This window comes from Flavobacterium sp. W21_SRS_FM6 (assembly GCF_052119645.1).
Classification (GTDB): domain Bacteria; phylum Pseudomonadota; class Gammaproteobacteria; order Enterobacterales; family Alteromonadaceae; genus Paraglaciecola.
The window spans coordinates 1-115,343 of sequence record NZ_JBGQOM010000008.1 but is presented as its reverse complement, the minus strand read 5'-3'; the positions used below and the strand labels follow the sequence as shown (position 1 = coordinate 115,343).

The following is a 115,343-nucleotide window of genomic DNA, read 5'->3' as shown; positions in this document are numbered from 1 at the left end:
GGCTTTTTACCCAACCGTATTCCGCCTCACGACACCCTTTACGCCATGACAATTCACAAAAGCCAAGGATCTGAATTTGAACAAGTGCATTTGTGTTTACCACTGATAAATCAACAGTCAAAGGGCAGAGGATTAAGCCGTGAACTGCTATACACAGGATTGACCCGCGCTAAACAAAACTTCACCCTATACGCTCAGCAACAAGCTTTGCAGATTTGCCTCAAACAACAATGTGTCAGGGGCAGCGGATTAGCTCAAAGGTTGAAATAGTATTCGCTGCGAGTGGCGAGTAAAAACGGGATCTTGTGTAATAGGAAGGTGAATTTTTTGCGGTGCAGCCTTTTGTAATGACTGTTTCTCGACAACCGTTGCCGCGAAACGGCGTTGTTTGTTCAGCAAAAATTGAAATAAACAACTAAAAACAAAACACGCATTTATGTGCTGCAAATTACTCTTTTAGCTGAGTATTTAATCTCTGAATCCCGTTTATTTTTTCAATTTGTCACCCCAGTGGAGTGAAACGATGAGGGATCTTCTACTTGGCCTCAATATGCCTACCTACAAACGCGACAAGGGGCTCACCACACTGTTGCCACCGCGCTGCAGTATATGCGTGTAAATCTGCGTGGTACGCAAATCAGCATGCCCGAGTTGGTCTTGCACTGTGCGAATATCTGCACCAGATTGCAACAAATGGGTAGCAAAGGAATGGCGCAAGGTATGAGGTGTGACTGTTTTGCCAATATTCGCTTTTTTAGCCGCGAAACGAATAGCCTTTTGAATAGCTGACTCATCAATATGATGGCGACGTAATGACTTATCTTCAGGATCTTTTGATAATTGCCGCGATGCAAACAAATATTGCCATTCCAATGAACGGTTGGCCTTTTTGTATTTTAGTCGAAGGCGGTGGGGTAAATATACACCTGAGTAATCGGGATTAATTAAATCTGCGTCCAAATATTGTTGCACAAGCGTAATCTGCTGCCTTAGGGCAGGGACTAGTTCATCAGCAAGAGTAACGACACGATGTTTGCCCCCTTTACCATACCAAATTCGAATGGATTTATAGTCAAAATCAATGTCTTTCACTCTCAGCCTCATACACTCCATCAAGCGTAATCCGCTGGCATATAGTATAGAAACGGGTAATTTATGTTGAGCGTTTATGACCGCCAGTAAGCGCCGCATTTCATCGGTGGTTAACACAACTGGCAGTTTCTGTTGCCTCGAGCTTTTAACAAAGTTAAGTTTTACGTTTAAAGGGCGGCGTATGATATCGCGATACAAAAACACCAAGGCATTTAACGCGGAGGTTTGTGTGGCAGCTGAAACATCAAGCTCTAATACTAAATGAGATAGAAATGCCTCAACTTCCGAGTCGTGCATTAAATTAGGGTGTTTTTTCTGATGAAAGTGAATGTAACTACTGATCCATTTTAAATAAGCTTCAATAGTTCGTTTAGCATAACGCAGCTTGAACATCTCATCTTTTACCATATTTAAAAATATTGATTTAGGCATTTAAGCGTCCTTACTATAACTGTTTATTTGTACAGTTATAGTAAAACTTCCGCATAACAGCAAGATTTAGGAATTATTCCGTCTTTCCACAACATGAGTTTTTTGAATTGGAAATAAATTTAACCTATACAGTAAGATAAATACTATGTTAAAAAAGACAAATGTAGAAAAGCGGAATAAATCCGTGTTTAAAAACGGAACTTTTCCGGATATTAATATTGTTAGCACTCAAAGGAAGATTATATGCGACTTTTAAAAATAGCTGGTTTGTTGGTGATTCTTGTAGCAGGTACTTTACATGCTCAAGAGCACCCTAAAATCTTGGAGAGACCAGCAGCCTTGATAGCATTGGATGGCGATTGGGTCATGTCTGGTGATGTAATGGGCAAACCAGTCACCTATCGGATGACTGCAGGGCCCACGCTGCAAGGTGCTTTTACCGAGATCCATATGAATGATGTTCAAGTTCCTTCTGAGTACGAGGCTCGTGTGATAATCGGATACGACACAAAAAGTGAAACTATCTTTGCTCATTGGATGGACAGCTTTGGCGCTAAGTACTCTATTCCACATGGTACAGGTAGCGTAACGGACAACTCTATTCAATTCACGATTCCATACGGAAGCAGCCCTTTCCGTGATACCTTCACCTACAACCCGGACACAAATACTTGGCTATTCGTCCTTGAAGCAAGTCAACCTGACGGCACATGGAAACACTTTGCACGCTACAACGTAAGCCGTCCATAACTGAGTGCTAACAAGCAATTCAACAAGGACTAAAAACAGCGGGCTGTTCGCTTCGCTCAAGTTTAGCCCACAATTTTTAGCCCGTTAATTGGGCGTTAGCCATCAAGGAGAGTAAGTGTGGAATTCACACAGTTAATGGAAATTATTGGGGCAATTACATTAAGTCTTGGCGGAGGTGCGGCTATAGTTTTTGTTTTGTCTAAATGGTTGGGTAATATTTGGGCAGGAAGAATAATTGAAAATGAAAAAGCCTCGTTAGCTAGAGAACATGAACTCTTAATTCGGCGAAGAGATGTTTATTCAAGCCTCGCTGTTGCTATGCGAATTTTTATAGACTCTGGACGCAAACCAAGTTCAGAGCAGGAGATTGAATTTCTTAAAGCCTACGATCTTGCCGCTCTTTGGGCAAGCGAAGGTGTTATAAATCAAATGGCTAAGTTTTTGGATTCGGTCATAAATAAATCTCCATCAAAAGAAGATTTTATCAATTGCATTACTGAAATGAGAAAAGACTGTGGTTTTCCAAAAACACAATATCAGCATAGGATTGTTAATTTTGATGGCTAACAAATGCATTATGGTGGGAATTTTACTCGCTGAAAAAACGCTCCTAAAATCCCCATATGCAAAGCGTTATAGCGCTTCAGTCTTACAACTTATCGGTCAGTATCGGTAGTAAGTTTTAGGTTAGAAAGGTTGTAGTTGGCTCGTACTCTTTTTGGCAATCGATCTTTCAGTTTTTTTAGTCAAACAACCCGTTAAACTTCCAACAGTTTTATCAGCATCAGTTCAACCTAACATGCATTTTTTCGTTGCAGTTTTGCTCAAGGTTGTTTTACAGTGCGGGTAATAATTTTAATCATGTTGTTGTGCAAACAGGGCAGGCGGCAAGCCGCGATAGTTTATCTGGTTGACGCAATAACAAGCAAAGGCATCGGACGCAAAAAGCCGCGCCGTTGCTTTGAGCGTTATGGCGCTTCAGCCTTACAACTTATCGGTCAGTATCGTTAGTAAGTTTTAGGTTCAAAAGGTTGTAGTTGGCACGTACTCTTTTTGGCAATCGTTCTTTCCGTTTTCAGCCAAACAACCCGTTAAACTTCCGACAGTTTTATCAGCATCAGTTCAACCTAACATGCAATTTTTCGTTGCAGTTTTAATCAAGGTTGTTTTACAGTGTGGGTAATAATTTTAATCATGTTGTTGTGTTAACAGGGCAGGCGGCAAGCCGCGATAGTTCATTAGGTTGGCGCAATAACAAGCAAAGGCATCGGACGCAAAAAGCCGCGCCGTTGCTTTGAGCGTTATGTGCTTTAACTAAAAGCTTTAAAAATAAAATACGGTTTTGGTGTGTTTCGCCATTGTTAGTTTAGAAGCTGCCACTAATAAGCTTTACACAATTACAAAACAAGTTTTGCGGTAAAGCTATTATTTCATTCTATTTTTGGTTTTAATGGCTCAAGGATAAATTTATTAAGGGTTGCTTCGTTATTGTTCAGGTTAAGTTCTAAACTTGCTCTGCACATAACAAGCAATTCAAGTGGACTCATAACAGTTGGCTGTTTTCACTTCGTTCAACATTTTAGCCAACTATTATTCGCCGCTTAATTGGGCGTTATAGCGCTTTGTCCTTACAACTTATTGGTCAGTATCGGTAGTAAGTTTTAGTTTCCTTAGGTTGTAGTTGGCTAGTGCTCATTTTGGCAATCGTCCTTTCATTTCTTAGCCCAATAAACTTTATATATTTCCAGCACTTTTATCCAAAACGGTTCAACCTAACATGCAATTTTTCGTTGCAGTTTTATTCAAGGTTGGTTTAGTCTACGGGTAATATTTTAATCATGTTGTTGTGTTCACAGGGCAGGCGGCAAGCCGCGATAGTTCATTAGGTTGGCGCAATAACAAGCAAAGGCATCGGACGCAAAAAGCCGCGCCGTTGCTTTGAGCGTTATGTTTTTAAAGGAGTATGGAAGTGCAAAGTATGATTACAAAATATCTTCACAATGATTCAAAAAATGAAATTAAACTTTACTTGGTGTTAGGGCCAATTTTAATGCTTTTGTTTGGCATGGGGCTCGGTGCAATTATTGGAGCATCAGGTGGGCAATTTACAATGTCATTATTTCTAACATTACTTTGGACAGTTGCGGTTCCTTTGGTTTTTATTGGTTACGTAGTGCATAAAACTTTTCAAAAAATTGATGCGCTTTAAGTTGTCAAAACATAACAAACAAATTAGGGCCGACGCGCAAACAGCGCGCGCCGCCTATTCGAAGCGTTAGGTTTTTATTGTGCCTATTAAAATCTCAGATCATTTGAAAAAGAACGAAAAAGGTAAAAGTGCGGATGTTGCTTTCTTACTCCCTGAAAATTGGCGCTTACCTGATCAAATGAAAGCATTTCAAGAATGGCTAATAGAAAACAAGGATTTACCACCAAGTGATTATTCAGCTGACGTTGGTTTCAGTCCAAGAGAAGATGCGTTTGGTGGCGGGGGTAAACTAACAATTCAGTCCATGCAAATAATGGTAAATTTAAACATGGAGTTTTATTTGTCGGAGTATCCTGATGACTAGGATGTCTAAAAACAAACCTAACAAAAACATCATTGTGGGAATTTTACTCGCTGAAACAGCGCTCCTAAAATCCCCATATGTTAAGCGTTATAGCGCTTCAGTCTTACAACTTATCGGTCAGTATCGGTAGTAAGTTTTAGGTTAGAAAGGTTGTAGTTGGCTCGTACTCTTTTTGGCAATCGATCTTTCAGTTTTTTTAGTCAAACAACCCGTTAAACTTCCAACAGTTTTATCAGCATCAGTTCAACCTAACATGCATTTTTTCGTTGCAGTTTTGCTCAAGGTTGTTTTACAGTGCGGGTAATAATTTTAATCATGTTGTTGTGCAAACAGGGCAGGCGGCAAGCCGCGATAGTTTATCTGGTTGACGCAATAACAAGCAAAGGCATCGGACGCAAAAAGCCGCGCCGTTGCTTTGAGCGTTAGGTGTACTGGGTTGAACATTTATGATTAAGGTGACAAAACAAGATAATGGTTACGTTGCCCAGATATCCATTTCGGGAGCCAATATCGAACCCAATAAAATTGGCCCACTTTCCGAGACTGAACTAAAACAAGAGCTATTCAAGTTGGGAGTAGCTCAAAGGGACATTGAAGAAGCTTTCGTTGTTTCAAATGAATCTTATTTTACTGTGGGAAAGTGGTAAGTTTATGCACGGAAAAACACCTAACAAGCCGCTCAAGTTAACCAGCTTCGCTGGCGGGACAAATTTTCGCGGGCTGGCGCTTCGCGCAAGTATAGCCCACTCAATTTGCCCCTTAGCGGGGCGTTATGTGTAAATGGAAGTTCATAAGTGAATTCAGATTTCGATAAATATATTTCTAATCTTGTAGCAAACAAAGAAAAAATGCCTGATCAGCTTTTTGAATTCGCTGCTAACCCAGAACGTTATGAGTTAAACCATCCAAGGTCACTTCACGATACTTGGGTTACTTCTTTAACTATTGCTGAAAATCGAAACAAACAACGCCCTTTTGATGCTTCATTATCCATTACTTTAAACTTGCTGGGGCAGCACCATGATCGAGACATTGTATTAACTTACAACAATGTTAAATCCTATGAATTAATCGGTCATATCAATGAGTTTAATTACAATGACACTTTTCACGGTGATGTGTTAACTCACGAAATATCGTCGGAAAACGAGCATTATCAACATATAATCGAGTTACGCTCTGGTTCAAAATTCAAAGTGATGTTTACAGAGTTTAAAATAACGGAGTGCGTTTACACATAACAAACGCATCAAAATGGACGTCTAACAGTTGGCTGGCGCTCATTCTTCGCTTATTTTAGCCAACTGTTATCCGCAATTTATGCGGGCGTTATGTATTACTTTGAATATGGATATATTGAATAGGCTTGAGCAATTAAACGCTGACCCGTTTAAACAAAAGCAAATAAAGAAATACCTATTAGCTTGCTGCAAAAAACTGGTCAAATATAGAAGCAGTGGTAATTTAGAAAAAGGTATTGCTCTAGCTAAAAAATATAATGCTGGTTATATATCATGGAAGAAATTCCATGATATCGAGTATATTTTGGAAGGTGAGGCTTTTCGTATCGAATTTTACTCTAACGATCCTTATTTTGGCCAATTTCGAGTTGATAAAAATGATTTAGCTGACTTAAAAAAGATTCGAGTAAGTAAAGCTCTTCACTCTAAAAAAGCTAATAAATACCTTATAGATCTTGCTTACTTTGTTGATTCAGTATTTAGTTATTGCTCTCATCCTGGTAACAGTTTACCTGATATTGAACATTCTAAATTTCTTTGCCCAGTGTTATTCAAACGGTATTTTAGATAGGTGCGTTTAATACATAACAAACGCATTAAAATGGACGCCTAACAGTTGGCTGGCGCTCATTCTTCGCTAAGGTTAGCCAACTGTTATCCGCCATTTATGCGGAGCGTTATATTTTTAAGGGAAGTTCCGTTGAATAAATTCGCTACGAATGTATTAGTTGTAGTTGGTGCTATTGGTGGTGCAATGTTTGGAAGTTGGGCTGTGGACGGTATGTTCTCAAAACCAACCGATTACACAACCGTCCTGATGCAAGCTGCAAATAAGATTAATTCAAATTTACCAATGACTGTAGATAGTGAAACCGAGCTTTTATCTACGGTGGGTTTCAAGAACTCGTTTACGTACAAATATAAACTTATAAATTACGATGTTTCAGAAATGGACATCGATCAGTTTAAGAAAACAATGATACCTAAACTACAAAATTCAGTATGTACTTCTGAGTCGATGTCTGAATTTCGTAAAATGAAAATAGTGGTTAAATATAGCTATTCAGACTCGAGCCACAAAGAGATAGCAGAGTTTCCGATTGATACCAAAAGTTGTGAATAAATATAACAAAGCCAGGCACGGCGACGGCTTCTCCGTTGCGGCTTCGCCTTCACTACAAAACCGCGCGTGCTGGCGGCGTTATGCATCAAAAGGAGTTTGAGATTGGAGTATTTTTTAAAAAAGCACGGAGATAAGTCATTCGGGCTATTTATGGTCATCTCGATAGTTCCCTTGCTGATGTACGAAACAGTATTAAATTCGTCATTTGTATGGGCGTTTAAGTATTTGTCAGTTCCTATCGTTATTATTTGCTTCTACGTTTACTTTAAAAGAATCCCAAACCTACGCCGCGAATCTGGAGAATTGAAGGGAATTACACTAACAACTGTTGTTGCTGCAATGCTCCTCATTATGAGTGGAGGTTTTGTTCTAGGGTTCAACAATTTCATTGGTCCCCAATCTGATTTTCAGTTAAGCGGCTCTGTTGTAAAACTAGACACTTATGAAAGCACCAAAGCTGGAACTAGTTACTATGTCTTCATAAAAACAGCGGATAACGGAAAAACTCTTAAACTCGATGTATCTAAGAAAAATTATACAGCGTTAAAAGTTGGAGATTTTTACTCCGAGCCATGGAAAAAGGGCTCGTTGGGGTTGTTGTATAAACGCAAGTAGATGCATAACAATCGCATTAACTCGCTCGCAGGCTCGCTGGGACAATAACACGTAGGCTCAGTCGCTTCGCTCCAATTTTAGCCTACGTGTTATTGCCCGTTATGCGGGCGTTAGAGGTAAAGCCGCATCAGTACGCAAATTGAAGCACCAAATAAATTGATTGTTCTTTGGCAAGCATGTGGAGTTATTTTTGCTTGGGTTTTAACTGTATCAGGTATATTTAGTGGGTCGCTTTATATCCCATTTGATAATGAATTTATCAACGTCGATACTGACAAAGGAAGCTTCGGGCTAGCAGTTTCTATTTATATTTTGTTATCAGTATTATTTACTGTTTTAACGTATTTAAATTATCGTAAATTAAGTAGAAGTAATGCTAAGTAATATTACCTCTAACAAGCCAAGTCAGCGGGAATTTTACTCGCTGAAAAACGCTCATAAAATCCCCTGCTTGGGGCGTTAGGTGCCTATGAGGCAATTTAGGATTACAAAGTATAACCCTAAGAATAGAGATAATTCCGGTGCATACTTACTGGATGAATGGACAGAGTTTTCAGACGTTGGCAGCTTGACTAGCATCGAAGAATACGAAGCAGTAGAGAGCAAATACATCGAATGCCTCAAATTACTTCTAGAAGAAAACCAAATAAGCACACTGAGGATTATTGGTTTAGAGGATAATCAAAACTTGTGTCCATTCAAAGATAACGAGTACGTTTCAGCCAGTGATTTTGGTAAATTATTCCGGTCGGTACTTCGGTCAGAGGTTTGGTGCAAACTTGAAATACAGAATGCTTTCGTTCATTTTGGATATGACTATTATTCGTATATTGGAGTATCTTCCGTTTCACAAGACACCATCAATAAAATTACTCAAAAAGGACTTTATATTGAAAACTTCAATTCACCATATACCAACATCGGCACCTAACAAATGCATCATGGTGGGAATTTTACTCGCTGGAAAAGCGCTCCTAAAATCCCCATATGCAAAGCGTTAGCTGACTAGAGAAAGGAGTCAATGAGTGGCGGAAAAGGAACGTATTTCATTACCAGAACTCCAATTGTTGATACTGTTTTTATGTAGCAGCTTTTTTGTTCTACCTTCTATCGTAAAAGGTAATTTAATTGGTGTGATTACATTTAGCCTAATAGTAGTGTTTTATATATTAAGTAATTTAGAGTGGCTTAAATCAACATTCGACTTAAGTGCTAAAGAAATATCGGTATATATTCTTATGCTCTCTCTATGTGGCTATTTAGCTTTTGAAGTATTCTTTTTATTAAGTGTGCTTGCAGTATATCCATTATCAAAGTTTTATAAATGAGCTACTTAGGCAGTTTAAATAAGTCAGCTAACAAAAACATCATGGTGGGAATTTTACTCGCTGAAACAGCGCTCCTAAAATCCCCATATGTTAAGCGTTAGCTATATTGCAGGAGGCATAGTTGAATCGTTATCAGTTCAAAAAACACTATATATTTCGTCCTTTAATTGAACCTGTGATATGTCTTCTAATCTGTATTCCGTTTTGGTTTTTTAGAGATAGCATTCCTAATAATCAATGGGGAAAAGCCATTTTTCTTATAGGAGGTATACCGTTCCTATTTATTTGGCTAGCTGATCGTATTTATAAGGTAATTAAACATCCTAAATTATTTATATTTGATTTAACTTCAAACAGTTTAATTATTGATAATGTTGATTACTCCTTTGATGATTTAAAGTTTTTTTATATCTCAGAAAAAGGTGATGCTTTTAAGATGGAGTTTGAGCTTCCTAGCCCTAAAAAACTCAAAGCAGGATATAACCTTAAAACACTTGGTATGTATAAAATTGACTTGTCACTACAGGAGTTTAATGACTCAGTAAAAAACATTAAACATATAAAAACGTTTTCATAGGATTAAAAATATTGCTAACAAGCAATTAAACAGGGACAAATAACCGTTGGCTTTGTTCGTTCCTCACATTATAGCCAACAATTATTTGCCCGTTAATTGGGCGTTATGTGCTAGTGGGTAAATCATGAAATTTGAGGATGACGATTATTCTGAAATCGAAAAATTAGGGGGATTCATTAGATTCCTATGCCTTTTTATTTTCTTATGCGGGGTTTTTGCTATCTTTGCTGTCATTGCAGCATTAATTTTTGAACCATTTCACTACATTGCTATCATCGGTTTTGCAGTATGTTCAATTATGTTACACGTGTCTGGTTGCATATTATTTACTGGGTATGCACCAAGTTACTTACTGTTTGCTCATGGCAAAGTAAGATTGGATAAGCCATAAAGCTGGGTAATATATGTTCACACATAACAAGTTAAATCAGCGGAAAATCACTCGCTGGCTGCGCCAAAACGCTCGCGTTTTCCGCTGTTTAAAGCGTTATACCTTATGAAACATAAAGCGCTCTTTTTTTTATTGATACTGTTTTGCATTCAAGTGAAAGCTTCTAGCCTTTTCTGCGAAAATTTTACTCAATTTGCAGAAGCTTCAAATGGTTCTCAGTCAGTATCTATATTGCTTACTAGTGATTGGTCTTCAATGAGCATTTCCTGTTCACACAATCAACTGGCGTCAGAAAAGCAATTTTGTTCGTGGCTGGTCGAAAACAGCTCAAAAGAGAATATGAAGTTAAATGTAGCCAGTCTCGAAAACTGCCTGAAAGGAACAGCCGACCCAATTTCTTCTTTTCAATATGATGACATAGTGGCAAATTATTCCGTTTCTGAAGTACCAAACATGGCAAACGATATTGAAATAACGGTAAGTTACTCGTACGGTAATAACATATCTAAACCGTACTTAAAATTGGTTGTTTCACGCTTCAATGATTAGGTATAACAAAACAATCAACAACATTCGCTCTGCTCATTGGGAAAAAGCCTCGCTGCAACTTCGTTGCAAAGCACTCGCTTTTTCCCGTTATTGTAAGCGTTATAGCGCTTCAGTCTTACAACTTATCGGTCAGTATCGGTAGTAAGTTTTAGGTTAGAAAGGTTGTAGTTGGCTCGTACTCTTTTTGGCAATCGATCTTTCAGTTTTTTTAGTCAAACAACCCGTTAAACTTCCAACAGTTTTATCAGCATCAGTTCAACCTAACATGCATTTTTTCGTTGCAGTTTTGCTCAAGGTTGTTTTACAGTGCGGGTAATAATTTTAATCATGTTGTTGTGCAAACAGGGCAGGCGGCAAGCCGCGATAGTTTATCTGGTTGACGCAATAACAAGCAAAGGCATCGGACGCAAAAAGCCGCGCCGTTGCTTTGAGCGTTGAGGCTGTAGAAAAACCCTAAAATAGTTCAAAAAACCATCATTATTCACTTCCCACCGATCGTCGTTTGTGATCCAATAAGCATTATCAATTAGGCACAGGAGCCTTGGTGATGCCACGTTTTATCCCGCTCAATTATCAACAAAATTCCATGGTGGTGATCAACTACCTCGACCAACTTCAACCAGGTACGTTTGAATATGCTATTCATCATTTGATTGATGAAAAATTGGACTTATCGGTGTTTTATCCAAAGTACCAAAATGATGCCACTGGCCGTCCTGCGTATGATCCCGCCGCATTATTGAAAATCATTTTGTTTGCCTATTCTAAAGGCATTACTTCAAGCCGTGAAATTCAGTGGTGCTGTGAGACCAATATCATTTTTAAAGCCTTATCGTGTGATTCTGTGCCGCATTTTACAACCATTGCAGGCTTTGTGAGTGGTCGCAGAAAGGAGATAGAGAGCGTCTTTGAGCAAGTGTTATTGATTTGCCATACCCAAGGTTTATTGGGTAACGAATTGTTTGCCATAGACTGGAAGGCCAGCCCCGGGGTGTAAAATGTCATCGAATGCCGCTAAGGAATGGTCTGGTACATTTAAAGAGATGGAAGATAAACGCGCTAAACTGAAACGCCAAATCCGCTATCAGATGGACGAGCATGAGAAGCTGGATAAGTGTGAGTCTGCGGATGAAGTACGCAAACAGCGCACCGCGCAAACCATCGATACCTTGAATAAAGCGCATGACAAAATAAATGCCTTTCTAAAGAAGTCTGACGCCGCCCCACGGATGGGGACAGGTAAACGGCCACAGGAAGTGAAGTCAAATATTACTGATAATGAATCGGCCAAAATGACCACCAGTAAGGGCACCATTCAAGGCTATAACGGAGTGGCTGCGGTGGATAAAAAGCACCAAGTTATCGTTGATGCTCAAGTGTTTGGTAGCGGTCAAGAGCAGCACACGTTACAACCGGTACTTGAAAGCATTAAAGCGCGGTTCCAGCGTTTAGCTATCAGTGAGGATATCTTAAAAGCGCAAACTATCATCACTGCCGACACGGGCTTTGCGAACGAATTGAACAATGCATATCTGCATGACAATGACATTAATGCCTATATTCCTGATAACCAATTTAGAAGCCGCGACCCCAAGTTCAATGAGCAAAAACAAAAACACGGTAAACGCCATCAAGATAATAAAATCCGCAAGAAAACAGTTATCCCTGCCAGTGAATTTAGTTTTGATCCAATGAACAATAGCTGTATCTGTCCAGCGGGAGAAACAATCAGCTTTAGAGGCATACGAGAAAGTGACGAAGGCACAAAAACAGCGTACTTCGAAGGCAAGTTATCACAATGCCGCAACTGCGATAAAAAACATCAATGCATGCATAATCCCATTGCTGCCGACCATCGTAAGGGGAAGGGTAGGCAAGTCAGTTTTGCACTTAATGGCAGTAGACCACCTAATTACACCGACTGGATGAAACAGCGCGTGGATAGTCCAAAGGGCAAACAAATTTACAGTCACCGTATGTCCGTGGTTGAACCGGTGTTTGGCAACATAGGTACCAACAAAAATCTCAAACGCTTCAGCCTGCGCGGCAAAAATAAAGTTCAAGGTCAGTGGTACTTGTTCTGTTTGATACACAATATTGAAAAGCTCAAGAATTACGGCCAGTTAGCGGCATGAGGCTCGCGCCATATTGAGGTGAATACTGTGCTTTAAAGTCCCTACAATCAGGTGCTAACCAGTACAAATTCGTCGAAAAGAAAATTATCCCAAAATCCCATCAATAAAATTGAAAAATCCCGATGTTCAGGGCAAAGTAGCCAAAGTTAAAAATTAGGAAGGGCAGTAGAAAATGCAAAGTCAAAATCACCTTTTTCTACAGGCTCGTTAGGAGTATTGGGGCATGAAGCTTATTCCCAAATATCTAACTATACCGATAATTTTTGGTTTGTTAGTTGCTGGCTATGCCTTAATTACAGGCAAGGAAAACCAAGCTAGTTTTATTGGATTGTTTTTTTATGGTGTTCTTTTCTACGGTGCACCCTATTTTTTACATTCAATGTTCATGGTTTTGTTTAAAGCTTCTAATCAAGCAATACACGCTGGTTTTATTGGTATAACCTTGGCTCTGATTTTGATTTCAAGTATGTGGCTCTTCCCACAAGATCCATCGGGCCTGCCAATTCAATGGATGGGCTATTGGCCATTATCAGTAATTTTAGGTTTGGTTTTCATAGGTGGTTCGATTGCAATTAGAAAGTACAAAAACTCCTAACAAGGCCCGCCAACACGCAGCCTTCGGCTGCTGGACTCGCTACGCTCGCCGTTGCGGGCAGCGTTAGGTTTACTATGCGCCACATTCAAAAATTAGCGATAATTACACTTCTTTTGGTAGGTTGCTCGTCACTAGGCGGTTTTGTTGAATCGAGTGCTCCGGACCAAAATTTTATTGATATCACAGGTGGTATCGACAGAAGCTTTTCATACAAATTTAAGGTGGAATATCGAACAACTACTGAGTTAAATCAGTGTACAACGTACCATCTGGCATTAGCAAAACGTATTGCTCAGCAGTTCGAATTTGACTACTACCCTGATATAAAAGGGTCTACATATTCGGTTAGATTGCCTTTACAAGAATTAGAACCGAATACACCTTGTAATTGGAAACCAGTAATGGCCTTTTTGTGTGTAAATTCAGCTGGCAAAGAACCAACATCTTGTACAAGTATCTTTTCATTTAGACGGGGGCAAGACATAGGCCCCGTTACAAAAATAGAATGCACCAATAGTAACTTTTGCTCAGACAGTGAAAGTAATGTTGGCAGTGGCGCTATAAATGAGTTTAACAGGACATATCAAGTTGATATTGTTGCTAAATAAACCTATCAAGTTAAATCATCGGAAAATCCCTCGCAGGCCAAACAACGGCCAAAGCGCTCGGTCTTTCCGCTGTTTAAAGCATTAGGCAACGAAGAGGATTCAAGGATGAAAAACCGTTATTACAAAATTGCTATGCCAGGAGGAGTTTTTCTAACTATCTTAGGGTTGTGTTTATTAATGCCATCTTCGTTTGACATTGTTAATCCTATTTTTTTATGGATAGCCCTTTCAACAATTGGCATTCCAACGGTTTTGGCTTCTTTCTTGTTTTATTACTTCGATAAAATTTTAAAAATAAAAGTTAATGCATTAGCATTAGCTATTACATTAATTGTTTTGACGATTCCAAGTACTTGGATATTTATGACGTCTTGGTTGTATTTCTATCCAGATGATGGACCGGGTTTGGGTTATATGGGCATTTTTTACATTGGAAGTGCTCCAGTTTGGATACCCTTAATTATTTTTTGGTCTTGGTGGAGTACACGGAATGCCTAACAAGCGCCTTAAACATCGCGGCCTGCGCCCGCTGGACTCGCAACAAGTTGCTCGCAGTTCAGGCGGGCATTATGTGTGTTTGCAAATTTCTAGTAAGGATAGCATTTGAAAATAAGACATTTGGAAGATACTGATTCTAAAGATCTTCATGAAATTTATAGTTTTACTTCAGTTTCTGAGAACACATCTCAGCTACCATTCTTGAGTTCTACTCATATTTCGGGGCTGTTTTCAGGTTCGGATCAGTATACGTTAGTAGCCGAGATTGAAGGAAAAGTCGTAGGGCATGTTACTCTATTTTTAACTAGCAAAGTTCGTGATAGACATTGTGCAGGCATAGCCATAGCGGTACACCCCAATAGTCATGGTAAAGGTATTGGAAAGTCTCTGTTGAACGAAGCCTTAAACCAAGCTGACAACTGGTTAAATTTGGTTCGTGTCGAACTTGAAGTTCACTCAGACAACCTGTCAGCTGTTTCACTTTATGAAAAAGTTGGCTTTGAAACTGAAGGTACTAAGCGTCTAAGCACGTTTAAGAATGGTCGTTATATTGACATGTTACTAATGTCACGTCTTCACCCACATTATCAAGTAAACGCAGAACAAAGCGTTTAAGACAGATTCGCAACGCTCGGTATTTTGGTTTCAATCAGCTTTAGTGTGTACGACACAGTGGATTAAGTTTAGCGGTGGCGTTGCTCCCTACATAATGCGGCGTTAGGCATACGGGATTATCATGCACAACTCATTGTCACTTTCACAATATGTTAAGAAACGAAATGGTGTTCCTTTGGGTGCACGTCACTCCTTGAGAAACATGCTTTCTCGTTCTTTCGGTGCCAAATCTTTTCCCGTGTTTTGGCACTACTGGAACCCTATATGGAGTTATTATTTATCTCGTAATGTCATGCGACCGCTAGCCACTTTTTTACCCATTTCTATAGCGACTTTCATTACGTTCTTAGTCAGTGGCGCACTTCACGATGTGGCGGTATCAATTGTAAAGTGGAAAACCGTTGTATTTTTTACGCCGTGGTTTGGATTAATGGGATTTATGGTTATAGCTTCAAAGAGCACAGGAATAACATACGGTCATTTTGCTTGGCCTGTTCGGGCATCTATCAATGCATGTTTTATTTTTATTTCGCTAGGGGTAACGTACTTCGTTAAGAGCATGTATGCCTAACAAGCGAATAAAGACTCGCTTCGCTCGAAGGGAACAAATTGACTTAGGCTCCCCTCGCTCTGCTCGGTATTTTAGCCTACGAATATTTGCCCTTTATGCGGGAAGTTGAGGCGGAAGAGAAACCCTAGAATAGTTCAAAAAATCACCATGGTGATCTTCCCCCCAGATCGTCGTTTGTGATCCAATAGGTATTATCATTTAGGCATAAGGGCTTTGGTGACGCCACGCTTTATCCCACTCAATTATCAAAAAACTCCATGGTGATAATCAGCTACCTCGACCAATTACAGTCAGGTACGATTTAATGTAATGAACGTTTGATTTTTACAGTAGCTGAGCGAGTTTGTCTAAATTAGGGCCTGAGACTCGATTTACGGTCCATTCGTCCATTGGCTGTGCTCCTAGTGAGCGGTAAAAGTCGATTGCGGGTGTGTTCCAATCTAATACCCACCATTCTAGGCGTGCGCAGTCTTTTTCTTTTGCTAGTTTGGCCAGATAGGCGAGTAGCATTTTACCAAAACCATGGCCACGTGCTGTTGGTTTAACGTAAAGATCTTCTAAATAAATACCGGGCTTACCCATGAAGGTTGAAAAATTATAAAAATACAAAGCAAATGCAACAGGCTGGCCCTTGTATTCTCCTATAACAGCCTTGGCGTGTTGTATTTCTCCAAACAGGTTTTTTTGTAGGGTTGCTACATCAGTAACCACTTCATGCAAAAGTTTTTCATAATCAGCTAACTCGCGAATAAACTGCAGAATTAACTCACTATCTTCAATAGTGGTTGGACGAATACGAAAGTCAGGGTTGGACGTTGCTTGGCTGGGCATTGGGTGTGTTGCTACTAGTCTGTTGCAGGTTGACGCTGAGTGAAATATAGCGCAAATAACAGGCTGATTAACGCAACAAGCCAAATAGGGACGTTACCTAAAATACGGTAAGGCGTTTTACCTGATAGTAGCGCAATGTTATCCACCAAGACGGCGGCTTCAAATTGGGGTAATCGACTTTGAATGTGACCCTTGTGATCAATAAAGCCGGTTATGCCGTTATTTGTGGCTCTTAGAACAGGTAAACCGAATTCTTTTGCTCGTGCCTGGGCTATTTGTAAATGTTGCGCTGGTCCGTGAGAATGGCCAAACCATGCGTCGTTACTTACCGTAATAATAAAATCAGTGTTGGTGTATAAGTTACTGGCAATTTGCTTAGGAAAGGCAATTTCAAAACATAAAGCGGGCGCCAAATAATAGCCTTTTGCTTGGATATTATGTTGTTGGTAATCGCCACGGGAAAACGATGACATGGGCAAATCAAAAATGGGTGCTAAGCCGCGGATCCAATCTTCAAACGGGATAAATTCGCCTATGGGCAGCAGATGATGTTTAGCATAACGATTATCATGGCCATAATAATATTGTCGAGGTACTTGGCTTAAATCGGTGTTGTCGGGTGTATTTTTTAAACCTAGGGCAATGAGGTTGTTATAGGCTTCTCGTGTTTCAAAATTGTAATTAACGATGCCAGTAATTAAGCCAGTTTGATGCTGAATGGCGAGGGAGTCCATTTCTTGAAGGTAGTCGCCTGCGACGGGTTCAAGCTTGGGCACCGCAGCTTCAGGCCATATGATGATGTCTGCATCCCAGTGTGCTTCGGTCATCATTTTGTATTTATTCATGGTGGGCAAGTCTTGTTCAGGCGTCCAGCGCAGGGCTTGCGGTATATTACCTTGGACCATTGCTATCTTAACTGATTTACCGGTTGGTTTGACCCAATCGTGTTGGTCTAAGACAAAACCACTGATTAATACTACGGCAACGGTAAAACAACTGACGTAGGCCTTACTTTTTAAGGGGAGCCAACATGCCATCACACTGGCAATAAGTACCACAAAGGCACTGACGCCAATTTCACCAATTAAGGCAAACCAACCGCTTAATGGACCGGGTATTTGGCTGTACCCTAAAGACAACCAAGGAAAGCCAGTTAAGAGCCATGATCGTAACCATTCTGTCGTTAACCAAATAAAGGGCAGGGCGAGGGGCCAAAGACGTACTGCAAAATAGCGGCGCAGTAGCCAAAATGCCGTAGCGGGGAATAGCGCTAAGTAGCTGCACAACACCACCATAATGGCGACCGATCCAATGAGCGGTAAGCCGCCAAAATCGGCGATACTGACGTGTACCCAGCTAATGCCTACACCAAACCAAGCTAAGCCAAAAGTAAATCCAAGTTTGAAGGCGTTTTTTTTATCACTGCTTGCTAGCAGATAAATAAAGCCAGCGAGGCTGAATAGCACCAGGTACCACTGAGAAAATGGGGCATAGCCCAAAGTCAACGTGCCGCCAAGCATAAGAGCCGCGGCCGATTGATAAAAGAAACGTGTTAAATGCAGAATTTATTCTTCCGTATCAGGCATAGTCACTTTAAGTTGTACTAAGCGTCTTTTGTCCGAGTTGGTGACTTTAAACAGAATGTTGTTGATAACAACTTCCTCGTCTCTAGAGGGCATATGACCGAAGGCGCGCAGCACAATGCCACCAATGGTATCAGCGTCTTCTTCATCAAATTTGCTATTAAAAAATTTATTAAAATCTTCTAATGGGGTTAGCGCCTTGACTGAATAGGTGTGTTTGTTTAAAGGTTTGATGCCATCTGATTCTTTTTCGTCATCATCATGTTCATCTTCGATTTCACCGACGATAAGCTCAAGAATATCTTCAATCGTAACTAATCCTGATACACCGCCATATTCATCAACCACAATCGCCATATGGTAGCGTTTTTGTCGAAACTCTTTGAGCAGTACGTCAACTCGTTTGCTTTCGGGCACAATAACCGCAGGGCGTAAAATATTTTTGAGTACGAGTTTTTTGCTTGGATCAAAGGCAAATGCTAAGAGATCTTTAGCGAGGAGAATGCCCTCTATATGATCTTTGTCTTCACTGATGACAGGAAAACGGGAGTGAGCAGATTCGAGAATGGCGGGAATAAACTCTTCCACGGTTTCATCTATGTCAATGGTCATCATTTGTGCTCTGGGGATCATGATATCGCGTACTCGCAAATCACTCACTTCCATCACACCTTCCATCATCTCGCGGGTTTCTGGGTTGATGACACCACTTTGTTCAGATTCTTGAATAACACTGACAAGGTCTTGCTTACTTTTCGGTTCTGTCGTGAATGACTGTACAATTTTGTCCAGCCAGCCTTTATTGCCAGAACCGTTACTAGATGGGGGATTATCTTCGCTCATTTTCTCGTAATTTGGTTAGTTTTACTTTGGGCAATCGTTTGTTCAAATTGCCCTTGTGTTTTAACTATCGCTATCTTTAATGATTTTGATAAGGATCGTCAATGGATAATTGCTGTAAAATTTTACGCTCTAAGCTTTCCATGTGCTCAGCTTCGTCATCGTTTATATGGTCGTAGCCTAATAAATGCAAGGTTCCATGCACGACCATATGCGCCCAATGGTGCGTTAAAATTTTATTTTGTTGCTTAGCTTCATCGGCCACAATGGGCGCACAAATCACTAAATCACCTAATAAATTAAACTCAGTTTCTGCTAAATCAATTGCTGAGCTTTCGCCATCTTCGTCAAAAGCAAGCAAATCTGGCATCTCAAAGGGAAAAGAAAGCACATTTGTTGGTGAATTTTTACTGCGATACTGGTAATTGAGTTGCTGACTTTCTGCTTCATCCACAACCCGTATTGTGACTTCTTTGTCTTGAATATTAAGTTCAGCTAAAACCGCATTTAACCAACTGGCTAGGGTGGATTCATCTGGGATGTTGTTGTACTCAGTAGCGATTTGCAAATCTAGAAGTGCTGTCATTACTTTGTGTCATCCATAGTTTGCGCCGCTAGGGATTGTTTTTGGGCTTTTTCAATTTCTTTTTGACGCTCGTGCTCTTCATAGGCCATTACAATGCTGGCGACTACGGGATGGCGCACAACGTCTGCTGCACTAAAGAAGTTGAATGATATCTCGGGTACGTCTTTGAGTACTTCGATAGCATGGCGTAAACCAGAGCGCACACCACGGGGTAAGTCCACCTGAGTGATATCACCGGTGATAACCGCTTGAGAATTAAAGCCGATACGGGTTAAGAACATTTTCATTTGCTCAACCGTGGTATTCTGACTTTCATCTAAAATGATAAAGGCATCATTTAAGGTCCGGCCGCGCATATAGGCTAGAGGGGCAACTTCGATAACGTTACGTTCGAGTAGTTTTTCAACTCGTTCAAATCCTAACATTTCAAATAGGGCATCGTATAAAGGACGCAAATAAGGGTCGACTTTTTGTGACAAATCACCGGGTAAAAAACCGAGTTTTTCACCGGCTTCTACCGCAGGGCGGGTCAGTAAAATACGTCTTACTTCTTGGCGTTCAAGCGCATCAACAGCACAGGCGACTGCTAAATATGTTTTGCCTGTTCCAGCAGGTCCTACACCAAAGGTGACGTCATGATTAACGATATTGGCCACATATTGGTTTTGATTGGGGTTACGAGGTTTAATGACACCGCGTTTGGTTTTGATGGATATATCTTTACCGTATTTTATGCTTTGTGCTGGGTCTTCTTGCTCAAAGGCACTGGCTTGTTGAATGGCTAAATGTACCTTACCCGATTCGAGATCTGGTACTTCGCCTTTTACGGTTTGTGTTTCGATATACAGATTCTTCAATAAGTTTATTGTACTTTGCACCTGAATGGCTGGTCCAAGTACTTTAAACTCGTTGTTTCGATAGCTTATTTCTACCCCTAAACGGCGTTCAAGTTGTTTAATGTTGTCATCAAATGGACCACATAAACTGGCAAGACGTTTATGGTCAGAGGGTTCTAAATACACTTGCTCACTTACTAATTTTGTCAATGTAAGGCTCTCAGTAGACGGTTTGCAAATAGGATGAAGGCGGAACAAAGGGAAAGCAGAAAACGAGGTGTTTTGCTTTCCCTTTTATCATCAATTTGGAACAAATTGGCTCACACCTAATTCGTTAGACGCGGGGCTTTTTTTAGCTAAGATAACCTGAGGTGCAATGCTGTCGCGCAGGCCCATCTCAGATTCGGTGCGCAGTACTTCACCGCGCAGTGAATTGGCAAATACACTGGTGATTTTAACATCTACAAATTTACCAATCATGCTCGGCTGACCTTCAAAGTTAACCACGCGGTTATTTTCAGTACGGCCGGTTAGCTCCATTGGATTTTTCTTTGATGGACCTTCCACTAAAATGCGTTGCTCAGTATCTAACATGCCTCTTGCTATACGTAAGGCTTGTTGGTTTATACGTTGCTGTAAAAGTTGTAAACGTAGTTTTTTGGTTTCTTCGCTAACATCGTCCGGTAAATCTGCGGCAGGCGTACCTGGGCGGGCGCTGTAGATGAAACTGAAGCTCAAATCAAAATCCATTGCTTGGATGAGATCCATGGTTGCTTCAAAGTCTGCATCGCTTTCACCTGGAAAACCGATAATAAAGTCAGACGACATACTCAAATTTGGTCGAATTTTTCTCAGTCTGCGTATTTTAGATTTGTATTCAATCGCGGTATGGCCACGTTTCATCATGGTCAAAATGCGATCTGAGCCTGATTGCACCGGTAAATGCAAATGGTCAACTAACTCAGGTATTTGCGCATAGGCTTCGATAATATCGTCAGTAAACTCTACTGGATGCGAGGTGGTGTAACGGATTCGATCAATGCCGTTTATCGAGGCGACAAGTTCTAATAACTCAGCAAAGGTACATACGCTGCCATCGAAATTAGGGCCTCTGAACGCATTTACGTTTTGGCCTAAGAGGTTAACTTCTCTTACTCCTTGGGAAGCAAGTTGCGCTATTTCAAGCAATACATCGTCAACTGGACGACTCACTTCTTCACCGCGGGTATAGGGTACTACGCAAAATGTACAGTATTTAGAGCAGCCTTCCATGATTGACACAAAGGCGGTTGGCCCATCAGCACGAGGCTCTGGAAGACGATCAAACTTTTCAATTTCAGGAAAGCTGATATCTACCACCGAGCTACTGCCGCCTTTGATCTGGTTAATCATTTCAGGCAAACGGTGCAAGGTTTGTGGGCCAAAGACGATATCGACAAAAGGTGCACGTTGGCGAATGACATCGCCTTCTTGCGAGGCAACGCAACCACCCACACCGATAATGAGTTCGGGTTTACCCTTTTTTAGGTTTTTCCAGCGGCCTAATTGGTGGAATACTTTTTCTTGAGCTTTTTCGCGAATTGAGCAGGTATTGAGTAAAATGACGTCGGCATCTTCAGCTGTTTCTGCCAATTGATAACCATGGGTCGAATCCAATAGGCCAGCCATTTTGTCCGAATCGTATTCGTTCATCTGGCAGCCCCAGGTTTTTATAAAAAGCTTCTTAGTCATACTAAATTTGGGTACCTTTACTCAATAAAGTGTGATGGTTATGGTGCCAGTTTTTCACGGTTTAACCCGCGCACTTAACCCTACAAACCACCGAGTCAATCTGTTACTTACCGTAAGGGCGCGTTGCGCGCGCCCTGCGATAGGCCGAAAATGAACCGCGCATTTTACGGGTTATTTACCCACTACGCCACTTTTAAGCGTGCTTTAGTGGCAGTTTATTTCAATTAATCATGTAAAACTTTGTCTCAGTTGCGGTACAAGCGACACAAAGGTGATACCCAAGGTTGCGACAGCTTGATATGCTATGTGACTATTTATTTGGATATAAGTTGATTAATGCAAAATTTACATACAATCACGATTGGTGATATTCAAGTCGCAAACAACAAGCCCTTCGTTTTGTTCGGTGGCATGAATGTATTGGAATCAAGAGATATGGCGATGCGTATTGCCGAGTACTATAAGGAAGTGACGACTACACTCGGTATTCCTTTTGTTTTTAAAGCCTCATTTGATAAAGCAAATCGCTCATCCGTGCATTCATACCGAGGTCCTGGTATGGAAGAGGGTTTGAAAATTTTTGCTGAAATTAAGCAGACCTTTAATGTGCCGTTGATCACCGATGTGCATGAGCCATATCAAGCTGCGCCAGTAGCTGAAGTGGTTGATGTGATACAATTGCCGGCGTTTTTAGCGCGCCAAACAGATTTAGTGGTGGCGATGGCCGAAACGCAAGCCGTAATAAATGTGAAAAAGCCCCAGTTTTTGGCCGCCCATGAAATGCGTCATATCATTAAGAAGTTTGCAGAAGCAGGCAACGATAAAATTATCTTGTGCGAGCGTGGTTCGTGTTTTGGTTACAATAATTTAGTGGTTGATATGCTCGGCATGGATGAAATGAAAAGCTATGCCCCCGTGATTTTTGATGCGACGCACGCTTTACAAAAACCTGGTGGCAGAGAAAACTCTGCTGACGGGCGTCGAGCGCAAGCTGCTCAGTTAGCACGTAGTGGTATGGCTCTTGGATTAGCCGGTTTGTTTATTGAGGCCCATCCTGAACCGAATCAAGCCTTATGTGATGGTCCATGTGCTCTGAAATTAGATAAGTTGCAGCCGTATTTAGAGCAAATGTTAGCCTTAGATGAATTAGTAAAAGGCTTCGCCCCTTTAGATACAAGCGCTCAGTAAGCTTGGTTTACGCTTGAACACATTGTTCGCGCACCCAAGTAAAGGTGCGCAGGACAAATTCGTGTGATGTTTACGCGGGCATATAAAGTCTATTGCACGAGGGCTTACTCTGTAATTACCACTTTAAATTTGTAATCAGGTAATTGGTCAGTGCTTTGCTTTAATGATGCGCTAGCGCGGTCTTCAGCGATGCTATGCTTTAACAATTTATGTGCTTGGGGTGTGACATCGCTTACACCAATATCTGCGAGTAAATCAGCCAAACTCTGACCTATTTCACTGAGAAGTTGGCTTTGCTGGCTTTCTGCTTCCGCCGCTTTTTGCGTGTCTTTGCTGATAGAAGCAAAAGCGGCGTTGCTGAATAAATATGCAGATAAAATAGCTATTGTACTTATTTTTATGGTTAAAAAACGAATTTTCATGAATTAATCCTTATTAATTTTAATGCCTAAATTTAACGCTTGTTAATTTTTAGTGTTGTTGGTGTTACATTTTTTGTGTTTGTTACTTATTGTTTTATATCAATAAATAATTTTATTTGCATAAATAATAAACAGTTTTTAGCGTTTTTTATAATGACATTTAGTATGGGTGTGCATTAGAAAAACTAATGATGTAAGCTATGTGCAAAGAGATTGGAGTGTTAACACATCATGAATCGTCGACTCCCACCATTAAATTCACTTAAAACCTTTGAAGCGGCGGCTCGACACTTGAGTTTTACTCGTGCCGCTGATGAGCTTTTTGTCACGCAAGCGGCAGTGAGTCATCAAGTCAAAGCGTTAGAAGAATTTTTATCGATGAAGTTATTTCTGCGGCGAAATCGTGCGTTGTTGTTAACTGAAGAAGGGCAAAGTTACTATTTAGATTTGAAAGAAATTTTTCGCAATATTCAGGATGCCACTGAGCGGCTGGTAGCCAGAGGGGCGAAAGGAGCGATCACGGTCGCTTTACCACCCAGCTTTGCCATTCAGTGGTTAGTACCAAGGATCAGCCATTTTAGTCAGTTAAATCCCGATATTGACGTGCGCATAAAAGCGGTAGATTTTGATGAAGGTTTTTTAAGTGATGATGTGGATGTGGCTATTTATTACGGTAAAGGTAATTGGTCCGGACTGGTTGCTGATAAACTGCACACAGAATATTTGACTCCAATGTGTTCGCCGCTGTTATTTCAAGGTAGTAAACCTTTAGCGCATTTAGATGATTTGCGTCACCATGTCTTGCTGCATGATTCATCGCGAGATGCATGGAAAGGGTGGTTAAAAAAAACCAATGTGCTGGGAGTCAATGTCAATCAAGGGCCGATATTTAGCCATTCTATGTTGGTCTTGCAAGCCGCGGCTTTAGGGCAGGGTATTGCCTTGGGTCACAGTGTACTGGCAAGGCCTGAAATTCAGTCAGGGCGCTTAGTATGTCCGTTTGAAGAAAAGTTAATCACTAACAATGCCTATTATTTTGTGTGTCAGCAATCTCAAGCAGACTTGGGTAAGATTGTCGCATTTAGGCAATGGCTGGTTGAGCAAGTACAACAAGACCAAGAAGATGAAGATTTTATTTAAAACCAGTTATTTCAGCACCGTTTAGTGGCTTAATTGAGGGGATTTTATGCAGTTTTATTTGGTAGCCGCAGGGCTAAGTGCAATGCTATCCGTCATGTTAGGGGCATTTGCCGCTCATGGGCTTAAAGCTCGTTTGACTGAGACGATGTTGGCTACATTTCAAACGGGTGTGCAGTATCAGTTTTATCATAGTTTAGGGCTGATTCTTATCGTGCTTTTATATCGCCAGCAACCCAGTGGATTGATGATGTGGAGTGGCACCTTAATGTTGGCAGGCATGATATTATTTAGTGGTAGTTTGTATGGCTTAGCGTTGACTCGCCTAAGTTGGCTTGGGCCCATTACGCCCTTAGGTGGCATGTGCTTTGTTTTTGCATGGCTGTTGTTGGTCATCGCGGTTATAAAAAATGGATAATGAAAATATGCTCGGACTGTTGTTGTATTGCCGCAGTGGATTTGAAAAAGATGTCGCTGCTGAAGTGCAAGACAAAGCGAGTCAAATGAATGTGTTTGGCTACGCCAAACTAATTGCTGATTCGGGCTATGTCGTGTTTCAATGTTATCAGCCAGATGATGCGGATACATTGGCTAGAACGCTTAATTTTTCTCAGTTAATCTTCGCCCGTCAAATGTTCGCTAGTAGCCAATTGATCGACAATATGGATGTCAGCGATCGGCTTAGCCCTCTGCTTGCAGCAAGCGCTGCTTTTCCGCAGTGTGGCGACTTACGAGTTGAATATGCGGATACAAGCGAAGGACGTGAGTTGTCGAAATTTTGCCGAAAAATCAGCGTTCCGTTGCGTCAACATTTACGAAAAAATAATAAATTAACTAATAAAGAAAATCCGAATAAGCCGGTGTTGCATGTATTTTTTACCGCCACTGATGCCGCTTATATTGGCTATTCTTATAGCAATAATAATTCACCCTTACCTTTGGGGATCTTACGGCTTAAGTTTCCTCATGATGCGCCCAGTCGTTCTACCTTAAAACTGGATGAAGCTTTTCAGACGTTTATTCCCAAGGCTGAACATGACGTACGCCTGAGAGGCAGTTTGCATGCCGTTGACCTTGGCGCTTGTCCTGGCGGTTGGACCTATCAATTGGTCAGGCGCAGCATGTTTGTAGAGGCAGTTGATAATGGCGCTATGGATAAGGCATTGATGGACAGTGGTTTAGTTACCTATTGTCCCGAAGATGGCTTTAAATTTAAACCAAAGAAAAACAATATCTATTGGCTAGTGTGCGACATGATTGAGCAACCGCAAAAAGTGGCAAAATTGATGGCGCAATGGGTGGCAAGTGGGCGATGTAAAGAAGCAATGTTTAACCTAAAATTACCCATGAAAAAGCGCTATGAGTCAGTCCAAGAGTCCTTGGCCATTATTGCTGATGAGATTAAGGCGCAACAAGCGGGTCAGTATCAACTGCAAATTAAACATCTTTATCACAACAGAGAAGAGGTCACGGTGCATCTGCGCTTGTTGTCGAAGTAGGTATAAACAAAGAGTAGAAAAATAAAAAAGGGCTTAAAAGCCCTTTTTTATATGGCGTCTAGCTGTCGATATTGGCGCTGGTGATACAGCAACGCCCCGGCTTTTTCTTGCTGCTTGATATCAACCACACGACAGAAAAATACGTCGTGGGTTGCTACACTCAAACGTTCTGTGATCACGCAGTCAAAGGTTACCGCTGCACCGACTAACACGGGAGAGCCTGTTGTTAGGGTTTCCCATTGAGCACTGGCAAAACGCTCTTGCATGGCGGCTTTCCCGCCAAACAGATTAGACAGAGCATCAAACCCTTGATCCAAGGTATTAATGGCTAATGTTTCGCTTTTACTAAATACATTGTAAACCGAGGTTCCACGGTTTAAACACACCAGGAGTGTTGGGGGATTATCACTAACGCTACATACTGCTGTTGCAGTGAAACCCGCTTTACCTTCGTCACCATCGGTGGTCACAATATTCACAGTCCCAGGAAGGCCTGCCATGCCATTGCGAAAAGCTTCTGGTGTTACGCTATGGTGTGTTGATGTGTGCTCAACACTACTTTTATCACTCATTGGTATCTTGGTTCCTTACTACTAAAAACGATGTTTATTTTACGATGCTCCACCCATCTTTGCTGATACAGTGGTAGGTTTTGTCTAACGTCAGTGCTTATTTAAACTTTTTTTACCGCGGTGTCATGATTTTTTCATGCTTCGTGATTAACTTACAGCTTAATTTTAACCTTGCGTGGTATTAATAGGGTTTAAAATTTAGCTGTGGGTCGTTAAGCTAAGCCTCTAAGATGGAATAAAAATAACATGATCTGCGCACGCGGCATAATGAAACACACACCAGGGATATAATAATGACAATGAGTCAGGCAAGCATTGCCTCTGAAAATACCTCAGATAAACAGAACAAAAAAAACACGCGAGTAGTCAGCGCCAGCGTGATAAGAAAGCGTAAAAAAGCCAAAGAGAGCAAACGTAAGGTGATTATGCAGGCTGCATTGGACTTGTTCTCTCGAAGTGGGGTACACGGAACCAGTATTGAACAGGTGGCTGCCCATGCCGAGGTGTCTAAAACTAATTTACTGTATTACTTTAACAGCAAAGAACAACTGTATTTGGGCGTGCTGCAACAGTTATTGGACGTGTGGTTACAGCCTTTGCAAAATTTTAGTCAAGAGCAAGATCCGATTCACGCTATTGGCGATTACATACGGGTAAAACTCGAGTTATCACGGGATAATCCAGCTGAATCTCGCTTGTTTTGTATGGAAGTGCTGCAAGGCGCTCCCCTCATTTTGGATGAGCTCAAATCACCTTTACGTGATCTTATTGAGGCAAAAGTGCAGGTTATACGGCATTGGATTGAGGCTGGCAAACTGGCGCCAGTGGATCCTTATCATTTGATTTTTTCGATCTGGGCGACAACCCAGCACTATGCTGATTTTCGCACTCAAGTTGAGGCTGTAACCGGTAAGAATTTACACGATCCCGATTTTTTCGCTGAAGCCCTCCACAATGTGCAAACCATTATATTGGGCGGCGTACGTCCACGGTTGTGAAACACGGTTGTGAAACACGATTGTGAAATATCAGTTTACAACACGACAATAAGAGGGTGATTGTGTCTAGTTGTCCAAATTATTGGCGTGATATCACTAGGACAGTTTATGGTGTGGCAAGCCCTTTAATTGTTTTTTTAATCGTTTAACCGCGTTTTTGATGGACTTTAAAGATTGCCGACGCCCGCTGTCAATTGACTCAATATCATTACTTGCTCGATATTTTATCTGTACATACAGCTCAGTAATGTCAGCAAATGTTTGACTTACAGTAGGTGGTAAATTTTTATTCACATGATTGTCGAAATCTTGCGGCCCTTGCCAACTTGGTCTTGCACCTATATGGGATTCGATTAGTTTGACGGCTCGCATATACCACTCTTGCATTGGATCTGGCTTTTGCCGTAACCAATGAGGTACGAAAAACAAGCCAAGGAGTATGGCGATAAAGCTAACAATGGCTAAACCCAGTAAAGCCAAACGCTGCGGTGTAAGTGTGCCGACGATACGCTTAAATAAGGCTTGTTGTTTTTGTTGATCAAAGCCTATAACCCAGCGGCTCCAGTTGTAGTCCATATCGGCCAAGAACAAGCGTAAATTGTTAAACAAGGCAATATTGGTGAATTTCGCGAGAGCGAAGGGCGAATCAGCTAAAAAACTACCTTCATCTAACATCGCTTGACGCAAACCCATGGTAATTCGCTCAGGTGCAACTGCCGCTGTAGGATCGATTCGTTGCCAACCGGTTTGCTTATCCCACGCTTCAACCCACGCGTGCGCGTCGTATTGATACACACTGAGATACTGCTCTTGATCAGGCTTGGCGACTAATTCTCCGCCCTGATAACCCGCCACTATGCGAGCGGGTATGCCTGCAAGACGCAAACTGTAAGCCATCGCACTGGCGTAATGGCTGCAAAAACCTGCACGCTCTTCAAATAGAAAAACATCGATAGGATCAATAAACATCGGTTTAGGTCGCAAGGTGTATACGAAATTTTCTTGGGTAAAATTGTTCAGTAAAACGCGGATTAGGTCTTGATCATTCGGGTACTGTGCGCGTAATTGGCTTATCCATTTTTGTGTACGGGGGTTGCCTTGTTGCGGAGTTTGTAAGCTTAATTGACGATCAAACTCACTGGTAGTTTGAGCATTTATCGCCTGCGTGTAGGATCGCACCGAATAGTGATACTTACTGTGTAGTTTTTGTTGGCTTATGAGCAAAAAGTCAGCACTTTGCCATATCTCGCCTTGGCTTTTTAAGCTCAGAGGGGTGGCGATATCAAGACCGAATAACCAATTTTGCTGAGTTGGCTCGGCAATAACATCGTAATCAATCGTTGAACCAGTGAGCACGGGGCTAAACTCTTGACGGCGAAATTGATTAATTTGCCGCTGTTGTTTGCGTGCAGAATGAACTTGCCATGATCTGCCGTCAAAGTCTTCCATTACAATGGCTCGCCAGTAACGCTCAGAGGCCATTGGTGCCTGGTTTTTAAAGGTTGCTCTGAATGCCAGCTCGCTTGATTGCGACAACTGCGCAATATCACCTGGCGTGATTTTGTCTGCCAGTCCAGTTTCCATACTTTTGGCTTTTGGCGTTTGCCAAAGTGGCGGTAATTGCGGCATCAAGAAAAATAATAACAAGCCAATTGGTAAGGCTTGCAAAGTCAATATTAAGGTGCGTTTTAGTTGCTGTTTAAAATCGACTTGCGGCGCGTGAAAAAAGCCTAAGGCGATAATTACCCCGAATATAAGTAGTGCGTAAAGTAGGGTGTACGCCATAGATTGGTGAAAGATAAAACCACAACCAATTAGAAAAAAAAGGCTGGTGATGAGTTGGTACACGTCTCTTTGGGTACGAACCTGCATTAATTTGAGGGCACAAGCCAAGACTAATAAATTCACCATGGTAATTAATAGACCTAAAGGCCAAGCAGAATAAGCCAAACCGACAATGCTTAAAACGGCCAATAAATTTAAAGTTCGTAGAGTGGGGATGTGTTTTTGATAAGCAAAAAATATGGCGCAGCGAATGATGGCACTGCAAATCACCAGCAAGAGTATCCAGCCGATAATGGTGTCTAACAAACTTAATGAAAAAAGGAATACAATGCTGCTCAGAAGTAAAAAAGCCGGATTATTACTTTGCTGTTGACGATCTTTTAACGTTGTAGGCCGTGACCTCGGTGTTATCAGACGTAAAAATAACAATTTGATGTTCATTGCCCAGCCGCTTGAGCAAAAGCACTCGATTGATTATTGTGAGGATAGAGCGCTAAAGCCTTTAAACAAGCAGTGCGATGGCTTTCACCGGTGTCAGGGCTCAGCTGCAAGTAGTGAAGGTCAAGACCAAACTTATGCCCCTGTCTGCTTAACTCTTGAACTTGGTGGCATAATTTTCCCAGTTGCTCTTCCACCTCAGAAGAGGAACATTTGGGCATAAGCAACCACATGTCAACGTGTTCAAGTCCATCAAATTGTTTGCTGTACATGCCTCTACCCTTTGCTAATTGTTTCCAAGCAACGTGGTGCAAAGGTTCACCTTGTTGATAAATTTTCAAGTGAGAAAAATCGTCATTATTTTGCACAGCATGGTGTGCGCTATGCTGATCGTGAGCAATATTGCTTGCACTACTGACATGCTGCAAAGACACCCCACATGAAACTGGTTTGGGGTACACCAATATTTTTCGACTAAAAGCCAAGTGCGTCCAACATTTATAAAGACCAAGAGGGTAATAAGTACTGAAGGTTATTCGTGGCAATGTATGCCAGCCTCGTCGTTGACTTTGATAAGTCAAAATTAAGGGATTGTTTATTGTGTCTGCATCAAACCACTGACTCATTTTTTGACCCATGATGCCCACATTAACGATACCGTGTTGTGTAATTGAGTTGGCACTGTCTGCGTTGCACCATAGTGGTAAATGAATTTCATCGTGGGCAAAAACTTCTGGCATTCTGCCTAATTTAACCTTGAGTTGGGCAAAGTTACTGTAACTGGTTAATAAGGTGACGAGAAAAACAGCTAATAGAAAATAACACAGCAATAACATCAAATTATTTTGATAGTTGGTGCCCAATAAAAAAAGCAAACTACATAGTGCTAGATAGAGCAGTCCAAATTTAGACGGAAAAATGAATATATTACGGTGATTTAGGCTAAATTCGTTGGCCGCAGGGATCCGTTTGTCGAGCCAATTAACGAAATAATGTTGTAAAAACATAGGTGATACTCATTAGCTGATGGGGTCAACTGACTCAAGCAAGGTTTGACTTAAATTACCTTGCGCTGTGATGTCGGTGGACGCACTGCGCAGGCGATGTTCGGCCACTGCGGGCAGAATAATTTGCACATCTTCAGGTATCACATAGTCCCGATGATTTAAATAAGCCCAACTTTTTGCAGCACTTAACAACGCTTTTGTCGCTCGGGGTGATAGAGGATTAGCAAACAAGGGGCTTTCGCGACTAAAAGTAACTAAACGGATAATATAATCGAGCAAGGCATCAGAGGCATTAACTTCATTAGCCATTGTTTGCGCCTGCATAAATTGTTGACAACTAAACGTTGCCGCCGGTACTGGAACATCTGTTAACTCTTGTAGACGTAACATCGATTTTTCAGCATTTTTGTCTGGATAGCCCAATTGAATTCGCATTAAAAAACGGTCAAGTTGCGATTCAGGTAATGGATAGGTGCCTGATTGATGCATGGGGTTTTGCGTACCAATAACAAAAAAAGGTAACGGCACCTTACGGGTTACACCATCAAGGCTGACTTGCCGTTCTTCCATGGCTTCGAGTAAAGCACTTTGGGTTTTAGGACTGGCGCGATTTATTTCATCAGCTAGTACTAATTGGCTAAATATTGGGCCCGGATGGAACTGAAACTGTTGGCTTTGATTGTCAAAAATATTAATGCCCAACATGTCTGCTGGCAATAAGTCAGAAGTGAATTGTATTCGTGAATAGTCTAAACCCAGAACTTTGGCCAAGGTATGTGAAAGCGTTGTTTTACCCATTCCAGGTAAGTCTTCGATTAATAGGTGTCCGTTAGCAAGTAAGCAACTCAAGGCTAATTTAACTTGATGTTGCTTGCCTATCACAACCTGACAAATTTGCGTAATGGCTTCGTTAAACAGTGAGTGCGCTTGAAGATGATTCATTAGGTTGTTGGGCCTTTTTATCCACTTTTAGTAACAGCATGCAGTTACTGTAGCTTAACTGACTCATTTTTATGATAATTTGACTTAATACCTGAGTATTAATTGCCAGCAATTAAACTCTTTTACAATTAATCGGTGATTTGCGATCAGCAATCCGTATAATTAAGGATTCTGATCAATAGACATTTAAATTTCATGAAAAACATAGAAATAGAAGAAGACCTTTATCACTTTATTGCCTCAAAAACCCAACATATTGGTGAGAGTGCCTCAGACATTTTGCGTCGCTTAGTCATGCCAGAGTCGGTCGTGAGCAAAACTGAACCACTTGTTGTTGAAGAAAAACCACTAGAAACTGAAAACACTCAATCCACTTTGCTGGCCGAACTTGCTGATTTAAAACTACTTGAAATGCCCAAAATGGTTGATCGTTTTTTAGCGATGTTGGCGTTATTGCATAAATATCATGCGGGAAGCTTTGCTAGTGTACTCACCCTAAGTGGCCGCAATCGTACTTATTTTGCAATCAATAAAGATGCCTTATTAGCCACTGGTAGCAGTACTAACCCAAAACAAGTGCCCGATTCAGAATATTGGGTTATTACTAACAATAACACGGTAAAAAAGGTCACTTTGGTTAAAGAAGTGGCTCAGCTTTTAGGTTATTCAGACGCTCAAATAGAGCGATTGGTTTCATTATTTTGTCCGGAGACGGCTTAACATTAACGTTATTACATATTAAGGATATTTATGGCACTTCATCCCGAAGCTGGCAAACCAGCAAGTAAAGAGCAATTAGTGAATGTGGCGCGTTTAATTAGTGCTTATTACACTAACAAACCTGAAATTGGCAACAGCACTCAAGCAGTTGCGTTTGGTACGTCAGGTCATCGAGGAAGTGCGTTTTTAAGTTCTTTTACTGATACCCACATCGCCGCTATTTGCCAAGCATTAGCCGAGTTTAGGGCAAGCGAAGGTACGACCGGTCCATTGTTTATGGGCATGGACACCCATGCCTTGTCTGAAGCGGCATTTTCTACTGCGGTAGAAGTACTCGCGGCCAATGGTGTGCATTTAATCGTGCAAGAAGATAGAGGGTATACGCCGACACCGGTTATTTCTCATGCCATCTTAGACTACAACCATGGTAAATCCAGTGGCTTAGCGGATGGTGTTGTGATTACGCCTTCACATAATCCACCGGAAGATGGCGGCTTCAAATACAACCCTCCACATGGCGGTCCGGCCGATAGTGATGTCACCAATATAATTCAAGCGCGCGCAAATGAATTGATTGAAGCGGGTTTGGTCGGGGTTAAGCGCATGGATCTAGTCGAAGCGTTTCAATCTGAGTATGTGCAGGAGATGGATTTTTCTGAAAATTATATCGCTCAACTTGATCAAGTCATTGATATGGAAGCGATTGCAAAAGCAGGTTTACGTTTAGGCACTGACCCACTTGGTGGTGCTGGTTTAGCTTACTGGGACAAGATTGCCAAGCATTACAATATTGAAATAGAAGTGGTGAATCGGAATGTCGACCAGCAATTCGGTTTTATGCGCCGAGATAAAGATGGAAAGATTCGCATGGATTGTTCGTCTCCTTATGCAATGGCTGGCTTAATTGACTTAAAAGATAAATTTGATATTGCCTTTGGTAATGATCCCGACTTTGACCGCCACGGCATAGTGACCGCAAAAAGTGGTTTAATGAATCCTAATCACTATTTAGCTGTAGCGATTAACTACTTGTTTCAACATCGCCCCGATTGGCCATCAGACGTTAAAGTAGGCAAGACATTAGTGTCGAGTAGCATGATCGACCGCGTGGTTAAAAGTTTAGGAAGAGAGCTGGCTGAAATGCCTGTTGGCTTTAAATGGTTTGTACAAGGTCTGCTGAATCAAGAAATTGGATTTGCCGGTGAAGAAAGTGCAGGAGGTATATTTTTACGTCGTAATGGACAACCATGGGCAACAGACAAAGACGGTATCATTTTGTGTTTATTGGCAGCTGAAATTATGGCGGTAACCGGAATTGATCCTGGTGAGCATTATGAAAAGTTAACCGAGCAGTTTGCTGCACCTGTTTACACTCGTATCGATGTTGCGGCTAGCCATGAACAAAAGCAAGTGCTGAGTAAAATGGACAAAAGCGTGATTACCAACACTGAGTTAGCAGGAGAGCCAATCTTACAGATACAAACCCATGCATCGGGCAATAATGCTGCGATAGGTGGGGTTAAAGTGAGTACTGAAAATGGTTGGTTTGCTGCCCGTCCTTCAGGTACAGAAAACGTATATAAGATTTACGCCGAGAGTTTTAATGGTCAAGCCCATTTAGATGCCTTAATTAAAGAAGCACAAGCTTTAGTTGATGGGGTGTTTAAAACTGCAAATGTGAAATGATTTCACTTATTTTGTTGTAAAAGTGTAAAATATTAAGGGTCGAACAGTAATTTGTTCGGCCTTTTTGGTTTTTTTAACAAAGAATTAACAGTAATGTAGGAAAAATACTGCTAAAACTAGACTCATACCCCTAAAATGTAATTTAATTACATAATAAATTTTCACGTTACTGACTTTGGATAATCCAAAAGTAGAAAAAATTGACCTAGGTAGGAAGTAATTCGCTATGAGTATCAAAACCACAAAATCACGCACTACGGTTAAAACGCCTCCTGTCGTAAAGCACGACAAAAAGATAATTAAAGAAGCAATTGTACGGCATTTACATTGCTCACTTGGCACGGATGAAAACAAGGCCAATAACCATGCTTGGTGGAAAGCCACCTGCGCAGCGGTGCAAGAACAAGTGCTCGAACAATTGCGTAAAACACAAAAATCACACTATTTAAACGATACACGAGCGGTGCATTATTTTTCTGCAGAGTTTTTGATGGGTCGTTTAATGTCAAACAATCTGCATAATTTAGGCATGTTTGAGCAAACTGAACAAGCACTTAAAGAATTAGGCGTTAACCTTGACGAAGTCATGGAAGAAGAGCCTGACATGGCGCTAGGCAACGGTGGCTTGGGCCGATTGGCTGCATGTTTTATCGATTCATTGGCTACCCTTGATTTGCCAGCCGTTGGTTACGGTTTACATTATGAACACGGACTATTTCGCCAAGAAATAAAAAATGGCGAACAAATTGAACGTCCTGATAGTTGGCGTGATTACGGTAACCCATGGGAAATTTGCCGTCCCGAGTCTATTCAGGAAATTCCCTTATTTGGATACGTTGAAACTAAATATGGAGAGAATGGCAGAATTCAAAAAGAATGGCACCCTGGTCATATTGTTAAGGGTTTACCTTGGGATATCCCAGTTGTAGGTTACGGCGGTAAGACCGTTAACGTTCTGCGTTTATGGCAGAGTCAGGCTTCAGATTATTTCAATTTAGATGTGTTTAATGCCGGTGGCTATGTTGATGCACAAAAAGAAAACGTATTGGCTGAAACCATATCAAAAGTACTTTATCCGAACGATGAAACGGAAGCGGGTAAGGAACTGCGTCTAATTCAACAGTATTTTTTCACTGCCTGTTCATTAAAAGATATTATTCGTCGTTATAAACGTGCACACGGTGACAATTGGAACCGCTTTGCGGATCAAGTTGTGGTGCAACTGAATGATACACACCCTGCAATTGCAATTCCTGAACTGATGCGCATTTTACTTGATCGCGCTGAATTAGATTGGGATACCGCTTGGACTATTTCTAGCAAAACCTTCGCTTATACAAATCATACCTTGCTGCCAGAAGCGCTAGAAAAATGGCCTGCGCGTATGTTTGAAAAAATATTGCCCAGACACTTAGAAATTATTTACGAAATCAATCACCGATTCATGCTGCAAGTTGAGAAAAAGTGGCCTGGCAACGGGGCAATCAAACAAAAGTTATCGATAATTGAAGAAGGCAATGAAAAAATGATCCGCATGGGTAACCTCAGTGTTATCGGGTCGTTTGCGGTCAATGGTGTTGCTGAAATCCATTCTGCTTTGGTTAAGAAAAACTTGTTTCCAGAGTTTGACCAATTGTGGCCGGGTAAATTGACCAATGTGACCAATGGTATTACGCCTCGTCGTTGGTTGAAGGCCTGTAATCCTAAACTATCGAGTTTATTTGACAGTAAAATTGGTACTGACTGGCCAACCAACTTAGATAAATTGCAAGATTTGAGTCAGTACGCTAGTGACAGCAAATTCCAGAAACAATTTATGCAAATTAAGCATGATAATAAAGTTGCTTTGGCTGCAGAAATATTCGCCTTAACTGGTATTGAAGTGGATCCGAAGGCAATTTTTGACGTGCAAATAAAACGTTTACACGAATATAAACGCCAGCATTTAAATTTATTACATATCATGGCCTTGTATCGTCGTTTATTAGCAAACCCTAATTACGATATTCATCCTCGCGTTTTTATTTTTGGTGCGAAAGCTGCGCCTGGTTATAAATTGGCTAAGGATATTATTTATGCAATTAACCAAGTGGCAGAGCGTATTAATAACGATGCGAGAGTCAACCACAAGCTAAAAGTCGTGTTTTTACCCAATTACCGAGTGAGCCTAGCTGAGAAAATTATTCCTGCGGCAGATGTATCTGAACAAATCTCCACCGCTGGTAAAGAAGCCTCAGGTACAGGTAACATGAAATTGTCGTTAAACGGCGCACTAACCATTGGTACCTTAGATGGAGCCAACATTGAAATCGCGGAAGAAGTAGGCGACGACAATATCTTTATTTTTGGTTTAACGGTAGATGAAGTGCATGCCTTAAATGAAAAAGGTTATAACCCCTTTGACTATTACGACAATAACCGTGAAATTAAGGCCATTCTTGATTGGTTAGAAACTGACTATTTTACCCCCGGTAAACCAGGTGCATTGGCGTCGGTTAAACACAGTTTATTAGAGGGTGGCGATCCTTATAAGGTATTGGCTGATTTTACTTCTTATTCTGAAGCGCATGAAAAGGTAGACGCGGCTTATAAAGATTCAGTTAATTGGGCGAAGATGGCTATACTCAACTCGGCAAAAATGGGCAAATTTACCTCTGATCGGTCTATAAAAGATTACGTGGAACGAATTTGGAGACTTGAAGCCTGTAAAGTTGATCAATAATTAGCCAAACGCCACTGTTATAGCGATTGCGTATGGTCTTAAGCAATTGTTATAAGGTATGATTATTAAATACAAGAAAGCCCAAAAAATAGTTGGGCTTTCTTTGATTTATTAATAAATGGATGATGAATGAGGGATAATTATCAGCGCGATTAAAGGCTTATCTGGAGTGCATAGGATTTAATGAAAAATCAGCATGATTCGTTAATTAGTATTCCTAATAGACACGTATTTTTAGACCAAGTTAATCAGATCATTCAGCTTGCACCCGAGCAATCTTTATTACTCATTGATGTAGTGAGATTTTCAGATGTTAGTAGTGGCTTCGGTTATGAATTTGGTGACAAAATTTTACTCGAAATCGCAAATCGTATCGCACATATCTTTCAAGAAAAAGCATTACTCGGCCGGGTTAGTGGTGATGTATTTGGCCTAGTAGTGAAAGGCATACATAGCCAAGAAAAACTCCACGAACTGTACTCATATCTAGTAGAACATTTTAAAGCACCTATCTCATGTGAAGATCATGCTTTTATTGCTGATTTCAACGTAGGTGCGGCGTCGAATCAACCAGCGAATACTGATGTAAATCGATTTTTTTCTTTAGCTGAATCGGCGCTAAAACAAGCAAAAAGTAATAAATTTGATAATTTCCAATATGCCAAACTACATAAGGCAGAAATTGGAGGACGCGCTCTTGCCTTAAAGGCTGATATTGCCCGTGCTTTTAGTCATGACGAGTTAGAAATTTACTTTCAGCCAAAAGTGAACTTGACCACCTTAGATATTATTGGTGCAGAATGTTTACTGCGCTGGAATCACCCTTTGGACGGCGTATTGTTTCCTGGTGCTTTAATAGAAGCCGCTGAATCTTACAATATGATGAACGAGGTAGGGTATTGGACGTTAGAGCAAGCATTTAAAAGTGCGACGGTTTTTAATGCCAATGGCTTGTCACTAAAAATATCAGTTAATATGTCGCCCACTCAGCTATACGACATCGCGTTTGTCAGTAATCTTAAAAAGTTAGGCCGAAAATATCAGGTAGAATTTGAACAGTTTGAGTTAGAGTTAACAGAAGACGTTGCTCTCTCAAATTCTTTTTTAGTGAAAAATCAGCTTGCTGAAATACGCGCTTTGGGTATGTCTATCGCGATTGATGATTTTGGCAAGGGCTATTCAAACTTGGCCTACATGCGAGATATTGCGATTGATACAATTAAAATCGATAAAACTTTTGTCATGGAGTTAGAGCAAACGCCGATTAATCGCGCCATTATTGAAGCGACTCAATTGATCGCCAATGCGGCTAAATGTGAATTGGTCGCAGAGGGAATTGAAACCTTACAACATCTGCATATTCTGCGAGAAATTGGCATAACCCAAGGACAAGGTTTTCTGTTCTCAAAAGCGGTTCCACTTGAGCAATTTATTGTTCTAGCCCATCAGGAGTTAGCGGTTGGCTCGTCTCTGAATCGTTTGCAAAAAACAGCCTGTTAATTGCTTCCTCTGCGTTTAAAAATCAACAAATTTCGCGGATTTTTGCGTTATGATACGTCATCGTTTTTTTATGATGTCTTCTATGTCTACAAACAATACTAAGCAAACTTGTGATCTTATCCATACGCTATTGACTGAGGGCAGTTTTTTGTCCTTATCGCGTTTTCAGCCCGAGCTATTTTTCCAAGCCCTATCATTCTCCTTACCCAATAGCACCCAAGTGACGATAACGGCACCGGGTATTATTGTATTTGAACCACAACAACGTGGAGACAAGGACATTGTGCTATCAAGTGGGATCCATGGTAATGAAACTGCGCCCATAGAAATTTGCGATGAGTTTGTACAAGGTATACTGCGGGGTAATATTCACCTGGCTCATCGTGTTTTATTCTTATTTGGTAACTTGCCTGCGATGAACGTGGCAAAACGCTTTATTGATGAGAATTTGAACCGTTTATTTAGCGGCGCTCACAGCGCTTCTGACGGCGCGATGAATGCAGAATGTGTACGTGCAAAACAACTCGAAGAGGCCGTGAGAGATTTTTTTACAGCCGACACAACTCGCCTACGTATACATTATGATTTACATACGGCCATCAAACCTTCTAAAAACGACAAATTTGCGGTGTATCCTTTTAGACATGGTCGTCCTTGGAATAAAGAGCAATTAGCCTTTTTACTCGCTTGTGGCATCAACACGATTTTACTCTCTGGTAGTTCAACCACGACCTTTAGTTATTATTCTTCTAATGAATTTAATGCAGAGGCGTTTACGGTTGAGCTGGGCAAAGTAAGGCCCTTTGGTCAAAACGATATGAGTCAATTTGCAGCGGTTAAGCGCACATTAATGCAATTGATTTGTGGCGCACAAATGGAACTCAAAGCCTTTGATAATGCTGATTTTTTAATTTATCAAGTCAATCAGGTAATCAATAAACACAGTGACGCTTTTAGTTTTACCTTCAGTGATGAACTCGCTAACTTCAGTGATTTTACAAAAGGCGATTTGTTAGCTAGTGATGGTGAATATCAGTATTACTGTGAACATGATGGCGAGGCTATTGTTTTCCCCAATGCCAATGTCGCGATCGGACAACGTGCGGTACTAACAGTTGTTCCCACCAAAATTTAACAAGGAATCTTGATGTCATCATTTAACTTAGATCCTCGACTCGAGCATGACTGTGAATGGGTCTGTGACCTTAAATTATGTAAAGTATTGTTACTGAAAGATGCGAATTACCCTTGGCTTATTTTGGTGCCAATGATAGCTAACTGTGTTGAAATTATTGATTTAGAGCCCGCGCAACAACAGCTATTGTGGCAAGAATCTGCGCAGGTGAGCCGCGCACTTCAACAATTGTTTCAGCCTGATAAATTGAATATTGCTGCTATTGGCAACGTGGTGGCACAATTGCATATTCATCACATAGTTCGATATAGTTCAGACTTGTGTTGGCCCAAACCTGTGTGGGGTCAACATCCCGCAAAGTCCTATGAGTCAGAGCAATTAGCTAAGCGTATTACTCAGCTTGCACAACTATTACAGCTTAATTAAAGGAATCGCCATGATCATCACTACAACCAACAATCTTGAAGGTAAAAAAATCGAAAGTTATTTAGGTATCGTTGTCGGCGAAGCCGTTATGGGCGCTAACCTTTTCAAAGATATTTTTGCCACTATTCGCGATATCGTTGGTGGTCGTTCTGGTGCGTATGAAGACGAGTTAACTAAAGCCCGTAAAATTGGTTTTTTGGAATTAGAACAAGAAGCCAGAGCAATGGGCGCAAACGCTGTGGTTGGCGTTGATATTGACTATGAAGTTGTCGGTAAGGGCGGCAGTATGTTGATGGTAAGTATCAGTGGTACGGCAGTGCGTTGCTCAGATATATAACACTATTTAGTAAAGGCTGAAGCACGCCAACGTGGCATAGTTGGCTTACCACTTATCGTCTTTCTCATCATAGTGGGCGTTGTTGTCATTTGAGACTTTCGGTAAAGGCTGTTTTGCACTTTGTTTGAGTAACAAGATATTGCCGATAATGACGCCGAGCACAATTAAAATGATGATAAGCGCTAACCAAATGTTCATGCTTGTCCTTTGTTAAGAATGTATTGCTGATAAATACCCTCAAGGTTTGGCAATATACACTCAATACCTAACAGTTTTGCTTCAATTATGGCTGATTTTAAACCATCAAGGCTAAATGACTGGCGCATGTCTTGAGCGATGCAGTCGTAACTTAAATGCCAAGGCTCTGCTGCCACGCCGCCTGTGTAAGCGCAATAAGGACGACTGAAACCGAAGTCTTGCGCGTGGACATCTAACCAAAGGTTGAGCTCATAACAAGGGCCTGACTTATCGGTATATTCCTGTTGAATCAACTGTAGTGATTGCCCTCTTGAAGTGAGTGTTTGTTGGTCATAGACATCCAAATCGGTTCCCCAATGATGTCTACTTGCTCCCGGTAGAGCTGACCATGTTAAAATCGCCTTGAGTTTTTGCTCATCACAGAGGGTTTCAAATGGAATAATCTGCTCATTGATATCTCTTAGAATTTTCTCGCCAAGCCACTTTTTTTGCCAAATGCTTTGTTGTTGTTGAAAACTGCGATAACTACTGGCAATTTGGCAATCAATACCTTCAGTTGCTGCCGCTTTTTGCATTTTGCTAAAAGCCTGTGCGACCGGTGCTTGCAAGTGATGTCCTTGTTGACATGCCACTAAGTGGCTGTCATCAAGACCCAGAATATGTTGCAAAGTGATCATGCTAGCAAGCGTTGCAATATATTTTGGTACACCGATGTTAGGGTGCTCAGGTCGTTTATGTTTACGCATTCATCGATTTTATGAATGGTTGCATTAACCGGACCTAATTCAACTACTTGTGCTCCTGTGGGGGCGATAAAACGACCATCAGAGGTGCCACCCGCGGTCGATAACTCAGTGTCTATGCCTGTACAATCCTTAATGGCATCGACAGTAGCGGCGACCAAATCACCGGCAGCCGTTAAAAAGGGTTGACCATTGAAGGTCCACTTGATGTCGTATTCGAGTTGGTGTTTATCTAATAACTCAGTGACTCGTTTAATCAGCTCTTGGTCAGTCACTTCGGTGGAGAATCGAAAATTAAAACAGATATGCAATTCGCCAGGAATAACATTGCCAGCGCCCGTTCCACCGTTGATATTTGAAATTTGAAAGCTAGTGGGCGGAAAAAATTCGTTACCACTGTCCCAGTGTGTGTTAGCTAACTCCGCTAGGGCTGGCGCTACCTGATGAATTGGATTGCGAGCAAGATGAGGGTAGGCCACATGACCTTGAATCCCTTTGATGATGAGATCACCAGTCAGTGAGCCTCTACGGCCATTTTTTACTACATCACCCACTTTAGCGGTACTGGAAGGTTCACCTACAATACACCAGTCAATTTTTTCATTACGCTCTTCTAGGGTATCAATTACTTTAGTCGTGCCATTAATAAAAGGCCCTTCTTCATCACTGGTAATTAGATAGGCAATTGAGCCTTTGTGATCAGGGTTTGCTTGAATAAACCGCTGAGTCGCGACAACCATTGCAGCAATACTGCCTTTCATATCCGCTGCGCCACGCCCAAACAACATGCCATCTTTTTCAGTTGCTTCAAAGGGCGGGGTTTGCCATTTTTCGGCGGGGCCTGAAGGTACGACGTCAGTGTGTCCGGCAAAACAAAATAGCGGCGCTTGGCTGCCTTTTCTGATCCATACGTTTTTCGTATCGCCAAAATCGAGGTGTTCAACCACAAAACCTAAGGGGGTGAGTAAATCGGCCAATAAGTCCATGCATCCGGCATCTTCTGGGGTCACCGATTTTTTGTTGATGAGTGCTTTGGTTAGCGTTAATACGTCGGTCATAGCTTAAAAATCTCTTGATATTGCTCAGCCGAAAAGCCACATAAATAATGCTGTTGATGAACTAATATGGGGCGTTTTATCATGGCGGGTTGTTCAAGCATAAGCTGCAATGCGGTTTGCTTATCCAAGTTGCTTTTTTGTTGATCGCTAAGCTGACGAAAGGTCGTGCCTTTTTTATTTAGCATCACTTCCCATGAGAGCTGTTTTTCGGTGTTTTCTAACCATGCCATGGCTAGTCCATCTTTGCGATAGTCATGGAAGGTAAATGCTATGTTGTGTTCGTTGAGCCATTTAATGGCTTTCTTTATGGTATCGCAATTTTTAATGCCGTATACAGAGGTCATGCTGGCCTTTATTTAATGATGTGTGTCACAGTAAATCAGGCTGCAAACTATAACGACAAACCTATTATAAGGTAAAGAACAGAACACGCTAACTACCAATAAACGGTCATAAGCTTATCTTGGCCTGCTAGCACTTTATAATAGAACGGCTCGATGGCTTTAATTTTATCACTGTTTATTAGAGTAACCGGACAATGCACGCTACTAAGCTGTCTTTTCATTTGGTTCAAGTCAAATTCAAGTAGTACTTGGGCTTGAGAAAATCGTTGCGCTTTTTTAACTTTCTTTTTAAAACCAAGGCCCATCATTGACAATGAATCAAAGCCAAGTTGCACCATCAATTGCAGGCCATTATTGGCGCGTAATCGGATTTGATTACCAGTGGGGCTTACATCCATAACAGTACCATCAAAAGGCGCAAGAACTTGATAACCCGCGGGCTCAATTACCACTCCATCACCAAACAAACGATTGGCAAACAAGCTGTCACTTGCAGCCTCAATGGGCAGCACCTTGCCAGCTACCGGACTCATAATGCTGAATCGATTGGTATGCACTGGGATGGTTGATGAACTCACTACTTTATTAAATATCTGCACTATACCATCACTTTATAACCGTTTTTGCTCAGTGCCTTAGTCGCATTGGTAAGATCATGCTCTTTAACCAGGAAGAAATCAGTTTCAAAAGTGGATACCACAAATATACTGATTTTCGCCGCCGCCAGCACAGAGCCAATTTGCGCCATGATGCCCACCATGCTCAAGTTAAGTGGACCAAGCACTTCTAATGCTCGCCAATCACGATCACTGTCCTCACTTTGAATAGCAATATTATCGGGGACGACGATGGATAATTCGTCTTGAGTTTTACCAATAAAGTATACCGTAGCACTAAAAACGGCTTGAGGTATTACCGCATCAGAAGGCAAACTGTGAATAACAAAATGGTCAGATAATACCTGTAAAGTTTGCTTTGGCATGATGTGTCACTTCTCCCTTGTTAAACAAATTTTATGGTATCCAAATCAAATACGAGTGTAAGTCGTTAGTAAAGAGATCAAACTTTATCCAAAAAATACCTGCTTTATCCACGTAAACTGTGGATAACTCTGTTGAATACTCGTTATATGTTCACTAAAAAGCTGATATATAACGGAAAAATCAGGTTGTTCGTTAATTGTTCGCTTAAAAAGGCAATTTGATAACTTTGCTAAAAGTAAAGCTAAAAGACCGCAAATAGACAAAAAATATACAAAATAAATTGATTCGTTTACTGCCGACAACGCTAACATGTGAAGCGGATTTAATTAACAATACCAGCAAGTTTTTTACCTGAACTGGGTAGTTAAATCGGGTGTATTAGCGATAAATTCGGATCCACTAAAAAGTGATTGAAAGCCTCAGCTAAACGCTCGGTTTCGCTCAATACCGTTCGCCAATATTTAATGCGATCGTCAGTGGCTAATTTAGTAAAGTCCTCGCGATCGGGAATTTTTCCGTAGGGCAGGCTAGCAATAAACTGCGCTGAGGGAACTAACATCACGGTATTGGCATAATTGCGTGGATTGACTTTGCGTTTCAGACTTTTATCAAACCAACCGGCTTTAGGGTTGCTGTTAAAATGTGGATACAGGGTCAAACCACGTTGATTTTCTAATTTAATGTCAAAATGGTAATCGATAATTCCGCCATCTCGATACATGCCAGGTGGCGAGTCGGGAATATTCTTTATACCCTGCATCACCATTGGAATAGAGCCGGAGGCGAGTAGGGCATCGGCTAAATTACGCTCAGTTAAATTAACGTAGTGGGTAGTAAATTCACTTTCATCATGAAACTGTAAATTACTGTTCGGCGTGTGATACACATACCGTTCATATTGCTTATTCAACAATCGGCGGCTAAGGCGATTCATCGCATAACTTTTTACTAGTCCTGCTAACTGTAAGGCCTTCTGTTCACTCGCAACTAAGCCATTGGCTTTAGCAACAATGAAGTGTGCTTTAAATACGTCATTGTTAATAATTTCTGCTGCGCCGTTTGTGCCAAGCACTTGCTTTAACAGTACTCGGGCACTTTGGGTAATCTCAGCTGGGGTGACTTTGTCTGCATAAACCGTTTCAGAATAGTATTTAGCTAAACGACTGATGGCGGCAACCGGATCGGCTTGAGCAAAGCAGGCGGCTCGAAAGGCACCCGCTGATGAACCTATCAATGATAAGGTCTGTTGCCTGTCTTTAAAAAATTCGCCAAATAGATATTTATCGAGGCCAAATAAACTGAACCATTTAGGCCCACCTGACGCGCCTAAAAACGCCGAAAAAACCTCGTTAGTAAAACCCTCTGTTTGCAGTGTTTTTAAGGCTTCTTTCCCAGCGAATATTTCTAACATAAAACATCTAACCTTTGACTAGTTGCTGTCTACCCATATTTGCTTTTTGCCCGCGCCTTTGGCTTGATACAAGGCTGCATCGGCTGCACCAATGAGTTCACTGAGTTTGTCATAGTTCTCTGAGCTAGCAAGACCCGCACTAAAGCTACATGTAAAGTCAAATTCGTTAACGGTAAAATTAATGGCTTGAAAGGCAGTGAGAATATTATTCATTTTACGTTCAATGGTTGCGCTGTCGGCATCACTGAACACCACTAAAAACTCTTCACCACCATAACGCCCCACGTAATCTGTTTCACGAATAGATTGCTGGATTAATTGACCTAAGGACACTAATACTTTGTCGCCGCCAATGTGCCCATAGGTATCATTGACCTTTTTAAAGTTATCGAGGTCAATCATCACCACCACGATGGGTTTAATGTGTCTTGATGCCATGCGCATTGCATGTGAAGCAGCTTCCATAATCTGACCATGGTTAAGCACACCAGTTAAACTGTCTCTGGATGCAGCAAAACGAATTTGTTGACTGCGCTGAATACGACTGTCTAGTTGACGTAAGATAAGCTCTGGTGAGGTATCTTTTGGAATAACATCGTCTGCGCCTGCTTCTAAGGCAGCAATTTTAGACATGATGTCGTTATCAGCGGTTAAGAAGATAACAGGTACGTAGTCGTATTTTGCTTGTTGGCGAATAAGCTTTGCCACTTCAAAACCATTGATTTCTGGCATGTGCATATCAAGTAAAAAAATATCAGGATGAAAAGATTCTAAAGAGGTCATGATCTGGTTTGCTTGAGTGAGCACTAATACATCTATGCCTTGTGATTCAAGTAAGGTTTTATAAAAAACGCCCACCGCAGCTTGGTCGTCAAGCAACAAGATTTTATAGGGTCTAATCAAATCAATTTTAAAATTTTTACGAATTTTACTCACTAAAGAAGTGATGTTAACCGGCTTTAATAGAAAGTCATTGACCTCTGCGCGAACCGAAAACAAGCGCGCATCAAATGAGTCATGGGAGGATAGGATAAATACATCAGTATCATATTGAGTGAGTGTTTTAGCTAAGTTGAATACTTCGGTGTTATCGGTTTCTGGCGTTGCTAAGTCCAACAGCACGAGTCTATAAGATGTAGACTCCAGTCCTTTTTTTAATTGTTGTACAGATGAGTAGTGCGTGATGACAAAACCAAATGTAGAGAGTAGTTTGGTTAAAAAGCTACCTACGGCATTATCCTCATCAACGATAGCAATTGAAATTTCGCGATGAGATTTTAAATTGGTGTTGACCGTTTCATCGTTAATTTCAGTCAATGAAACGGGTGACGAACTAGCTGTGATTGCTTGGTGTACCGTTAACAAGGGGTTCGGTACTTGTTCGGATAGAGCCATGAGTTTTTTAATAAGTAAATCAATCAAGGGCGTCATGACTGACAGATCAAGTTCATGGGTTTCACAATTGGCCACATGCTGCTCAATTTGGCCTAACAATTCACTCAGCTTGATATAATTTAGGGCGGCACTGCTGCCCTTTAGACTATGCACTTCAAAGCGAAAAGCCTTAAAGTTGGCGACTACTTGCGTATGCTGAGCAATACGCCATAAGCCTTCAAGTTGGATTAATCGTTGCGACAATTCCTGACTGAAAACCTGACGAAATTCATTTATTTTTTGTTCTAATTTAGTTTGGGTCGCAGTATGTTCAGGTTGGTCTGGCATACTTTTTTTAGTATTTATCAATGGTAATCTCGGACTCTGAATTCAATTAAAATTATTTTCTCACTGCCCATCTTTTGATTGGGTATATTCTTTAATAAGGTAACAGTATGTGCGGTTATGTGGAACTTGAAAATGGTGAAAAATCCATTGAAGGCTTAAAACAATTGAATTTTAATGATTTGCTTGCTGAATTTTCATGCGAACAGACTGAAATAGCGTATCCCGCCTTTGGTGGAGACACTCAACGCAAAATACCTATCATTATCCTCGAACAGGGTGAACTGAAAAAAGTTTACGCAACGTGGTGGTTTGATTGTTTTTTGGAGCAACGGCAATTAGTCACGGGCAAGCGTACTACTTTTAATGCCAGAAATTTAAGCAGCCCATATTGGCAGTCAGCTTTGCATCATCAGCGAGGGATCATGTTAGCCACTGGTTTAGGTGAATCAAAATTAGTCGGTAAAACTAAACAGCAATTTTATTTTTCATCTAAGCAGGCATTTTGTTTAGGTGTGTTGTATCAAAAATTTGCAAATGGGGAATATAGCGCTGCCATTATTACTCGTGATGCCCACCCAAAATTTGAGCCTTATCATGATAAGGCCTTTCCATTATTTTTACCTTTACTGCCTGATTTTGCCAAACTTTGGCTTCAATCAACGTCAACAATTGACCCACGCATTTCTGCGCTGTTAGCCCAGCCTAGGTTGTACCCAAGGCTTGAGGTACAACGGGTTAAAACCTTCAAAGCCAAGGTAGCGATAAAATCTTTTATCTCCCAAACTTTACTGCCTGATGCTTGATGAATCGAACTAACTAAGTCCAAGCTGATTGATACAAAGCCACCATATCTGGTATCGAGGGCACGCGAGGGTTATTCGCTGGAGAGCCGGATGCTAACGCTTGTTCTGCCATGGTCTCTAGTAACGAATGATAGCGTTTTTGTTCGATGCCAAAGGCCGATAAACTTGGTACATCGAGGGTTTGATTCAAACGTTTTAATTCTCTTATTAAGGCCTCATGGGCGCTGCTTAAATTTTCAAGATTATTGACTAAGCCCATATGCATTGCACATTGAGCATATCGTTCAGGCGCATGAGGAATAGAATACTCGGTAATCAGTGGCAGTAACATCGCATTACTCATGCCATGTGGCACGTGAAAGTGCACACCTAGCGGACGGCTCATGCCATGTACCAGCGCCACTGAAGCATTTGAAAAGGCAATGCCTGCTAAACTTGCCCCCATCATCATAGCCTCTTTAGCCTTGAGGTTATCAGCCTCTAAGCAGGCGCTTTGCAAATTTGGTGCAATGAGTTTCATGGCTGCAATAGCCTGTTGATCGCTAAACAGGTTGGCTTTTCGACTTACATAGGCCTCGATAGCATGGGTGAGGGCATCAAGACCGGTATCAGCGGCGACTCTGGGCGGTAAACTTAAGGTAAGTTGATAGTCAATAATTGCAGCAGCAGGCATTAAGCCTGGTCCCATGCACAGCATTTTTTCGTCTGATAGAGAGTCGGTGATAACAGTGACTTTGGTGGCCTCAGAGCCGGTTCCGGCGGTAGTGGGGATCGCAATAACCGGTATACTGTGTTCGGTGATAATTCGAGGCACTTTATAATCTCGCATCTCACCTTGATGCGAGACCAGCAAAGCAATCGCTTTGGCACTGTCAATTGCACTGCCGCCACCTAAGGCAACTAAACAGTCAAATTTGCCAGCTCGGACCATTTCTACAGCGGCTTTTAATGAGCTGTCGTTTGGTTCAGGCATTACATCGCTAAACACTCCAACATTGACAGAGTAAGGCGTTAGAAGCGCCTTTACTTTATCAACCAAGCCCAGCTGTAACATGGTTTTATCGCTGATAATACAAGCTGATTTACATTTTAATGCGTCGAGGGTATCCGGTAGTAATGCCAAGGCGCCACCGCCTACTTGCATGATTTTAGGTAGTACTATGCTGTTTGCCATGCGTCACTCCATTCGAATAATGTAAGCCAGTGTATTGAATAATATGGCAGAAGTAACTCTCTTCTATGGCATCTTGTGAAATCGAGATTAACTTAAAAATTTTCACGTATGAAATATCTTATGTGTATTTTCCTATTAAGTCGTATGGGCCCTTGTTAGTTTTACAAACCATCTCGCTGTTGTGTGCCGCCTTTCCTCTTTGTTACTTATCTTAGCGCTAGAAGTGTTATGTGTGAGATTTGAAGGTAGCCTTGGGCGTTGTTCTGGCAAAGATATCTTGGTTTTTGACTGCCTTACGTAACAATGAGACTTCACCGACGAGAGGCGTGGTAAATGGTCTTTCTACACATTACATCCCAAAATATTCGCATCAAAATCAACACGCTGGCTTGGCTGCTCTCACATTTCCTCAAGTTAATTTGTCATCGGCGCGTTAATTTGGATGATGCTCCGCCCCATGATGGTGTATATCGATTTTTCAGCTATCAAGGATGTGGGAAAACGGCCAATGGCTTAGTATTGACCTTCATTATAAATTGGTTGGTAAAGCTAATTACCACGGCGTTATTAGGCTGCTTGTTTTTAAATGTTGTTGCCCCTAGGGGGATTGTTAAATCGCCACTGATGACATTGCAGGGATGATATTACTGGGTGTTGCGACGTGCACCGCGATAGTATTTGTTTGGAGTCGACTGACTAAAGGCAATGCTAATTACAACTTGGTACAAGTATCGATTAACGACATAATGATGTCTTTTGCATTTGTAAACCGAACGGGGCATTGGATCGTTACATATTACGATTTTAATGTGAGTTACGTTGACTAAGGGTTAAACATGAAAAAAATGATATTAATAGGCTGCTTGAGCTTTTTGCTTGTGGCTTGTAGTAACTCAGACTGGCGCACGGCGAGTCGTGAATCTGCTGGCTTAGCACCTAAACCTGATGCCGTAAAAGAGGCCGTGATTGAAGTTTATGCCGCTGATGCCTTTAGCTGGCGAGGATGGTTTGCGGTGCATACTTGGTTGGCTGTTAAAGCCGAAGATGCCAATGAATACACCGTATTTGAAGTCGTTGGCTGGCGAGTAAATCGTGGCTTGCCTGCTTTGCATGAATATACAACTGTTACGCCTGACCGTTACTGGTATGGTGCAAAACCGGATAAAGTGTTATCGATTCAAGGCGAAAAAGCAGCAGAGTTAATCCCCAAGGTGTTAGACGCTGTGAATCGTTACCCTTGGGCTAACGAATACACAGTTTTTCCTGGCCCAAATAGCAATACCTTTCCTACTTGGGTTGGTCAACAGGTGCCTGAACTCGGTTTAGATATGCCCTTTAGAGCCATTGGAAGCGGTTATGCAGACTAGAGCAGGCGATGTTTATTAGGTTTTATGATAGTGCGAGGCGCGGAGCATAGATGGCAAAAGGTCATAGAAAACTTAATAAAGGTTCAAAGGGGCAGAACAGAGTCGCTAGTGAGCTGTTTGTCCACAAATACCAGCAACAAGAAGGAGTGAGTCGTACTCCAAGCGGGTTACTTTATCGGGTTATCGAGCAAACTGCAGGAATTAAACCGGTATTAGTTAACGAAATAGTGGCCCACCAACGCATACTCAATTTTGATGGCAGTGTGATTGCAGACACCTACAAAGTAGGGATCCCTGACAGGTTTTTATTAAGCGAGGCCATCGAAGGCTTGCAAGAAGGCCTTCAACTAATGCCACTAGGTGCGCGCTACGAGTTTGTGATACCTGCCGAACTGGCATGGGGTAAACGGGGGGTAGGTAATAAAATCGGCCCGAATGCAGTGTTGCAATTTAATGTGCGTTTACTAGACATTAAATAGCAGGGCTTGCTCGGCCTTACTTAGCGCTTAACTTACTCAATAGGCCGTAAATGGGGTTTATGCACCATGTAAGCGTGACGAAATAAACGAAAATAGGTAGCCAAGGCTGTCGCTGCCGCCACGTCTTGCGCCAGATTTAATACGTCGATGGCCACTTCTGCTGTGCACAGTTGATGTAAATGAGCGGCTTCTCTTAATTGATAAGTTGAGGCCGCTGTGGGTTGAATTCCAAGTACGGGTAAGTTAGCTAAATACTCACTTTTAAACATTTTTTTTGCTTCGCGCCATGTGCCATCTAAAAATACAAAAAGTGGAATTTTAGACGCGTGTTGCTCACTAACATCTGCGGCGCTTATCCAGCGTGTTGGCGCTGCATATTGTTGTGGAAATACCACGATAGGCTGATATCTTTTGTCGTTTAAAAGGGCAATTAGCTGTGGATCAAATTCAGTGCGTTGCCACACAAATGCGTGATTATTGGGGATCACGTCTGCAATAATTCTCCCTGTGTTACTGGGTTTGAAATATTCACCGCTATACATAATAAAAAGCACGGCGCTACGACAATTAACTGAGGGACGTTGTGCACAGATACATTCACTTGCTGGCACTAAGCAGTGTTCACAGCGCTGCACTTTGTTGCCTCTGGCTTTGAAAACGCGGGTCGACTTAGTGAGTTCTTGCTTGCGTAACTGCAAGACTGAATTTAGGTGTGACAATGCTAACTGCTCTTACGTAAAAAGTGGCGTAGTGTACGTTAATTTAGCGATATTGGCTTTATTATGTGGTAAAGATATAAAACAAATATTCTGTACAACATTGGTTTTGCACATAGCAATGTGTATGGTTAAGTTGATGTTAAAATGTATATAAATGATGTAGTTACTTTAGTTTTACTGTTAGGAATTGAATGAAAACAGCCTTGGTGTTATCTGGTGGTGGGGCGCGGGGGGCGTACCAAGTTGGGGTATTAAAAGCGATAGCTGAGATTTTACCTCGCTCTTCAACTAATCCCTTTCAAATTGTTTGTGGTACCTCATCTGGTGCCATTAATGCAGCCAAAGTGGCGACAGAAGCGGATAACTTTTTTCAAGCGGTTACAGGACTTGAACATCTATGGTCGAATTTGACCTCTGATCAAATTCACCAAGTGGGCTATTACGACATCATAAAAAGCAGTGTTAAAATTGTCCTGTCTTTTTTCCACAGCGGCATTGCTCAGGGCAAACCCTTATCACTTTTCAATAATCGTCCGCTGTTTAACATGTTGAAACGAAATATCGACATTGCAAGGCTTGATAAGATGATCAAAGAAGAGCGCATTCATGCGCTTTCGATCAGTGCATTAGGTTATACATCGGGGCAAAATATTAGCTTTTTCCAAGGGCATGAAAGCCTGCACTTTTGGAAACGAAGTCGGCGAATAGGCGCTAAAACGGTATTAGAACACAAGCACCTCATGGCATCTTCTGCTTTACCTGCAATATTTCCTGCGGTGCATATCAACCGGGAATATTTTGGTGATGGTGCGTTGCGCCAATCTGCGCCGATGAGTTCTGCTCTGCATCTCGGTGCAGACAAACTTTTAGTCATTGGGGTGAGTGGTTCAGCGATGTCGATGGAAGAGCGACTTGTAACCGTACATTCACCTTCTATCGCTCAAGTGTTAGGAAATTTGCTCAATAGTGCCTTTATTGATTCACTAGAAGAAGATGTGCAAATGTTAGAACGCTTCAATAGTTTGGCGGCTTACATCACACCAGAACAACAGCAAGAGTTACATATACGCCCGGTTGAGCTGTTGGTTATTAAACCCAAAATTAAATTTGAAGAAATGGCGATGAACTTCACTCATGAGTTACCTAAGTCGATGCGGTTTTTATTATCCATGATTGGTGCGAATAAAAAGGGTGGGGGCTCAAGTTTAGCCAGTTATATTCTGTTTGAGCGGGAGTATTGCAAAGCCTTAATCCAAAGTGGTTACGAGGATGCGATGTCGCAGGCAGAGGAAATTCGCCAATTTGTTGGAGTATGTCAGATTTAAGGCCACCAGTAAGTCGGCAGCCCGGGATGTTCTACTGCCGACCTTGTCTGTTATCGTTTTTTCCGTTTTGCTAAGTTTTCCTGACATAAGCCAATAATGGGTAATTGTCGCAATATTTGCATGTCGGGATCGATAACGACTTCGTCTGAGGCCTTAATATTCAGTGTGGTTTTTCCATCCATCATAGGATAAACCGCTAGCTCGCCATTAATTGAAATAGGCACTGGCATAGGAAAGGGTCTATTTGAAGGCGTTGACCAATATAAACCTAATTGTTCGTCTTTGCGGGTAATCTTGAGTTCCGGTAAGGCGGCTTGTTTTAAATACACATCAAACATCCACGTGTAGTCTTTGCCGCTGATACGATTAACGATATCGATAAATTCTTGGGTGTTACGGTATCGTGTCTCGATAGGGTAATTTAGCTTTGCGGTGTCAGCAGTGCCATAGAGTAATTCTCGTGTTGCTTGCCAAAAAACATCATCGCCAAGTAGCCAGCGCAAGGTATGTAATGTCCAGCCACCTTTGCCGTAAATATCTGAGTTAAACGCTTGTTCAGAGCTAATTTGCCCCTCTTTCACCACCGGCTCACAATTGATTAAACCCAAATAAGATTTATACATGGTGTAGTTGTAGGCGCTGCGACCAAATTTTGCCAAGCTATAGGCCGGTTGCATATAAAATCCAAACCCTTCATGTAACCAAGCATCGTTGAGTTTTTCATGAGTCATTAAATTACCGAACCACTCATGCGCTAACTCATGTTGCAGTAACCAGTCGTAACCATTTTCATCTCTGACATATTTTTTGCCGTAAGCATTAATAGTTTGATGCTCCATACCGAGATGAGGAGTTTCAACAAATCCGAGTTTTTGATCGCCCCAGGGATAAGGGCCAAGTTGTTTTTCAAAATAGCTAATTTGCTGGGATAAGTCGTTATTTAGCAGCGTTGTGGCTTGTTCTGCGTGCTCAGTCAATGCCCAAAACTCAATGGGAACTTGAACGCCATTCACGCTTTCATAGCGTTGCTGTATACGCGTGTAAGGACCGATGTTCAAGGCGATATTATAGTCACTGGCAGGGACAGATAATAACCAATCGAACTGTTGTTTGTTGGTGCCTATATTATTTATGTTTTGCAATACGCCGTTAGTTACTGCACTGAGACCTTTGGGCACGGTTAATCGGATGCGCATAGTGTCTGCTTTGTCACTAAAGTGGTCTTTGCAAGGCCAAAATAGATCGCAGCCTTCACCTTGAACGGCAGTGGCTATCCACGGTAAGCCTGCTTCGGTTTCACTCCACACAAAGCCTCCTAACCAAGGAGCATTTAAGGCAACATGGGGTTTACCCTCATAATAAACCGCGACATTAACCTTGCTACCGGTTTTGATGTTTTGACCAAGAGCGATAGTTAAAATACCACCAACACGGCGGTAATTAGTTATTGTTTGATTAACGGTTACTTTTTCAATAGCAAACCGGCTATCAAGCTTTAATTCAAGTTGTTGGGTGTCACTAATAATTAAAAATTCAGTTGTGCCTATGCCTTGTATTCTTTTTTTATCAGGAAATACTTCTAGCTGTAAATCATAACTCAGTACATCGGCACTTTGCGCAGTGGCTGATAACACTTGCCCAGTATCGCCAATAATAGGGTCCAAGGGAGGTTCAATACTACTGCAGGCTACTAAATTAAAGAACGATAGCGCTAAAACGGATTTAATTGAATGTGATATGAAGGTAGGGATAACTGTCATAGGATGATTGCCAAATAAATTTTAAGTTATTATTTACACAAATACTGCCATGAAATCCTAAGTTACACTAGAACGGTGTTTGTTTCTTGTCGTTAATGCATTCTTGGTATGGTTTGCACTACCACCCAAAATATAAGTGCTACTTTAGCCCTTACAAAGGGTACTAATTAGGTTACTATTTTTTGGTGGTATCACTCGTTTTTCGGGAAAACACGCTTATCCCGGGCATGAAAAATGCTATTATCACGCTTTATATTTTGAAGAAGATGAATAAGGTTAAAAAGGAAGTTTTATGAGTGAAGTGTCATCTAAAGAATTTGTTGAACTAAACAAAATGTTACCCGAAGAACGCCTAGATTACACGTTGGCGCAAATGATAGAAAAAGGGTTTTTGTGGGGCTTATTTGGTACCGATGGTTGGGTGATGCTTAAAGCTGACGACGATGTATGTATGCCGATTTGGCCTTGCCAAACATTTGCTACCGCTTGGGTCAAAAATGATTTTCCTAATTGCGAGCCCAGACAAATAGAGTTCACAGATTGGCTAGAAACGTGGTTGCCGGGCATGCAGAGTAACAATACGCTAATTTTAGTTTTTCCCTTGGGCGACGACGAAGAAGGCATTATGCTGGAAGCACGTGAAATGCTTGAATGTATCGAAGAAGATTTAGCCAATTTAGCAGAGAATAAACAAGACTAAAAAGAGATGGTAAATACGATTAGGGGTTTAGGTGATAGTAATGCTCAGTTTCGTGTTTATATTGGTAATAGACCCGCTTTTAAGTTTGCCAAAAGTTCAGACCAATATGTGCCTTTGCTTGCTTCAGAATTGAGAGAAGTAGGATTAGCCTGTGGAAATGGTTGGCGTAAGGTATTTAATGTTTACGCCAAACTCGTTTTCGCGCTGGCTGAGCAAGGACCTGCAGCGAGTAACGTTAGTCAGTTTGACTGCTGGCAAGCATACCGAGATAAGGCATTATTGCAGGCAGATTCAGACACGGCCTTATGTTTTGAACCCTATCAACTGGCCTTGGGTCGTACCAATGCATTGCATATTATCATGGGACGAACTTATGCAAAGCGCCTGCATTTGTCGCCAGACATCGTGTGGTTGGATAATGAATTTGCGTTAGATTTGGCCAGTAAACTTATCGTTTGTCCGTATTTTGATTATCGTCAATTATCAAACAGTAAAATTATTCGCTTAGTCGAAATTATCCTGCAAGTTAATGCTGATAAACACTTGCCTATGCGAGTGTAATTGACAACAATTGCTGGCTATTTATTTGGGTGTAGTCAGTTTGTTGCAAATGCAAAATAATCCTCTTCGCGCGCTTTTCCCACAATTGTTGTCATCGCACGATCACGTGTATTTAGATAGTGCGGCGACTAGTCACAAACCCTCTTCCGTGATTGAACGGCTTAGGACGTTTTACGCCACTGAAAATGCCAATGTTCATCGTTCTAGTCATGTTCAAGCGACTAAGACGACAGAGCAATTTGAGTCGGTACGCCAGCAGGTACAACAGTTTATCGGTGCGCGTAGCCCATCTGAAATTGTGTGGACTAAAGGCGCAACAGAAAGCATTAATTTAGTAGCCAATGGCTTAACAGCGTCTCACTTTAAGGGCAAGAAAAACATAGTGCTGTCAGCCTTAGAGCACCACGCTAACTTAGTGCCTTGGCAGCAATTGGCACTGCGCTACGAGCTTACACTGGCCATTATGCCGGTAGATGACAGTGGCATATTACTGCTTGAGCCCTCACTAGCTTTAATTAACCACGATACCGCCATAGTGGCGATGTCACATGTGTCTAATGCTTTGGGTAATATCAATCCAATTTCGCCCATTATTCGCAAAGCTAAAGAGGTGGGGGCCTTAACCTTAATTGATGGTGCACAGGCGGTGAGTCATTTGCCAGTTGACGTACAGGCTTTAGATTGTGATTTCTATGTATTTAGCGCTCATAAAATGTATGGCCCGACAGGGCTGGGTGTGTTGTTTGGAAAAATGCCTGTATTGGAAAGTCTGCAGCCCTATCAATTTGGTGGGGAAATGATCCAGCAAGTAGAGTATCACAGTGCAACTTTTCAAGCGCCACCCTATAAATTCGAAGCTGGTACGCCCAATATTGCTGGTGTAATGGGCTTGGGTGCAGCATTGACCTTTATTAACCTGCATCGGCAGCAAATACATGACACTGAGAACGAGCTTTATCTTTTTTTGATTAATGCTTTACGTCAGGTTTCGGGTGTAAGGCTGTGGGGCGATAGCAATAGAAGTGTGGCAGTGCAATCCTTTACCGTGCAAGGGCTTGATATTCAAGATTTAAGCATATTGTTAAGTGAGCAGAATATTGCCATTCGGACCGGGCATCACTGCACAATGCCCTTGATGAAACGTCTAGGCATAGCAGGGACATTACGAGTCTCGATGGCATGTTATAACAGCATAGAAGATATCCAACGGTTTATTGACGCACTCAACAGTGCTATAGCCAAACTCAGTTACTCGAACTACCCAGAAATTGATAAACAACAGAGCAGTAAAAGTGAGGCCATAGATGTCCTCACTTTTAATTCTAAAACTACCAGTAACGAGAACTTAAAAGTTTTAGGGCAAAATGTAAAAGCAGCTCGCGGTTGGGATGGTGTTTATCGGCAAATAATGTTGGCAGGAAAAGATCTCGTGCGACTCCCTGATTTTATGAAAACGTCTGAGCATGAAATAGTGGGTTGTGAAAGTCAGGTTTGGCTTCGTTGCGAATTACATGATCAAAACGTGCGCTTACAAGGAGACTCACCCAGTAAAATTGTGCGTGGTTTGTTGGCTATCGTTTTTGAGGTGCTAAATGAGCAAACACCTGAGTATATTTTGAGTTTTGATTTGTCTCGTTATCTGCATCACCTTGGTTTAGCGCGGCACTTGAGTCCTTCAAGGGGCAACGGATTGTCGGCCGTTGTTGCTGAAGTAAAAAAATTTTGCCGGACTACTCAATAAGAGTAGGGGTATACACCTTATTTAACGGTTAATAATAATACAAAAAGGAAGAGGTAAATGGGCAAGTTAGTTAGGGTAAGTGCACTTCTGTTGGCCATCGTTGGCACCTCATTTAAGGTCGTAGCACTAGAGAAACCAATTGAAGTTAAAGTGTTTATCGCGGCCATGTTTGAGATTGGCGATAATAGTGGCGATAGAGCGGGGGAGTTCCAATATTGGTATGAGCGATATTTTAAAAACAGCAACATCGTTCAGGTAAAGGGGGCACTTAATCCAGTTTATTGCAATCAGGATGCTGTTTGTGGTTCTGTCTTGGGGATGGGGAAAGTAGGCTCTTCCGCATCTATTCAAGCTATTGTGCTAAGTGATAAGTTTGACATGAGCCAGAGTTATTTTGTGATCAGTGGCGTCGGTGGTACCCCTCCCAATAAAGGAACTATCGGTGATGTGAGTTGGGGCTCATGGTTAGTGGATTATGATCTTGGACATCGCTGGAAACCAGAAGAAGGTCCTGCGGGGCAACCTACTTTTATGCCGCGTAAAGGTTATGAAAGTATTAGGCGTTACCAGCTTAATCCAGCATTACTTGATTGGAGTCTTTATCTTAGTCAAGGCGTTGAGTTAAAAGATTCTGATGGGGCTAAAGCCTATCGAATGCGTTATCCGCAAAAAGCCGCGCGCTCTTTACCGACTATCAACAAAGGTACGCATATGACAGGTGATACTTTTTTTCACGGGCCTGGCTTGTCCCAAGAGGCCCAATACATCGCATCGTCTTATGGTGCTGATGATTATGTCATTACCGAAATGGAAGCGGCGGCGATTGCTCAGGTATTGTCTCGAAGTGTGGGTACCGAGCGATTAATGAGTTTGCGAGGGGCAGTCAATTTTGACCAAGGTCATCCCAACGAAAGCACCTTGGCTCATCTTGATCCAGCACCCGGCGAAACGGCGGGAGGTTTTGCTGAGACCGTTGAAAATATTGTTTTAGTAGGCGAAAAGGTTGTGGATCACATTGTGCAAAATTGGGCGCAATGGCGCCAAGGCCCGCCGCCTTTTACTAAGTAAGCAGATAAAATAGCCGTCATGTCAATGCGTAATAAATATGACGGCGTGTTGTAGCGGTTGGGTTTATTGTTGCGGTTTTCGCTGTGGGCGCGCCGCACGCTTAGCCTGATGATTGTGACCAGTGCGATTTTCACCCGAACGTTGTCCATCACGATGATCAGGTTTAGGTCTTTTGGGTTTATTCGGTTTTATCGGACGGGTATCTAAACGAGACTCTGGTACTGGATTAGTGGGTTCAAAACCAGCTACGGTTTTGCGGTTTATTACTTGTTTGGTGAATCGCTCAATATCCGCTAACAAACCAAATTCGTCAGCAGCAACAAATGAAATCGCTTGGCCAGTAGCGCCAGCACGGCCCGTTCTGCCGATACGGTGCACGTAATCTTCAGAGACATTAGGCAAATCATAATTGACAACTTGCGGCAACTGGTCGATATCTAAGCCGCGGGCGGCAATATCCGTAGCCACAAGAGCTTTAATTTTACCTTGTTTAAAATCAGCTAAGGCCTTAGTTCGTGCGCCTTGGCTTTTATTTCCATGGATAGCAGCTGCAGCTATGTTTTTGGCTTCTAATTGTTTAACGATCCGATTGGCGCCGTGTTTGGTGCGACTAAATACCAATACTTGTTGCCAATTTTCATCTTTGATTAATTTAACTAAAACGGCCGTTTTTTGCGTTTTATCAACTGGATAAACCCATTGCTCAACAGATTCGACAGTGGTGTTAGCAGGTGATACTGATATTTCAGTAGGATTATTTACCAAGCCTTTTGCCAGTTTGCGAATATCATCAGAGAAGGTGGCAGAAAACATTAAGGTTTGACGTTTGACAGGCAGCAATTTGATGATTTTTTTAATGTCATGAATAAACCCCATGTCTAACATTCTGTCAGCTTCATCTAAGATCAAAATCTCTAGTTGGCTGAACCGAACCGCATTTTGATTATAAAGATCCAGCAAACGTCCTGGTGTTGCTACTAAGATGTCTACGCCTTTGCGCAGTTTAATCATTTGTGGATTGATACCCACACCACCAAACACAACAGCTGAGCGCAAAGGTAAATCTTTACCATATGCTTCAACACTTTCACCTACTTGCGCTGCAAGCTCACGGGTTGGCGTTAGGATTAAGGCTCTGGCTTGATTGGGACCTGCGGGTTTACCCTTGGTTAATAATTCAAGAATAGGTAGGGTAAAACCGGCTGTTTTTCCTGTGCCCGTTTGTGCTGCAGCCATAACATCTTTTCCAGCTAGCACGGCTGGAATAGCCTGTAACTGAATAGGAGAGGGAGTGTTGTATCCTTTGGCCAATACGGCAGAAAGAATTTTGGGTGATAAGCCTAATTCGGCAAAACTCATAGAAAGATCTCAGTATAAAAATTACATGAAACAAGAATTAACTTTAGCATCTTGTTAAAGGGGTGGCTTACTTTGTTGAAGGAAGTGAAGCTCATGTGGGGCAAAACTAACAAAACCGCAAATGCTTGAGCATTTGCGGTTTTAACTAGCTTATTATTTATTCTTCAGAAGTGGGGCGTGTAGCTGGAGCCGTCACACTGAATGCTGCACTTTTAAAGCCTGCTGTCTTACCAGACACTTTAATGGCAGGTCTTGCATCATTGGCAAGCGCTTTGATATCGAGTTCCGTGAAGGCTTCGTCAATAGAGACAGGCCTTGCCATGGGGGCTGAAACAGACTTCTGAACTTTAGCCACCGGTTTAGCTTGCGTAAGCGCTTTACTGACTTTGACTTCAGCTTGTGCGGTAACGGGCTGCTCTGCTGGGCTTTCAGTCTTAGCGGTTTCTACCGGCGCTGCTGGTTGTTCAACAGGTGCTGACTCAAGCGCTTGAACGCTTTTCGCTTCTTCGGTTTTAACGTCTACAGCCACCGCTTCATTTGTTACTTCAGCTTTTACTGGTTCTTGAGGTGCAGGGCTTACCTGTACAGCAGTTTGTTCAGTAACTTCAGATTTGGCATTGGGAGCTTCCGTTACTGAAGGCTCTTGTTGAGAAGGGCGCTTTTGATCAGAAAGTTCCATCACCGCTTGAGCGGGTTCAGGCGTTTTTTCTGGTGCTACAGAAGAGGCTTCATCTTTCGCTACTTTTGCTTCGCTAGGAACCGGTGCGTCAAATTGTAATTCATCTTGAACAACAGCATCTTTTACTTCAGCATCTGCTTTTTCTTCATTTTCTTTACGGCGTTTTTGACCCGCTGCTCGAATATGGCGAGGAGAACGACGACTGCGCGCGCGCGAAGTGTTTTCTTCATTCGATGGTTGTTGTTCACCTGCATCAGCGCTTTCTAGGTTATTCGCTTCAGTCACTTGCTCAGACTGCTCAACGCTTTTATCCTCAACAACCGGAGCTTTAGTTACGGCCTTGGTTTCTGCATTTGCTGCTGGTTTAGGTTGTAGCGGAGTCTCAGTCTGGTCATGTTTACTGATTTGCTCTGGCGCCTGCGTCTCAACAGTATTATTAGCTTGTGCTGGAGCGTCTTTAGCCGGTGCTTTAGGGACGGCTTTATCATCAACGTTGGTATTGGGTTTATCGCCTTCGACACGCACTGTACGACGAGTATCTCTGCGCTTACGACGCTCTGCTACACGTTCGTTTTTCTTAGGTGCGGGTGCAGGTGATTTATTGTCTGCTTGTTTATCTGCTACTACCGCTGTTTCGCTTGTTGCATTAGCTGTGTCATCACGACGAGGTTTATTACGCTTGTCGTCACGACGGGGCCTGCGCTCAGAACGGTTATTGGCTTGTTCATTACCGTCCGCTTTACCTTCGGTTCGCTCTTTTTGCTCGTAGGGTTTAGCTGTTTTGTTTCTATCATTGCGGTTGTTACGGTTATTACGCGGGGCGCGTTCTTTATTTCTGCTATGAGTCGCTTTCTTCGGAACTTCAATAGGCTCTTCTGATTTAAATAAGCCAGATAACCACTTGCTCACTTTCGTCAATAATGACTCGCTTGCTTGAGCTTCTACTTTTTCTGCAGTAGGCGTAGGTACATTCGCCGCTTTATCAGGAGATACTAAGCTTTGAAGGGCTGGCTGTTCACGGGTGACGGGGGCCGCCACAGTGCGATCAGCAACCGTTTCTTCTACTTCTACTAAGGCTAAGTTATAGCTCATTTCCTGTAATACATCGTCAGGACGACGACGTACTAAATTGTAGTGTGGGGTTTCTAATTTGGGATTAGGGATAATGATTAATTGCACACCGTGACGTTTTTCAATACTGGCTACTGAGCGACGTTTTTCGTTCAGAAGATAAGTTGCTACGTTAACCGGTAACTGCGCTTCAATTTGCCCAGTGTTGTCTTTAATGCTTTCTTCTTCCATGATACGAAGAACAGACAACGCCAAAGATTCCGTACCACGAACGGTACCGTGGCCAGAACAACGAGGACAAACGTTATGTGCAGAATCACCCAATGAAGGGCGTAAGCGCTGACGAGACATTTCCATTAAGCCAAAACGTGAAATTCGGCCCAATTGCACACGTGCACGGTCATGTTTGACCGCGTCTTTTAAACGATTTTCCACTTCACGTTGATGGCGAATTGGGGTCATATCAATAAAGTCGATAACCACTAAACCACCTAAATCACGCAGACGCAGTTGTCTGGCAACTTCATCTGCCGCTTCAAGGTTAGTATTGAAAGCAGTTTCTTCGATGTCACTGCCTTTCGTTGCGCGGGCTGAGTTAATGTCGATTGAGGTTAATGCTTCCGTTGGGTCAATAACAATTGAACCGCCAGAGGGCAAGCGTACTTCACGTTGGAAGGCTGACTCAATTTGGCTTTCTATCTGATAATGGCTGAATAAAGGTACTTCGCCACGGTAGAGTTTTACACGATTAACAAAGTCAGGACGCATTTGTTGCACATGCTTTAAGGCACGTTCATGCACATCAACTTGGTCAATCAGTATCTCACCAATATCGCGACGTAGATAGTCACGCAAGGCGCGCACAACCACGTCACTCTCTTGATGAATTAAAAATGGAGCAGGACGGGATTCAGCGATTTCTTTTATACGAGACCAACCTGTCACGAGGTAGTCTAAGTCATAGGCTAATTCTTCAGGAGATTTACCTACCCCTGCGGTACGGACGATTAAGCCCATACCATCGGGTAATTCTAGGCCGTTTAAAGCATCTTTTAAATCGGTACGTTCATCACCTTCGATGCGACGAGAAATACCACCGGCGCGAGGATTATTTGGCATTAAAACTAAGTAACTGCCTGCTAAACTGATAAATGTGGTTAAGGCTGCGCCTTTTTGGCCACGTTCTTCTTTATCAATTTGTACGATAACTTGATGACCTTCTTTGATAACGTCTTTGATATTGGGACGACCATCAAACTTGTAGCCTTGTGGGAAATATTCGCGGGCGATTTCTTTTAGTGGTAAAAAGCCATGGCGGTCAGCACCATAATCTACAAATGCTGCTTCTAAACTGGGTTCGACGCGGGTGATAGTTCCTTTATAGATGTTGGCTTTTTTCTGTTCATGGCCTGGACTTTCAATATCCAAATCATACAGTTTTTGCCCATCTACAAGTGCAACGCGCAGCTCTTCTTGCTGGGTTGCATTGATTAACATTCTTTTCATTCTTGTTTGCTCGGTAAAGTACCGACCGCTCTCGATAAAAGACGTGCAGGGTGATGTGACAATTGCGGTATGCAGCCTCACGACTGTATGCATATTTTAAGTTTTTTAATCGCTTAAGTGTCTCAGCCATTATTAATTAATGCTTTGTTTTATAACACTTTTACCCAAATTCTTTGTGTGGGCACTAGATGCAGCGAGTTATCCAAATTGTTTTTAGCTATTCTTAAAACTTTCAAGCATTCGAACCAACTTACTTGTGGTATTCGGTTGGGTTCAAATGCCTTGTCAATTCATTTACATTCTTTACATCTGTATGGCGATCGATAGTTAAATTAAATCGCTGACGTAAGGGTTCTGTTTAATCACACTGTTGAAAAGTGACTCACTTAACAGTTGCATGTATTGCTTATATACGACTTAGTGTCGTTTGGCTCACAGAACAGGTTTATACATCTGTTTGTTTTTAATATTACTTCGTGCTTAAAAACGGGCGCATTATCACACTAAAGGGTTTAAACTAGCAAGTTATTAAAGCGGTTAGTGTAACAATAGTCATTCCAACTTAAATAGCAGGCATATGAGCGACGAAACATTTTTAAAAGTACAATTTATTACTATTGAACCAGAGCTTGAAGGGCAGAGGATTGATAATTTTTTAAGGACCTTTTTAAAAGGCGTTCCAAAAAGCCTTATTTATCGGATTTTACGAAAAGGGGAGATCAGGGTTAATAAAAAGCGGGTCAAACCAGAATATAAACTGCTTGCCAATGACGAACTGCGTATTCCTCCTATAAGGGTGTCTGAACCAAGTGAGTTACCCTCAACAAAATTAGATAAAGTGTCCAGTTTAGAAAACCACATTTTATTTGAAGACGAATGGATTATTGTGCTGAACAAACCTACAGGTACGGCAGTGCATGGCGGCAGTGGTTTAAGTTTCGGGGTGATTGAAGCATTACGGGCCTTACGTCCGGCTCAAAAATTTTTAGAATTAGTCCATCGTTTGGACCGAGATACCTCAGGCTGTTTGTTGATCGCTAAAAAACGTTCTGCACTGAAAAGCTTACACGAACAACTTCGGGATAAGCAGGTTGATAAGCGATATCAAGCTTTGGTGAGCGGCAATTGGCCCGAAAATCGATTTAAAGTGAAAGCGCCATTGATAAAAAATATTCTTAAGTCTGGTGAGCGCATGGTCTCGGTTAATGAAGAGGAGGGCAAGCCTTCCGAAACGCGGTTTCGAATTTTGAATCAATACAAAGATGCAACCTTAGTTGAAGCCTCGCCTATTACCGGTCGTACTCATCAAATTAGGGTGCATTGTTTACATGCTGGCCATCCTATCGCCTGTGATGATAAATACGGTGACAACAACTTTGATAGTCGAATGCAGCGTTTAGGATTGGGCCGGTTGTTCTTACATGCGTTTTCACTTTCCTTTATTCACCCTAATTCAAATGAACGAGTGAGCTTTCAAGCCCCCTTGGACAATGCGTTAAAAAATGCCTTAGTGAAGTTAGAAAAAGAAAATGCTTAATGTATGTGTTCACCTCAAGTGACATATTTCCCTCTGTGATTCATTAACAGGGGGATTGAGTTTGCATATGCTCGAAAATATCGATTCCCCAATTTGAAAATAATTCCACTAGGGCTATTAAGGGTAAACCCACTAAGGTATTTGGATCTCGTCCTTGTAACTTATCAAATAGCGCGATACCTAAACCTTCACTTTTAAAACTACCAGCACAGTCATAAGGTTGTTCAATGCTTAAATAGCGTTGAATTTGCTGGTCGCTGAGTGCTTTAAAACTAACCTCAAAGGTTTCAACTATCGTTTGCTGTTGTTTGTTAGTGCAATCTAACAAACATAAGCCAGTATAAAAGGTGACTGTTTTTCCACTTAACTGTTGCAACTGCAATTTTGCATTGTAGTGATTACCAGGTTTACCTAAAACGTCGCCCTGACACATTGCGAGTTGATCTGAACCAATAACGAAGCCGTCAGTGTATTGAGTAGCAATTGCTTGTGCTTTTATAAAGGCTAAACGCGCGACTTGAGCTGATACGGTTTCATTTGTTAAGGGACTTTCATCTATATCTGGTGATTGACAGGTAAAAGGTAGAGATAATTTTGCAAGTAAGCTTGCTCGGTAGGGTGAACTTGATGCTAAAATGACTTTCATATTGGATATGTTTGAAAAGCGCTATTAATTATTAAGACATAAAAGCATATTTGTGCTCGGTCTTATACTGTTTTTTATACATTTTCTTTGACTAAAGCCTTACTACTCTATAAGATGCGCGCGCTATGCAAAAAGTGAAACTGCCTAAACAGCTAGACCCAATCAAAAGTGCCAATAAACGTTCCGAGTATCGGGGTGTGATGTTAACCGTTGATATGGCTAGATTGCGTCAAGCAGTTGCTGATATTGACAAAGAAGTGAATGTCGAAGTTAAGTTTAAAAAAGACGAGCAGGGTCTGACTTACTTTGATGGGCATATGTCATGTTCAGCGTCACTTTTGTGTCAAAGATGTTACAACGTCTTTGCTCATCAAATTGATGTGTCGTTCTGCTTCAGTCCAGTGCAGGGTTCTGATAAAGATGACATTGATGAGTTACCGGACGCTTACGAACCGGTTGAGGTCGATGACCATGGAGAAATCAACTTACTTCAGACCCTTGAGGACGAGCTGATATTATCGTTGCCTATTGTAGCCCTTCATGCAGAGGAGGATTGCAGTATTAAAGCGGATGATATGAGTTTTGGAGTAATTGAACCGGCCGATGAGCGCCCAAACCCGTTCGCGGTTTTGAAAGAACTTAAGCGAGACTAGGAGCAAGCAATGGCTGTACAAAAAAGTAAAAAATCCCGTTCAAAGCGTGGTATGCGTCGTTCACATGATGCATTAGGCACCACTACTTTGTCAGTAGATTCAACGTCAGGTGAGACGCATATCCGTCATCACGTGACTGCTGATGGTTACTATAAAGGCAAAAAAGTTATCTCTCTTTAATTTTAAAGGGTGTTGACTTTGAGTCGTCTAACCTTAGCGTTAGATATCATGGGGGGCGATTTCGGCCCCCATATTATTTTGCCCGCCGCATTAAATTCTATTATCGAAAATCCAAATTTATATCTAGTGTTGTGTGGTCCAATCGATCTATTGATCAAGTGGTACGACAAACAAGACCCTTTCATTCAAGCTCGTCTGCAATTATCAGATTGCCAGCAAACCGTCAGTATGGACGAAGCCCCCATTGCTGCACTCAGGAATAAAAAAGATTCATCAATGCGCCGTATGCTCGATTTGGTTGAGCGAGGCGAAGCTGACGGCTGTGTTAGCGCAGGTAATACCGGTGCCTTACTTGCCATGGCTTATCATGTATTAAAAATGTTACCCGGCGTACACAGACCAGCCTTGATTTCTTTGATGCCCACTGTCGATAACGGCAAGGCTTATTTACTTGATTTAGGCGCGAATGTGGACTGTGATTCAGAAGTCTTATTTCAGTATGCTGTCATGGGCTCAGTATTGGCTGAACTAGTGGGAGAAATAGAGCGACCTAAAGTTGCGCTATTAAACGTTGGCTCTGAACAAAACAAAGGCAATGATCGAGTTAAAAATACCGCTCGCATGTTGGGTGATACACCTTCTATTCATTATATCGGTTATGTAGAAGGTAATGACATTTTTAGTCAAAAGGCCGATGTCATTGTGACTGATGGTTTTGCAGGGAATATCGCGCTTAAGTCTTGTGAAGGCTTAACAAAGCTTGTATTGAATGAAGTTAAAAAAGCATCAAATTTAAACTGGTTGAATAAAATTTTAGCCAAGATCGCTCTACCGTTGTTACGAAACATCTATTTGCGGATGAACCCCGACCAGTATAACGGGGCGAGTCTGATAGGATTGCGCGGGATTGTGGTTAAGAGCCACGGGAATGCCTCTTCTGAGGCTTTTTTATATGCTATTCGTGAAGCAGTCAAAGAAGTCTCTATGCAGGTTCCATCAAAAATAAAAGATAAAATAGAAGCTGTTTTAATGGAGCGCCACTAATACATGAATTCAAGAATAATTGGCACGGGTAGTTATTATCCAAGTGAAATACGTACCAATGCCGACTTGGCAACAATGGTTGATACTTCTGATGAATGGATCACCGATCGCACTGGTATCAAGGAGCGCCGTATTATTGGTGCAGACGAAACTGCCGCCACGATGGGGGTTGAGGCCAGTAAAAAGGCCATAGAAGCGGCTAATATCGATGTAAAATCTATTGATATGATTGTATGTGCCACCACCAGTGGTCGCTATGCACTTCCTAGCACGGCTTGCGAAATTCAAAAAGAATTAGGGTTAGATGGTATTCCTGCCTTTGATGTTGCTGCGGCCTGTGCGGGCTACTGTTACGCTTTGAGCGTAGCAGACCAATATATCAAAACAGGTATGGTTAAACGGGTACTTGTAGTTGGTACCGATTGCTTAAGTCGCTTAATTGATCCTAAAGATCGCACTATGGTCATATTGTTTGGTGATGCGGCAGGCGCCACTATTATCGAAGCCAGTGAAGAACCCGGGATACTTTCAACCCATATAAATGCTGCTGGTTCGTATGGCGATTTACTCACGATTGGAAATCCTACCCGGGGTGATGAGCTATCCGTTCATCAAAATTGGGGCAGCATGAAAGGCAATGAAGTATTTAAAGTTGCCGTCAATAAGTTAAGTGAAATAGTAGAGCAAACCCTCGCGGCAAATAATATGCAAAAATCTGATTTGGATTGGTTAGTGCCTCATCAAGCGAATTTTAGAATTATTAAAGCAACTGCTAAAAAGTTAGAAATGTCTCTCGACCAAGTTGTACTTACCTTAGAGCAATACGGTAATACCTCAGCCGCAACGGTGCCTACCGCTTTAGACACTGCTATTCGGGATGGGCGAATCAAACGAGGCCAAACCCTTTTATTAGAAGCCTTCGGTGGCGGATTTGCTTGGGCATCAGCCTTAGTTCGTTATTAATTCTTTTTATCTGAGATAGTAATATGAGTAAACAAGCATGGGTTTTCCCTGGTCAGGGATCACAGTCTTTGGGTATGTTAAGTGATTTAGCGACTGAATACCCGGTTATTACAGCGGTGTTTGAGCAAGCAAGTGCCGTTTTGGGCTACGATTTATGGCAAGTAGTACAACAAGACGAATCTAAATTAAACCAAACCCATATCACCCAACCTGCGTTACTAGCGGCAAGTTACGCTTTGTTTAAGGTATTGACTGAGAATGGAAGAAACTTGCCCGACTATATGGCAGGGCATTCTCTTGGTGAATACTCAGCCCTTGTTTGTGCTGGTGTCATTAAATTTACCGATGCTATCAAGTTAGTTGAAGCCAGAGGCGAGTTTATGCAACAAGCAGTGCCGGTAGGAACAGGAGCGATGTATGCCATTATTGGTTTAGATGACGCCAAAGTGGTTGAGTGCTGTGAACGAGCGCAAATAGAAGCTAAAGAAGTGGTCTCAGCAGTGAATTTCAACTCACCGGGCCAAGTGGTGATTGCAGGTACAAGCGATGCGGCAAAGTTGGCCGCCGATTATTGTAAAGAAAGCGGCGCTAAACGTGCATTACCTTTGGCTGTCAGCGTGCCATCTCACTGCGCGTTAATGCAGCCTGCTGCTGAAAAATTACAAGCGCTATTAACAAGTATTGAATTTTCTGCAGCTCAGATTCCCGTTATTAATAATGTTGATGTTGCCATTGAATCAGAGCCAATGGCCATTAAATTAGCACTTGTTAAACAACTTTACAGCCCAGTAAGATGGACTGAAACCGTCGTTGCTTTGGCTGATAACGGTGTAGAGAGTTTGTATGAGATTGGGCCAGGAAAGGTACTAACTGGTTTAGCCAAACGAATCGATAAGCGTGTCAGCTGTGACGCACTGAATACCATCGAGTCAATTGCCAATAACGCATAGGTAAATACGAGAATATTATGTCAAATTTAGCTGGAAAAGTCGCCTTAGTAACGGGCGCAAGTCGTGGGATCGGTAAAGCGATCGCCTCGAAATTAGTAGACCAAGGCGCCACCGTAATAGGTACTGCTACTTCGCAAGGCGGTGCTGATGCGATTAGTGAATATCTAGGTGAAAACGGAGCGGGTAAAGTATTAAATGTAGCTGATCCTGCATCAATAGAAGCCCTATTAGATGGCATTAGTAAAGAGCACGGTGGTGTAGATATTCTCATCAATAATGCGGGCATTACTCGTGATAACTTATTGCTTCGTATGAAGGATGACGAATGGCAAGATATTATGGACACCAACTTAACAGCGATATTCAAGTTATCTAAAGCGGTGTTACGTGGCATGATGAAAAAACGGTTTGGACGCATCGTCAATGTGGGCTCAGTAGTGGGCAGTACAGGGAACGCCGGCCAAGCCAATTATGCTGCTGCCAAAGCGGGGGTGATTGGTTTTAGTAAATCTATGGCTCGCGAGGTCGCTTCAAGAGGTATAACGGTTAACGTGGTCGCTCCCGGTTTTATTGATACTGATATGACTAAAGCACTCACTGATGAGCAAAAAGCCGCAATTTTTAAAGACATTCCTACAAATCGTTTAGGAAAGCCGGAAGAAATCGCAGCAGCAGTGGTATTTTTAACCAGTGATGAAGCAGGTTATATCACTGGTGAAACCTTACATGTCAATGGTGGCATGCATATGTGTTAAATTTCAGGCAAGTAAACGATATTTTGTGAGTCGGTGCTTGCTTGTTAATATTATGTTTATTAGACTGCGTTGTAGGGTGGTTTGACCAGAAAGAAAGTTAGTCGTCATGCTTGCATGCTAGTAACTTGGTGAATACACTACACGCAAATTTATATCTAGAGACTTTTAAGGGATAACTAGAATTATGAGTACAATCGAAGAACGCGTTAAAAAAATCATTATCGAGCAACTGGGTGTTAAAGAAGAAGAAGTTAAGCCAGAAGCGTCATTTGTTGATGATTTGGGTGCGGATTCATTGGATACCGTTGAATTAGTAATGGCACTTGAAGAAGAATTTGATACTGAAATTCCTGACGAAGAAGCTGAGAAAATTACAACTGTTCAATCTGCAATTGATTACGTTAACGCTCATAAAGACGCGTAAAAGTTCAAAAAAACGGCTCTTTCTGAGCCGTTTGTCATTTTACCTTTCTATTGTTATATCGTTCGGAGGCCTCTGTGTCTAAACGTCGCGTAGTTGTGACTGGTCTTGGTATGCTCTCGCCTTTGGGTAATGATGTTAGCTCAACTTGGGAAAATATTATTGCTGGAGTCAGTGGGATAAGCGCCATTACCTCTTTTGATGCAAGTGAATATAGCACTCGTTTTGCAGGTGAAGTAAAAGGCTTCGATGTAGAGCAATATATTCCGAAAAAAGAAACCAAAAAAATGGATAAGTTTATCCAATTTGGTATTGCTGCGGGCAAACAAGCTTTAGCTCATTCTGGCCTTGTCGTTACGCACGAAAACGCTGCGAGAATTGGGGTTGCCATTGGTTCGGGCATAGGTGGTTTGGGTTTGATTGAAGAAAATCATAGTCGACTACTTGAATCTGGACCGCGGAAAATATCACCCTTTTTTGTGCCTGCCACTATTACTAATATGATTTCAGGTTTCCTTTCGATTATGGAAGGCTTGAAAGGTCCAAATTTAAATATTGTGACTGCATGCACCACAGGGGTACATAATATTGGTGTTGCAGCGCGAACCATCGCTTATGGTGATGCTGATGCAATGTTAGCCGGTGGTGCCGAGTCAACTATATGTGGCTTAGGGATTGGTGGCTTTGCTGCGGCTCGTGCTCTATCGACCCTTAACGACAGCCCAACCACTGCCAGTCGGCCTTGGGACAAAGACCGTGATGGCTTTGTTATGGGCGAAGGCGCCGGTGTCATCATGCTTGAAGAGTACGAGTCAGCAAAACAACGCGGCGCAACGATTTATGCTGAGCTTGTTGGTTTTGGTATGAGCGGTGATGCCTATCATATGACTTCACCGCCGGAAAATGGTGAAGGAGCTGCCGCAGCGATGTTAAATGCCATCAATGATGCAAAGGTTGAACCACAGCAGATTGGCTATATCAATGCTCATGGTACGTCTACACCTGCAGGTGATATTGCTGAGGTTGCCGCGGTGAAAAGTGTTTTTGGTTCTCATGCTAAGCACGTATTAGTCAGTTCGACAAAGTCAATGACAGGGCATTTATTAGGTGCTGCAGGGGCAATCGAAGCTATCTTTACAATTCTTGCGTTAAAAGACCAAATTGCTCCGCCGACCATTAATTTGGATAATCCTGGTGAGGGATGCGATCTTGATTTCGTGGCGAATACCGCAAGAAACATATCCATGGATTATGCGTTATGTAACTCTTTCGGTTTTGGTGGAACGAATGGCTCGTTATTATTCAAGAAAGTCTAAATTAGTGTAATTTTACGTTTTAACAGTGCATTATTAAAAGCCCAGTTTGTTGGGCTTTTTTATGTGAGGTAGTAAGTACATTGATGATTATTAACGGGCATAGTCAACATTTTATTTCAGCGAAAGATAGGGCCTTACACTATGGAGATGGCTGCTTTACTACCTTAGTGTTTGCACAAGGTAAGCTATTGGCATGGCCCTTACACTTAGCGAGACTTAAACAGGATTGCAGCAGATTAGGAATAGACTTTAATCAGTGGCAAGAATTAAGTGATTCCGCACAACACCTTGTTAATCAAAATTCTACATTATTAAAAGGCGTGCTCAAAGTAATTGTTACCCGTGGCAGTGGTGGTCGAGGTTATAGTCCTTGTGGCGTAACCAATCCTAATTACCTTATTTCAAGTCACGACTTTCCACATCATTATAAAGAATGGCAAAGCAAAGGAATAAAGTTAGTTTCAAGCTCGGTTAAGCTAGGAAAACAACCCTTACTTGCAGGTATTAAACATTTAAATCGTTTAGAGCAGGTGCTCATCAAACAACAATTAACCTCAAGTGAATTCGACGATGCGCTGGTTTGCAATAGTGATAATGAAATTGTTGAAAGCAGCGCAGGTAATATATTTTGGTGGCACGATGATCAGTGGTACACGCCGAAGCTGGATGAATGCGGGGTAGTAGGCGTTATGCGTAACCAAATTTGTACTGTGTTAGCGGTTAATAATCAACCGGTGAAAAAAGTTAATTCACTGTTTAATAAGAATTTTGTCGCACAAGAAATGTTTATTTGTAATTCACTGATGCAAATAGTCCCAGTTGTGTCATTACAAAGTCACGATGGCCACCACCGTTGGCAATTTTCTTGTCAGCAGGTGAAAAAACTACAGATATTAGTGACAGAAGCACTGAGTCATGAGTAGGTATCAAGGATGATAGGATGGCGTAAAGGGGTAAAGTTAGTTCTTTCATTGATACTTGTACTGGGTTTGGTGTTACTCGGTGCTTATTTTTATCTAGAGCAACAATTAAGCGAAAATAGCGGACTTAGGCAAGCGCAGATCTTTAAAATTGCGAAAGGCCAAAGCGCTATGCAGGTGCTGACCTCTTTAAAAAAGCAGGGTGTTACGTTAAATGGTCCTGCATTCAAAGTTTTATTTAAACTTCGTCCGCATCTCGCTAAATTCAAAGCGGGGACTTACGAAATTTTACCATCAATGAACAGAGGCCAAATTCTGCAGGTCTTTATAAGTGGTAAAGAAAAGCTCTATTCTATCAGTTTGGTAGAAGGCTTGCGTTGGCGTGACTGGATGTTACAGCTACAGAGCCACCCCCAACTTATTTTTGATGATAAAACGGTGAAAACCATTGCTGCGCTTGAGAGTGATTTGCCTAGTCAGTCATTAGAAGGTTGGTTATTACCTGACACCTATCATTTTGCTGACGGCAGCAACGCCAGTTTGGTCATTACCATGGCTCATCAAAATCTCCAGCTAGTGTTAGATGAAGCATGGCAGAATCGCGCTTTAGACCTGCCTTATCACAGTGCCTTTGAAGGGCTTATTATGGCTTCTATCATTGAAAAAGAGACCGGCATAGCGCAAGAAAGGCCCCGTATAGCCGGCGTATTTGTGAATCGTTTAAATAAAAATATGCGTTTACAAACTGACCCGACGGTTATTTATGGCTTAGGTAATGACTTTGATGGGGACATAAAACGCAAAGACTTAAGAACACCAACGCCGTATAATACTTATGTTATTAAAGGTTTACCGCCGACAGCCATTGCTATGGCCAGTCAATTGGCTATTCAAGCGGCGTTTCAGCCACAGGCAACTGAAGAGTTGTATTTTGTTGCAAAAGGAGATGGTAGCCATCAATTTTCTTTAACGTTGCAAGAACATAATAGAGCCGTGCGCCAATATCAGTTAAAAATTAAATAACCCAAGAAGTGAGAGTTGAATTGCAAAATTCAGGAAAGTTTATTGTTATTGAAGGACTAGAAGGCGCAGGTAAAAGTAGCGCCGTAGTAATAGTAAAACAGCTTATTGAAGACGCTGGTCATACCCTGATAACGACTCGAGAGCCGGGCGGCACGCCTATGGCTGAAGCTATCAGAGAGTGTGTTAAACATAATTGGCGTGATGAAAAAGTGACCATTGAAGCCGAACTACTGCTCATGTATGCAGCCCGAGCGCAACTTGTACAGAATGTTATTTTTCCGGCGATTGAGCAGGGCAAGTGGGTATTAGGTGATCGTCATGATATGTCATCACAAGCCTACCAGGGAGGTGGAAGGCAAGTTGCAAGTGAAATGCTGAATGCGTTGCGTGATATCACCCTTAAAGATTTTAGACCAGACTTAACTCTTTATATGGATGTTGAACCCAGTGAAGGTTTAAAACGGGCCAGAGGTCGAGGTGAGCTTGATAGAATAGAGCATGAGCATCTCGATTTTTTTGTTAGAACCAGAGAGCGTTATTTGTCTTTAGCCAAACAAGACGAACGATGTGTAATCATAGATACCATGAAAACGATGGTTGACGTTCACCAGCAGATACGTCAAGCCGTTATGCAATTTTTGGTGGCATAAATGTATCCTTGGTTAACAACAACTTTTCAGCAGCTTGCTAAACGTAAACACACGAATAAGTTGCATCATGCTTTATTACTGCAAGGTTCATTAGGAATAGGTAAAACTGAATTTGCTAAAGAATTTGCATCTTATGTTTTATGTGCCAAAAGTAGCCCTGATCACGCGTGCGGTGAATGCCAATCCTGTTTACTCCAGCGTGCTGGCAGTCACCCGGATTTTCATGAGGTCTTGTCAGAAAAACAAATTGGCGTTGATCAAATTCGTGATGCCATTAAAAAACTCAGTGGCTCTGCGCAATTGTCTGGGGCTAAGGTTCTGATTATTTATGCCGCGCATACCATGACAGAAGCCAGCGCCAATGCTTTATTAAAAACACTCGAAGAACCAACCAGTAATACTTTTTTGTTATTAGTGACAGACAAAGCGGAAAGGCTTTTGCCTACCATCATTAGTCGCTGTGAACGCATCCTCATGCCGCCACCTTCACTTTCGCAAACGCAGTCATGGCTGTTAACACAATGGCAAGATCCGGTAGATGAAGAATTTGTTCAGCTTTATGCCCATGCACCACTGATTTTACTTGATGAGTTACAGCAAGAGCAGGGGGTATCTTATGAGGCTTTCAAACAAGGCTTGCAGCAATTAATGACCCAGCAAATTAATCCTTCTAAACTTGCAGCTGATTGGCAAGAACAGGTAGAAAAATTACTGAGTTGGTTACAATTTTGGCTACATCAAACAGTCAAAAAACGCGCTTCGTTGAGTCCTCAACTATGGCAACTGCATCAAGAAGCCATAAAAGCGGTCAAAAGAGTGCGTAATCCAGGTGTAAATAAAGTGCTGGTATTAAATCAGCTCCTTAGCGATATCTCTCTTATTAAAAACCAATAGCATTCATTGCAAAGGAAACCCTGTGTTTGTAGATTCCCACTGCCATTTAGATAGGCTTGATAAATCCACCGATGAATTACGAGACGTATTAGACTTTGCCGAAAAAAGGGGGGTTGAACACTTTTTATGTGTTTGTGTCTCGGTTGCAGACTTTCCAAGCATGTTGGATAAGATCAATGGTTTAAACAATGTGTCCGTATCTTGTGGTGTGCACCCCCTACATCAAGACGAGGCCTGCGATTATCATACCTTGTTAAAAACCGCTGCCGACCCGCAGGTCGTTGCGATAGGTGAAACAGGACTTGATTATTTTTACAGTGCTGATACCAAAGAGGTTCAGCTGCAATCTTTTATTGATCATATTAAGGTCGCCAATGCGCTTAATAAGCCTTTGATCATCCATACCCGTGATGCCCGTGAAGACACCATTAATTTGCTTAAAGAATACAAAGATCAGGCCACTATCGGGGTATTACATTGTTTTACTGAAAGTTTGGAAATGGCCCAAGAGGCCATTGAACTTGGTTTTTACATCTCAATCTCAGGCATCGTTACCTTCAAAACAGCAAGTGAGTTACAAGAGGTAGTTAAACATATTCCATTAGAGCGCTTGTTAATTGAAACTGATTCACCTTGGTTGGCTCCCGTGCCTTATCGTGGTAAACAAAATCAGCCAGGTTATGTGCGTGAAGTTGGCGAATTCATCGCGCAGTTAAAGGGTATTACAGTAGAAGAGCTTGCCAAAGCCACTACTCAAAACTTCTATACCTTGTTTAATATCAGCCCTAACAATCATACTAAATAGCCAGGGTTTAGCTGTTTGAGGCGAGTTAGTTCAAGGAAAATCCCATGCGGGTTATCAATGTTGTCCTTGAAATCTCAATAAGTGTGTTTACCGTGATAGGTGCTGAGCCTGTTAGCGACAGTCAGCTGAATAAACCATTGTTTGTCACTGGCTTAAGTCAGGATATCGATAATATGCCTGATATGTTTGCCGCGTCCATGCAAGAAGCCAATGGGCAAATTGATGCACTGACTGATGAAAAGTTGAGGCATTTTGATAATCGAACATGCACTCAAGTCTTTACAAGAAACATTCAGATACTAAAAGCCATGGAATTCGCGCCATAATCGAGTTAAACAAGAGCAGGAATAAATCATGAAAGTGGGTATATATATTTATGAAAATGCTGAGGTTTTGGATTTTTCTGGCCCATTTGAAGTACTAACAACGGCTAATCGAGTCAGTGGTACACGGTATTTTGATGTTAGTTTAGTGGCGGAAAAACCGGGTGTCGTGCTTGCGAGAGCAGGGTACAAAGTACTAGCTGATTATGTTTTTAGTGATGCTCCACAGTTTGATGTGCTTATTGTTGTTGGGGGCGATCACAGTCTGGAAATTCATAAATCGGCGGTACTTGATTGGATTGCACAGCAGGCCAAGAGTGCTCGTATAGTGGCTTCTGTTTGTACCGGCGCATTTCTCCTTGCTCATGCTGGGGTATTGAAGGAGCAAGCCGTGACCACTCATTGGGAAGATGCAGCTCAGTTACAAATTGATTTTCCTACGCTTAAGGTACAAAAGAATGTGCGCTGGGTTGAAGCCGAGCATATTGTGACCTCGGGTGGTATTTCAGCTGGTATTGATATGACATTATATTTAGTCAGTCGCTTACAGAGCGAAGCGCTTGCTATAAAAACCGCTAAACAAATGGAATTTTTGTGGCTTAAAAATGATGCGGGAATGAATGCAGGGTTTTAAGCTTCATCACTCCCTTTTTGTTTTTCCTGTGAATTTATTTTAAATCTAAGATGTATCGCAAGATAAAGACCGCCGCCATAATGTAGGTAATTGTACTCACTTGTTTATAACGGCCTGTTCCTACCATAATGCCCACATAAGTAATGAAACCTAATGCGATCCCCTCACTGATACTAAAGGTCAAGGGCATCGCCAATAAAGCCATTGAAGCTGTGGCTAAGGCAGTAATATCATCAAAGTCTAATTGCCTAAAGGAATCCATCATTAAAATCCCTACCATGATAAGTGCCGGGGTAGTCGCCATCAGTGGGATTACCTTCATGAGAGGGGTGAAAAACAAGGCCAGTAAAAAACACAATGCGACTACAACTGCAGTCAAACCAGTACGACCACCTGCCGATACACCTGCGGCAGATTCAACATAAGAGGTCACTGGTGATGTGCCAATAGCAGCGCCAACCACACTGGCAGCCGCATCAGCGTTCATCGCCTTACCCATTTTCGGTAACTTTCCCTCTGAGTCAAGCAGGTTAGCTCGGCGAGAAACACCTATTAGGGTACCGATGGTGTCAAACATATTAACGAACAACAAAGCAAAAATAAGATCCCATGTTTCTGCAAGGTGTTCAATTGGATACATAATATCCATCGCCATGAAGGTGGTACTGATACTATCTGGCATGCCTATAAAACTGTCTGTGTGCTGGGTTAAATAGCCGTCTCCAACCGGAATAAAAGCACCAATTAAGGTGAGCACTAGAACTGAAATTAATATCGCACCGGTGACTTTTTTGATGACCAAAACAATGGTTAACAGAATACCGACTAAAGCTAAAAGGGCTGCTGGTTCTGATAAATCGCCAATGGTGACAAATGTAGCTGGATTAGATACAACGATACCCGCATTTTTTAAGCCGATGAAAGCGATAAATAAGCCAATGCCACATTGCACCCCAATTTTGAGTGCTGCGGGTATTGCTTCAGCAATTTTGGTTCGAACACCACTAAGAGACAGCAGTAAAAACAATACGCCGTTCCAAAAGACAATGCCTAATGCCGCGTCCCACGGAATTTCGCGAGTCAAACAGATAGTAAAGGCAAAAAAAGCGTTTAAACCCATGCCTGGTGCCATCGCGATAGGATAGTTTGTCATCAACGCCATCAACAGGGTGCCAATGCAGGCCGCTAGCGCCGTTACGGTGATCAAGCCTTCTATGGGCATACCACCAGCAGATAAAATGCCAGGGTTTACAACTAGGACATAAGACATCGCGGCAAAAGTGGTGAGACCTGCTATGACTTCAGTTCTAAAGTTTGTTTTATGTTCTTTAAGCTTAAACATCCGTTCAAAGAAATTTGACATGCAATTTGCTCTTTATGAGGCTATTAAATAGCCGTTTTGCGGTTAATGAAAATTATTCTGCAAAATGCTGACCAATGAGTCCACTTTTTGGTGCGAATTATGCTGAACTCTACAATATTTTATGATGAACTATAAAGTCAGCGAAAACCGCTTACTAAAGCAGCACAATATTTGATAAATAATCCCTAACTGATCAGATAAACAGCAACTCTTGGCTAGAGTGGCCCTATTTTACAGTTGGGTAAAGCGCGAATGTCTAAAATTCGGATAGAGTGAGTTCCATTATGGTGCATTGATCCATTATTGGTGCATCTTAAATAATTATGTTCAACAGTTATGCAGTCAGGAATAGAACAATGAAAAATGAGCTTAAAGAGTGGGTCAGTCGAGTACCCAAAGCTGAACTTCATCTGCATATCGAAGGTTCACTTGAACCTGAGTTAATGATGAGTTTAGCCCTTAAACATGGCGTCGAATTACCCTATTCAAGCATAGAAGAAGTGCGGTCAGCTTACGATTTTCATAATTTACAGAGCTTTTTAGATCTGTATTACTTTGGCGCTTCTGTATTGCGTGATGAAGATGATTTTTATCAACTCATGTATGCCTACTTACAAAAGTGCCGTGAAGATAACGTAGTGCACGCTGAGATCATGTTTGATCCGCAAACCCATACTCAAAGGAATATTGGTTTTGAAGTGTTCATGCCCGGTTTTGCCCGAGCCATCAAACAAGCAGAAAAAGAATGGGGGCAATCTTGCTTGTTGATTATGTCGTTTTTACGTCATTTAAGTGAAGAAAGTGCCATGCAGACCCTCGAGGAGGCACGACACTATTTAGCGATGATCACCGCAGTAGGATTGGATAGCTCAGAGTTAGGCAATCCACCTGAGAAGTTTGAACGGGTATTTGCTAAAGCCAGAGCCTATGGTTTGAAACGGGTTGCGCACGCCGGAGAAGAAGGCCCACCCGCTTATGTGTGGGGGGCAACCAAGAGCTTAGCCGTTGATCGCATCGATCATGGTGTGCGCAGCATTGAAGATGCTAAACTTGTTGCCCATTTGGTAAAGCAGCAAATTCCTTTAACGGTTTGTCCCTTGTCTAATACCAAGTTAAAGGTGTTTGGACACATGACAGAACATAACATTCTACAATTGCTTGAACATGGCTTAGTCGCTACGGTAAATGCTGATGATCCCAGTTACTTCGGGGGTTATCTTAACGATAACTATTTTGCATTAATTGATCATTTACCTATCGAAAAATCCCATTTGGTTCAACTGGTCAAAAATAGCTTTAGCGCGAGTTTTTTACCTGAAAAAGTCAAACAAAGCTGGCTGGCCAAAATCATTTAAGTTCAGTCATGTAAAGGCAGTAGCCAAATTCAAGGGTGTAAAATTCCTAGATTTGGCCCCTAATTTGACTTAAGTAAGGCTTAAAGTTGTATAGTTAGTCATGTTTTGAGACCATTGCAACAGTAATTTTTAAGGCTTCATCTTGTGTAAAACCGCTTTCAATCAAAGCCAGATACATCGCTCTAAAATAGTTGGCTTGTGCGTTTACTAATTCAGGATTACTCAGGGCTTTGGTTTGATTTAACATTTGCTCTGCCAACTGTTGGCTCACAAAGTCTAATCCGCCTTTTTGCCGGCCGATCTGTTCTTGAGCAAAGCCCAAACTTGAAAATAGGCCGGTGACAACCAGTGGAATAAGCAAGGTGCTTGCTGTTATTGCAGGTGTAAAGAGCGTGGCTTGTTTAAGCAAAATATATCCTCTGGATTAGTGGTTTAACCTTTAGTAACACGACTTGCCAACAAGTTCAAAATACCAACAGTAAAAAAGCGGTATCACCGTTTTTAGTCATACCGCTTTTTGTATTTTACAAATCGTTTTAAAATCTCCTTAGTGGCTCAACTGGTTAATCAGCTGTTTATGCTGCGGAAATTGGGCGGAGAGTGCAGCTTTATCGCCTAATTGCATATCACTGTATTCAAAACCAGGTGCGACTGCTTCGCCAATAAGTCCGTAACCATACTCTCCATCGGTGGGGATGTTAGAGGCTTTCCAAATCCCGCCTTTGACCATCATCTGCATCACTTGCCCTTTGTTTGGATCGGAGCCCATTACGATGGTTTCTAAATGACCATCGGGATGAATGAGGGTGTAGGTGATGGGATCACCCATATGGAAGTAGTGCATGATATCGCTTTGGTTCATATGAAAATGGCCAATAGGCGACTCTGCCGACAATAAATAGTAGATAGAAGTCATGGTCACTCGCGGACCCGCCTCTGTTTTTATCATGGGCCGATGTTCTGCTTTAAAGGTTTGCCGAAAGAAGCCGCCTTCAACGTGATCTTCTAAATTGAGCGCCTTAACTAACTCCTCGGTGCTTAAGTGTTGGGCGAGTTTTGTTGTTGTAGTGGGCTTGATAGCGCTTAAACCTGCTTGGGGAGTAGGGCGAGTATCGTTTTGAATTTCATAAGGCAGAAGGGTTTTAGTCTGTGGCCAATTGGCCACAATGTTGTCTACCACCACACTACCAACGGCATAGGCAGACTCTAAGGAAGACTGCATACCAACATAGCCTTTCCCCTCAGCAATCAAATTGTCTAGGGCGGTCATACTATCAGGCGGCATGGAATAGTTACTGGCCGTGCGCAGTACCATAAAACGGGATTTGTCGGCTTTTTTAGCATTGTCTAAATAGGTAATAGCTTGGTAACTGCCGGTATCTTCCATGCCAGAGGTAACGAAATTACCTTGGCCCTTGGTCCAATAGCGTACCCAATCATTGGCCCATTCGGTTAAATGTTTGCCATGCCAAAAGGTCGCTGCGGCTAATTGATCACCTTGTAAGACAAAAGGCGGTTTTTGCGCATTAGGGTAATTGATGTATTTCGCGCGTAACGCTTCCATTGCGGGGTAATCGCTCAGCGTTACATCTTTGGTGAGCTCAAATGCCCAGTTAGATAACGCTTGATTCAATTGATACACTTCGCCATTGGGTGAGTCTTGATAAGTACTGGCATCAAAATCAGTGGTGGTATCGAGTTTTTGCTCTTGAAATAGCGGGAAATAACCAGTTTGCCAATCTGCTGGCATATCTCTGGCGTCGACTTCATGGGCTAAGTCTCCATCGACTAAATAATTCGCCCACACCGCAGAGCCAATAGACGCATCGTGTGGATCAACACCAGCAATACCCACAACTAACCAATAGGATTTAGTTAAATCAAAACGCGGATCCAATCCCAGTGCCATAATCGCTGAGGCCGCGCGCGCTGTGCCCATCCCAGTCACAATGCCCAGCACGCCCGTTTTAGGATTTAAGCAGATATCATGGTATGAAGCGGGGAAGGGCACACAGGTATCTAATTTTTGTCCTGCTTTCCACAGCTGAAATTCACCCGCTTTATCGCCTTGGTCTTCACCGATTTCAAACATATTAACAACAACGACTTTAACTTCTATCGGCGTTTCACCTTGAGTATCCAGCGCTTTTTGTGGTGAACAGGCCAAGGTAAGCAACGCCATGCTATTGATCAAACACAATGTAAATTTTTTCATATTTTTCTCTAAAAAAAAGGGACAAGCCTGAACATCAGTCTTATCCCTTGTTATGTCACATTGCGCAAAACAAACGCAATGCTTATTATGCCTTAAAACTTATAAGCGAATTTCGCTTGATAACTACGTGGTAATTCAGGCAATACGATTGAACTACCAAATAAGTCAGGGAAGTTAGAACGATAATACGTCTCGTCGGTTAAGTTTTTAATGTTAAAGCTCAAAGACCAGGTTTCTTCTTGGTAGATAACACCGGCATTAACCAGGGTATAAGCAGGTAATAATACCGACTGTGAATAGCCTGAATAGGTAGAGTCTACGTCAACAATACTTGCATTAGCAGCAAAACCATTTTGAAAATCGTAGGTTGCTGTCAAGGTATAGATATTCTCTGGAATACCCGCTTTACGACCATCAGGGTTGTTGCTATTTGGTACATCACCTATTGCAACACCACCGAAAATAAGTGATGGGTCAACCAAAGGCATGTCTTCAGCACCAAAGAAAGCGAACTGAGCGCCATCTTCTAATGCGGTTAGGTTTTCAACCTTAACATTGGTATAACCCGCACTGATAACTAGGTCGTCGCTCACTACCCAACGTAATTCAAACTCCGTTCCGTTTGTTTCCGTTACGTTGTTCAGAGTTGTCGATTGCGCCTTGGTATCAGTACGTTCTTGTTTGTAATTGGCAATAGCAAAATACAAAGAGTCTTCTAAGAACGTGCCTTTAACACCGAATTCCAATAACTTCGATTTATCAAATACGCCACCAGAATAAATGCTTCCCGTTTTGATTTCTGCGCCTTGACCAACAATAATCGTTGATTGCTCAGCTGCAGTGATATACGGAATCAATCCAAAATCAAATTTGTATGAAATACTGGTATTCCAAGATACACCATTAACTTTGTCTTCAGCATCCACAGGGGCCGTAATATCAGCCGCGGTGTAGTTAACCGGATCAGCGCCAAAGTCATTTAAGAAATATTTACCGTCATCACTAACAATAACGAATCCAGAGCCGTAGTTACCTAGCTGTGTCTTTTCAACATTGGCGTGGCTTTCCATATCAAATGAGTCGTAACGAGCACCTAATACGATGTTCAAACCAGAATCCCAAGTCAAATCAACCATGGCGGCAAAACCAAGATCTAAATAGTTACCTTCGTACCACTCGGTATAATCACTATCAATTCTGGTTGATAATAAACGTCTGTCTAAGGCGCTAGATGCCATGGTTAAGTCACGACGATCGAAGTACTCGTTTTTCCAATCTTCGCCATGTTCAAAATCGATATAACGCAATGAAGGTGAAATTTGAACTTGGGCTATCATGCTGTCAGTTTCGTATTCAGTAGCGAAAACAATTTTATCTTCTACTACATAACTGTCATGGTATTGCGAGAAACCGTAGGCATTTTCGTTTAAGTTATCATAAGCTTCGTAAAACAACTGATTCTTAATTTCCCAGCCGTTATCGGTGTAATAAATGACATCGAAATAAACTGTTTCAACCGTATTTTTTAATTGGTCGTCTGCAGCGACTAGTACTTGGCTCCCTTTAAGTTTGGTGGTACCCACGTTCTCAAGGGCCATAATTTCGGGGATAAGATCAGCTGTCGTTTCATTCATCGGCACTTGCCAAATAAATGGGTTCACATTCACTGAATTATATTCTTGGTGAGAAATTGAACCGTCACCGTCCGTATCTAATGGTTGTGCGGTACCGGTAATATATGTGCCATTATCGACTAAATCTTGAGTCAAACGATTCCAGCCTGCGACTTGGTTACCATCATAGTCATGGTACATACCGCCAAATTCTAGGCGTAAATTTTCAGTAATATCAACATTAAATGAGGCTTGTAGTACTGTTTGATCCGTTCCGGTATTTTCGTAGTAACTGCCAGAGTTCTCTACTTCACCGTAAAGGTAAAAACCTGCTTTTTTATCCCCAATTGAAGTCGGTCCGCCCAACTCAGCACTTAGTACTGATTTGTCCCAGCTACCAAGCGTATATGAAAATGCGCCTTTGTTTTGGTCTAGGTATTGTCCGCCACTGGCACGGGCTGATTTTGGATTAAAGTTTAAGTAACCACCGATTTTAGCTGGACCATAAATAGGTGATGCTGGGCCACGAACAATATCGATTCGGCTTGAAGCACCAATAGGGGTTGGGTAGTTACCCGGGTTATCTAAGCGTTTTACGCCACGGAAGTACGTTTCGCCTGGCGTGCCACGTACATCCAAAGAGCCTGCGACTCCAAAGAATGATTGTGTAAAAGTACCTGGAGCAAAAGCCACCAACTCATCGATATCTCCGATAGCAAAACGTTCCATTTGCTCATCACTGATGGTAGAGGCCGAGCGAGGAGTTTCTAAGATAGACTTACCAAAGCCAAATACGGCTTCTACATCTTGTCCTGGCAAACTGCCTAATGAACCCGTTACCTGGATTTTTTCTATATCATTTTCTTTTTTATTTGCTGCATCAGGCTCTTGTGCAAACGCGTGGCCTGCTGCTGTCATTGCTATGCCTAATGCAACGGCTTTAGCCAGTGGTGTACAAATAAATCTATTAACTTTCATTGTTGGTATCCCCAGGTTTTCTCGTAGTCTACGTGTGTCATTTTTATTGGATGAAGTGTGTTCCGCAGATGATTTTGCACGAACAGTGCCAATTACTTGTCCATTTGGTCAACAAATATTTATCGACTTAACCTTATGATTTCAATAGAAAATATAAATTTTTTACCCAACATGAAACGTTGAAATTTGAGGTTTTATTGTGAAAGATAGCGTTGTGGTGCACCACGTAAGTACAATGTTTAGCGTGGTGCACCAAAATGGTTGGTTGCGATTTAGTTAACTTTTGCCTGCAAACTATTCGCTAACGCTTGGTGTTGTTGCATTAATTCAGATTGGATAAATTGCGTGTGTTGTTGGTCTTCTATTAGCCACTTTCCCGCAACCATTAACTTATCAACTTGGTGAGCACCGCAGGTAACTAACGCGGCAATGAGATCACCCACACCTGAAAATCTCAACTCATAGGTGGAGAAGAAGGCAAAATCCGCTTGAAACCCTACTTGTATTTGGCCAATATTTTTCCTGCCCAGCACCGCTGCGGAGCCAGTTGTTGCGTAAGAAAGTACGCGTTGTGCAGTAATTTGCTCAGCGCCATAGCGAAGACGCTGTTGTAGTAATGATTGGCGCGCTTCTTGGATCATGTTAGAACAATCGTTGGAAGCAGAACCGTCTACCGCAAGGCCAATATTGCATCCGGCTCTTTCTAATTCAACTGTAGGACAAATACCCGAGGCAAGGAGCATATTAGAACTGGGGCAATGAGCAATGCCTACTTTTGCTTTTCCTAAGCGCTCGATTTCACTGGAGGTGAAATGAATGCCATGCGCCAACCAGCTACGTTCGTTTAACCAGCCACAAGATTCTAAATAATCTAAGGGGCGCATGCCGTATTCTCTTAAACAAAAGCTATTTTCATCTTCCGTTTCGGCCAAATGCGTGTGCGTTTTCACCTCGTTCTTTTCTGCTAAGCGTGCAGTCGCTTCCATCAATTCTTTGGATACTGAAAAAGGCGAGCAAGGTGCCAGCGCAATTTGGATCATGGCATCGTCTGATGTGTCATGATAGCTGTCTATAAGGCGCTGACTGTCAGCCAATATCACATCTTCTGTCTGAATAACTGAATCAGGTGGCAAGCCTCCTTTACTTTCCCCTAAGCTCATAGAACCTCGCGTTAAAGTGGCTCTGCACCCTAAAGCCTGTATGGCGTTCACTTGAATATCAATGCCATTCTCCAGACCTTTTGGGAACACATAATGATGATCCGCCACAGTAGTAGTGCCTGACAACATTAATTCTAAGCCCGCCAGTTGCGTGGCACTGTGCAACATTTCTGGCGTCAAATTTTTCCAAACCTGATACAAGAATTTTAACCAAGGAAACAAGGGCTGGTTTAATGCGCCAGGAACGCAGCGAGTTAAAGTTTGATAAAAATGATGATGGGTGTTAATCAATCCAGGGGTAATAATATAAGGGCTGCAATCAATGTATTGGTCCACTTTTACTTTTGGTTGTTGACCACTAGGAACCAATTCAATGATTGTAGTGCCTTGGATAACCACACCGTTTTTCGCATCGGCGTTATTTGCAGTAAAAATTGCCGCGGGGTGTTTTAGCCACACAGTTGGGGCTGGGAAACTAGCCATTACTTTATTGTCCTTGTTGTTTTGTGCTTATATTTCTTGATTATTTTTAGCCGGATGGGGTATCGCGATACTCATCAATATTGCGCAAAATCCTGCTACCGTGACGGACGACGAAAATATATTTTTAGCCAATGGTGGTAATTGAGCCAATGCATCAGGAACCATCATTACACCTAAGCCAAGACCCATTGATGTGGCAATGATTAAACTGTTGCGGCGATCGATTGGCTCGCTGGTGAGTATTTTTACACCAGCCACGGCTATAGTGGCAAACATCACTAATGTAGCGCCGCCTAGTACTGATTTAGGCATCAGTTGAATCATTGCACCAACGGCAGGAAACAATCCCAATAGCACTAAAAATCCAGCAATATAAAAGGCCACATGGCGACTGGCAACCCCTGTCAGTTGGATAACCGCATTATTTTGGCCGAATGTTGTGTTAGGAAAATTATTAAATGCGGCGGCTAACATAGAATTTACCCCGTCACCCAAAATGCCGCCTTTTATTCTTTTTAGGTAGAGGGGGCCACTGATAGGTTGGCGGCAAAATAAACTGTTTGCGGTTAAATCCCCTGCGGTTTCTATCGCACTTAAAAAGTACACCAAGGCTATGGGGATAAATACATCCCATTGAAAATCAAATCCGTATTTAAAAGGAATGGGTATGCTCATTAAGGGTAAGTCAACCATCGAGTCGTAGTTGATCAAATCGAACCACCACGCCATACAACTGCCACTCAACATGCCGATAAAAATCGCAGATAGCCTCAACATCGGATATTTTGATGCATTAAATAAAATAACGATGAATAGTACGCTGATACCCAGCAGTAAGTTGGCTGGCGAACCAAAGTCAGCGTATCCATAACCGCCAGCTAAGTCAGTCATGCCGACTTTTATAAGGGTAATGCCTATCGTGGTAATGACGATACCTGTGGTTAGGGGAGTAATTATACTTTTTACTTTGTCGATAAATTGGCTGAGCCCAATTTCTACCAATGCCCCCCAAAAAGAAATACCAAACATGATGGCGAGGATATCGTCATTTGACCCCCCGCGCTGCTTTACCATAAAACCTGCCGCTAATAAGGCGCCAATAAAGGTAAAACTAGTGCCTTGTACCGCAATTAAACCACTGCCAATTGGCCCAATCATTTTGGCTTGAATAAAGGTTGAAACTCCCGATACCATGAGTGCCATGCTGATCAAGTAGGGGATCTCAGCTTGCAGGTCTAAGGCATTGCCTATGATCAAGGTAGGGGTAATGATACCAATAAAACAGGCCATGACATGTTGGATTGCGGCGGTAATACAATGGGATACTTTGGGTTTGTCGTGTAGGCCATATAAGATTTCAGTGTTTGCTGGCATGAGGCACTTCTTTTCATTTCAGCGTCAAGTTCACTCAGTGAGTTCTTGCTGCTACGTTACTATTCATGACTTGTGTAAAGCAATAATTTGACCAGTTAGTCAGGAAGAGATAAAAATGAATAAATTGCTGATCTTTATGATAAAACTATAATAGGCTCGGCATTTATGGTTTGACTAATAAGCGCCAAATGAGTGCAAGGGGAGAAAGTCTAGACCACGTTGATGCGCTCATGATGCATCAGGCGCTGATAAGGTTTCAATCTTAGTTATGAAGGTATCGTTAATTTAATTGATTCAACAAAGGATAGGCTTGATGGCGCGTTTATCATCTAATTTAGTGTCTGCAGAATGGCTTGAAGCGCATTTAGATGGGCGCAATATTATTGTGCTCTTTATAACGATGGCTGATATCGCTACTGGGCAACCAGAAACGTTGCCTGCAGGATTTATTCCTGGCTCAGTTGTGGTTGATTTCGAAAAAGTGCTATGTGATAAAAAATCTCCTTTTGTGCATACCATGCCAAATGAAGCGACATTTCAACGAGAGGTGCGTAAATTAGGTATTGATAAAAATAGTCATATTATTGTTTATGACAGCAAAGGGCTTTTCTGTGCTCCGCGGGTGTGGTGGATGTTTAAAGCAATGGGCCATGACAATATTCAAATTTTAGACGGTGGTTTACCCGGGTGGATTAAGCAAGGCTATGCAGTCAATGAAAAAAGCCTAGCTCCTTTTCATGTGGGTAATTTTGAAGCCTTAGCGAAACCACGGTTTTTTGTGTCGACTCGGGCTATTTTAAAACATCTAAAGGCTATTACCGTATTAGATGCTCGTTCTGAAGGACGATTCAAGGGCAGTGCTCCCGAGCCAAGGGCTGGCTTACGCTCAGGGCATATTCCTTCATCAATTAATTTGCCTTTTACTTTATGCCTAAAAGATGGGCATCTTAAAAATGTTACTGAACTTCACGATCTCTTTGCACAACGAGGAATTAACGAAGATTCCTACATTGTTACCAGCTGTGGATCCGGTGTAACGGCGTGTATCCTTGCTTTGGCGGCATCAGAACTCGGTTACTATAAGTTATCTGTTTATGATGGCTCTTGGAGCGAATGGGGAGCAGACGCAAAATTGCCAGTGGCGCTGGGCTAGTAAGTAAGCTTTGGTAAGGTCACTCAGCAAGTGTAGTCACTATTTTTTTGTAGACTTATCGGTATTTAATTGGACTTAGCCGAAGCTAAGCCCATTAAATCGCTATTACACAGCCCTAGGTATTCGTGCCAATTTTCATCATTCGGGCGTATTAGGGGATAATTCCGATTTAGAAAGATACCCGTCTTGGTTTAAGTCAAGCTCAGCAAACAGGGTCAAAAGCGTATCGTTAACCTTAGCTTCTTCTTGGCTAATTAACCCATCTTTATCGGTATCAAAGCGGTCGAAGTTTATGTTGCTGGCAAATACATTGGCACTGACAAATAAAACTGCGGTAATACAAAGTAGAGTTTTCATTCAATTTCTCCGTTTTCGATAGTGTTAAATACAATGCTACAGATTTTCAAATTCTTCGGCGGAAAGGTAGCCGTCTTTGTCGATGTCTAACTCGATGAACTTGGCACTGACGCTCGCATCTGCCGCGGCTTCTTCGATACTTATTGATCCATCGCTGTTTGCATCAAGTTGAATAAATAAGGCGTCGTTTGCCAAGGCCATATGACTACAGATCATACAAAAACTAAATAAGACTGATTTCTTCATAAGATTTTCTCCATTTCGTTTTCTTTAAGTGACAGCCAAAGTTCTCGTCTTTAGCTGTGGACAAATCGGCTGTATCAAGCCTCGTGCCAAACAAAAATTATTTATATTAATCAGTATTTTAAATGTAGTTTTTAACTTCGCGCGGACGCTGATGAGTTTGGTTTACCATAAAACGTGGTTGATGACAGACAGGTGAGGGGGGTGATGTACTTAAAAGCACTAAGATCAAGCGCTTAAGGTGATTCTTATCAGTGACATGTTAGTAAAATCACCCACTCAACGTCTAAATAGTTGAGCGGTGATCACGCGCCTTAAATTAATCATTAATGGGCTAGGTTACTGATCCACACTGCGCGATATGGACTCAAAACCATCTCCAGATCTTCATGTTGAATGGCTTGCTCAGTGAGTAAGTCGACCCACGTGTCTGTACCAATAAGATTGATGTCACTTAAACGAACTGTTTGCTCTTGGTCAGAAATATTGTAGATACAAAAAATACTTTGGCGTCGATCAAGGCTTTGACGCCAAAACCCGAATAGTTGTTCACCTAGTTGCAAGGTAAATTGCACTGCATTGGGATGAAATGCGGGTTGTCGCTTTCGCACACTAATCAGGTGTGACATGCGTTTAAGTACTTTACTGTGTTGGCTGTAGGGGCTGTCTAGGGCTTCTGTTAGTGCGTCATAATCCCATTTGTGTCGATTAATTGCGCGATTGTGGCTAGTGTTTTTTAATTTTTCATAGTCGTTATTCGTGCCCAAAAGACTATGGATGTATAAACCGGGGATCCCTTCTAAAGCAAACATGATGCTGTGGGCACAAATAAAGCGTTCTAAACCCCACTTATCTTGGCCTTTAGTGGTGCCTTGCAGAGCGTCAAATAAAGCAATGTTGATTTCATAGGCTTTTTGCCCCCCATTTTCGGCCATACGCCACGAAATTCTACCGCCAAAATTTTGCATGGTGGTGACCAAAGAACTCAGCTCATCATCACTTAATAAACCTTCAGCGGGTCTTAAACCAATGCCATCATGTGAAGCTATAAAATTAAAAAAGAAGGTGCCATTTTGCGCGGGCGGCATACTGCCTAGCCAGGCTTTTAAATGCCGACAGTTTCCTGTGACAAGGGTGTTGACCAACAAGGGGGGCAAGGAAAAATTGTAGATCCCATGGGCTTCGTTAGCATTACCAAAGTAGGTTAAGTTTTGTCTGTTTGGGATATTGGTTTCAGTAATGATCACCGCGTCAGACACCGCATGTTCCATCAAAGTGCGCAGTAAGCGCACCACTTCGTGGGTTTCCTCTAAATTAATAGAAGGTGAGCCCAACTTTTTCCATAAAAATGCCACCGCGTCCAAGCGAAAAATACGAATGCCTGCGTCTAGGTATTGGCGAATTATAGATACAAACGCCAGTAATACCTTAGGATTTCGAAAATCAAAATCGACTTGGTCGTGACTGAACGTACACCACACGTATTGCTCACCATTAGCGGTTTCAGTTAAACGCAATAAGTCTGATGTACGGGGGCGAACGACTTGCGATAAGTCATCTAATGGCGAAGCAGTGAAGAAAAAGTCACTGCCAGGTCCTTCACCTTTGATAAAATTATTAAACCATGCACTGCGCGCAGAGCAGTGATTAATTACCACATCGGACATTATTCTGAAATCGCTACAAATGGCTTTGATGTCGTCCCAGTCACCTAACGCTTCGTTCACACTTGAATAGTCGATTACTGAAAACCCGTCATCCGAACTGTAGGGAAAAAACGGTAAAATGTGCACACTGTTGATGGTGTCTGGGCAATACTGCATTAAAAACTGTTTGAGTGTTTTAAGCGGTGCAATCTCCTTTTGCTCAATGCTGTCGCCATAAGTGATTAAAACGATATCGCTTTGGTCCCAATTATTATGGTGGCGCAAAGGCACCATTAACTTGTCGCTGTGGTCAATATTCATGGTGACTAACAGCTGTTGTGCAATATCTTCTATGGTTTCACTCAACTCGATTTCGGCGTAAATCACCTTTAAGTGGTGATTAACCCGCTCTTTAAGTTGTTCAACTATCGTTAACATCGTGCTACACCTCAACTATCTTGAAATTCGTTTAAGTCTAATTCGACCGCTTCTTTTAGCTTCTCAAGTACATCAGGCATCGCACTTACCACCCTATTCCAACTTGGAATAAATGGGGTTTCCATAGGGTTATCTAAAAAGCTCTCACCGGCTTTCATGATGTTTTGCGCAAACAGTTCAACCGCCTTTTCTTCGCTATGAATATCCAGTGCTAAACCGTTCATTAAGGCGTCATTGTGATAGGCCTCTACAAAATCCAGCGCAATCCTGTAATAGGTTGCCTTGAGTGAGCGGAACAGTTCCATACTGAAGGTTTCACCTTGCGTAGCCAATTTACGGAACAACGACTTGGTGATGTCGATTGACATCTTAGAGAGGCCACCTTGGTCATTATGGGCCGATAAATCTTGGTGTTTATGATCATAAGTATGCGCAATATCCGCCTGACATAAACGATTAGACGAATAGTTGCGATGCATTTCAGACAATACACCTATTTCGAGACCCCAATCGCTGGGGATGCGTATGTCATTGAGTACGTCTTTACGAAACGAAAACTCTCCCGCTAATGGATAGCGAAAACTGTCCATATAATCTAAGTAAGCACTCGGGCCCAGTACTTTTTTTAAGGCTTTTATCAAGGGAGTAACCAACAAACGCGATACGCGTCCGTTTATTTTGCCGCCAGCAACTCGCGCATAAAAACCTTTGCAAAACTCATAGTTAAACTGAGGATTAGCCACTGGGTAGATGAGTTTTGCTAGTAATGAGCGGTCATAGGTCAGTATGTCACAGTCATGCAGCGCCACCGACTCTGCTTTATTTGAAGCTAATACATAACCCATGCAATACCAGACGTTACGCCCTTTGCCTAGCTCTTTAGGCGCTAGGCCGAGCTCTCGTAATTTTTCGTCTAAGGCTTTTAAACGGGGTCCATCATTCCACAAAATACGATGATGCTGAGGTAAGCGCGAGAAAAATTTGAGTGCATGTTTGTATTGGGCTAAATCGGCGCGATCCAAACCGATGACAACTTGAGATAAATAAGGCACATCACATAATTCTTCAATGATATGTTTGAGTGCAGGGCCTTCAAGCTCGGAATAGAGTGAGGGCAAAATCAGCCCCATTGGGCGCTTTTTAGAAAATTTAAGTAATTCTTTCTCGACATCTGTGATCGGACGATTTGATAAGTTATGTAATGTGGTCACAATGCCATTTTGATAAAAGTCGGCCATTTTGCCTCCAGTGAGTTAAGTATTATTTAAAAAAATGTGAACAGATTAAAAAAGTAAGGGCTCCAAACATTCAGACCAACCTGCTGGACCCGTAAGGGTGCTAGTAATAACGGTTTTTTGGGTATCGATATAGGGAGGTGGATTACTGGGAGATAAAATCCGAATAGGATAATCAGCGCCCGCTAACATTACAGCGTCGTTTTGCCCGTCGCCTAGTGCAACAGATACCCAGTTTTCTTGTGGTTGTTGCTGTTTAAGTTGTAACATCAACCAATTCATTGCGTGTGCCTTATCACACTCATCTTTAAGATGGATAAAACGCCCACCTTCAACAGGTGTCGCGCCTAAATTTCTAAGTGCAGCTATAAACTGTTGTCTTTGTTCATCATTACCAAGCCATTCAATAGGCTCTCCAAATTCTCGCTGCATTGCCAAGGTGGCGTCTGTTTTTTGCAAACCTGTTGCCTCACAAACTTGCTCGACCGTCATCGTGGCAAAATGTCGAAATAAGCCCTCAAACTTGGGTTTCACCGAATCGAGCAGGTTTAACCAAGTGTCACGGGGAGAAGCAAAGGCAAATCGTAAGTATTGTCCAGATTTTTCTAGCTGAAGTGGTGGATTGGTAAGAAAATTCAAAGGTAAATAAATGGCTGCGCCATTTTCGACTATAAAAGGCCCCGTCAGACCGATTTTATCTCTGAGCACCTCGACCTCAGCACGGGTTTTACTGGTGTTAGGAATGACAGAAATATTCTGGGCTTTGAGTTTCGCTAAGGTGCCAGTCGCTGCGCTGAAACTGTAATCGTCGTGATCGAGTAACGTGCCGTCTAAGTCTGTAAAAATTACAGGGCTTTGGTTATTTAACACGCTGTACTCCTTGTTCGCTTTGAGTAATATGTTTCATAATCTTTCGCTGTGAGTTTAGCTCAAACACTTCGTTACAATGTGAGGGTAGAGTGCTCAAACCGTGCTCTGTGAGGCGTTGATAAAATTGGATAAAGCGTTCAATTTGTTGGGCATTCATTATCTGCGTGTTTGAGGTAGATGCCAACGAGGCGGCAAGTTTCTGTTCTTGCTCTAATCGCCAGTTAAACACATTTGAAAAATCTGGGGCTTTTAGCATTACCCAATAGTGCATCTGTTGATATAAAGGTTCATAACAGCTGGCTAATTGCTGGTTTACGTAAGTGCGCCACGTAGCCTGCGGATCTTCATTTGCTTCCAGCTCGTTCACCGGCGCCTTCAGTTCTTGCGGGCTTTGGGCTGTTACGCCCCAGCACCAACCTTCTAAAATGACAATATCTACAGGCCCCGTTACCCTTGACCATTGGTCTTCTGGGAAAGGGTTGTCATTGGCTTTATTAAACTTAGGCACAGCAAGGGATCCTTCAGTGCAGCTTAACGCGGTTAAAACGCTATGCATCAGTGCCGTATTATGAGTACCAGGTACGCCCCGTGTTTTAAACAAGGGATGGACGCTTGCTGCTAACGTGAGGCGCTGACTTTGATTCAGGTAAAAATCATCAAGTGATAAAATAACCACATTGAGCTGATAGCGTTGTTTTAGGTAAGTGCCTAAAAAATCGCCTAAAGTTGATTTTCCGGAACCTTGGCAGCCGTTGATACCCACATAATAAGTCTTTCTTGCCTCTTTTTGGTGCAAAGCGATGCGGTCAGCCAAAGGTGTGTAGTAGCGCTTTGCGGTAGTAATAAACCCACTGCTTAGCTTGTGTTCATTGATAAATTGCTCGATCATGGGCTTGTCGTTTTCCATTAGTCAGCATAAAGTTTTTATGCAAATTAAGGTGCGTACTCTGCAACCATGATTACAGGTATCAACATACATGCCACAATGTGTACGTAACAAAATTCAGCACGATAATTCACTCAGTACGCAAAAAAATTAGGCTTATTTACTGCAGCAGCTAGTGTCTAATGAGCTGTTTATGTTACAACAGAGTAAGAATCGAATAGTGTGTTTCGATTGTTTAAAGAATCGACTGGACGGAAGTCCTTGTAAACTAACTCCGAGCTTAGTGACCTAAATCAATGACAGGGTGACTAAGCCGCAATTCGTGATTGGATTGCCAGGGTTGTGCGAGAAATCAAGCAGCCTCCCCAAAGCCATTTTGTTCAATGCGCTTTACTTTGGAAAGGTGTTAAATATGTTAGAAGATAAATTTGGCCGGCGCTTTCATTACCTGCGCCTGTCAATCACTGATGTTTGTAATTTCAGTTGCACGTATTGCTTACCTGACGGGTATGCGTGCGACTCTGATCGTGATTTTATGAGTGTGGCTGAAATTAGCACATTGGTAAGCACCTTTGCCAAATTGGGTACCAGTAAAGTGCGTATAACCGGTGGCGAACCCTCCTTACGTAAAGACCTGCCCGAGATAATCAGGCAATGCGCCTCTACTCCCGGAATCGAACATGTTGCCTTAACTAGTAATGGTTACAAGCTTGAAAAGTGTGTAGAAGAGTGGGCTGAGGCTGGCTTAGATTCCATTAATATCAGTATTGATAGCCTTGATCCTAGGTTGTTTGCTGCAATTACTGGTCATGACAGTTTAGATACTATCTTACGGGGCATTGATAAGGCTTTACTTTTAGGGCTCAAGGTGAAGGTGAATGCCGTATTGATGCGTCAATACAATGAAGCAGAATTTGCTAGCTTTTTAAATTGGGTTAAATCAACACCGATCAGTTTACGGCTTATTGAGCTAATGCAAACCGGTGACAATGTGACATTTTTTCAAAAAAATCATGTATCAGCGGAACCTCTTAAAAATCAACTATTGCAAAGCGGTTGGGGACAAGTCATTAGGGACAAAGCTGCTGGGCCTGCCCAAGAGTTTTATCACCCTGATTACGCGGGCAAGATTGGTTTGATAATGCCCTACAGCAAAGACTTTTGTCATTCATGTAATCGTTTACGAATTTCAGCTACCGGAAAATTGCACTTATGTTTGTTTGCTGAGGAAGGTTTGAACATTCGTCGCTATATCACTGCAGGTGACGAACAAGGGCTTCAACAAGAATTGGTGGCTTTGTTAGGCGATAAAGAAGCCAGCCACTGGTTACAAGACGGCCTGACCGGTGCAACCAAACATCTGGCAATGTTGGGCGGTTAAAGTGGCAGCAACAAAAACCAAAACCCTCGCGGTGGTGCTTGCTGGTGGCCAATCAAGCCGAATGGGGCAGAATAAGGCGGCCATGTTTTCAAGCAAATTACAAAATTCATTGCTCGGTCACTGTACTCAATTATTAGCGCAGCTGACTGATGTCGATGTGTTGGTTAGTGGTGAGAATGAAGTCGGGGGCATCGCGGATATTTTACCACAGCGGGGTCCGTTGTCTGGTATCCACGCGGTACTTGCCCATATTGATTTGTTTACCCCGATAACAGGCTTCCTCTTTGTTCCGGTAGACATGCCTAATTTAACGATTACAACCTTAAATAACTTATTGGAATTTGGGCGTACTCATGGGTGTGCGGCTTATCCAAATAATTGTTTTTTACCTTGTTATTTGCCTAATACGCCTCATCTTCGACAGGTAGTAGAGCAGCAAATGATACATACACAAAACTGGTCTATTAAAGCGTTATTACAACAATTAAATGGGCAATCATTCTTCGTCGATAATAGGGCTGAACTCGTTAATGTAAACGAGCCAAAAGCATTTTCCTTGCATTGCCAATAGGCTGAATTGACTCATACTTTTTAAGGTAATTTGATGATGAGTAAACATGATACTCAAGAAAAACAATCATTAAACATTGCAGTGCTTACCGTGTCAGATACTCGAACGCCAGAAAATGACACATCAGGGCAGTTTTTAGTAAGTGCTGCAACAGCGGATGGGCACAATGTTGTTGAACACCTTATCGTCAAAGACGATAAATATCAGTTGAGGGCCGCGGTTTCACGGTGGATAGCCTCTGACGATGTACAAGTGGTGCTATGTACCGGTGGAACGGGCTTTACTGCCAGAGATACTACACCAGAAGCCTTAAGTGTGTTATTTGATAAAGACATCGAGGGCTTTGGTGAATTATTTCGCTATCTGTCGTTTACTGAAATAGGGACCTCTACCGTGCAATCACGAGCATTGGCAGGCATGGCGAATAGTACCGCTATATTTTGTCTACCCGGTTCCACAGGAGCCTGTAAGACAGGTTGGAACGGTATATTGCAGCAACAATTAAGCGCCACCCATAAGCCATGTAACTTTGTTGTGCATTTAAAACAATCTGCTCAGCCAAATTGCGATCCACGAGGTTGATATGACTCAAAAAAACAAGGCGTTCGAGCAAGCACAGTTTTCGCATGTCGATCAACAAGGCAAAGCGGCCATGGTTGATGTAACGGATAAACTCACTACTCAGCGAACCGCTGTCGCTAAGGGCAAAATTACCATGTCAGCCCATGCTTTTGAGATCTTAGTCAACAATCAACACAAAAAAGGGGATGTGTTGGCAGTTGCGAGGATCGCTGGTATTCAAGCAGCGAAAAAGTGCAGTGATTTGATCCCTTTATGTCACCCCCTAATGCTTAGTAAAGTGCAAGTGGATTTTGAGCTGATGGGCAACGAATGTGCAGTAGAAATTGAATCAATGTGCAAGCTTTCAGGACAAACGGGTGTTGAGATGGAAGCCCTGACCGCGGTGTCTGTTGCGGCTTTAACGTTGTTTGATATGTGTAAAGCTGTTGATCCAAGTATGGTTATTTCAGATATCCGGGTCGTTCATAAGCAAGGTGGAAAAAGTGGCACTTGGCAGGCAAATTAAAAAAGAGAAGTCCCTATGTTAAAGGTTGTATTTTTTGGTCAAATACGCGAGCGCTTAGCTACCGACCAGTTGAGCCTTGATATAGCGCAGTTACCGACCCCCTTAACGGTAAAGGCCTTGTGTGAATATCTTGCTTCAAAGGGCGAACAGTGGCGTGAATTGATCACGACGCATAGCTGTTTAATTGCAGTGAATCAAACTATGGCCAATCTCGATACTCCAATTAATGGTCATGATGAAGTGGCTATCTTCCCGCCAGTAACGGGAGGTTAGTGATGAGCGCTAATCTAAATTTACATAATGAAGACCGCATTAGCGTGCAAGAAGGGGACTTCGATGTAGCGCTTGAGTATCAGCGTTTACAGCACTTAAGTGCCAACAACGGTGCCGTGGTTTTTTTTGTGGGCTTGGTCAGAGACTTTAACGCAAACCAGCTACTCAATGGTTTATTTTTAGAGCATTATCCAGCGATGACTCAAATCGCTTTAGCTGACATTGTACGACAAGCCAAAGAAAAGTGGTCATTGGGTAGTGTTACCCTTATCCATCGGGTGGGTAAGTTGGCGGTGAACGAGCAAATTGTCATGGTGGGCGTGACAAGCCAGCACCGCCAAGCCGCATTTCAAAGCGCAGAGTTTATGATGGATTATTTAAAAGTAAACGCGCCTTTTTGGAAAAAAGAATTGAGTGAATCAGGGGATTTTTGGGTTGAAGCAAAACAAACCGACCAACAAGCCGCTAACCGCTGGTCACCTAAAACCTCGTAGGATGCAGTAAAGCGAATCTTGCGTATCGATTATTGAAAATTCTGCGGCGTAATTGCCATCAACGATGTTTACATGACTTGTTTTAGTGGGCAGGGCAAAACCCTTAATATTGAGCTCAAAGCGCTGCTATAGCGCGTCGTGCAACGCGCTAGCAAACTTTTGGCTAGTCTTCACTACAATCTGTTTCGCACTCACCGTACAAGTATAGGCTGTGGTGAGTTAACTTGATATTGTGACGTTTAGCCACTTCATCTTGACGTTTTTCTATGACGTCATCTTCAAACTCAATAACTTTTCCACATTTCAAACACACTAAATGATCATGATGTTTCTTATGACTGATCTCAAAAACAGACTTGCCACCTTCAAAATGATGACGATTTAAAATACCAGCGTCATCAAATTGGTTTAATACGCGGTAAACCGTTGCTAAGCCAATTTCTTCGCCGTGTTCAATAAGTAGTTTATAGACATCTTCGGCACTAATGTGCTGGTTAGCGGGCTCTTGTAAAATCTCGAGTATTTTTAAGCGGGGCAGAGTGATTTTTAAACCCGCTTTTTTCAATTCTTTATTTTGTTCCATTAGCTTACTAATAAATAAGTTGTGGCTCCATTATAAGGTACTCAACACGATTTGAAAGTGCCAAGACCATTATTTAGTGGCTAAGTGTTTAATAAAACCAGGTGAGTAGGTAAATAGTTAAATATGTGTTGAGCTTCACTATTTTTATAGAGTGAGCAAGACTATTCAATTAGTGTTAAGAAAGTATGTAAGATGCTATTTTTTCTGGATAAGTTTAAATTATTGCCGATAAGAATTGAGTAAGGTATCGCTTAGCGAAATGGCTTTTTGATAGGTTTTATTAGATGAATTTGTCAGTGTTACATAAGATTATATTAGGGTTTGCCATTATTTCAGCCATGTTATTGGTCAGTAATGTAGTGTCATATTTGGGTTTAAATGAAATTATTTACTCTGCTCACAATGTGGTTGAAGAAAAAATGACCATTCAGGCCAAAATGTTACAAGTACAATCTGCTCTGTAATCACTGTCAAAAGAGTCAACAACAGGCTTTTTCTTACAAGACTTAGCCACCTAAACTAACAACAAAAAAAATTTTAGTTTGCTAGTACAGCTAACTAAACAACAATTTGATGCTTTGTCAGCAAATATGCCTGCAAATGATACCAGCTAATTACAAGGTAAAATGAGGGCGTATGCCTACTTAGATTTTGCTCAGAACATGTACAGTAGCCGCGGCCAACAGTTGAGTATTGAACAACTGTCGGCAATCAATAAAGCCATCTCACAAGACACACAAAGCCAAGATACATTACGCAATTCAATGACAAATACCTGCAATCCATTGTTGAAATTGCCGAGCAAAGTGCTGTTAGCACAGCAGAAGCAAATCAAGCCATAGGTAAAATGGATAGTTTGTCTGAGGAATTAAAAAACGTGGTAGCAAAGTTTACGCTTTAATACTGCTGAGCAAAGTTGTGTGTGTGAACCACACCGTATCGAACTAAGCAGCACTTTATTAGCAGGATCAAAAAAGGAGCACATGCTCCTTTTTTATTAATCCCAAAGATGTAGTTACAGCTATTTAGCCCAATTCAGCTAAACACATCTCTTCATGAATTTGTTTACACCAAGCTTTAACGCGCTGTTCGGTAAGCTCTGGTTGACGGTCTTCATCAATGCCTAAACCAACAAAATGGTTTTCATCGGCCATGCCTTTTGAGGCTTCAAAATCATAACCTTCAGTAGACCAGTTGCCGATAATGATAGCGCCTTTAGATTCAACGATATCTCTGACCATGCCCATAGCATCAAGAAAATATTCAGCATAGTCTTCCTGATCACCACAGCCGAAAATAGCCACTAACTTGTCATTGAAATCAATTTGTTCGAGTTCAGGGAAAAAGTCGTCCCAATCGCATTGAGCTTCACCGTAATACCAAGTAGGAATACCAAACAATAACAAATCAAATTTAGCAATATCTTCTTTACTGCTTTTGGCTATGTCATGCACATCGATTAGGCTTTTACCCAATTCTTTTTGAATCATTTTAGCAATATGTTCTGTATTGCCTGTGTCGCTGCCGAAAAATAGCCCCACACTTGCCATTATATACCTTACCTCTATTGTCTAATTTTGTTGATTTGAATTTACGGCTTGTTCTTAATGTTCAATGACATATTGCATAATGCCTTTGAATACAAAACCAGCGGCGCCCAGAAAAAGGACGAAATAAACAACTACCTTGCCTATTGTGGGCACATCATTTTTTTTCAACAGATCGTGAACAACATAGCCCATCAATAAAAACAAACCAAGGAGTGTAAGATTTAATCCAATCGCTTCAATTTGTTCATAATATTTGTTTAGCATCTGTTGCTTGTACTACCTCATTTAAAATCGGTCGCATACTAGCATAAGCTTAATCGCTTTAAAATTAGTCCGAGGTATTAAAGTCAAATTAACCAAGGTTACACTTACTATGCGGAGTTATGTGTTTAGATTGATAATCTTCCCCAAAAAACAGATTTTTAACCGGAGATATCAGCTCAGTGGTACGCATAAACATACTGAAAAGACCATATGATCACAAAGCGCTTGTTGGTGTCTGTCGCAATCAGTCAGAACGTTTTTTTTGCCTACAATTCAAAGCCTAATCAAGCGACTGAAAAGGTGAGTGCCAAATTCAAGCATTTAGGCCCGATGTCGATGATGCGGTTTTAGTAAAAAAAAGTTCAATGGTTTTAAGACAAATAGCGGGTTTCTCCGCATGCAACCAATGTCCCGTACCTCCTATTAATTTGGATTGGCTGTTTGGAAACAGTGAGACGATTTTATCTCGATGCGCTGGTAAGAGATAATCGGACAATTCACCTTTTATAAACAGAGTAGGGCCGTTATAAACAGTGTCAGCCTTAATTTCTGCCAGGATATCTAAGTAGTCTCTTTTCAGTAATGCTAAATTAAAATACCAATGCCAACCATCTTCATCTTGATAAAGACTTTTTAATAAAAACTGTCTGGTTGATAGTTCATGGACATGTTGCTTTAAAAAATCATCTGCCATGTTGCGATTAGTCATTGTGGCAAGAGGGATACTATCAAGCCCTAAAAATACAGAATCATGGCTGCGTGAATAGGCCACCGGTGCAATATCTATAATCACTAAACGCTGCACCAGTTCGGGCCTCTTAAGAGCAATGTTCATGGAAACTTTGCCACCTAAAGAATGCCCAATAATATTCACTTTTTGAATAGTTAACTCAGCTAACAATTCAATAATAAGGGTGGCATACAAATCAAAACTAAATTTGTTGGTTCTGGTTGATTTACCATGATCGGGTAAATCAACACTTAAGATATTATAATTTTCATTTAATCCACGTCTTAAAGCAGATAAATTATCTAAACTGCCAAACAATCCGTGAATCAGTAGAACCCAAGGACGTTCTTTTTCACAAAGATACGTTTGATAATGAATTTTCGACAAAACAATAATAACCTTAGCTAACAAATACTGAAAAAATCACATAATCAGAGTAAAAAATTAAATCAAAAAGTCTTCTAATTTTTTACCGCTGGCAATGGCTTTCGCGTACACCTTCGGCATTCTTCCAATACCGGTCCATTGGTGAATTTCACCATTATCATCACTGATTTGATACTTTACTGGGCGTTTCTTTTGCGGCTTAGGCGCTGGCTTTTGACTTACTTGATGTAAATCAGCTACATCAAGACCTGCATCCTGCATTTGTTGAAGAATATCAGCTAATTTTTCTTTTTTTGCTGCTTCTTGTTGCTGTAATTGTGCTTCTTTTCGTTTTCTTGCGTCAATAATCGTATTGAGCTTAGTGGCAACTGATTCAAGCTCTTCGATACTTAAATCTTTTACTGCTCCTTGTAATTTTCTTCCATGAGTTAATATTGATAAAAAATTTAACATACAACCTCTATAAGTTAGAAATTAGAGGCTACAAAAATATAGTTAAATAATATAAACCGCAATAAAAAAGCGAGAATACTCTCGCTTTTTTCATCTTTAATTCCGGGTAATTACATATTAGGGTAATTCGGTCCTCCTGCTCCCTCTGGTACCACCCAATTAATATTTTGATTCGGATCTTTAATATCACACGTTTTGCAATGAACGCAGTTTTGCGCATTTATTTGTAAAGCCTTTTCGCCGTGTGGGTTTTCAATAATTTCATAAACGCCAGCTGGGCAATAACGCTGAGCTGGCTCATCATATTTCGGTAAATTAATTAAAATAGGGATGGTTTTGTCTAGTAATTTTAAATGACAAGGTTGTTCTTCTTCGTGATTAGTATTGGATAAAAATACTGAAGAGAGCTTATCAAAACTGAGTACACCATCTGGTTTTGGATATCGGGGTTTAACACAATCTTCGGCAAATTTTAACTGATTGTGGTCATGATGATTATCTTTGAGTGTGATAAACATATTTCCACCAAACAGATTTTGTTCAATAGTATTGAATGCGCCACCCCAAAATGTGCCTAATTTATGGATCGCTGGGCCAAAGTTTCGAGAATTAAATAATTCTTTATACAGCCAAGACGCCTTGAATTTGTCCGTGTAAGCGTTTAGATCTTTCCCGCCTTGCTCGTTCTCATCTTGCAAGGTCTCAAATAGCGTTTCAGCCGCTAATAAACCTGATTTCATGGCGGTGTGATTGCCTTTAATTTTAGCAAAATTTAAGGTGCCAGCGTCACAACCCACTAATAAACCACCGGCAAAGGTCATTTTAGGTAAGGAATTAAAACCACCTTTTGCAATAGCGCGAGCGCCATAGGATACGCGTTTACCACCTTCTAGATACTGCTTAAAAATAGGGTGGTGTTTGAGACGCTGAAACTCATCAAATGGACTTAAATTTGGGTTGCTGTAATTTAAATCCATGATCAATCCAACCAAAACCTGATTATTCTCGGCATGATATAAGTAGGCCCCGCCGGTCGCATCTGAAAGCGGCCAACCGGCGCTGTGCACCACTAAGCCTTCTTGATGTTTGCCAGGATCGATATCCCAAATTTCTTTAAAGCCAATACCGTAGTGCTGGGGTGACACATCTTTATCTAGATCAAATCGTTTAATCAGTTGTTTGCCTAAATGTCCGCGACAACCTTCAGCAAATACGGTGTATTTTGCACGCAGTTCCATGCCCGGCATGAAGGAGTCTTTAGGTTGACCTTCAGCGTCAAGGCCCATGTCGCCTGTAATTACTCCGCCCACACTGCCATCTTCATTGTACAGCACCTCAGCGGCAGCAAAGCCAGGAAATATTTCAACGCCAAGTTCTTCTGCTTGGCTTGCTAACCAACGACAAACATTACCCATACTGACAATATAATTTCCTTCATTATGCATGGTTTTTGGTACAGCAATATTGGGTATTTTTGTCGCCTTAGTATCATCTTTGAGCAGATAAATATGATCTTCTGTGACTTTGGTGTGAAGCGGTGCGCCACGCTCTTGCCAATCTGGAAAAAGTTCAGCCAAGGCTTTTGTTTCAAAAACGGCACCAGATAATATATGGGCACCTACTTCAGAACCTTTTTCGACCACACAAACCATCAGCTCTTTGTCAGCTTTTTTAGCTAATTGCATTAAATGACATGCTGTAGATAGACCGGCTGGACCCGCACCGACTATTACTACGTCAAACTCCATCGATTCTCGTTCCACCATGTGTTCCTCTTTTATATTTATCTATTCATCAAAAAAATACTGAACTTAGCCTTAAAATCTAAGCACATAGACTGATTTTGGCGTAGTTTTGAACTAATTTCACGATATGTTCGTTAAGGCTTATTATGTTTTTGTAAATCACTACTGTTGTTAACTTCTAATGATTGAAAATAAAAAAGCATTTAAAAACAGTTGTTTAATAATAATTTGTTAATGATATGTTGACTTGAAGACGTCAATTTCTCAATCATTAACATCCCTATCATACTCGACATTAAGATTTGTCAAAACGAAGTTACAGTTAAAAATGGTAACAACGATGGTAAGTTGACGTTTACGTTAACATTACGTAAATTGACGCCAACTTATCTAAGCATTAATAATGCTTATTAATACAATCGATACCCATAGACAGAGGTAATAATGAAAATTCTAGTGCCAATCAAGCGTGCTATTGATTACAACGTGAAAGTTAGGGTGAAACCCGACAACTCAGCTGTCGATTTGACCAACGCCAAAATGTCACTCAATCCATTTTGTGAAATAGCAGTTGAAGAAGCCGTGCGCCTTAAAGAAAAAGGCATCGCCACAGAAATCGTTGTTGTATCGATTGGTGATAAAGCGTGCCAAGAGCAAATCAGAACGGCGCTGGCCCTTGGCGCTGACCGTGGCATTCAAATCGATACCAGTGAATCACTTGATTCATTACAAATTGCCAAGTTACTGCAAAAAGTTGTTGAGCAAGAAAGTCCCGAACTGGTGATTTTAGGTAAACAGTCGATTGACTCAGACAACAACCAAACAGGTCAGATGCTTGCTGCATTGACGGGCATGCCACAAGGCACTTTTGCCTCTGAAGTAAAAATGGAAGAAGGAAAGGTCTTAGTTACTCGTGAGATCGATGGTGGTTTACAAACCGTTGCGCTGAGCTTGCCTGCTGTGGTGACAACCGATTTACGTCTGAATGAGCCTCGCTACGCCTCGTTACCCAATATCATGAAAGCGAAAAGAAAGCCCCTTGAGGTCAAACTCGCCAGTGATTTTGGCGTGTCATTAGTATCAAACGTGAAAGTGTTAAAAGTCGAAGCCCCTGCGCAACGTAAAGGCGGTATCAAAGTCGCTGATGTAGCAGAATTAGTGGATAAATTGAAAAACGAAGCGAAGGTGATCTAATGGCTATTTTAGTTTACGTAGAACATGACAACCAAGAGCTGAAATCAGACTCTCTTAAATTAATCAACGCGGCCTGCCAGATTGACAATGATGTTCATGCCTTAGTGGCAGGCAGCCATTGCCAAAGCGTTGCTGAACAAGCTTCCAATGTGGTTGGTGTGACTAAAGTATTGTGTGCAGACAGTGCAGAGTACCAACATCAACTGGCCGAAAATATCGCAGAATTAGTGGCCGAACTAGGCAAAGACTACTCACATATCGTGGCACCAGCGACCACCACAGGTAAAAACTTTCTACCTCGAGTTGCCGCGTTATTAGATGTTGCTCAGTTATCCGATGTCATTAAAGTGATTAGCAGCGATACATTCTTACGTCCTATTTACGCAGGAAATGCACTCGCGACCGTACAATCGTCTGATACCATTAAAGTATTAACCGTGCGTACTGCGGCGTTTGATGCCTCAGCAACCGGAAATTCAGCGCCCATCGAAACCTGCTCAGTGGTAAAAGAAGCGACCAAGTCCAGCTTTGTCAACGCTGAATTAACCAAGTCTGAGCGTCCTGAACTAACCGCTGCAAGTGTTATTATTTCCGGTGGTCGTGGTATGCAAAATGGAGAAAACTTCAAATTGCTAGAAGGGATTGCAGACAAACTTGGCGCGGCCATGGGAGCATCACGTGCAGCCGTCGACGCTGGTTTTGTACCCAATGACATGCAAGTAGGGCAAACGGGTAAAATCGTCGCCCCTCAACTTTATATTGCAGTGGGTATCTCCGGAGCCATTCAACATTTAGCCGGAATGAAAGACTCTAAAGTAATTGTCGCTATCAACAAAGATGAAGAGGCGCCTATTTTTCAAGTTGCAGATTATGGTTTAGTAGGCGACTTGTTCACCGTGCTACCAGAGCTTGAAGCTGCTCTTTAACGATAAAATACTTGCGTAAACATTGAAGGCCACAAAAGATTCTTTTGTGGCTTTTTGTTATGTGTTATTTATCATATAATTAAAATCAAGTCTGCGATTAATTGACTGAAAACAACTAAACGCTTGCTGTCTGCGTTAGACAGTAATTGCCTCCTTTATTTTTCTTATTGAGTTTATTATGAACAAAGCCCCCATTCCTTGTTTGAACCTCGGTGTATGTGACTATCCAGAGCATGTTGGCTCAGATCAATGGCAATTGCATGCTCAACAACAACAGGCATTAGGCCTCAATTTTATTAGGATTGGCGAGTTTAGTTGGCAAAAAATTGAGCCTCATGCTGGGCAGTTTGATTGGCAATGGTTAGACGATGCCATTGACATTTACCAACAACACGGACTCAATGTTGTCTTAGGTACGCCTACAGCTACACCACCAGCATGGTTGATTGAAGCTCACCCAGAAATATTGGCTGTTGATGAAAACAACCAAGTGAAAAAATTTGGTTCACGCCGTCACTACGACCACGGCAGTGTCATATATCGCCAAGAGTGCCAACGTATAGTTCGCGCAATGGCCGAACGTTATGGTAACCATCCTGCTGTTGTAGGCTGGCAAACTGACAACGAACTTGGCCATGAAGGAACAGCGCAATCATATTCAGCCTCTAGTGTGGCGGGTTTTCAGCAATGGCTTAAAGCGCGCTATACAAATTTAGAGGCCCTTAATGAGGCTTGGGGTACTGTATTTTGGAGTCAAACTTATTCAAGTTGGACACAAATCAGCTCACCCAATCTGAGTGCTGTACGTCAAGCGAATCCCTCACAAGTGCTTGACTTCAAACGATACTGTTCAGATATGATCATTGCGTTTCAGCAGTTACAAATTGATATACTGCGAGACCTATCGCCGGGGCGGTTTATTACCCATAATTTTGTGATTTTTGCCAGTGAATTTGACTTATATAAGGCCTCAAAAAATTTAGATTTTGTCGCGTGGGACAGTTACCCGATCGGCATGTTGGAATACTTTGCAACATGGGAATCTGAAGAGGTTAAGACTCGCTACGCTCGTACAGGTCATCCTGATTTAGTCAGTTTAAATCACGATATTTACCGAGGTTTAAAAAATGGCACTGACTTTTGGGTGATGGAGCAACAATGTGGTCATGCAAATTGGGCGCAATATAATCCTCTTCCAGCACAAGGTGCTGTGCAATTATGGACAGCGCAAGCGTGGGCTCATGGGGCGCAAAGTGTGATCTATTTCCGTTGGCGTGCATCCCACATGGCTCAAGAAATTATGCATTCTGGCTTACTTCAACAAGATGGTCGTGCTGATCGTGGTTACCAGGAAGTCGCAAATGTTGAGCCAACACAGTATCCCTTAAGCCCAGTGAAAGCGAAAATCGCGTTTTTACATGATTTTGAAAGTATGTGGATTTACGATCAGCAGCCACATAACGCGAACTTAAGTTACTGGGCACAATTTTATCAATTTTATTCAGTCGCCAGGAGTTTAGGATTGGATGTGGATATTATCAGTCCACTTGATTTAGAGAATAATGCGTACAGCCTAGTTATTGCTCCAGCATTAACCTTGGTTACTGACGAGGTTGCACGTTTATTAGTTGAGACGGCAAAAGACACTAAGATACTGTTTGGTCCTCGTACAGCTTTTCGCACTGAATCGGGTTTAGTACCGCAAAACGGTCAGTTCTCGGCGATTGCTGATTTAGTAGGGATAAAGCTGGCAAACTTTGATTCCTTACGTCCCACTTTAAGTCAAAGTTTAGAAGCAAGTGATGCTGATTTTAACGTAAGTTTTACCGCAACTTTGTGGTGCGAATCTTATGAAGTTGGCAAGGCTAAAGCACTTTTCAAATACAGTGATGGACCAATGGCTGGCTTAGCCGCTGTGACGATATTAGACAATGTCACGGTGATTGGTGCTTTGTCTGAAAACTTAATTAAGACTGTAATAAGACAACAGTGTGCAGAACTTGCCATTGGCACAACAGAATTGGCCGATGGTATACGCTTGAGTCGGCGTGGTGAAAAAACCTTATTACAAAATTTTAATCAAAATGAAGTGAGTTTTGAAGGCCAGCAAGTTCCGGCGGTGAGTAGCGTGTTTAGATAAGTCAGGGCTTAAAAAAAATCCTAGCACTCGCTATTGAGTGCTAGGTCTTTCAGAGTTTAAACAGCAACCACTGAGTTTTCTTCCAAAGAAACGGGTGAGGGGAGATATTCATCCGCACTCCAATCGTTTTCCCATTCTTGATCGTTGAGCAAATATCTAAACTGATATTTTGCATCTTTTTCTAATTCGACTGTTGCGGTAAAACTACCGTCTTTTAATTTTTTCATAGGCACTGCAGCAGTGTCCCAATTATTAAAATCACCGACTAAACGCACTGATTCTGCTTCACGAGCTTCGTCTTTGCTAATTTTGAAAGTCACTTTACATACTGCTTTTGATTTTAAGTACTGCTTTTTAAAGGCCATATTAGCTCTCCGATTGGTAATAAAATTACAATAATTGGTTAAATATACATCAAAAATGATTTTTTGACTAGCTATCTGTAATAAACTTTCACATTCAGCCAGCTAGGCTTTCCCTAAAATAGGTCGAAAACAAAAGGTATGGTCTGTTTTGGTGCAAACCTTCCTATCTCGTGTTGCCTGTATCTTCAAGCTCTTAAGTAATTAATATTTATCAAAAAAATCTTGAAATTTAGCGTTTAGAACAGCCCTTCGTGACCACTTTTTGATGAATTTAAAAAAACGAAAAGTGGACTACGGATTACAAAAAGCAATTTTTATGCATGTTTGCCAAAATTGGCTGAGCAAGCCTATGCGCTATGCTGAGATTAAATTAGTGAGTAAATATGAAGAAAGGGTGAAATTAACGTTTAAATTTTTTGGCGTACTGACTCGGAGAGAGTCCGGTATGTTTCTTAAATAAGCGAGTAAATGAGCTAAGGTCGTCATAACCCACATGGCTGACGATGCGCTGCGCACTATCATGGGACTTTTCAAGTAACTTTTTAGCTGCCTCTACCCTCAAGCCTTGCAGATATTCAAGTGGATTTTGCTCGGTAGCTTGTTTAAATCGCCGATTGAGTGTGCGACTTGTTAAGTTGACCAAATCGGCCAAATCACTAATTTGCACTGATTGGCTGAAGTGCGCTTCTAACCATTCTTGCACTTGTAATACTTCGGGATCTTGATGGTATTTTTTAGCACGTATAGACGCATATGCGGCTTGTTGACCGCGAGATAAATCAATGACATGGGCCTTAGCTGTCGTGGTCGCAACGTCATGACCACAATAACGCTCAATTAATAACAGAGCCAAGTCAAACCACGCCATACCGCCACCAGAGCAATAAATATTGTCTGAGGTTGTGATCAGTTTTTCTGCCGCTAAGTGGACTTTGGGATAGCGACTTCTAAATAATTGAGCATAGCCCCAATGGGTAGTAGCTTCACGTCCATCAAGTAAGCCTGCTTCTGCTAACAAAAAGGCGCCACTGCAATTGCTCGCAATATCTGCCCCTAGTTCATAATGTCGCTTTATGTGCGGTAGTAAATTTCGATTCTCTTGCAGCACACTTAACAACGACCCACCAATAGTGGGGATCAATAACAAGTCGGTTTTTTTAAGTTCTTCGATAGCGATATGACTGTTGATTTCAAGTTGATTAATACAGCGCACCACTTGTTTGCCGAGGGTGGCTATTTGTACTTCAAAAAATGGGGTAGGCGGAAGCCCTTGCATTCTTTGCCAAGTGACACCAGCTAAGGCAAACAAGTCTAATGCACCGGTAATGGCACTCGCATAGGCTTGATTAAACCCCAAAATTGTTACTTTAAACAAAATTTCATCCCCGTTATAAACAAAATTTTTAGCCGCCAATAACAGCCCGTTATGTGTGGCTAAAATGACCATTAATATGTCATAAATGACAATTATTGTCTCTATTAAATTTTGTCAAGCTAAGCCATGTTTATTCAATCGAAGATGTGACGGCTAACCAATATGAATACTGAGCTAATTAAAGAAAAAGAACTGCATTTCCAACTCTACGAATTATTAGACACTGAAAATCTTTGTCAGCGAGAACGCTTCAGGGAACATAACAAAGAAACCTTTGATGCTGTGCTAGACACTGCCAATAAAATCGCCACTGAAAAGTTTGCCCCGCATAATGCTAAAGCTGATGCTAACGAACCTACTTTTGATGGTACAAAAGTCACTATGATCGAAGAGGTCCAAGCGGCGTTTGACGCTTATGCTCAAGCAGGCTTAATGGCTGCACGCTATGATTTTGACGAAGGCGGTATGCAGCTTCCTGAAACCATTATGACCGCTTGTGCGGGCTATTTTTCAGCAGCAAACCCTTCTTCTACTAGCTACCCGTTTTTAACTATTGCAGCAGCAAACGTGATTCGAAACTTTGCCTCAGAAGACATTAAAACTCGTTTTATGCCGCGTATGTTAAGCGGTGAATTTACCGGCACGATGGCATTAACGGAGCCGCATGCTGGTTCATCATTAGCTGACATTCATACCACCGCTTACAAAACAGATAACGGCCAGTATCGCATCAAAGGCAATAAAATGTACATTTCAGCTGGCGACCATGAATTATCAAAAAATATTGTGCATTTAGTGCTTGCAAAAATACAAGGTGCACCGGCTGGGGTGAAGGGTATCTCGTTGTTTGTGGTGCCCAAATACCGCTTAAATGAGCAGGGCGAAGTGGACCATAGCAATGACGTAGCGCTGGCGGGATTAATCCACAAGTTGGGTTACCGAGGTACCACCTCTACGGTATTGAGTTTTGGTGAAAAAGACGACTGCCATGGATACTTGGTAGGCGAAGAGCACCAAGGCTTGCGATACATGTTTTTAATGATGAATGAAGCCCGTCTTGGGGTGGGATTTGGTGCAGCTATGATTGGCTATCGCGGCTATCAATATTCCTTGGCCTATGCCAAAGAGCGCACGCAAGGACGCGTCGCACCCAATAATAAACCCAGTGATAAACCAGCGACAATAATTCAACATGGTGATGTGAAGCGCATGTTACTTGCGCAAAAATCCTATGTAGAAGGTGGTATGGCACTGTGTTTTTATGCGGCTCGCTTGGTTGACGATATTCACACCCACGAAGATGAAATTGTTCGCGCAGACGCGGCTGAGTTATTGGATTTACTAACGCCAGTTGTTAAAGCATGGCCATCAGAATATGGTCCCAAGGCTAACGACTTAGCGATTCAAGTACTAGGCGGCGCAGGTTATACACGCGAGTATCCCGTTGAACAGTGTTGGCGTGACAACCGCTTAAACCCTATTCATGAGGGCACCAACGGTATACAAGCTTTGGATCTGCTAACTCGAAAATTATGGCAAGCCAATGGAGCGGGTTTAAAACAATTACAAACTATTATGCAAAGTGACTTTAGTCACATGAAGGGTGATGATTGTCAGAAATTGATCGCACAGTTAAATCCCTATTTACAACAAATGAGCGAATTAATACCCAGTTTAGCGCAAGGACTTGCCTCAGATAAACAAGCTGTATTACTGGCGAATGCGAGTTGTTTTTTAACAGTGTTTGGGCAAATAGTGGTGAGTTGGATGTGGATCCGTCAAGCCAATGTGGCTGAAAAAGCCTTAGCTTCAGACAATCAGAACGAAGAAGACAACGCTTTTTATCTCGGGAAATTACAAGCAGCAAAATATTTTATTCATTGGGAATTACCCACTATCGCTCGCGATCTTCGCTTGTTAAGTGAATTAGACGATAGCTGTTCAGCCATGCAAGAAGCGTGGTTTTAATCTCCGACAACAGCGAACAGGATGCAAAATGAAAAATAAACAATTTTTACTTAAATCTCGCCCAATCGGCGCGCCAAATCGTGATAATTGGGATTTTGTTGAGACAGAGATTCCTGAACTCAAAGATGAGCAGGTCCTGATCAAGATTATCTATGTGTCACTTGACCCCGCGATGCGCGGATGGATGAATGAAGGTAAATCATACATTGAACCGGTACAAATTGGTGCGGTTATGCGTGCGAGTACGGTAGGGCAAGTTGTTGCGTCAAAAGATAGTAAGTTCGCGATTGGAGATTATGTTTACGGCCATTGCGGTGTTCAGCAATATGCAGCCGTTAGTACGGCGGGTTTGCATAAAATTGACCCCACTATTGCGCCCTTAGAACGCTACTTGGGTGTGTTGGGTATGCCAGGTATGACAGCCTATTTTGGTTTACATGAAACCGGTTTACCCAAGGCAGGTGAAACGGTAGTAGTGTCAGGTGCAGCAGGTGCTGTAGGCACCGTAGTGGGCCAAATTGCCAAGATAAAGGGGTGTAAGGTTGTGGGTATCGCGGGCGGTGCTGATAAATGCCGATACGTAGTTGATGAGCTGGGTTTTGATGGCGCGATTGATTATAAAAATGAGAACGTTAAAAACGCATTGAAGCGTCTTTGTCCAAAGGGCGTTGACGTATTTTTTGATAACGTCGGTGGCGACATTCTTGATGATGTGCTGACGCAAATTCGCATGAAAGCGCGGATCGTTATCTGCGGTGCTATTAGTCAATACAACAATACAACGCCAGTAAAAGGGCCGTCAAACTACCTTAGTTTGTTAGTCAACCGTGCGCGTATGGAAGGCATTGTTGTCTTTGATAACATCGCCAATTACGCGGCAGCGGCGACTGAAATGGCTGGTTGGATAGCGCAAGGTAAATTAAAAGCAAAAGAGCATGTAGTGACAGGTATCGAACACTTTCCTGAAACCTTACTGATGCTATTTAAAGGCGAAAATACAGGTAAATTAGTGCTTAAGGTAGAGGCAGAATGACAGCAATAAAAAATGTAGAGAACAAACATATTTTGATCACCGGTGGAGCGTCGGGAATTGGCGCTGCGACGGCAATTTTAGTGGCAAGTCGTGGCGCTAAGGTAGTGGTGAGTGATCGCAATACACAGCAAGGTGAAGCCGTAGTTAAACAAATTTGTGATGCGGGAGGCACCGCCACTTTCATTGCTGCTGACGTGAGCGACGTGGATTCTGTCGCCGCTTTATTTAGCCACGCTAAGGCAATTTATGGACCCGTAAACGTTGCGATTAATAACGCGGGTATCGATCACACACCCACACCCATGCACTTGGTTGACGATGCCGTTTTTCATAAAAATGTCGCGGTTAATCTTGCTGGCGTGTGGTACTGCATGAAGCAAGAGATAATTCAGATGCTTGAAAACGGTGGCGGCCACGTGATTAATATCGCGTCTGTGGCGGGTTTGCATTCTGCACCCACTATTGCCGCTTATTCTGCCACTAAACACGCGGTGATGGGCCTGACTAAATCAGCAGCGGTTGAATACGCCAAAGCCAATATCCGCGTTAACGCAGTATGCCCAAGCTTTATTCGTACCCCGATGGTGGAGAACGTTTTATCCCATGTCGATGAGCGCGTGCGCAATGCCATGATAAAAGCCAATCCCATGAAACGCTTAGGCGAAGTGCATGAGATTGCTGCCGCACTTGCGTGGCTGTGCAGTGATGAATCAAGTTTCATGACTGGTCAATCTGTGGTGCTTGATGGTGGCATGTTAGCCTAATAACCAGCATTAACGTGGTAACAAATAACGAGGAAAAATAATGAAAAAAGATTTATTTGATTTAACAGGAAGAGTCGCCTTAGTGACTGGTGCAAGCCGCGGAATTGGCGAGTCAATCGCGCATTTATTGGCTGCTTATGGGGCCAGAGTTATTGTATCGAGTCGCAAAATTGATGGATGTGAAGAGGTGGCGGCAAAGATTAGAGCACAAGGTGGTGACGCTGTTGCGATGGCCTGCCATGTGGGAGAAATGGCGCAGATTGATGCCATTTTTGACAACATTAAGCAGCAATATGGTCGATTAGATATCTTAATCAACAATGCTGCTGCTAATCCGTTTTTTGGTCACATACTTGATACTGACTTAGCGGCGTATAACAAAACCGTTGATGTTAATATTCGTGGTTATTTCTTCATGTCGATTGCAGCCGGGAAGATGATGAAAGAGCAGGGCGGTGGCGTGATTTTAAATACCGCGTCAGTAAATGGTATTTCTCCAGGTCCGATGCAAGGTATTTATTCAGTTACTAAAGCGGCGGTGATCAGCATGACTAAGGCCTTTGCGAAAGAATGTGGCCCCTTAAATATTCGCGTTAATGCCTTATTGCCAGGCTTAACTGAAACGAAGTTCGCTTCGGCGCTCACGTCTAACGAAAAGATCCTCAAAACAGCCTTATTGCAAATACCATTAGGACGCACTGCTCAACCTGACGAAATGGCCGCAGCGGTGCTTTACTTGGTTTCAGATGCGTCAAGTTATACCACTGGTACTACGGTAACGGTTGACGGTGGATTCTTGAGTTAAACTATTTAGTTCTAAAAAGTCGAACAAAAAAGTGCATTTTATGCGCTTTTTTTTCGACTAATTGTAGTTAAAACTGGGCTCCATCAACACGAGGAGCACGTTATGAAAAATGTTTTAGTTATCAATAGCAGTTTGAGTCACGACAAAGGTAATTCTAATATCTTAAGTCAAAAATTGCTTGCGCGTTTACAGGCAAGCACAGCAGTGAATGTCGTAGAGCGAAATTTAGCTGAAATGGAATTGCCACATTTAACCATGAATGAAATGCTGGCATGGGGCAGCGAAGTCAGCAGTCGCAGCGAAGAGCAAGTCGCACTTAATTCACTATCTGAACTATTTATTGCTGATTTGCAACAGGCTGATACCGTGGTTATTGGCATGCCAATGTACAACTTTGGCGTACCCAGTACCTTTAAAGCATGGATTGATCGTGTGGCCCGCGCTGGGATCACCTTCAATTATACTGAAACGGGTCCGCAAGGTTTACTGAGCAATAAAAAAGTGTATGTGCTAGCGGCTCGAGGCGGTATGTATGCAGGCACACCTAAAGATACCCAAACTGAATACTTAAAAGACGTATTGGGTTTCTTAGGTTTAACGGATATTGACTTTGTTTATGCAGAAGGACTCGCAATGGGGCCCGATGCAGCAGCTACTGCGTGGTCGAATGCTGAGAAATCTATCTCATCACTAATAGCGTAAGTGCAGTGTGTCCCGTCCTAAAATAAGTTGACGGTTTTAAGCCAGCATTTTTTGCTGGCTTTTCATTATATGCACTTTGTTAGGT

At 41.9% G+C, this 115,343-nt stretch carries 120 protein-coding genes and 1 riboswitch (1 of these 121 running past the window's edge); of the genes, 74 read left to right on the top strand and 46 right to left on the bottom strand.

The annotated features are described in order from the left end of the window. Window positions 1–270, top strand: the end of a protein-coding gene (recD, locus tag ACEN2L_RS14395) for an exodeoxyribonuclease V subunit alpha (RefSeq protein WP_441744677.1). Its footprint begins 1,689 nt before the window's first position; the window shows 270 of its 1,959 coding nt (coding positions 1,690–1,959); its start codon lies beyond the left edge, outside the window; the stop codon is at window positions 268–270. Window positions 271–558: 288 nt separating this feature from the next. Here recD and ACEN2L_RS14390 read toward each other — a convergent pair whose 3' ends face one another. Further along, window positions 559–1,524, bottom strand: a complete 966-nt coding sequence (locus tag ACEN2L_RS14390; protein ID WP_441744675.1) for an integron integrase — start codon at window positions 1,522–1,524, stop codon at window positions 559–561. A gap of 243 nt (window positions 1,525–1,767) precedes the next feature. Between ACEN2L_RS14390 and ACEN2L_RS14385 the strand changes: the two genes are divergently transcribed. From ACEN2L_RS14385 to ACEN2L_RS14295, 19 genes are all read left to right on the top strand, one after another. Then, window positions 1,768–2,274 carry a DUF1579 family protein gene (locus ACEN2L_RS14385; protein WP_441744674.1) on the top strand — a complete coding sequence of 169 codons (507 nt, stop codon included), beginning with the start codon at window positions 1,768–1,770 and terminating at the stop codon, window positions 2,272–2,274. Between the two features lie 117 nt (window positions 2,275–2,391). After that, window positions 2,392–2,841 (top strand): hypothetical protein, encoded by a 450-nt coding sequence (locus ACEN2L_RS14380; protein ID WP_441744672.1) that lies wholly within the window; start codon window positions 2,392–2,394, stop codon window positions 2,839–2,841. A gap of 1,402 nt (window positions 2,842–4,243) precedes the next feature. Then, window positions 4,244–4,483, top strand: a complete 240-nt coding sequence (locus tag ACEN2L_RS14375; RefSeq protein ID WP_441744670.1) for a hypothetical protein — start codon at window positions 4,244–4,246, stop codon at window positions 4,481–4,483. Between the two features lie 79 nt (window positions 4,484–4,562). After that, window positions 4,563–4,847: a hypothetical protein gene (locus ACEN2L_RS14370; protein ID WP_441744668.1), complete on the top strand. Its 285-nt coding sequence runs from the start codon at window positions 4,563–4,565 to the stop codon at window positions 4,845–4,847. Window positions 4,848–5,641: 794 nt separating this feature from the next. After that, window positions 5,642–6,088, top strand: coding sequence for a hypothetical protein (locus ACEN2L_RS14365; RefSeq protein WP_441744666.1), 447 nt, complete (start codon window positions 5,642–5,644; stop codon window positions 6,086–6,088). Between the two features lie 28 nt (window positions 6,089–6,116). After that, the gene (locus ACEN2L_RS14360; protein ID WP_441744664.1) at window positions 6,117–6,659 is read left to right on the top strand and encodes a hypothetical protein; all 543 of its coding nucleotides are present in this window, start codon (window positions 6,117–6,119) and stop codon (window positions 6,657–6,659) included. 129 nt (window positions 6,660–6,788) lie between these two features. Continuing rightward, complete coding sequence (locus ACEN2L_RS14355; RefSeq protein ID WP_441744662.1) at window positions 6,789–7,211, top strand: hypothetical protein; 423 nt, start codon at window positions 6,789–6,791, stop codon at window positions 7,209–7,211. Window positions 7,212–7,313: 102 nt separating this feature from the next. Beyond that, window positions 7,314–7,826, top strand: a complete 513-nt coding sequence (locus tag ACEN2L_RS14350; RefSeq protein ID WP_441744661.1) for a hypothetical protein — start codon at window positions 7,314–7,316, stop codon at window positions 7,824–7,826. A gap of 463 nt (window positions 7,827–8,289) precedes the next feature. After that, window positions 8,290–8,757, top strand: coding sequence for a hypothetical protein (locus ACEN2L_RS14345; protein ID WP_441744659.1), 468 nt, complete (start codon window positions 8,290–8,292; stop codon window positions 8,755–8,757). A 94-nt stretch (window positions 8,758–8,851) separates the two neighbouring features. Further along, complete coding sequence (locus ACEN2L_RS14340) at window positions 8,852–9,154, top strand: hypothetical protein (protein ID WP_441744658.1); 303 nt, start codon at window positions 8,852–8,854, stop codon at window positions 9,152–9,154. Between the two features lie 121 nt (window positions 9,155–9,275). Beyond that, on the top strand, window positions 9,276–9,731 hold the full coding sequence (locus ACEN2L_RS14335; RefSeq protein WP_441744656.1) for a hypothetical protein: 456 nt from the start codon (window positions 9,276–9,278) through the stop codon (window positions 9,729–9,731). A gap of 124 nt (window positions 9,732–9,855) precedes the next feature. After that, window positions 9,856–10,122, top strand: a complete 267-nt coding sequence (locus ACEN2L_RS14330; protein WP_441744654.1) for a hypothetical protein — start codon at window positions 9,856–9,858, stop codon at window positions 10,120–10,122. Between the two features lie 105 nt (window positions 10,123–10,227). Further along, window positions 10,228–10,671: a hypothetical protein gene (locus ACEN2L_RS14325; protein WP_441744652.1), complete on the top strand. Its 444-nt coding sequence runs from the start codon at window positions 10,228–10,230 to the stop codon at window positions 10,669–10,671. A gap of 547 nt (window positions 10,672–11,218) precedes the next feature. Next, on the top strand, window positions 11,219–11,668 hold the full coding sequence (locus tag ACEN2L_RS14320) for a transposase (RefSeq protein WP_441744650.1): 450 nt from the start codon (window positions 11,219–11,221) through the stop codon (window positions 11,666–11,668). Window position 11,669: 1 nt separating this feature from the next. Then, window positions 11,670–12,806: a transposase gene (locus ACEN2L_RS14315; RefSeq protein ID WP_441744648.1), complete on the top strand. Its 1,137-nt coding sequence runs from the start codon at window positions 11,670–11,672 to the stop codon at window positions 12,804–12,806. Between the two features lie 223 nt (window positions 12,807–13,029). Further along, on the top strand, window positions 13,030–13,401 hold the full coding sequence (locus ACEN2L_RS14310; RefSeq protein ID WP_441744646.1) for a hypothetical protein: 372 nt from the start codon (window positions 13,030–13,032) through the stop codon (window positions 13,399–13,401). Window positions 13,402–13,475: 74 nt separating this feature from the next. Then, entirely contained in the window at window positions 13,476–14,009 is a 534-nt protein-coding gene (locus ACEN2L_RS14305) for a hypothetical protein (RefSeq protein ID WP_441744645.1), read from the top strand. A 105-nt stretch (window positions 14,010–14,114) separates the two neighbouring features. After that, window positions 14,115–14,507, top strand: coding sequence for a hypothetical protein (locus ACEN2L_RS14300; RefSeq protein ID WP_441744643.1), 393 nt, complete (start codon window positions 14,115–14,117; stop codon window positions 14,505–14,507). A gap of 105 nt (window positions 14,508–14,612) precedes the next feature. Beyond that, window positions 14,613–15,122 carry a GNAT family N-acetyltransferase gene (locus ACEN2L_RS14295; RefSeq protein ID WP_441744641.1) on the top strand — a complete coding sequence of 170 codons (510 nt, stop codon included), beginning with the start codon at window positions 14,613–14,615 and terminating at the stop codon, window positions 15,120–15,122. A gap of 895 nt (window positions 15,123–16,017) precedes the next feature. On the opposite strand, the gene ACEN2L_RS14290 is transcribed toward ACEN2L_RS14295, so the two are convergent. The 6 genes from ACEN2L_RS14290 to miaB form a co-directional block, all read right to left on the bottom strand. Beyond that, window positions 16,018–16,524 (bottom strand): GNAT family N-acetyltransferase, encoded by a 507-nt coding sequence (locus ACEN2L_RS14290; RefSeq protein WP_441744639.1) that lies wholly within the window; start codon window positions 16,522–16,524, stop codon window positions 16,018–16,020. A 14-nt stretch (window positions 16,525–16,538) separates the two neighbouring features. Next, window positions 16,539–18,044: an apolipoprotein N-acyltransferase gene (lnt, locus tag ACEN2L_RS14285; protein WP_441744637.1), complete on the bottom strand. Its 1,506-nt coding sequence runs from the start codon at window positions 18,042–18,044 to the stop codon at window positions 16,539–16,541. A 45-nt stretch (window positions 18,045–18,089) separates the two neighbouring features. Next, the gene (gene corC, locus ACEN2L_RS14280; protein ID WP_306022433.1) at window positions 18,090–18,950 is read right to left on the bottom strand and encodes a CNNM family magnesium/cobalt transport protein CorC; all 861 of its coding nucleotides are present in this window, start codon (window positions 18,948–18,950) and stop codon (window positions 18,090–18,092) included. A gap of 76 nt (window positions 18,951–19,026) precedes the next feature. Beyond that, a complete protein-coding gene (gene ybeY, locus ACEN2L_RS14275; RefSeq protein ID WP_441744635.1) occupies window positions 19,027–19,533 on the bottom strand; it encodes an rRNA maturation RNase YbeY in 507 nt (168 codons plus the stop codon). Then, window positions 19,533–20,579, bottom strand: coding sequence for a PhoH family protein (locus tag ACEN2L_RS14270; protein ID WP_441744633.1), 1,047 nt, complete (start codon window positions 20,577–20,579; stop codon window positions 19,533–19,535). The genes ybeY and ACEN2L_RS14270 overlap by 1 nt, the downstream gene beginning before the upstream one ends. 90 nt (window positions 20,580–20,669) lie before the next feature. Beyond that, complete coding sequence (gene miaB, locus ACEN2L_RS14265) at window positions 20,670–22,100, bottom strand: tRNA (N6-isopentenyl adenosine(37)-C2)-methylthiotransferase MiaB (protein ID WP_441744631.1); 1,431 nt, start codon at window positions 22,098–22,100, stop codon at window positions 20,670–20,672. Between the two features lie 336 nt (window positions 22,101–22,436). Between miaB and kdsA the strand changes: the two genes are divergently transcribed. Continuing rightward, window positions 22,437–23,288: a 3-deoxy-8-phosphooctulonate synthase gene (gene kdsA, locus ACEN2L_RS14260; RefSeq protein WP_441744629.1), complete on the top strand. Its 852-nt coding sequence runs from the start codon at window positions 22,437–22,439 to the stop codon at window positions 23,286–23,288. A gap of 104 nt (window positions 23,289–23,392) precedes the next feature. On the opposite strand, the gene ACEN2L_RS14255 is transcribed toward kdsA, so the two are convergent. Continuing rightward, complete coding sequence (locus ACEN2L_RS14255; RefSeq protein WP_306022428.1) at window positions 23,393–23,710, bottom strand: hypothetical protein; 318 nt, start codon at window positions 23,708–23,710, stop codon at window positions 23,393–23,395. 231 nt (window positions 23,711–23,941) lie between these two features. Here ACEN2L_RS14255 and ACEN2L_RS14250 point away from each other — a divergent pair, with 231 nt between their 5' ends. Genes ACEN2L_RS14250 through rlmM form a run of 3 tightly spaced genes read left to right on the top strand, consistent with a single transcriptional unit; the run spans window position 23,942 to window position 26,346 of the window. Continuing rightward, complete coding sequence (locus ACEN2L_RS14250; protein WP_441744628.1) at window positions 23,942–24,850, top strand: transcriptional regulator GcvA; 909 nt, start codon at window positions 23,942–23,944, stop codon at window positions 24,848–24,850. 46 nt (window positions 24,851–24,896) lie between these two features. After that, window positions 24,897–25,265 (top strand): DUF423 domain-containing protein, encoded by a 369-nt coding sequence (locus ACEN2L_RS14245; protein WP_441744626.1) that lies wholly within the window; start codon window positions 24,897–24,899, stop codon window positions 25,263–25,265. Beyond that, the gene (gene rlmM / locus ACEN2L_RS14240) at window positions 25,258–26,346 is read left to right on the top strand and encodes a 23S rRNA (cytidine(2498)-2'-O)-methyltransferase RlmM (protein WP_441744624.1); all 1,089 of its coding nucleotides are present in this window, start codon (window positions 25,258–25,260) and stop codon (window positions 26,344–26,346) included. The genes ACEN2L_RS14245 and rlmM overlap by 8 nt, the downstream gene beginning before the upstream one ends. 47 nt (window positions 26,347–26,393) lie before the next feature. On the opposite strand, the gene ACEN2L_RS14235 is transcribed toward rlmM, so the two are convergent. Then, entirely contained in the window at window positions 26,394–26,918 is a 525-nt protein-coding gene (locus tag ACEN2L_RS14235; protein ID WP_441744622.1) for a flavin reductase, read from the bottom strand. A gap of 293 nt (window positions 26,919–27,211) precedes the next feature. Here ACEN2L_RS14235 and rutR point away from each other — a divergent pair, with 293 nt between their 5' ends. Further along, window positions 27,212–27,916: an HTH-type transcriptional regulator RutR gene (gene rutR, locus ACEN2L_RS14230; RefSeq protein ID WP_306022424.1), complete on the top strand. Its 705-nt coding sequence runs from the start codon at window positions 27,212–27,214 to the stop codon at window positions 27,914–27,916. 96 nt (window positions 27,917–28,012) lie between these two features. Here rutR and ACEN2L_RS14225 read toward each other — a convergent pair whose 3' ends face one another. From ACEN2L_RS14225 to ACEN2L_RS14215, 3 genes are read right to left on the bottom strand one after another with little or no spacing between them, the layout of a single operon-like run. Next, on the bottom strand, window positions 28,013–30,142 hold the full coding sequence (locus ACEN2L_RS14225; protein WP_441744620.1) for a transglutaminase family protein: 2,130 nt from the start codon (window positions 30,140–30,142) through the stop codon (window positions 28,013–28,015). Beyond that, on the bottom strand, window positions 30,139–31,146 hold the full coding sequence (locus tag ACEN2L_RS14220; RefSeq protein ID WP_441744618.1) for a hypothetical protein: 1,008 nt from the start codon (window positions 31,144–31,146) through the stop codon (window positions 30,139–30,141). The genes ACEN2L_RS14225 and ACEN2L_RS14220 overlap by 4 nt, the downstream gene beginning before the upstream one ends. A gap of 12 nt (window positions 31,147–31,158) precedes the next feature. Next, complete coding sequence (locus ACEN2L_RS14215) at window positions 31,159–32,088, bottom strand: AAA family ATPase (RefSeq protein ID WP_441744616.1); 930 nt, start codon at window positions 32,086–32,088, stop codon at window positions 31,159–31,161. A gap of 195 nt (window positions 32,089–32,283) precedes the next feature. Between ACEN2L_RS14215 and ACEN2L_RS14210 the strand changes: the two genes are divergently transcribed. The 7 genes from ACEN2L_RS14210 (at window position 32,284) to ACEN2L_RS14180 (ending at window position 40,614) form a co-directional block, all read left to right on the top strand. Beyond that, complete coding sequence (locus ACEN2L_RS14210; RefSeq protein WP_441744614.1) at window positions 32,284–32,808, top strand: hypothetical protein; 525 nt, start codon at window positions 32,284–32,286, stop codon at window positions 32,806–32,808. A 30-nt stretch (window positions 32,809–32,838) separates the two neighbouring features. Further along, complete coding sequence (gene pgm, locus ACEN2L_RS14205; RefSeq protein WP_306022419.1) at window positions 32,839–34,494, top strand: phosphoglucomutase (alpha-D-glucose-1,6-bisphosphate-dependent); 1,656 nt, start codon at window positions 32,839–32,841, stop codon at window positions 34,492–34,494. A gap of 226 nt (window positions 34,495–34,720) precedes the next feature. Beyond that, window positions 34,721–37,216 carry a glycogen/starch/alpha-glucan phosphorylase gene (locus ACEN2L_RS14200; protein WP_306022418.1) on the top strand — a complete coding sequence of 832 codons (2,496 nt, stop codon included), beginning with the start codon at window positions 34,721–34,723 and terminating at the stop codon, window positions 37,214–37,216. Window positions 37,217–37,399: 183 nt separating this feature from the next. Then, window positions 37,400–38,716, top strand: a complete 1,317-nt coding sequence (locus ACEN2L_RS14195; protein ID WP_441744611.1) for a putative bifunctional diguanylate cyclase/phosphodiesterase — start codon at window positions 37,400–37,402, stop codon at window positions 38,714–38,716. 82 nt (window positions 38,717–38,798) lie between these two features. After that, window positions 38,799–39,851, top strand: a complete 1,053-nt coding sequence (gene astE / locus ACEN2L_RS14190; protein WP_441744609.1) for a succinylglutamate desuccinylase — start codon at window positions 38,799–38,801, stop codon at window positions 39,849–39,851. A 12-nt stretch (window positions 39,852–39,863) separates the two neighbouring features. Next, on the top strand, window positions 39,864–40,277 hold the full coding sequence (locus tag ACEN2L_RS14185) for an HIT domain-containing protein (RefSeq protein ID WP_441744607.1): 414 nt from the start codon (window positions 39,864–39,866) through the stop codon (window positions 40,275–40,277). A gap of 10 nt (window positions 40,278–40,287) precedes the next feature. After that, complete coding sequence (locus ACEN2L_RS14180; RefSeq protein WP_306022414.1) at window positions 40,288–40,614, top strand: heavy metal-binding domain-containing protein; 327 nt, start codon at window positions 40,288–40,290, stop codon at window positions 40,612–40,614. A 45-nt stretch (window positions 40,615–40,659) separates the two neighbouring features. Here ACEN2L_RS14180 and ACEN2L_RS14175 read toward each other — a convergent pair whose 3' ends face one another. From ACEN2L_RS14175 to ACEN2L_RS14140, 8 genes are all read right to left on the bottom strand, one after another. Then, window positions 40,660–40,812: a DUF2897 family protein gene (locus ACEN2L_RS14175; protein WP_306022413.1), complete on the bottom strand. Its 153-nt coding sequence runs from the start codon at window positions 40,810–40,812 to the stop codon at window positions 40,660–40,662. Further along, a complete protein-coding gene (locus ACEN2L_RS14170) occupies window positions 40,809–41,489 on the bottom strand; it encodes a M15 family metallopeptidase (protein WP_441744605.1) in 681 nt (226 codons plus the stop codon). The genes ACEN2L_RS14175 and ACEN2L_RS14170 overlap by 4 nt, the downstream gene beginning before the upstream one ends. Continuing rightward, window positions 41,486–42,613 carry a succinyl-diaminopimelate desuccinylase gene (dapE, locus tag ACEN2L_RS14165; RefSeq protein ID WP_441744603.1) on the bottom strand — a complete coding sequence of 376 codons (1,128 nt, stop codon included), beginning with the start codon at window positions 42,611–42,613 and terminating at the stop codon, window positions 41,486–41,488. Before dapE ends, ACEN2L_RS14170 begins: the two co-directional genes overlap by 4 nt. Then, complete coding sequence (locus ACEN2L_RS14160; protein WP_306022410.1) at window positions 42,610–42,957, bottom strand: ArsC family reductase; 348 nt, start codon at window positions 42,955–42,957, stop codon at window positions 42,610–42,612. The genes dapE and ACEN2L_RS14160 overlap by 4 nt, the downstream gene beginning before the upstream one ends. Before the next feature lie 92 nt (window positions 42,958–43,049). Then, window positions 43,050–43,556, bottom strand: a complete 507-nt coding sequence (locus tag ACEN2L_RS14155; RefSeq protein ID WP_306022409.1) for a PTS sugar transporter subunit IIA — start codon at window positions 43,554–43,556, stop codon at window positions 43,050–43,052. Continuing rightward, the gene (locus ACEN2L_RS14150; RefSeq protein WP_306022408.1) at window positions 43,556–43,939 is read right to left on the bottom strand and encodes an ACT domain-containing protein; all 384 of its coding nucleotides are present in this window, start codon (window positions 43,937–43,939) and stop codon (window positions 43,556–43,558) included. The genes ACEN2L_RS14155 and ACEN2L_RS14150 overlap by 1 nt, the downstream gene beginning before the upstream one ends. 365 nt (window positions 43,940–44,304) lie before the next feature. Beyond that, complete coding sequence (locus ACEN2L_RS14145) at window positions 44,305–45,351, bottom strand: patatin-like phospholipase family protein (protein ID WP_441744600.1); 1,047 nt, start codon at window positions 45,349–45,351, stop codon at window positions 44,305–44,307. An 18-nt stretch (window positions 45,352–45,369) separates the two neighbouring features. Beyond that, on the bottom strand, window positions 45,370–47,073 hold the full coding sequence (locus tag ACEN2L_RS14140; RefSeq protein ID WP_441744598.1) for a diguanylate cyclase: 1,704 nt from the start codon (window positions 47,071–47,073) through the stop codon (window positions 45,370–45,372). A gap of 107 nt (window positions 47,074–47,180) precedes the next feature. Between ACEN2L_RS14140 and ACEN2L_RS14135 the strand changes: the two genes are divergently transcribed. After that, complete coding sequence (locus tag ACEN2L_RS14135; protein ID WP_441744596.1) at window positions 47,181–47,876, top strand: SOS response-associated peptidase family protein; 696 nt, start codon at window positions 47,181–47,183, stop codon at window positions 47,874–47,876. A gap of 13 nt (window positions 47,877–47,889) precedes the next feature. Here ACEN2L_RS14135 and ACEN2L_RS14130 read toward each other — a convergent pair whose 3' ends face one another. Then, a complete protein-coding gene (locus ACEN2L_RS14130) occupies window positions 47,890–49,050 on the bottom strand; it encodes an iron-containing alcohol dehydrogenase (RefSeq protein ID WP_441744595.1) in 1,161 nt (386 codons plus the stop codon). A gap of 638 nt (window positions 49,051–49,688) precedes the next feature. Here ACEN2L_RS14130 and ACEN2L_RS14125 point away from each other — a divergent pair. The 3 genes from ACEN2L_RS14125 to ACEN2L_RS14115 are packed head-to-tail and all read left to right on the top strand — an operon-like array spanning window position 49,689 to window position 50,896. Continuing rightward, window positions 49,689–49,877, top strand: coding sequence for a hypothetical protein (locus tag ACEN2L_RS14125; RefSeq protein WP_441744593.1), 189 nt, complete (start codon window positions 49,689–49,691; stop codon window positions 49,875–49,877). A 9-nt stretch (window positions 49,878–49,886) separates the two neighbouring features. After that, window positions 49,887–50,417 (top strand): DUF3750 domain-containing protein, encoded by a 531-nt coding sequence (locus ACEN2L_RS14120; protein WP_441744591.1) that lies wholly within the window; start codon window positions 49,887–49,889, stop codon window positions 50,415–50,417. 50 nt (window positions 50,418–50,467) lie between these two features. After that, on the top strand, window positions 50,468–50,896 hold the full coding sequence (locus ACEN2L_RS14115; RefSeq protein WP_441744589.1) for an FKBP-type peptidyl-prolyl cis-trans isomerase: 429 nt from the start codon (window positions 50,468–50,470) through the stop codon (window positions 50,894–50,896). Between the two features lie 32 nt (window positions 50,897–50,928). Here ACEN2L_RS14115 and ACEN2L_RS14110 read toward each other — a convergent pair whose 3' ends face one another. Then, complete coding sequence (locus ACEN2L_RS14110) at window positions 50,929–51,615, bottom strand: tRNA-uridine aminocarboxypropyltransferase (RefSeq protein ID WP_441744587.1); 687 nt, start codon at window positions 51,613–51,615, stop codon at window positions 50,929–50,931. Between the two features lie 191 nt (window positions 51,616–51,806). On the opposite strand from ACEN2L_RS14110, the gene ACEN2L_RS14105 reads away from it, so the two are divergent. Further along, on the top strand, window positions 51,807–52,940 hold the full coding sequence (locus ACEN2L_RS14105; RefSeq protein ID WP_441744585.1) for a patatin-like phospholipase family protein: 1,134 nt from the start codon (window positions 51,807–51,809) through the stop codon (window positions 52,938–52,940). A 50-nt stretch (window positions 52,941–52,990) separates the two neighbouring features. Here ACEN2L_RS14105 and ACEN2L_RS14100 read toward each other — a convergent pair whose 3' ends face one another. After that, window positions 52,991–54,700, bottom strand: coding sequence for a M1 family metallopeptidase (locus ACEN2L_RS14100; protein WP_441744584.1), 1,710 nt, complete (start codon window positions 54,698–54,700; stop codon window positions 52,991–52,993). A gap of 292 nt (window positions 54,701–54,992) precedes the next feature. On the opposite strand from ACEN2L_RS14100, the gene ACEN2L_RS14095 reads away from it, so the two are divergent. From ACEN2L_RS14095 to ACEN2L_RS14080, 4 genes are read left to right on the top strand one after another with little or no spacing between them, the layout of a single operon-like run. Next, on the top strand, window positions 54,993–55,400 hold the full coding sequence (locus ACEN2L_RS14095; protein WP_441744582.1) for a DUF2750 domain-containing protein: 408 nt from the start codon (window positions 54,993–54,995) through the stop codon (window positions 55,398–55,400). 6 nt (window positions 55,401–55,406) lie between these two features. Next, complete coding sequence (locus ACEN2L_RS14090) at window positions 55,407–55,961, top strand: DUF6942 family protein (RefSeq protein ID WP_441744580.1); 555 nt, start codon at window positions 55,407–55,409, stop codon at window positions 55,959–55,961. 25 nt (window positions 55,962–55,986) lie between these two features. After that, on the top strand, window positions 55,987–57,702 hold the full coding sequence (locus ACEN2L_RS14085; protein ID WP_441744578.1) for a SufS family cysteine desulfurase: 1,716 nt from the start codon (window positions 55,987–55,989) through the stop codon (window positions 57,700–57,702). Window positions 57,703–57,759: 57 nt separating this feature from the next. Further along, entirely contained in the window at window positions 57,760–58,770 is a 1,011-nt protein-coding gene (locus ACEN2L_RS14080) for a purine-nucleoside phosphorylase (protein ID WP_441744576.1), read from the top strand. A 63-nt stretch (window positions 58,771–58,833) separates the two neighbouring features. Here ACEN2L_RS14080 and ACEN2L_RS14075 read toward each other — a convergent pair whose 3' ends face one another. Continuing rightward, window positions 58,834–60,129 (bottom strand): DEAD/DEAH box helicase, encoded by a 1,296-nt coding sequence (locus ACEN2L_RS14075; RefSeq protein WP_441744574.1) that lies wholly within the window; start codon window positions 60,127–60,129, stop codon window positions 58,834–58,836. A 157-nt stretch (window positions 60,130–60,286) separates the two neighbouring features. Further along, window positions 60,287–63,385, bottom strand: coding sequence for a ribonuclease E (rne, locus tag ACEN2L_RS14070; RefSeq protein WP_441744572.1), 3,099 nt, complete (start codon window positions 63,383–63,385; stop codon window positions 60,287–60,289). A gap of 577 nt (window positions 63,386–63,962) precedes the next feature. On the opposite strand from rne, the gene rluC reads away from it, so the two are divergent. Then, entirely contained in the window at window positions 63,963–64,922 is a 960-nt protein-coding gene (gene rluC / locus ACEN2L_RS14065; RefSeq protein WP_441744570.1) for a 23S rRNA pseudouridine(955/2504/2580) synthase RluC, read from the top strand. Window positions 64,923–64,965: 43 nt separating this feature from the next. Here the strand turns inward: rluC and ACEN2L_RS14060 are convergent, their stop codons facing one another. After that, entirely contained in the window at window positions 64,966–65,568 is a 603-nt protein-coding gene (locus tag ACEN2L_RS14060) for a Maf family protein (RefSeq protein WP_306020038.1), read from the bottom strand. Between the two features lie 125 nt (window positions 65,569–65,693). Here ACEN2L_RS14060 and yceD point away from each other — a divergent pair, with 125 nt between their 5' ends. The 15 genes from yceD (at window position 65,694) to ACEN2L_RS13985 (ending at window position 77,099) form a co-directional block, all read left to right on the top strand. Further along, entirely contained in the window at window positions 65,694–66,221 is a 528-nt protein-coding gene (yceD, locus tag ACEN2L_RS14055; RefSeq protein ID WP_306020036.1) for a 23S rRNA accumulation protein YceD, read from the top strand. Window positions 66,222–66,230: 9 nt separating this feature from the next. After that, entirely contained in the window at window positions 66,231–66,401 is a 171-nt protein-coding gene (gene rpmF / locus ACEN2L_RS14050) for a 50S ribosomal protein L32 (RefSeq protein ID WP_306020035.1), read from the top strand. 18 nt (window positions 66,402–66,419) lie between these two features. Beyond that, window positions 66,420–67,445 carry a phosphate acyltransferase PlsX gene (gene plsX, locus ACEN2L_RS14045; RefSeq protein ID WP_441744567.1) on the top strand — a complete coding sequence of 342 codons (1,026 nt, stop codon included), beginning with the start codon at window positions 66,420–66,422 and terminating at the stop codon, window positions 67,443–67,445. Between the two features lie 3 nt (window positions 67,446–67,448). Continuing rightward, window positions 67,449–68,408 carry a beta-ketoacyl-ACP synthase III gene (locus ACEN2L_RS14040; RefSeq protein ID WP_441744565.1) on the top strand — a complete coding sequence of 320 codons (960 nt, stop codon included), beginning with the start codon at window positions 67,449–67,451 and terminating at the stop codon, window positions 68,406–68,408. 23 nt (window positions 68,409–68,431) lie between these two features. Next, window positions 68,432–69,358 carry an ACP S-malonyltransferase gene (gene fabD / locus ACEN2L_RS14035; RefSeq protein WP_441744563.1) on the top strand — a complete coding sequence of 309 codons (927 nt, stop codon included), beginning with the start codon at window positions 68,432–68,434 and terminating at the stop codon, window positions 69,356–69,358. Window positions 69,359–69,375: 17 nt separating this feature from the next. Continuing rightward, complete coding sequence (gene fabG / locus ACEN2L_RS14030; RefSeq protein WP_441744561.1) at window positions 69,376–70,113, top strand: 3-oxoacyl-ACP reductase FabG; 738 nt, start codon at window positions 69,376–69,378, stop codon at window positions 70,111–70,113. Between the two features lie 184 nt (window positions 70,114–70,297). Continuing rightward, window positions 70,298–70,537, top strand: coding sequence for an acyl carrier protein (gene acpP, locus ACEN2L_RS14025; RefSeq protein WP_068375444.1), 240 nt, complete (start codon window positions 70,298–70,300; stop codon window positions 70,535–70,537). Window positions 70,538–70,611: 74 nt separating this feature from the next. Beyond that, on the top strand, window positions 70,612–71,850 hold the full coding sequence (gene fabF, locus ACEN2L_RS14020; RefSeq protein ID WP_441744559.1) for a beta-ketoacyl-ACP synthase II: 1,239 nt from the start codon (window positions 70,612–70,614) through the stop codon (window positions 71,848–71,850). A gap of 83 nt (window positions 71,851–71,933) precedes the next feature. Next, window positions 71,934–72,773 carry an aminodeoxychorismate lyase gene (gene pabC, locus ACEN2L_RS14015; RefSeq protein WP_441744806.1) on the top strand — a complete coding sequence of 280 codons (840 nt, stop codon included), beginning with the start codon at window positions 71,934–71,936 and terminating at the stop codon, window positions 72,771–72,773. Window positions 72,774–72,782: 9 nt separating this feature from the next. Beyond that, the gene (gene mltG, locus ACEN2L_RS14010) at window positions 72,783–73,793 is read left to right on the top strand and encodes an endolytic transglycosylase MltG (protein WP_441744557.1); all 1,011 of its coding nucleotides are present in this window, start codon (window positions 72,783–72,785) and stop codon (window positions 73,791–73,793) included. Between the two features lie 20 nt (window positions 73,794–73,813). Next, complete coding sequence (gene tmk, locus ACEN2L_RS14005; RefSeq protein ID WP_306020027.1) at window positions 73,814–74,443, top strand: dTMP kinase; 630 nt, start codon at window positions 73,814–73,816, stop codon at window positions 74,441–74,443. Beyond that, complete coding sequence (gene holB, locus ACEN2L_RS14000; RefSeq protein WP_306020026.1) at window positions 74,444–75,337, top strand: DNA polymerase III subunit delta'; 894 nt, start codon at window positions 74,444–74,446, stop codon at window positions 75,335–75,337. A 22-nt stretch (window positions 75,338–75,359) separates the two neighbouring features. Then, a complete protein-coding gene (locus ACEN2L_RS13995; protein ID WP_441744554.1) occupies window positions 75,360–76,142 on the top strand; it encodes a TatD family hydrolase in 783 nt (260 codons plus the stop codon). Between the two features lie 44 nt (window positions 76,143–76,186). After that, the gene (locus tag ACEN2L_RS13990) at window positions 76,187–76,468 is read left to right on the top strand and encodes a hypothetical protein (protein ID WP_441744552.1); all 282 of its coding nucleotides are present in this window, start codon (window positions 76,187–76,189) and stop codon (window positions 76,466–76,468) included. A 28-nt stretch (window positions 76,469–76,496) separates the two neighbouring features. Continuing rightward, the gene (locus ACEN2L_RS13985) at window positions 76,497–77,099 is read left to right on the top strand and encodes a DJ-1/PfpI family protein (protein WP_441744550.1); all 603 of its coding nucleotides are present in this window, start codon (window positions 76,497–76,499) and stop codon (window positions 77,097–77,099) included. 34 nt (window positions 77,100–77,133) lie between these two features. Here the strand turns inward: ACEN2L_RS13985 and ACEN2L_RS13980 are convergent, their stop codons facing one another. Next, complete coding sequence (locus ACEN2L_RS13980; RefSeq protein WP_306020022.1) at window positions 77,134–78,462, bottom strand: NCS2 family permease; 1,329 nt, start codon at window positions 78,460–78,462, stop codon at window positions 77,134–77,136. Between the two features lie 356 nt (window positions 78,463–78,818). Between ACEN2L_RS13980 and ACEN2L_RS13975 the strand changes: the two genes are divergently transcribed. Next, entirely contained in the window at window positions 78,819–79,817 is a 999-nt protein-coding gene (locus ACEN2L_RS13975) for an adenosine deaminase (protein WP_441744548.1), read from the top strand. A gap of 94 nt (window positions 79,818–79,911) precedes the next feature. Here the strand turns inward: ACEN2L_RS13975 and ACEN2L_RS13970 are convergent, their stop codons facing one another. The 5 genes from ACEN2L_RS13970 to ACEN2L_RS13950 all read right to left on the bottom strand — a co-directional run bounded on the left by ACEN2L_RS13970 (window position 79,912) and on the right by ACEN2L_RS13950 (window position 87,640). Next, the gene (locus ACEN2L_RS13970; protein WP_441744546.1) at window positions 79,912–80,226 is read right to left on the bottom strand and encodes a hypothetical protein; all 315 of its coding nucleotides are present in this window, start codon (window positions 80,224–80,226) and stop codon (window positions 79,912–79,914) included. A 138-nt stretch (window positions 80,227–80,364) separates the two neighbouring features. After that, window positions 80,365–82,032 (bottom strand): cupin domain-containing protein, encoded by a 1,668-nt coding sequence (locus tag ACEN2L_RS13965; RefSeq protein WP_441744544.1) that lies wholly within the window; start codon window positions 82,030–82,032, stop codon window positions 80,365–80,367. A gap of 92 nt (window positions 82,033–82,124) precedes the next feature. Continuing rightward, window positions 82,125–84,623, bottom strand: coding sequence for a TonB-dependent siderophore receptor (locus tag ACEN2L_RS13960; RefSeq protein ID WP_441744542.1), 2,499 nt, complete (start codon window positions 84,621–84,623; stop codon window positions 82,125–82,127). A gap of 272 nt (window positions 84,624–84,895) precedes the next feature. Next, window positions 84,896–86,266 (bottom strand): 8-oxoguanine deaminase, encoded by a 1,371-nt coding sequence (locus tag ACEN2L_RS13955; RefSeq protein ID WP_441744540.1) that lies wholly within the window; start codon window positions 86,264–86,266, stop codon window positions 84,896–84,898. Between the two features lie 27 nt (window positions 86,267–86,293). Next, window positions 86,294–87,640, bottom strand: a complete 1,347-nt coding sequence (locus tag ACEN2L_RS13950) for a uracil-xanthine permease family protein (RefSeq protein ID WP_441744538.1) — start codon at window positions 87,638–87,640, stop codon at window positions 86,294–86,296. Window positions 87,641–87,953: 313 nt separating this feature from the next. Here ACEN2L_RS13950 and ACEN2L_RS13945 point away from each other — a divergent pair, with 313 nt between their 5' ends. Continuing rightward, a complete protein-coding gene (locus ACEN2L_RS13945; RefSeq protein WP_441744536.1) occupies window positions 87,954–88,793 on the top strand; it encodes a sulfurtransferase in 840 nt (279 codons plus the stop codon). A gap of 138 nt (window positions 88,794–88,931) precedes the next feature. Here ACEN2L_RS13945 and ACEN2L_RS13940 read toward each other — a convergent pair whose 3' ends face one another. The 6 genes from ACEN2L_RS13940 to ACEN2L_RS13915 form a co-directional block, all read right to left on the bottom strand. After that, window positions 88,932–89,150: an EF-hand domain-containing protein gene (locus tag ACEN2L_RS13940; protein ID WP_441744535.1), complete on the bottom strand. Its 219-nt coding sequence runs from the start codon at window positions 89,148–89,150 to the stop codon at window positions 88,932–88,934. A gap of 36 nt (window positions 89,151–89,186) precedes the next feature. Beyond that, complete coding sequence (locus ACEN2L_RS13935) at window positions 89,187–89,396, bottom strand: hypothetical protein (RefSeq protein ID WP_441744533.1); 210 nt, start codon at window positions 89,394–89,396, stop codon at window positions 89,187–89,189. Between the two features lie 323 nt (window positions 89,397–89,719). Continuing rightward, on the bottom strand, window positions 89,720–91,477 hold the full coding sequence (locus ACEN2L_RS13930; protein ID WP_441744531.1) for a sugar phosphorylase: 1,758 nt from the start codon (window positions 91,475–91,477) through the stop codon (window positions 89,720–89,722). Window positions 91,478–91,488: 11 nt separating this feature from the next. Next, window positions 91,489–92,715 carry a glycosyl transferase gene (locus ACEN2L_RS13925; protein WP_306020459.1) on the bottom strand — a complete coding sequence of 409 codons (1,227 nt, stop codon included), beginning with the start codon at window positions 92,713–92,715 and terminating at the stop codon, window positions 91,489–91,491. 45 nt (window positions 92,716–92,760) lie between these two features. Further along, entirely contained in the window at window positions 92,761–93,582 is an 822-nt protein-coding gene (locus ACEN2L_RS13920) for an HAD-IIB family hydrolase (protein ID WP_306020460.1), read from the bottom strand. Further along, window positions 93,572–94,489: a hypothetical protein gene (locus tag ACEN2L_RS13915; RefSeq protein WP_441744529.1), complete on the bottom strand. Its 918-nt coding sequence runs from the start codon at window positions 94,487–94,489 to the stop codon at window positions 93,572–93,574. Before ACEN2L_RS13915 ends, ACEN2L_RS13920 begins: the two co-directional genes overlap by 11 nt. Before the next feature lie 239 nt (window positions 94,490–94,728). Further along, window positions 94,729–94,890, top strand: a riboswitch (molybdenum cofactor riboswitch). Between ACEN2L_RS13915 and moaA the strand changes: the two genes are divergently transcribed. From moaA to moaE, 6 genes are all read left to right on the top strand, one after another. Beyond that, complete coding sequence (gene moaA, locus ACEN2L_RS13910) at window positions 94,881–95,849, top strand: GTP 3',8-cyclase MoaA (RefSeq protein ID WP_306020462.1); 969 nt, start codon at window positions 94,881–94,883, stop codon at window positions 95,847–95,849. Its footprint overlaps the riboswitch before it by 10 nt. Window position 95,850: 1 nt before the next feature. Further along, window positions 95,851–96,420, top strand: a complete 570-nt coding sequence (mobA, locus tag ACEN2L_RS13905; protein ID WP_441744527.1) for a molybdenum cofactor guanylyltransferase — start codon at window positions 95,851–95,853, stop codon at window positions 96,418–96,420. Between the two features lie 33 nt (window positions 96,421–96,453). Next, window positions 96,454–97,002 carry a molybdenum cofactor biosynthesis protein B gene (gene moaB / locus ACEN2L_RS13900; protein WP_441744525.1) on the top strand — a complete coding sequence of 183 codons (549 nt, stop codon included), beginning with the start codon at window positions 96,454–96,456 and terminating at the stop codon, window positions 97,000–97,002. A gap of 1 nt (window position 97,003) precedes the next feature. Next, a complete protein-coding gene (moaC, locus tag ACEN2L_RS13895; RefSeq protein ID WP_441744523.1) occupies window positions 97,004–97,507 on the top strand; it encodes a cyclic pyranopterin monophosphate synthase MoaC in 504 nt (167 codons plus the stop codon). A gap of 15 nt (window positions 97,508–97,522) precedes the next feature. Continuing rightward, on the top strand, window positions 97,523–97,780 hold the full coding sequence (locus ACEN2L_RS13890; RefSeq protein ID WP_441744521.1) for a MoaD/ThiS family protein: 258 nt from the start codon (window positions 97,523–97,525) through the stop codon (window positions 97,778–97,780). A gap of 2 nt (window positions 97,781–97,782) precedes the next feature. Next, a complete protein-coding gene (moaE, locus tag ACEN2L_RS13885; protein ID WP_441744519.1) occupies window positions 97,783–98,274 on the top strand; it encodes a molybdopterin synthase catalytic subunit MoaE in 492 nt (163 codons plus the stop codon). A 163-nt stretch (window positions 98,275–98,437) separates the two neighbouring features. On the opposite strand, the gene fur is transcribed toward moaE, so the two are convergent. Next, window positions 98,438–98,857, bottom strand: a complete 420-nt coding sequence (gene fur, locus ACEN2L_RS13880) for a ferric iron uptake transcriptional regulator (RefSeq protein ID WP_306020467.1) — start codon at window positions 98,855–98,857, stop codon at window positions 98,438–98,440. A gap of 284 nt (window positions 98,858–99,141) precedes the next feature. Between fur and ACEN2L_RS13875 the strand changes: the two genes are divergently transcribed. Beyond that, window positions 99,142–99,321, top strand: coding sequence for a hypothetical protein (locus ACEN2L_RS13875; protein ID WP_441744517.1), 180 nt, complete (start codon window positions 99,142–99,144; stop codon window positions 99,319–99,321). Between the two features lie 561 nt (window positions 99,322–99,882). Here the strand turns inward: ACEN2L_RS13875 and fldA are convergent. The 5 genes from fldA to ACEN2L_RS13850 form a co-directional block, all read right to left on the bottom strand. Then, window positions 99,883–100,407: a flavodoxin FldA gene (fldA, locus tag ACEN2L_RS13870; protein WP_306020469.1), complete on the bottom strand. Its 525-nt coding sequence runs from the start codon at window positions 100,405–100,407 to the stop codon at window positions 99,883–99,885. Window positions 100,408–100,461: 54 nt separating this feature from the next. Further along, window positions 100,462–100,671, bottom strand: coding sequence for a DUF2788 domain-containing protein (locus ACEN2L_RS13865; RefSeq protein ID WP_306020470.1), 210 nt, complete (start codon window positions 100,669–100,671; stop codon window positions 100,462–100,464). Window positions 100,672–100,984: 313 nt separating this feature from the next. Further along, window positions 100,985–101,812: an alpha/beta fold hydrolase gene (locus tag ACEN2L_RS13860; protein WP_441744515.1), complete on the bottom strand. Its 828-nt coding sequence runs from the start codon at window positions 101,810–101,812 to the stop codon at window positions 100,985–100,987. A gap of 33 nt (window positions 101,813–101,845) precedes the next feature. Then, window positions 101,846–102,241 (bottom strand): H-NS family histone-like protein, encoded by a 396-nt coding sequence (locus ACEN2L_RS13855; RefSeq protein WP_441744513.1) that lies wholly within the window; start codon window positions 102,239–102,241, stop codon window positions 101,846–101,848. A gap of 110 nt (window positions 102,242–102,351) precedes the next feature. Beyond that, complete coding sequence (locus ACEN2L_RS13850; RefSeq protein ID WP_441744511.1) at window positions 102,352–104,007, bottom strand: electron transfer flavoprotein-ubiquinone oxidoreductase; 1,656 nt, start codon at window positions 104,005–104,007, stop codon at window positions 102,352–102,354. Between the two features lie 423 nt (window positions 104,008–104,430). Here ACEN2L_RS13850 and ACEN2L_RS13845 point away from each other — a divergent pair, with 423 nt between their 5' ends. The 3 genes from ACEN2L_RS13845 to ACEN2L_RS13835 all read left to right on the top strand — a co-directional run bounded on the left by ACEN2L_RS13845 (window position 104,431) and on the right by ACEN2L_RS13835 (window position 108,246). Beyond that, window positions 104,431–105,180 (top strand): electron transfer flavoprotein subunit beta/FixA family protein, encoded by a 750-nt coding sequence (locus ACEN2L_RS13845; RefSeq protein ID WP_441744509.1) that lies wholly within the window; start codon window positions 104,431–104,433, stop codon window positions 105,178–105,180. Next, the gene (locus tag ACEN2L_RS13840) at window positions 105,180–106,106 is read left to right on the top strand and encodes an electron transfer flavoprotein subunit alpha/FixB family protein (RefSeq protein WP_306020476.1); all 927 of its coding nucleotides are present in this window, start codon (window positions 105,180–105,182) and stop codon (window positions 106,104–106,106) included. The genes ACEN2L_RS13845 and ACEN2L_RS13840 overlap by 1 nt, the downstream gene beginning before the upstream one ends. A gap of 178 nt (window positions 106,107–106,284) precedes the next feature. Further along, window positions 106,285–108,246, top strand: a complete 1,962-nt coding sequence (locus tag ACEN2L_RS13835; protein ID WP_441744507.1) for a beta-galactosidase — start codon at window positions 106,285–106,287, stop codon at window positions 108,244–108,246. A 56-nt stretch (window positions 108,247–108,302) separates the two neighbouring features. Here the strand turns inward: ACEN2L_RS13835 and ACEN2L_RS13830 are convergent, their stop codons facing one another. Together ACEN2L_RS13830 and ACEN2L_RS13825 are read right to left on the bottom strand one after the other, a co-directional pair. After that, window positions 108,303–108,611 (bottom strand): isoamylase early set domain-containing protein, encoded by a 309-nt coding sequence (locus ACEN2L_RS13830; RefSeq protein WP_441744505.1) that lies wholly within the window; start codon window positions 108,609–108,611, stop codon window positions 108,303–108,305. A gap of 400 nt (window positions 108,612–109,011) precedes the next feature. Continuing rightward, window positions 109,012–110,058 carry a GlxA family transcriptional regulator gene (locus tag ACEN2L_RS13825; protein ID WP_441744503.1) on the bottom strand — a complete coding sequence of 349 codons (1,047 nt, stop codon included), beginning with the start codon at window positions 110,056–110,058 and terminating at the stop codon, window positions 109,012–109,014. Window positions 110,059–110,148: 90 nt separating this feature from the next. Here ACEN2L_RS13825 and ACEN2L_RS13820 point away from each other — a divergent pair, with 90 nt between their 5' ends. The 5 genes from ACEN2L_RS13820 to ACEN2L_RS13800 all read left to right on the top strand — a co-directional run bounded on the left by ACEN2L_RS13820 (window position 110,149) and on the right by ACEN2L_RS13800 (window position 115,258). Beyond that, window positions 110,149–111,954, top strand: coding sequence for an acyl-CoA dehydrogenase (locus ACEN2L_RS13820; protein WP_441744501.1), 1,806 nt, complete (start codon window positions 110,149–110,151; stop codon window positions 111,952–111,954). 28 nt (window positions 111,955–111,982) lie between these two features. After that, window positions 111,983–112,987, top strand: coding sequence for an NADP-dependent oxidoreductase (locus tag ACEN2L_RS13815; protein ID WP_441744499.1), 1,005 nt, complete (start codon window positions 111,983–111,985; stop codon window positions 112,985–112,987). Further along, window positions 112,984–113,751: an SDR family NAD(P)-dependent oxidoreductase gene (locus ACEN2L_RS13810; protein ID WP_441744497.1), complete on the top strand. Its 768-nt coding sequence runs from the start codon at window positions 112,984–112,986 to the stop codon at window positions 113,749–113,751. Before ACEN2L_RS13815 ends, ACEN2L_RS13810 begins: the two co-directional genes overlap by 4 nt. Window positions 113,752–113,791: 40 nt before the next feature. After that, window positions 113,792–114,556: an SDR family oxidoreductase gene (locus ACEN2L_RS13805; protein WP_306020485.1), complete on the top strand. Its 765-nt coding sequence runs from the start codon at window positions 113,792–113,794 to the stop codon at window positions 114,554–114,556. Window positions 114,557–114,658: 102 nt separating this feature from the next. After that, on the top strand, window positions 114,659–115,258 hold the full coding sequence (locus ACEN2L_RS13800; RefSeq protein WP_441744495.1) for an FMN-dependent NADH-azoreductase: 600 nt from the start codon (window positions 114,659–114,661) through the stop codon (window positions 115,256–115,258). Window positions 115,259–115,343: the final 85 nt, after the last annotated feature.

Coding starts and splice junctions, on each gene's coding strand:
- ACEN2L_RS14390 (WP_441744675.1), bottom strand. CDS start 1,524: ATGCCTAAATCAATATTTTTAAATATGGTAAAAGATGAGATGTTCAAG.
- ACEN2L_RS14385 (WP_441744674.1), top strand. CDS start 1,768: ATGCGACTTTTAAAAATAGCTGGTTTGTTGGTGATTCTTGTAGCAGGT.
- ACEN2L_RS14330 (WP_441744654.1), top strand. CDS start 9,856: ATGAAATTTGAGGATGACGATTATTCTGAAATCGAAAAATTAGGGGGA.
- ACEN2L_RS14325 (WP_441744652.1), top strand. CDS start 10,228: ATGAAACATAAAGCGCTCTTTTTTTTATTGATACTGTTTTGCATTCAA.
- ACEN2L_RS14320 (WP_441744650.1), top strand. CDS start 11,219: ATGCCACGTTTTATCCCGCTCAATTATCAACAAAATTCCATGGTGGTG.
- ACEN2L_RS14315 (WP_441744648.1), top strand. CDS start 11,670: ATGTCATCGAATGCCGCTAAGGAATGGTCTGGTACATTTAAAGAGATG.
- ACEN2L_RS14310 (WP_441744646.1), top strand. CDS start 13,030: ATGAAGCTTATTCCCAAATATCTAACTATACCGATAATTTTTGGTTTG.
- ACEN2L_RS14305 (WP_441744645.1), top strand. CDS start 13,476: ATGCGCCACATTCAAAAATTAGCGATAATTACACTTCTTTTGGTAGGT.
- ACEN2L_RS14300 (WP_441744643.1), top strand. CDS start 14,115: ATGAAAAACCGTTATTACAAAATTGCTATGCCAGGAGGAGTTTTTCTA.
- ACEN2L_RS14290 (WP_441744639.1), bottom strand. CDS start 16,524: ATGCCCAGCCAAGCAACGTCCAACCCTGACTTTCGTATTCGTCCAACC.
- lnt (WP_441744637.1), bottom strand. CDS start 18,044: ATGCTTGGCGGCACGTTGACTTTGGGCTATGCCCCATTTTCTCAGTGG.
- corC (WP_306022433.1), bottom strand. CDS start 18,950: ATGAGCGAAGATAATCCCCCATCTAGTAACGGTTCTGGCAATAAAGGC.
- ybeY (WP_441744635.1), bottom strand. CDS start 19,533: ATGACAGCACTTCTAGATTTGCAAATCGCTACTGAGTACAACAACATC.
- miaB (WP_441744631.1), bottom strand. CDS start 22,100: ATGACTAAGAAGCTTTTTATAAAAACCTGGGGCTGCCAGATGAACGAA.
- kdsA (WP_441744629.1), top strand. CDS start 22,437: ATGCAAAATTTACATACAATCACGATTGGTGATATTCAAGTCGCAAAC.
- ACEN2L_RS14255 (WP_306022428.1), bottom strand. CDS start 23,710: ATGAAAATTCGTTTTTTAACCATAAAAATAAGTACAATAGCTATTTTA.
- ACEN2L_RS14250 (WP_441744628.1), top strand. CDS start 23,942: ATGAATCGTCGACTCCCACCATTAAATTCACTTAAAACCTTTGAAGCG.
- ACEN2L_RS14245 (WP_441744626.1), top strand. CDS start 24,897: ATGCAGTTTTATTTGGTAGCCGCAGGGCTAAGTGCAATGCTATCCGTC.
- rlmM (WP_441744624.1), top strand. CDS start 25,258: ATGGATAATGAAAATATGCTCGGACTGTTGTTGTATTGCCGCAGTGGA.
- ACEN2L_RS14235 (WP_441744622.1), bottom strand. CDS start 26,918: ATGAGTGATAAAAGTAGTGTTGAGCACACATCAACACACCATAGCGTA.
- rutR (WP_306022424.1), top strand. CDS start 27,212: ATGACAATGAGTCAGGCAAGCATTGCCTCTGAAAATACCTCAGATAAA.
- ACEN2L_RS14225 (WP_441744620.1), bottom strand. CDS start 30,142: ATGAACATCAAATTGTTATTTTTACGTCTGATAACACCGAGGTCACGG.
- ACEN2L_RS14220 (WP_441744618.1), bottom strand. CDS start 31,146: ATGTTTTTACAACATTATTTCGTTAATTGGCTCGACAAACGGATCCCT.
- ACEN2L_RS14215 (WP_441744616.1), bottom strand. CDS start 32,088: ATGAATCATCTTCAAGCGCACTCACTGTTTAACGAAGCCATTACGCAA.
- ACEN2L_RS14210 (WP_441744614.1), top strand. CDS start 32,284: ATGAAAAACATAGAAATAGAAGAAGACCTTTATCACTTTATTGCCTCA.
- pgm (WP_306022419.1), top strand. CDS start 32,839: ATGGCACTTCATCCCGAAGCTGGCAAACCAGCAAGTAAAGAGCAATTA.
- ACEN2L_RS14200 (WP_306022418.1), top strand. CDS start 34,721: ATGAGTATCAAAACCACAAAATCACGCACTACGGTTAAAACGCCTCCT.
- ACEN2L_RS14195 (WP_441744611.1), top strand. CDS start 37,400: ATGAAAAATCAGCATGATTCGTTAATTAGTATTCCTAATAGACACGTA.
- astE (WP_441744609.1), top strand. CDS start 38,799: ATGTCTACAAACAATACTAAGCAAACTTGTGATCTTATCCATACGCTA.
- ACEN2L_RS14185 (WP_441744607.1), top strand. CDS start 39,864: ATGTCATCATTTAACTTAGATCCTCGACTCGAGCATGACTGTGAATGG.
- ACEN2L_RS14180 (WP_306022414.1), top strand. CDS start 40,288: ATGATCATCACTACAACCAACAATCTTGAAGGTAAAAAAATCGAAAGT.
- ACEN2L_RS14175 (WP_306022413.1), bottom strand. CDS start 40,812: ATGAACATTTGGTTAGCGCTTATCATCATTTTAATTGTGCTCGGCGTC.
- ACEN2L_RS14170 (WP_441744605.1), bottom strand. CDS start 41,489: ATGATCACTTTGCAACATATTCTGGGTCTTGATGACAGCCACTTAGTG.
- dapE (WP_441744603.1), bottom strand. CDS start 42,613: ATGACCGACGTATTAACGCTAACCAAAGCACTCATCAACAAAAAATCG.
- ACEN2L_RS14160 (WP_306022410.1), bottom strand. CDS start 42,957: ATGACCTCTGTATACGGCATTAAAAATTGCGATACCATAAAGAAAGCC.
- ACEN2L_RS14150 (WP_306022408.1), bottom strand. CDS start 43,939: ATGCCAAAGCAAACTTTACAGGTATTATCTGACCATTTTGTTATTCAC.
- ACEN2L_RS14145 (WP_441744600.1), bottom strand. CDS start 45,351: ATGTTAGAAATATTCGCTGGGAAAGAAGCCTTAAAAACACTGCAAACA.
- ACEN2L_RS14140 (WP_441744598.1), bottom strand. CDS start 47,073: ATGCCAGACCAACCTGAACATACTGCGACCCAAACTAAATTAGAACAA.
- ACEN2L_RS14135 (WP_441744596.1), top strand. CDS start 47,181: ATGTGCGGTTATGTGGAACTTGAAAATGGTGAAAAATCCATTGAAGGC.
- ACEN2L_RS14130 (WP_441744595.1), bottom strand. CDS start 49,050: ATGGCAAACAGCATAGTACTACCTAAAATCATGCAAGTAGGCGGTGGC.
- ACEN2L_RS14125 (WP_441744593.1), top strand. CDS start 49,689: ATGATATTACTGGGTGTTGCGACGTGCACCGCGATAGTATTTGTTTGG.
- ACEN2L_RS14120 (WP_441744591.1), top strand. CDS start 49,887: ATGAAAAAAATGATATTAATAGGCTGCTTGAGCTTTTTGCTTGTGGCT.
- ACEN2L_RS14115 (WP_441744589.1), top strand. CDS start 50,468: ATGGCAAAAGGTCATAGAAAACTTAATAAAGGTTCAAAGGGGCAGAAC.
- ACEN2L_RS14105 (WP_441744585.1), top strand. CDS start 51,807: ATGAAAACAGCCTTGGTGTTATCTGGTGGTGGGGCGCGGGGGGCGTAC.
- ACEN2L_RS14100 (WP_441744584.1), bottom strand. CDS start 54,700: ATGACAGTTATCCCTACCTTCATATCACATTCAATTAAATCCGTTTTA.
- ACEN2L_RS14095 (WP_441744582.1), top strand. CDS start 54,993: ATGAGTGAAGTGTCATCTAAAGAATTTGTTGAACTAAACAAAATGTTA.
- ACEN2L_RS14090 (WP_441744580.1), top strand. CDS start 55,407: ATGGTAAATACGATTAGGGGTTTAGGTGATAGTAATGCTCAGTTTCGT.
- ACEN2L_RS14080 (WP_441744576.1), top strand. CDS start 57,760: ATGGGCAAGTTAGTTAGGGTAAGTGCACTTCTGTTGGCCATCGTTGGC.
- ACEN2L_RS14075 (WP_441744574.1), bottom strand. CDS start 60,129: ATGAGTTTTGCCGAATTAGGCTTATCACCCAAAATTCTTTCTGCCGTA.
- rne (WP_441744572.1), bottom strand. CDS start 63,385: ATGAAAAGAATGTTAATCAATGCAACCCAGCAAGAAGAGCTGCGCGTT.
- rluC (WP_441744570.1), top strand. CDS start 63,963: ATGAGCGACGAAACATTTTTAAAAGTACAATTTATTACTATTGAACCA.
- ACEN2L_RS14060 (WP_306020038.1), bottom strand. CDS start 65,568: ATGAAAGTCATTTTAGCATCAAGTTCACCCTACCGAGCAAGCTTACTT.
- yceD (WP_306020036.1), top strand. CDS start 65,694: ATGCAAAAAGTGAAACTGCCTAAACAGCTAGACCCAATCAAAAGTGCC.
- rpmF (WP_306020035.1), top strand. CDS start 66,231: ATGGCTGTACAAAAAAGTAAAAAATCCCGTTCAAAGCGTGGTATGCGT.
- ACEN2L_RS14040 (WP_441744565.1), top strand. CDS start 67,449: ATGAATTCAAGAATAATTGGCACGGGTAGTTATTATCCAAGTGAAATA.
- fabD (WP_441744563.1), top strand. CDS start 68,432: ATGAGTAAACAAGCATGGGTTTTCCCTGGTCAGGGATCACAGTCTTTG.
- fabG (WP_441744561.1), top strand. CDS start 69,376: ATGTCAAATTTAGCTGGAAAAGTCGCCTTAGTAACGGGCGCAAGTCGT.
- acpP (WP_068375444.1), top strand. CDS start 70,298: ATGAGTACAATCGAAGAACGCGTTAAAAAAATCATTATCGAGCAACTG.
- pabC (WP_441744806.1), top strand. CDS start 71,934: ATGATTATTAACGGGCATAGTCAACATTTTATTTCAGCGAAAGATAGG.
- mltG (WP_441744557.1), top strand. CDS start 72,783: ATGATAGGATGGCGTAAAGGGGTAAAGTTAGTTCTTTCATTGATACTT.
- holB (WP_306020026.1), top strand. CDS start 74,444: ATGTATCCTTGGTTAACAACAACTTTTCAGCAGCTTGCTAAACGTAAA.
- ACEN2L_RS13990 (WP_441744552.1), top strand. CDS start 76,187: ATGCGGGTTATCAATGTTGTCCTTGAAATCTCAATAAGTGTGTTTACC.
- ACEN2L_RS13985 (WP_441744550.1), top strand. CDS start 76,497: ATGAAAGTGGGTATATATATTTATGAAAATGCTGAGGTTTTGGATTTT.
- ACEN2L_RS13980 (WP_306020022.1), bottom strand. CDS start 78,462: ATGTCAAATTTCTTTGAACGGATGTTTAAGCTTAAAGAACATAAAACA.
- ACEN2L_RS13975 (WP_441744548.1), top strand. CDS start 78,819: ATGAAAAATGAGCTTAAAGAGTGGGTCAGTCGAGTACCCAAAGCTGAA.
- ACEN2L_RS13965 (WP_441744544.1), bottom strand. CDS start 82,032: ATGAAAAAATTTACATTGTGTTTGATCAATAGCATGGCGTTGCTTACC.
- ACEN2L_RS13960 (WP_441744542.1), bottom strand. CDS start 84,623: ATGAAAGTTAATAGATTTATTTGTACACCACTGGCTAAAGCCGTTGCA.
- ACEN2L_RS13955 (WP_441744540.1), bottom strand. CDS start 86,266: ATGGCTAGTTTCCCAGCCCCAACTGTGTGGCTAAAACACCCCGCGGCA.
- ACEN2L_RS13950 (WP_441744538.1), bottom strand. CDS start 87,640: ATGCCAGCAAACACTGAAATCTTATATGGCCTACACGACAAACCCAAA.
- ACEN2L_RS13945 (WP_441744536.1), top strand. CDS start 87,954: ATGGCGCGTTTATCATCTAATTTAGTGTCTGCAGAATGGCTTGAAGCG.
- ACEN2L_RS13940 (WP_441744535.1), bottom strand. CDS start 89,150: ATGAAAACTCTACTTTGTATTACCGCAGTTTTATTTGTCAGTGCCAAT.
- ACEN2L_RS13935 (WP_441744533.1), bottom strand. CDS start 89,396: ATGAAGAAATCAGTCTTATTTAGTTTTTGTATGATCTGTAGTCATATG.
- ACEN2L_RS13930 (WP_441744531.1), bottom strand. CDS start 91,477: ATGTTAACGATAGTTGAACAACTTAAAGAGCGGGTTAATCACCACTTA.
- ACEN2L_RS13925 (WP_306020459.1), bottom strand. CDS start 92,715: ATGGCCGACTTTTATCAAAATGGCATTGTGACCACATTACATAACTTA.
- ACEN2L_RS13915 (WP_441744529.1), bottom strand. CDS start 94,489: ATGGAAAACGACAAGCCCATGATCGAGCAATTTATCAATGAACACAAG.
- moaA (WP_306020462.1), top strand. CDS start 94,881: ATGTTAGAAGATAAATTTGGCCGGCGCTTTCATTACCTGCGCCTGTCA.
- moaB (WP_441744525.1), top strand. CDS start 96,454: ATGATGAGTAAACATGATACTCAAGAAAAACAATCATTAAACATTGCA.
- moaC (WP_441744523.1), top strand. CDS start 97,004: ATGACTCAAAAAAACAAGGCGTTCGAGCAAGCACAGTTTTCGCATGTC.
- ACEN2L_RS13890 (WP_441744521.1), top strand. CDS start 97,523: ATGTTAAAGGTTGTATTTTTTGGTCAAATACGCGAGCGCTTAGCTACC.
- moaE (WP_441744519.1), top strand. CDS start 97,783: ATGAGCGCTAATCTAAATTTACATAATGAAGACCGCATTAGCGTGCAA.
- fur (WP_306020467.1), bottom strand. CDS start 98,857: ATGGAACAAAATAAAGAATTGAAAAAAGCGGGTTTAAAAATCACTCTG.
- ACEN2L_RS13875 (WP_441744517.1), top strand. CDS start 99,142: ATGAATTTGTCAGTGTTACATAAGATTATATTAGGGTTTGCCATTATT.
- fldA (WP_306020469.1), bottom strand. CDS start 100,407: ATGGCAAGTGTGGGGCTATTTTTCGGCAGCGACACAGGCAATACAGAA.
- ACEN2L_RS13865 (WP_306020470.1), bottom strand. CDS start 100,671: ATGCTAAACAAATATTATGAACAAATTGAAGCGATTGGATTAAATCTT.
- ACEN2L_RS13855 (WP_441744513.1), bottom strand. CDS start 102,241: ATGTTAAATTTTTTATCAATATTAACTCATGGAAGAAAATTACAAGGA.
- ACEN2L_RS13850 (WP_441744511.1), bottom strand. CDS start 104,007: ATGGTGGAACGAGAATCGATGGAGTTTGACGTAGTAATAGTCGGTGCG.
- ACEN2L_RS13845 (WP_441744509.1), top strand. CDS start 104,431: ATGAAAATTCTAGTGCCAATCAAGCGTGCTATTGATTACAACGTGAAA.
- ACEN2L_RS13840 (WP_306020476.1), top strand. CDS start 105,180: ATGGCTATTTTAGTTTACGTAGAACATGACAACCAAGAGCTGAAATCA.
- ACEN2L_RS13835 (WP_441744507.1), top strand. CDS start 106,285: ATGAACAAAGCCCCCATTCCTTGTTTGAACCTCGGTGTATGTGACTAT.
- ACEN2L_RS13830 (WP_441744505.1), bottom strand. CDS start 108,611: ATGGCCTTTAAAAAGCAGTACTTAAAATCAAAAGCAGTATGTAAAGTG.
- ACEN2L_RS13825 (WP_441744503.1), bottom strand. CDS start 110,058: ATGGTCATTTTAGCCACACATAACGGGCTGTTATTGGCGGCTAAAAAT.
- ACEN2L_RS13820 (WP_441744501.1), top strand. CDS start 110,149: ATGAATACTGAGCTAATTAAAGAAAAAGAACTGCATTTCCAACTCTAC.
- ACEN2L_RS13815 (WP_441744499.1), top strand. CDS start 111,983: ATGAAAAATAAACAATTTTTACTTAAATCTCGCCCAATCGGCGCGCCA.
- ACEN2L_RS13810 (WP_441744497.1), top strand. CDS start 112,984: ATGACAGCAATAAAAAATGTAGAGAACAAACATATTTTGATCACCGGT.
- ACEN2L_RS13805 (WP_306020485.1), top strand. CDS start 113,792: ATGAAAAAAGATTTATTTGATTTAACAGGAAGAGTCGCCTTAGTGACT.
- ACEN2L_RS13800 (WP_441744495.1), top strand. CDS start 114,659: ATGAAAAATGTTTTAGTTATCAATAGCAGTTTGAGTCACGACAAAGGT.